This window comes from Litorimonas taeanensis, assembly GCF_003634015.1.
GTDB lineage: Bacteria > Pseudomonadota > Alphaproteobacteria > Caulobacterales > Maricaulaceae > Litorimonas > Litorimonas taeanensis.
The window spans coordinates 1,441,787-1,557,129 of the sequence record NZ_RBII01000001.1 but is presented as its reverse complement, the minus strand read 5'-3'; the positions used below and the strand labels follow the sequence as shown (position 1 = coordinate 1,557,129).

Here is a 115,343-nt window from a genome sequence, read left to right as displayed (position 1 = left end):
TGGCGCCGCTCGCATTGGAAAACGCCCCATTTGCTATATTGTAACTTTCCTCGCCGCTGGCATTGGAGGAATCGCCTGAGGCGATATTGCGACCTAAATCACCGCTGGCATCGGCTCCATTGCCTGTCGCAATATTGTTACTCATGGCGCCGCTCGCATTGGAAAACGCCCCATTTGCTATATTGTAACTTTCCTCGCCGCTAGCATTAGAGGCATCGCCTGAGGCGATATTACGGCCTAAATCACCGCTGGCATCGGCCCTAAGGCCTGTCGCAATATTTTGGCTCATGGCGCCACTCGCATTGGAAAACGATCCATTGGCTATATTGTTACTTTCCGCGCCGCTGGCATTGGCTCTATTGCCTGTCGCAATATTGATACTCATGGCGCCGCTGGCATCGGCCCTAAGGCCTGTCGCAATATTTTGGCTCATGGCGCCACTCGCATTAGAAAACGCCCCATTTGCTATATTATAGCTTTCCTCGCCGCTGGCATTGGACGCTTCGCCTAAGGCGATATTTCGACCTAAATCACCGCTGGCATTGGCTCCATTGCCTGTCGCAATATTGTTACTCATGGCGCCGCTTGCATTAGAAAATCGCCCATTCGCCATATTGCCGCTGTCGTCGCCGCTGGCATTGGACGCTAGCCCTATGGCGATATTCTCACTATCATCACCGCTGGCATTGGCCGCATCGCCTGAGGCGATATTGCGGCTTAAATCACCGCTGGCATTGGCTACATGGCCTGAGGCGATATTGCGACTCAAATCACCCCTGGCATCGCTACTATTGCCTGTCGCAAGGTTGATGCTTGTGGCGCCGCTCGCATTGGAAAATGACCCATTCGCCATATTGCCGCTATTGTCACCGCTCGCATCTGCAAATCGTCCTAAGGCAATATTCTCGCTCTCATTACCGCTAGCATCAGCGGCGACGCCCGTTGCGATATTGAAACCTACCGCGCCGCTCGCGTTACTCGACCACCCATTGGCCAAATTGGCGCTTTCATCACCGCTAGCGTCTGCGCCATCACCAATTGCTATGTTTCTTGAGATATCACCGTCGGCCCTAGATAAATAGCCGCTGGAGATATTTCGGCTGTTGTCACCTCTGGCTATAGAAAAATGGCCGCTGGCAACGTTGAAACTCATCTCGCCGGTTGCATCCGCATTCGCGCCTGTTGCGGTATTCCTGCTATTTGCGCCAAACGCCCCAGAGTGCGCGCCGATAGCCGTGTTGCGGCTATTGTCACCCTCAGTGCGCGCATCAGATCCTATGGCAGTATTTCTACCATTGTCGCCTGAGGCCTGAGCCCCCGCTCCGGTGGCAAGGTTGAAACTGAGATCGCCGGCAGCAACGGCATAAGTACCGTAGGCGGTATTGCTGCTATTATTGCCAGAGGCGATGGAATCTCTTCCTGCCGCGATATTAAAACTGTTGTCCCCAAAGGCCCGGGCACCTCGGCCGAAAGCACTGTTTACCGAACCCTCGCCTGATGCGTTGGAAAAGCTGCCCACTGCGGTATTGAAACTGTCATTGCCGCTGGCATTTGCGTTATCTCCTACGGCCGTATTGGCCCCGAAGGCCCCAGTTCCGGTCGCGTCAGCATTTGGCCCGCAGGCGAAATTTTCTACTCTGCCTGTAGCATCCGCGCCGCCGTCCGAGTCAAAGCCATCGGCAGCGCCTGGAAGAGTTCCTGTGTCCAGTATGCAGGAGTTATCCTGAGCAAGAGCCTGTCCTCCGTTAAAGGCCGTCGCGGCAAGGCTAAGCGTGAGCGCCAGCGCGCTAATGCTCAATAATGATGGTAATTTTGATGTGTGTCTTGCAGTGATCACAGCGCTCTCCCAGAATAATTAAAACGAGGGTGCATGAGCTGGCGCTGGCGACGGACAACCCCAAAAGGTTCCGCCGCCTGCGCCTCGCGCCCCATCTGTTCACGCAGCAAAGCTGTGTGGTCAGCAACGATTGAAGATCAATTGGAATCCAAGCAGAGCCGCTGCGTGACGCAGATCGGATACCTTGTCTCTATTTTGGGGGACCAGGGGCTTTATGAAAGCCTGCTGACATATTGCCCCTGTTTGAATTCCCTTTTTGATCTTCGAAAACGGGTTGCGCGAAATTTGGGGTGAAGTCCTGATGGAAATATGATGGAGGAAAGAAATATTGAATATTTTTTGCAACAGCTATAGAAAAATCTGTGGTTAAAAAGGAAGATTCTAATTGTCGATGACCGAAAGCGGTTTTTCATCAACGCTGTCCTTTGATCGCTTCAGCATTCAAAATTGCTGGGTTGAACCTGCGGCTCTGACGATTCGGAGCGGGGCAGGCGTTTCAACCACTGAACCCAAAGTCATGATTTTGTTGCAAGTGATGGCAGAGCGTCCCCATTCGACTTGGCATCGTGATGAACTTATTCGCCGAATTTGGCCAAATGCTGATGGCGGCGATGAGAGCCTGACGCGTTTAGTTTACTTACTTCGCAAAGCTTTTTCGAGCATCCATAATATCAAGAGCCTTATAAAAACAGTTCCTAAAATCGGTTATCGATTAGAGGCCGAAATTCAACGCGGTGATAGTCTAATCAGGGATGGGCAGCGTTTCTGGCCCACCGATCAACCGCCCCAATTGACAAGGCCTCTGATAAGCGGGTTAACAGAGGGGAGAACAGGGCCAGCGTCTGAGCCTGGCCGGGCTTCATTGCGCCGGTCACTCTACTCTGTGGCTGTTCTTCCCGTACAGGGGCAAAGCACAGACACAGAGCTCCTTAGAGATGGGATGACAAGAGGTCTTACGGCTCTGCTGTCTCGCTCTCATTGGTTACACGTTTCGCCGAGCAGTTCCGTATCCTTTGTAACGCGGAGCCAAGAAGACCCGACTGATATTGCGAATGCTTTGAAAGTTAAATACCTCGTTTCGGCATTTCTAACGACACATAATCGGCGCATACGTATAAATGTCGAGCTGATAGATGCTGTAAATGCGCGCCTTGAATGGACAGAAACTTTCGAAGCTGCGGTCGATCATTTTTATGATGTTGAAGGCGACATCGTGCAGAGCATCTCTACAGCTATTTCAACTAAAGTCCGATCTACAAACCTTCCGCCAAAGGAAAGCCTGAGACCTTTTGAAATCGAGACTTATGAGAGAGTGCAGCTCGCGAAAAACTTACGCGCCAATTACGGCCCGCAAACAGCGCAACAAATTAAACAACACCTTGAAGAGGCGTTGTTGATTGAGCCTGATAACCCCATTGTAAAAGCAGAGCTCGCCGTGCAATTGAGCCAAAATGTTGTGAGTAAATGGACAGAGGATGAGGCGGCAACAAAGAAACGTGCCAACCGCCTTATTGCCGAAGCGCTGTCGACGGCGCCCAATGACTCTGACGTTATCATTGCCATGGGGATTGTAAGTACGATGTTTCACAATCCTGACGCTGCGATTGCCTATCTTGAGAGAGCCGTGGACATTAATCCGAATGCTGCTCATGCGCGTGCAGTGTTGGGCTGGCAACGCTGTTTACGGCATGCAGATAGTGACGGAATAGCCTTGATAGAAAAGGCAGAAGCCCAAGCGCCCCATCACCCAAGGTTTGGATTATGGGCCACTTATCGCGGAACTGCACATTTATTTATGCTTGACTATAAAGCGGCCATTCCTGCCTGTCAGGATGCCATTATACGAACGCCAAATTACTATCAGCCTCATTTATCACTCGCTTGGGCTTATGTCGGGGCTGGTAAGATTGCGCTCGCGCAGACATGTGTTACGCGGGCAAAAAAATATGGCAGTGCGGATATCGCTACGGAATTTGTAAGTGAAATAAAAAAATGGTCTGAAAACTCACCCAATAAGCGCGAGTGCGGGATTGTGTTGGATCAGCTTGTGTCCCTGTAAAGACTAGTATTTTATCAAAGCCTCGACGCCCCATTTTACAGGTTCATTTACGCTGGCATTTGGGAAACCACCCAAGGCCGTGACGGCTGTAATATGTCGATTGTTGAAAATGTTTTTACCGAATAGGGCCAGTTCCCAATTGTCATTGCGGGCGGCGAGTGAGGCGCGAATATCAATCTCCTCCCAAGCTTCATTGCTAAAGGTTGGACTGTTTTGATTGGTTTCAAGGAAATGGACGCCGGATTGATGTTTTAGAGTTGCGCTCATACCCGCTTTCAAGTGGCCCATAGGTTTTTCATAACGGATATTGAAATATCCAGAAAAATTGGGCGAACGCGTTAAAGGATTACCCGCTGTATCTTCAGTCGTGATTGGTAAGGGGGCGCCGATCGGGAAGGGCCCAACAGATGACGAGACAGCAGAGATAAGACCATTTTTAATTTCTGTATCTAGCCAAGATATATTGGCTGAAAGCATGAGCCCTCGCATCAATTTAGCATGGGTTTCAAGTTCCAATCCGTGAATTTTCGCGGTGCCAATATTTTGAATATCGACTCCACCTGTGGGCACGGGCAGCCTGATTTGTAAGTTAGAATAATCATACGCAAAAGCCGACGCATTTAGGCGTAGCCTGTTCTCTGCAAATTCGGTTTTAAACCCTGCCTCATACGATTCTATATTTTCGGACTCAAAGGCCGAAGCTAAGCCAAAGGAATTAAATCCACCGCTTTTAAAGCCTTGGCTATAGCTGCTGTAAAAGAGCGTATTGGGATTAAGCTGAAAATCTAAGACTATTCGGGGCGAAAAATCACTAAAGCTTTCGTTATCTTGAAATTGCGGGGGATTACTAAAAATAGAACCGGCAGGAAGCGTTGCGCCGCCCATAAATGTTAGGGGGAGCGTGCCATCCGTTAGTGTGGAAATAATTAGATCATTAGTGAAATCTTTGTGTTCATAGCTATATCGCCCTCCCATTGTCAGAGAGAGACGGTCATCAAAGGCGTAGGTTGCATCTGCAAAGACAGCATAGGCGTCAGTATCTTGCTGACCGCTAAAGGCAGCGTCTGTGCCTAAACCGAATAAGCCTTGAAAGTTTTGAATGTCAAAATTTACGGCTGTGGTTTCATGTAAATAATATGCACCGATAGTCCATTTCAGCGGGGCGTCAAGATTTGAGGCTACTCTTATTTCTTGGGAAAATTGTTCCGATTTGATGTCGCCGCTATTTGTGAAAAGCTGTAATGCGGTGCTGTCTGAATCTTGTTTGCCGTTTAATGACCAATCCCGATAGCCAGAAATTGTGGTTATATTTAGCGCGCCCAAATCATAGCTTCCATTTACGGTCAGGCTATTCGTGGTCGAATGACTGTAATTATCATCATTGGTAGCAAATCGATTGGATTGCAAAATTTCATTAAGGTCAGAACGTTGGATAAAAGGCGACGCCGTCCCCGTTAATCCAACATCAGTGACGGCAATCAAGACTGGATTAGACTCTCGATTTTGATGTTCTGCAATTATATGCACTTGCAAATTATCTTGGGGCTCAAAGGATACTCGCCCGCGCGCTGTAAAACTTTGTGAGCCGCCGGGCGTTGTATCATCCACGGTGTTCGTGCCAAACCCCTCTCTATCGCTATAAGCTAAGGCGAGGCGGCCCGTGATGTGATCTGACAAGGCCCCCGTCATTGCGCCTTGGACGCTAAAGTCACCTAAGTCCGTCGCGCTTAGGCGAAGCGAGCCTTCATGTTGTATTTGGCTTTCTTTGGTGGTGATTAAAATCGCGCCGGCTGTACTGTTTCGGCCATATAAAGTACCTTGCGGTCCGCGCAGGACTTGTATCGATTCAATGTCCGCTAAGTCAGATGTGGAGACACTTAAGCGCGCCACATAAACGCCGTCAATATAAACCCCGACGGGTTCATCATTGTAAAAATTACCGCCGCCATTCGCGCCGCCTATACCGCGAATGCTCAGCGGTGCGGCGCCATAAGACACCGAGCGAGTGGCGTAGAAATTAGGAATACTCCCATTTAAATCTTCTAAGGTTTGAATTTCATTGTCGAGAATAAAATTGTCATCCAAGACCGTTAACGCAATTGGCACTGATTGTTGATTTTCGACGCGGCGTTGCGCCGTGGTAATAATTTCATCCAAACTATCCCCTGTCCGTAATTCCCCTGTCTGCGCATAGGCTAGCGTAGAGGCCATTGGGCACAGCGTTGAACAAAATATGGCTAAGTTTTTTATGCGATTCATTAAAGTGCCCCGTTTTAAGGAGAGTGTTGTTATTTTTTCGAAAACACCAGAATTAATTTTGATAATCCCGCCTATATTGAATCACTAAATAGTGAGATGGCGCCGAGGGCATGAGTACCTTATGCGATTGGGCGACTAATTTTAAAAACACCACTCAACCCTACCATTCCCGCCATAAATCCCCTATAAAACATCCTTTATCCCCGCCGATTCGTAGACTTCATGGCGGGTGAGGGAGATTTATGTCTGAACCTGCTGAAAATCTGGGTGGTAATGCCGAATATGGCGCTGATTCTATTAAGGTTCTCAAGGGCTTAGATGCCGTTCGCAAACGCCCCGGCATGTATATCGGGGACACGGATGATGGGTCTGGCCTGCATCACATGGTGTATGAGGTCGTTGATAACTCAATTGATGAGAGCCTTGCCGGCCATGCGGACCGCGTCGAAGTGATTTTGCACACAGACGGTTCTGTCTCGGTTCGCGATAATGGGCGCGGTATTCCTGTGGCCATTCACGAAGAAGAAGGCGTCTCTGCCGCCGAAGTTATCATGACCCAGCTTCATGCTGGCGGTAAATTTGACAGCAATTCCTATAAGGTTTCAGGCGGCCTTCACGGTGTGGGCGTCTCGGTAGTGAACGCGCTATCTGTCTCGCTCCAATTGACGATTTGGCGTGATGGTAAAGAGCATTTTATGGAGTTCACCCATGGCGAGGCGGTGGCCCCGCTGAAGGTCGTGGGGGATGCGCCTATTGATAAACGCCGCGATGGGACGGAAAAGGTTTTAACGGGGACGCGCGTGCGCTTCCTGCCCTCAGAAGAAACCTTCACCATGGTAGAGTTTGACCGCAATACGTTAGAGCGCCGTCTGCGTGAACTCGCTTTTTTGAATTCTGGCGTGATGATTATCCTTACGGATGAGCGCCCCGAAGACGATATCGTCACAGAGCTGTATTACGAAGGCGGTATTGAAGCCTTTGTGCGCCATTTGGATGCCAATAAACAAGGCCTGCTGGAGAAGCCTATTACGGTTATTCGCGAAAGCGATGACGGCATTACGGTTGAAGCCTCTATGTGGTGGAATGACGGCTATCATGAAAATGTGCGCTGTTTTACGAATAATATCCCGCAGCGCGATGGCGGTACGCATTTGGCGGGTTTCCGCGGCGCCTTGACCCGTACGATTAATAAATATGCGGCCAATTCTGGCTCGGCGAAAAAAGAAAAAGTGTCGATTTCGGGCGATGATGCGCGCGAAGGCCTGACCTGTGTTTTGTCTGTCAAAGTGCCTGATCCGAAATTCAGTTCGCAGACCAAAGATAAGCTTGTCTCTTCTGAGGTTCGCCCTGTTGTCGAGAGCGCCATGAATGAAGCGCTAGGGGAGTGGTTCGAAGAACACCCCAATGAAGCCAAGACGATTATTCAAAAAATTGCTGAAGCCGCTGCGGCGCGCGAAGCCGCCCGTAAGGCCCGTGATTTAACACGGCGCAAATCTGCGCTTGATATTGCGTCTCTGCCGGGCAAGCTCGCAGATTGCCAAGAACGCGATGCGTCCAAAGCTGAAATCTTCCTCGTGGAGGGGGATTCTGCGGGGGGATCAGCCAAACAGGCGCGAGACCGTCAAAACCAAGCTATCTTGCCGCTTAAGGGTAAGATTTTAAATGTCGAACGGGCCCGCTTTGACCGTATGCTCGGAAGCCAAGAAATTGGCACGATGATTACGGCGTTGGGTACAGGGATTGGCCGTGAAGATTTTGATATCGATAAAATTCGTTATCATAAAGTCGTCATCATGACCGATGCGGATGTCGATGGGGCCCATATTCGGACGCTCTTGCTGACATTCTTCTATCGCCAAATGCCAGAGCTGATTGAACGGGGTTATCTCTATATCGCGCAGCCACCGCTCTATAAGGTTGAGCGCGGGAAGAGCACGCAATATCTCAAAGACCAAGATGAATTAAATAATTATTTGATTGAGGCCGGTGCGCGGGATGCCACATTAACGCTTGATAGCGGCGAAGTCGTTTCTGGCGAAGATTTGAAACGTATCGCGCATCAAGCCTTGCAGTCTCAAAGCCTTTTAAATCGGATGAAACACCGTGCGCCGCATAGTGCGATTGCCCAGCTGGCTATCTCGGGGATTTTGGATGTAGAAGAGCACCCAGAATTATTAGAGCATGCCGCGAAGCGCCTCGATTTAACGGCGGATGAAGGCGAAGAAGGATGGGCAGGGCGTTATGATGATGATGGCGCGCTTGTGTTTGAACGCGATGTGCGCGGCGTCACAGACCGTATCACATTACGTCCGGGCTTCCGTGATAGCTCTGATGCGCGGCGCTTGCATAAAATGGCGCCAGACCTTGCCGAAACCTATTCAGGCATGGCGACCTTTAGGCGCGGCGAAGATGATCCGATCTATGTATCTGGGCCTGCGGGGCTCTTGGATGTTATTTTTGAAGGCGGCCGCAAGGGCTTTAAAATTCAGCGCTATAAGGGTCTTGGCGAGATGAACCCAGACCAGCTTTGGGAAACAACTTTGGACTCAAATGCGCGGTCACTTTTGCAGGTGAAAATTGAAGCTGCGGATGCGACGGATGATTTATTTACCAAGTTGATGGGCGATGTTGTCGAGCCTCGCCGTGACTTTATCATCGCAAATGCGCTCGACGCTGAGGTCGATAGTTAGCCAAGCGATAAATAATAAATAATACGTCCCAATATAAAAAGAGCGGCCTAGGCCGCTCTTTTGTGTTTTTGTTCGACATATATCGCCAAAGCTAAGAATTTAGTTGTAAACGCTTTCTTTGCCGAAATGCTTTGTCAGAAGATAATATACAACAGCGCGATATTTCGTGCGCTCTGTATAGCTTTCAAGGACGGTTGTTAATCCAAGGTCTAAATCAGCGCTATCAGCCAAGCCTAGCTTTTTCATTAAGAAGTTCTTTTTGACGGTTTCGACTTCGCTCTTATCAGACGCCGCAACAGTTGAAGAATCGCGATTATAGATTGATGGCCCACAGCCGATTGTGACTTTGCGAAGAAGATCCATATCAGGGGTAAGGCCCAATTTATCTTTCATTTGCTCAGCATATTTTTCGATTAGCTCATCACGTTTGCTCATAATAGTCTCCAATTTGAGGTGTCTTGTATTCAGTCCGTTATCTTTCCATTATTTTGCATGAACGAAGTCTGAATTGGGTGACGGCGACGCGTATTAAAGCGCGCCATACAGAGCGGCAGTCGGGCCTCCTGATATGGGGCCCTATCGATTGCCGCTTGTGGTTGTCGCCCGCATATTCGAATTGGTTGCTTCATCGCTTATTCTTTGAATTTCCTGACCAATCCAGCGCTCTATTTTTTTCTCAAGCATATCAAGCGGTACGCCGCCATCTTCTAGGACAGCATCGTGAAAACGTCGAATGTCAAAATCCTCGCCCAAACTCTCTTCGGATTTCTTGCGAAGCTCTAGGATTTTTAACTCGCCTATTTTATAGGCCAAAGCTTGACCCGGCCAAGAGATGTAACGGTCAACTTCGGTTTTGATATTATGAGCGGCTAGAGCGGAATTTTCGAGGAAACATGCTTCGGCTTTATCACGGCTCCACCCTTTCCAATGCATGCCTGTATCGACAACAAGGCGGCAGGCTCTCCACATTTCATAGGTAAGCTGTCCAAAGCGTTCATAAGGGGTTTCATAAATCCCCATCTCGCCTGCGAGCTTTTCTGAATAGAGGCCCCATCCTTCGCCAAAAGCATTGGGATAGAGAGACTGACGAAAAGGCGGAACATTTTCTAATTCTTGCGCAATTGCGATTTGCTGGTGATGGCCCGGAACACCTTCATGGGCTGTCAAAGCAGGGAGGTTATAGAGCGGGCGGGACTTAAGGTCGTAAGTATTGACGACATAATTACCGGCGCGTCCCTGTTCGGGATTACCGCCAAAATAACGGCCTGTCGTGTAATTTGCCGCAATCTCTTTCGGGACAGGAATGACGCCATAAGAAAGACGGGGCAGCGTTTTAAAATATTCTGGCATTTTGCCATCAATTTTCTTGGCCAAATAAGAAGCGGTCATGAGCAATTCACGCTCAGTTTTCGCGTAAAATTTGGGGTTAGTCCGTAGGTCTTGTACGAACTCTGCAAAGCTCCCTTTAAATCCTACCTCTTTGATAATGTCATCCATTTCAGCACGAATACGAGTGACTTCGCTGAGGCCAATTTCGTGGATCTCATCCGGGGTTAAATCGAGCGTGGTGAAATAGCGAACAAGCGCGCGATAATAGTTACGGCTTTCATCATTTACGCCAATGCCAGGAACTTTTCTGGCTTTTGGGATGTAATCTTTTTCTAAAAACCTTGCGAGGTCACGATAGGCCGGCAAGACGGCGCTGTTAATGGCCGCTTCGCCCAGAGCTTTTAATCGTTTTTTATCTGCGGCCGAAAAGTTCTCGGGCAAAGTCTTAAATGGGGCGTATAGGCTGTGCGTTTCGGCAGGCCCTTCAGAGAGGGTTTTAACAATGTCTAAAATGCCTGGCATGATTTCTGCGGCGGCCGTCATGCCTGTCTCTACGCCGCGTTCCATATTCGTCCGATGTTGCTCGAAATAACGGGGAAGCTGTGTCAATCGCGCAGCATAGGCTTCGTAATCTGCGACTTTGTTAAATCGAGTTTGGCGCGCAATATAGGCCATCTCATTGAAGAAACCACTATCATTCGTAAACGGAATGCGGGCTTCGTCAAAAGGGACAAGACGTTGCCGTTGACGCAGAACAAAACCCAGAAGGTCATAATTTAACCGCTCTTCCTCGGAAAAAGGACGTGCAGAGAGCAAAGCATGGCGAGATAGAAAATCTTCGGTTTTGGCGTTCTGGGCGTTACTCGCTTCTAAGCTGACATCAGGTAAAAGACGTAAAGCTTTCTTATCGCCTCTCTCGCCTGCGGCAATTGGATTAGACGCTAAATCTGCGTTTTGAAAATCCTCTATCAAAGATTCAAGACTGTCATCAATGACGCATTCTGATTGCCCATCCATGATAACGATGCGGCCATTGGTACAAAATCCCGGGGCGATAGTGAACACGCCTTGGTCGGCTTCTGTAACTTGCGCCAGTGCGGGCCCTGCCGTGCTGCCGATAAGGACGGCCATAAGCGCGGTCGTGGAGCGTAGATTTATTGATATATTTCTAGGAAGTCGGAAAATAAAATTCATAATGTTCATCCTAAATGCGATTGAGACTGCGGATAAGGAGTAATTAACGTATGGCATCCCTACGCCCTTATAAAAGAAATACAAGGGAAGCCTTTTCGCCTAGATTTACCAAATGACTTATGTAGCCGCCTTTTCCATGGCTTTTGCCAATGTCACATCTTTCTCTGTCACACCGCCGGCATCATGGGTGGTAAGGGTGACATCGACGCGGTTATAGACATTAAACCATTCGGGGTGATGATCCATTTTATCGGCGATAATGGCTATCTGTGTCATCCAGCCAAAGGCTTGAGCAAAATCATCAAATCGGAAAACTTTGGTGATGAAGTCGTCTCCGCCCGTCCATCCATCAAGGTCTTGGGCAACGTCTTTTGGGTTTAAGGTTTCCATAGTAATCTCATTTGTTAAGGTCATTTTCGCCAAATAGGCGGTCTTGGGGGTTTGTATCTTTATCAGATTCGGTTTGTTTTATTTTGTACCCTATCACATCCCACTATCACACCCTATGACTCGTGAATATGGGCGGGTAAAGGCCAACACAAGAATTACAGAATTTTGACGTGATTTATTCACAATCCCTCTTTAAGGGGGGCGCATGATGAAAAATGGTTTTATGACGGCTGTGCAAGAGTCCAAATTCACAATTTGGACAGCGAGAATACTATGCTTGCTCACAATGGGGCTGGTTGTTTGGAAATCATTAGCGCAAATCAACCTGCCCAATAGTTTTAATAATATGGATAAGGTTTTGCATTTCGGGGCATATTTTACCGTCTGCGGTTTGGCATTACTGGCCCGTTTTTCAAAACGTGCGCTTATCACGGTTTTTGCCGTAATATTAATGGGTGTCATTATTGAGTTTTTACAAGGCACTATGAATATAGGGCGCTCAATATCGTTTTGGGACGCGGTCGCGAATAGCGCTGGCGCCTTTTTGGCGTTTTCAATCTGGTTATTATTTCAAGCCCGCCCCGACAAGGCTTCGACTTCTGTCAGTGAAATATCGGCTTAGTTAACGCCCGTTGATCCAAATCCGCCTGCACCTCTGGCGGTATCATCTAAATCATCAACCTGTTCAAATTCAGGCTGCGTAATGGGGGCAATCACCATTTGGGCAATACGTTCTCCGCGCATAATGGTGAAGCTCTCTTGCCCATGATTAATGAGAAGAACTTTGACCTCCCCGCGATAATCAGCGTCGATTGTGCCGGGTGTGTTTAAACAGGTGAGGCCGTGTTTATAGGCCAAACCTGAGCGCGGCCGAATTTGCGCTTCATATCCCGCAGGAAGCGCCATGCAAAAACCTGTGGGAACAAGTGCGCGTTCCCCCGGGGCCAAACTCATCGGTGCCTCTGTAGGTAAGGCTGCACGTAAATCCGCACCCGCCGCAAGGGCTGTTTCATAGGCCGGTAATTGCAGACCTTCGAAATGTTCCAAGGTTTTAAATAAAACACGCACCATATCACATTGCTTTCAGAAACGGATTGACCAGACTTTCGCGAGGGTCATTCATGCCCTCTAAGCAGAGCATTATTCTGACTCGGGCGTCTCTTCTAGGGGGGCGGGCGTCTCTTCCGTGGATGAAACGGCCTCAGAAGAAACTGCCTCAGAAGAAACTACCTCTGAGGAAACCACTTCAGGCGATAGAGCGTCTTTATCACTGTTCGCTTTATCTGGGTTCTCTTTATCTGTGCCCTCTTTATCTGCGCTCTCTTTGGGCGTCACCTCTGTCGAATGGTCGTTATCTGGCTCAAGAGCGGGGTCATCTGTTGTAACCTCTGTCTTAACCTCTGCGTCAGTATCGCTGTCTTCTGATGTCTTTGTTTTTGGGTCTGTCTTATTTGTATCTTTTTGTTCGGTGTCTTCTTCTTTTTCTTTGGTAGATTTAGAGGCTTTGAGGGCGGTTTCTTTTTCTGCCAAGTCATGCTCTTTGGCATTAAATTCGGTCATACGCTTTGCCAAAAGCGCTTCTGTTTCTTCGCTAAGGCCGGGCCCTTTATAGCTGTGACGGAAAGCGCCGTCTTTGAAGAAGATAGACAGCAAATCAGAATCAGACGTTTCAAAGCTTTGCGATATAAAAAAGGGAATGCCCGACGCCAGAATTTTAAAATCAGCAGAGGTCGGTAAGACATCAAGTCTCTTACACATTATGGCCTGAATCTTAAGTCCATCAATTTCATAGAGCGTCTCTTCGTCTTCGGAGTAAACCGACGCCATAAATTCGGTGGCAGGGCGATAGCTCGCGACTTTGGCGCCGCCATTACCCTTTTCATCTTTGATAGTTTCAAGCAAAACGGCTTCGCAATTTGCAATATTATCTGCAAAAACCGGGGAGGAAAGCCAGAATGCAAGGGGCGCTACGGCTAGGGCGAGATGTCGTAAATTCATCTATGTGTCCTCTGTTACGCCTTAAAATAATCAGCGATGCTCTGTGCCAATTTATCGGCGGATTCTTGTTTTGTCAGGCGCGGCCATTCCGTTTCGCCAGTCTCCGTGACGATTATCATACGGTTATGATCGCCGCCCATCACATCACCTGATACATCATTTGCAACGATCCAGTCACATCCTTTACGCAGTCGTTTGGCTTTGGCGTGTTCAATGACGTCATTGGTTTCAGCCGCAAAGCCAATGATAAGCGTTGGGCGGTCAGAGGTTTTTTGACACAATGTTTTTAAAATATCTGGATTTTCTACGAGCTCTAACGGCGGAAGTCCGCCTTGCAATTTCGCTTTTTTGACTTTTTTATCAGCCCTCGCAGCGGGGCGCCAATCGGCCACAGCCGCGACGCTAATAAACACATCAGATGGCAAGGCGGCTTCTGTCGCTTGCAGCATTTCATCGGCTGTTTCGACATCAATTCGGGTCACGCCCAAAGGCGAGGGGAGGTTTACTGGGCCAGCCACCAAAGTCACATCGGCGCCTAATTCGGCCATAGACTTTGCAATGGCGAAACCTTGTTTGCCAGAAGAATGATTAGAGAGATAACGCACAGGGTCGAGGGGTTCGCGTGTGGGGCCTGCTGTCACCAAAACGCGCTTACCCGCCAGAGGCATATCAGGTTTTATACCGTCAATATGGGTGACGCCTTTCAGAGCTGTTTCAATGGCCTCTGCAATCATTTCCGGTTCGGCCATACGGCCATCACCAAATTCACCACAGGCCATAGCGCCGCTATCTGGCCCGACAAAAAGACAACCATCTTTTCTAAGGGTTTGGATATTGCGTTGTGTCGCGGGATGTTCCCACATCCGCACATTCATAGCGGGGGCGAATAAGACGCGCTTATCTGTCGCCAAGAGAGTTGTTGTGGCAAGATCGCTGGCCAAGCCTTGCGCCGCTTTGGCGAGCATATTCGCCGTCGCAGGGGCTACAACAACTAAATCTGCAGAACGGGACAATTCAATGTGACCCATTTCGGCTTCGTCGGTAAGGTCCCAAAGATCTGTATAAACTTTATCACCCGACAATCCCCCTGCAGAAAGGGGCGTCACAAATTCACGGCCCCCGCGGGTGAGGATAACGCGGCTTTGAATCCCCCGCTTGGCCAGAACCCGTATCAGGAAAAGAGATTTATAGGCCGCAATACCGCCGCCAATAATAAGGAGAACCCGTTTTGTCATAAGGGGGTTTTAGAGCCTTGGTCGGTAGAGGCAAAGCAATAATAGCGGTGTATCTGTTCTGAGCATCACAATGACTTGAGCGCGGTCGGATCTCACGGCGGCGCTGTGGGAAAGCCTTCATAGGTTTAAGGGCTTATTCTTGTGAGGGTTTTAACGACTTATTAGCCATGTTCCTTCATCTTTGAGAGACTTAAGGGAAAGACGATTGAGGGCTATGGGAATTTCACGACGTGAGTGGATGAAGGGATCCGCGGGCATAGCGGCAGCAGCCATGTTGCCTCTGGCGGGCTGTGTGGCCCCTATGGGAAGTAAAAGCTCTTACTTGACCCAAGTTCTGGCCCCTCAAAACAATAATACGGTCTTTCATTGGCTTGATGTTATTATGCAGCAAACCCGTGACCAACGTGTGGCGCCGCCGCGCGCGGCCTATAATTTTGCTATGCCTTTGGTCGCGGGCTTTTTAGCGGTGAACGGTCTGACCCGTGTCTATCAAGAACCCTATGGTATCGGTTATGGGCCATTGGGCGCAAATGCCGATGTCGCCTTTGCGGCGGCTTTTACAACGGCGGCATCAGAGGTTTTCCAAACGCCGTTTCTGTTTGAGCGTAAAGCCTTTTTTGACCGTTTCCCGGGCGGAGAGGCCAAGCAACGCGGGATAGAATGGGGCCGTAAGGTCGGGCTGCAAGTCGTGAAAATGCGAACCAATGATGGGTCCGAAGCCAGCGAAGTTGATTATTATCTTGGCCGTTATCACCAACGCAAAGACTCGCTCGCGTGGAAACCGACGGGGCCGTTTTATAGCGCTAAGCCCGGACCAGCTTTTGATACATTCGATAGAGCTCTCTACCCTGGACAAGGCCAGATTAAGCCGTGGACTATGATGACCAACTCACAGTTCCGCGCCTCTGATTTTTATCACCCTTCAAGCCCAGAATTTGCGCAAGAATATGACCTTCTGCGCCGCATAGGTGCAGGAAAGAGCCGTGAACGCACACGCGATGAAAGCGAAATTGCCATGTTTTGGGAAGATGGGCCGTGGGGCCTGACCCCGCCGGGGCATTTCCTGTACATTGCTGTGCAAGTTTTACAGCACATACCCATGAATCTGACGGATTTATCGCGGGCTTTTGCACTTTTGGGTATGACACAATGTGATGCGTCTATTTCGGCATGGGATAGCAAATATGCGCATGACATTATCCGCCCAGAAAGCGCTATTCGCGTGCGTGCGCCGCAATTTAACAATCCTGACCCCCGTGTCAGTGCCGATCCATCTTGGACGAGTTACATACCAACGCCGAACTTCCCATCCTATACGTCGGGACATTCGACCTTTGGCGCCGCAGGGGCAACAATGACGGCGTTGATCGCAGGAACCGATAATATCCCGTTGTCAGGTATTTCGCCCGACGAAGTTTTATGGCCGCAATTAAGGGGCGTAACGCGGCATTGGCGTACACTAACCCAAATAGCAGAAGAAAATGGCATGAGCCGTATTTATGGCGGCGTGCATTGGATGGCGGATCATGTCCAAGCCATGAAGGCAGGCAATGCGATTGCGCAACAGGCCTTTGCGACGCAATTTCCGAGGTGTTGTTAAGATGTCCCGTTTGCCTATGAAATATATTAGCATATCTGTCGCAATGCTCAGCCTGACGGCGTGTCAAAGCCCGCAAAACCCAACAGGATTTTTCCCTGAGACCCCATATGGGGCGGCATATGGGGCTTCGGGTTATTCAGCTGTGGGTTATCATACCTATAGCGGTCAGCCTTATGCGTCATATGGGGCGCAATATGGGGCGCAGCCTGGGCTTTATAGCGCGCAAGGGGGATATCCCGCCGGACAAGGATATTATCCTCAGGGGCAATATGCCTATGCTGCGAACGCGCCATATGGCGGCTCTCCTTATGCTTATGCACGCCCCCAAACCGTAAGGTCGCAGAGAGGCATTAATGTCAATTATGAGAGCTTAAATGCGCTTGAATCACCGCTCGCTTTTGAAGCGGGTGATGTCACCTTTGAGCTAAGAGGGCGTATAGATGCGCCGATTGCCTATAGCCTTGAAGACAAGGGAGATGCGCAATCTGGATTTGCAGGCAATTATCAAGTGAGCGCGCAAACACAATTGCCAAACCGTATTACCGTAGGGGCGGTGTATGGCGGTACTTATGAACGTGATTTTGGTTCTGATTGGGATTATGATGACAATGTCGCGGCTTATGCGGGCGGTTCATGGGGGACTGTATTTGGCGGGAATGTCTCTGAACTAGTTTTTGAAAATACACGCCGTCGACGCGGCGTAACTCCCGTTCGATTAGCAGGGGATGGCCCTTTAGGTGAAGTTGATGAGTGGAGCGGCGGCTATCAAGGTCGATATGGCCCCACACAAGTCAGCGCACTGGTCGATGGGAAATCAAATTACGATATCGGCCTCTCTTATCAGCGCCCGCTTGGTCATCGTGATTACCGCTTTACCGCGCGCCATAATAAAGGTGAATTTACCGCGGCTGATGGATTTACAAAATTAGAGACGCAGGGCGTCAACGCCGTGGGTGACTTGGTATATGGCAGTACGCGCTTTGACCTCGGCGTGGGCTATGAACGCATAGAAGATGCTGACCGTTGGTATACGTCTACAGGGATTTCAACAAAAAGCGGGCCGTGGAGTCTCTCTGCCGAAGGGCGTTATGGCCAGATTGAAGGGCAAGAGGAAATTGCGGCTGTGCTGGGTCTTCGTCGTGATATTGCCAGAGGCTTATCCTCTACGCTGGCCCTTGATTATCAGGATGCACAGGTGAATATTAATGGTGTGGATTATTTAAACACCAAAGATACGCGCGTCATTGCTGGACTAAGTTACGGGTTTTAGAAACCTTACAATTTAGACAGAAGAAGAAGGAAAACGGGATTCTCTGCGTTTGTTTATTTGAAAGCAACACAGGAGACACCCAAAATGTTTTACAAATCTTTATTCGTCATCGGCGCTGTACTCTTTGCCCCAATGTCAGCGCAGGCTTATAATGGCCCTACAAAAACTGTCATCACATCGACGGCTAATCAGCACGGTAGCTGGCAATTAAACCCCGCGGCTTGCCCTGACCTTGTCGAAGATAGGCGCGATGCTCGGGTTACAACGTCTCGTAGAGACGCCCGTGAAGACCGACGTGATAGCCGCACTGTGACTTGCCCGGCTTCGGCGTGGTCATTTGTTCTCAATCGCGGTGCTGTTCGCACACATTATACTCAGCCCTATACAGGGCCGCGCCAAGTCATCGTAAATGGTGTCGGGCAGTATAAAGTTAAACCGGTTGTCAAACGGGCGCCTGTAAAACAATCAAGCCCTATTACGCTCGTTATTCGCTAGTGAACGCCTAAGACTAATTGATGAATATGAGGTGGCTTAACCCGCCTCATATTTTTTTGTATTATTTTGCAGTGGCGAGGCGTTTAAAATGCCCCTGCCGCCCACGCACTACCGAGCGCAATAACAGCGCCTGCGCCGAGATAGGCGACAGGGCGGAGAATGCTTGATTTTGGTTTTTCGGGTTGTTGGACGCCGCTGAGGTCAATCTCTCCCTCAGCCCATGCCTTAGCAAGTTTGGCGATGTTATCCGTGGCATCGGGTAATGTTTGTAGGGTCTTACGGGTACGATCAAGGCCATCAAGGAAATCATTAATATAGCGTTCTGGGCCAAGCTCTCGGCGGACGGCTTTTTCGACAATTGGGCGCGAGGCTTCCCACATATCAAAACTTGGGTCGAGACGCCGCGCGACGCCTTCGGCTTGCATCATTGTCTTTTGTAAAAGAATTAATTGCGGCTGCATTTCCATATCAAAGAGTTCCGTAATTTCCAAAAGCTGCATAAGCACTTTGGCCATAGAAACATCTTCGGCTTTTTTGCCAAATATAGGTTCTCCGACAGCGCGAAGCGCGCTCGCGAAATCTTCTATTTTATGGTGAGGGGGGACATAACCAATGTCGAAATGCACCTTGGCGATTTTATAGTAATCGCGCTGTAAAAATCCGTAAAGCGTATCAATTTCAAAGCGGATTTCCGCATCGCCAAGACGACCTAAAATTCCGAAGTCAATCAAGACAAGTTTTCCGTCATTATCTACAATCAAATTGCCTTCATGCATGTCGGCGTGAAACACACCATATTCAAAGGTCGAGGCCAGAAAGCTCTGAATAACTTGCCGCGCGAGATTTTGTTTAATGGTTTCGGGTTGCGCCAGAATGTCTGGTGAGGAAAGGGCGATGCCGTCTATCCATTCGCTGACAAGAATATTCTTCCCAATTAAATCCCAATGAATTTTGGGGACACGAAACAAACCCGTTTCTTCGGCGATTTCGGCCAGTTCGGATTGTCCCGCCGCTTCGAGGCGTAGATCGAGTTCGAGCATAACTGCACGGCGCGCTTCTGCTACGAAGGCTTTGGGGCGTAGACGGCGGAGTTTCGGTATGGCGGTATGAGCAAGACTGGCGACGAGGGCGATGGCGTCCATGTCTTTGGTCATGCGCTGAACGATATTGGGACGAAGCACTTTGACGGCGACGATTTCGCCATTATGAAGTTCGCCCTTATGCACTTGTGCGACAGAGGCCGCCGCGACGGGTTGGCTCAAGGATTTAAGATGCTTGCTCCAAGGCGCGCCCCATTCTACGGCCAGCGTTTTTTCGGCTTTATCCATAGAGAAGGGCGGTACTTTATCCTTAAGGCGAGAGAGGCCTTCTGCAAATTCGGCGTCAAACATATCGCCGCGCGTTGAAAGGATCTGCCCAAATTTAATATAGGCCGGGCCAAGGTCTTCGAGCGCATTTGCAAAGCGTTCGCCCGCATTTCCTTTACGATTGCCGATAGAAAATATCCGCGAAATAAATCCAATTATGCGCAAGGGCAGGGGCACGAGCGGCGCATATTCAACAGGCACAAGCGAGTCATGGCGAATAAGCACCCAAGCTGTCCGTAAGAGGCGGAAAAATGTCGCAATCATTTTCAACATAAGGCGCTTATAGGTGAGTGTGTTTCCGAGGTATATCTTTTCTTCTGGTTTCAGACCGTTTTGGAGAAAACGCCGCATCATATTCGCCGCCCCCTATACATTGACCCTTTAGTCCCCGTATGGAGGCTTTGCGGCGGCAAGTTCTTGGGAGCGCATAGGGGGCGGCGCACCCGAATTGAGCAGATGAAAAAAATCTGTGCTTTAACAGGCGCTTATTCTGGCTTTACGTATAGAGCTGGGTTTTCGGATTGCTTCTCTTGTCTCTCAGACTAAGGTTTTACACTTATAATCTAGATATAGTGGTAGAGAATGTGCCGGGCACATGATATGGCTTTTATGGAAAGAGATTCGGGTTGCGGGCTTGATACTCCCACAAAATAGTCAGACGATTTAAGGGATAGAAGACATGGGTAAAGTTGATTTTTTAGCAGATTCAAAGTCTGGGCTTTTACTCCCGAGTCTAAGCTATAAACCGTTTCGTTACCCTTGGGCCTATGACTTTTGGCAGAAACAACAACAAGTTCATTGGATGCCCGAAGAAGTGCCGCTCGGCGAAGACTGTAAAGATTGGGCCACCAATATTACAGAGAATGAACGAAATCTGCTGACTCAAATTTTCCGTTTCTTCACCCAGTCCGATGTCGAGGTTGGGGCGAATTACATGGAAAATTACATGCCCTTGTTTAAGCCTGTTGAGGTGCGCATGATGCTCGCGTCTTTTTCTAATATGGAGACTATTCATATTGCGGCTTATGCGCTCTTGCTTGAAACAATTGGTATGCCCGATTCCGAATTTTCGGCCTTTATGGAATATGAGGAAATGTCTGCCAAACATGATTATCTTGGGCAGTTCGGCGTGGATTCAGAACGCGATATCCTGACCTCTATGGCTGTCTTTGGCGGCTTTACCGAAGGGCTGCAATTATTTGCGTCTTTCGCCATGTTGATGAACTTTCCTCGTATGAATAAAATGAAGGGGATGGGCCAGATTGTTACGTGGTCTATTCGGGATGAAAGCCTGCATTGCGAAGGCATGATTAAGCTCTTCCACACATTCGCCAGAGAGACGGGCGCGCTCACTCCAGCTGTGGCTGATGACATTATTGATTGCTGTAAAACAGTGGTGAAGCTTGAGGACAAATTCATTGAACTCGCCTTTGAGCTTGGCCCCGTTGAAGGCATGACGGCAGAAGATATTAAACAATATATTCGCTATATTGCGGATTGGCGTTTGGGCCAATTAGGACTGCCAAAAATTTATGGCATTAAAGAGCATCCACTGCCTTGGTTGACGGAAATTACCAATGGTGTTGAACATGCTAACTTCTTTGAAGCGCGCGCTACGGAATATTCCAAAGGTGCAACAGAAGGTATCTGGCATGGTGATGATGGTGTTTGGGATAAATTTGAAAAAATGAGAACCAAGAAGACGCTTGAAGATACCATCGGATAAGCGCCCATAAATACAAAAATTAACCGCATTTATAATCAGGCTCATTCTATGACTTTAGGGTGAGCCTTTTGTTTTGACAGACCGTTATGACATGATACTCCACCCCTATGTCATTATTGCCGCTTTCAGATCGTCTTAAGCCCTTCACGTCGATTTTAAACTTCAGAGATTTTGGAGGGTATAAGACAAATGACGGCGCCGAAGTCGCGACGGGTAAACTCTTCCGCTCCGCGCATTTGAACACTCTATCCGATGAAGAGCTGGCGGCCATTGCTGCGTTGAAAATTGGTTTAGTCGTCGATTTGCGTCATAAACCTGAACGCGAACGTCAACCGTCCCGCTATCCTGTCGAGGACGAAGCGCGGGTGCTGACTTATCCTGATCCCATCTCAGCCAAAGGCAAGCAGGTCGCTCCGCATGAAGCTTTTATGGAGACACGCCTTAATACGGCACAAGACGCGCATGATTATATGATGCGGTCTTATTCGGCTCGCGCCCAAGATGTGGGTTTCAAAACCATATTCAAAGAGACCCTCCTACATATGGCAGAAACAGGAGAACCCATATTGGTGCATTGCGCCGCTGGGAAAGACCGTACGGGAACACTTGTGTCATTAATCCAAGGCCTGCTGGGCGTAGGCGGGGCGGACATCGGAGACGATTATTTGCTGACCAATAAGGCCGTGGATATCGACTCGTTTTTAGAGCCTGCGGCAAAAATGTTTACAAAGCGATATGGCCGCGAAATTGATCCCGAAGCCTTGCGTCCCATGTTTGGTGTAAACACAGAATACCTAGAAGCCGGGACTACCGGCATGGGAGATTATACCACCTATGCGACTTCTGTTTTGGGGATTACGCCTGAGGATATAGACAAAATCCGAAAACATTACCGGACTTCATCCTAGAGGCAGACATGCCTTAATTGCATTTCGCCGTATTGCCAGACGAAGTGCAGCTATATGTTTTACCTTCTGAACTCCCAAAGGTGACTTTTGAGGAACGTCTGGGCTTTAACATGAAAGTCTCTTTCATATTAATATCATTCTCAAAGAACATCGCTTTAAAAGGCGCGTATTTATAACCAATTCGCGCCACAACAATGCCGCTATTCTCATTGAGCAAGCTTGAATCAACTTTTGCAATATTGAAACTAGGGAGCGAGGCCGCTCCAGGATTCATGGTGGCCGATCCCACTAATGTGTCATTGCCATCGGTATCGCGCGTCCAACTGTCAATTTGAATGGTAACTTTACTCGCCTCTGGAACGGCCATGACGCGTAATGTGGCCGTTAAAACATCCTCTAATTCAGCCGCATCAATATCTGTTGATTGTGTCGTTAAATCTCCGGCAATATTGGTCGCATGAGAGACAGCACGGTTGACCGCAACGGCGGTGGCCACTTCAGCAAGGCCAAAATACATTGTTATGAGAAGAGGGGCCAATAAGGCGAATTCAATTGCGGCTAATCCGTCTTCTGACTTTTTAAGGCCAATCGTTTTCGCTTTTAAGTGCGATTTTACACCGCTAAGTGCGCGAAGGGGAGGAGCAAGAGTTTTATCTTTCAGAAGCATTTCTGTAATCCTTTAAAAGCGAGGCTTTTGAATAAAACGCGGCTAAATGGGGCAATCGCCGGGGGTCGAAAAAGGTTCATTTCGGAAAGCTGTTGAGGAATATAGCATGCGAATGCCGCTGCCTTCCCGTGTTTCCAAGCGCGTTAATGCCGCTGGCATGGCCAATTTATAGTAGTAAGTGGCCCGCGCGACGACAGGGTTCCCGCCTAATGTATTGTCTACAGATCCATTTGGCGCATCTTCATCTGCATCAATATCCGGGGCTTCAGGCAATATAATACGCGCGAAATTAGACCCTGTTAAAACGTCCACTCGAACATTACCTTTGCAATTACCGAGGCTAGACATGTTCTCACAGACTAATTCTTTGAATTTTTCGGCAGAATTACCACCGCAAGCCTGAAAATTACCCACACGAATTTGCCGCCCAGCTTCACTTACAGCATAGCTCATTGATGAGTTGATAAAGAGAATAATGGCAAGTTCCACAATGCCAAAAATCAACATGAGGAAGGGGATAGCGAGAATAGCAAATTCAATGGCCGCAGATCCGTCATCGCTGGAGCGAATACGTCTGGCGCGTCGATAAAGTCTATTGAAAGTTGTTTTGGTTATAAAAGACATAACTGACCCCAACCTTTCTGCTTGCCTGAAATAATTATAGTGTGAAGCCTATCAGGAAATGATTAAGGACCGTAAAAAAAACGCGCCTAACAATATGTTAAGCGCGTAAAAAGAAACAGGATATGATGGCCTGTCCATAGGCGTTAAGCCCTTATTTTTATACGATATTAATTCGTGAATTGTCTTTGAGGACTAGAGGCGGAATTGGGTTGCGAGGATAGCCCGCCCGCAAAATTTTGTGAGCTTGTAGCGGCAAAAGCTTCAGATGATTGAATAGAAGGCGAATTGGCTACATTGCTATTGATAAAGGCCGGATCGTCGCCCAAAATCGGTGAAGGCTGGCATTGCGGCGAACAATTATAGGATTGCCGCGCGGAGCGATTGAAAACGTGAACTCCATTACCTGTATTATTTTGTGAAACCCGAATGTCGGCATTCATCATAGTCGAGCCGTCAGGTGCCAAGACTATCAGATTGGTTTCACCAAAGCCGCGGCCGACGACAAAAAGCGTGTCCGCAGCATGAACAGAAACATCCGCAATGGCAGGGTTGCCGATAACAACGGCGCTGGCCGCCATGGGTAAGCGAACAATCTGAGTTTTATTCAGTTCAATGGAATAATTTTGTCCTGTCATAGCAGGGCCGGCAAATGCCGCTGTAGCGGCTAGGCTAGACGCCGCAAAAGCAATCAAAAAAGAAGAAAATTTACGCATAAGGGTCTCCGACATCGGTTAGGCTTTAACGGAATGTGGTGAATGAAGCGTTTACAAATTAATTTTCCAGATATGTTCTCTTCGTTTTTTCATAAGTCCCGAAAAAATTCGTGGGTTTATTAAGAAAGATTCGTGGGTTTATTAAGACGGAAAATACGCAAAAAAACTCTGAACTATAATAACCTATATAATGACAACGCGAATTTTCGCGTGAAATAATCTGACAAAAAAGCAAATTAATCAAAACTTTACCACATCCCTAAACGCGGAGGTAAGACTGGCTCTGTATAGATAGCTTCATCAGGGATTACCCTGTTATTGGGATTTCCCTCTCTAATCTATAGCATACGTGGGAGTAAGTTATGCAAAATCTAGTTACTCGTTTTATTAATGACGAATCAGGTGCAACAGCTATTGAATATGGTTTGATTGCCGCTCTAATCTCAGTTGCCCTTATCGGCGGCGCGACAACTTTGGGTACAAACATTGCATCCAAATTCTCTACAGCCGCTTCAACAGTTGGCGCTGCTTCAGAAAACACAGGTAGCTAATCCTACCTTGGACAGGATAGGCATCATCCTAAATATTGGGATGGTGCCCCTTGTCAAAGCCACCCAGCAGGGTGGCTTTTTTTGTAAGACTATAAGATGATTTTAGGAGGAAGTATGAAGTATCACAATATTTTCTATCGTTTCCTCATTGATGAAACGGGCGCAACGGCAATTGAATACGCTGTTATAATAGCTCTGATTGCAGGGGGTATTATATCCGCGGCCGGGTCACTTGGGGTCGCCATTAGCGGAAAATTTGAAACAGCAGCCGAATCGACTGGCGAAGCCGCGGCTGATCCTTAGTGAGGCTCTAAGGCCTATCTTTAGTTTTTAAAGTCTGACCGGGAAGAGAAACCCGATATTAAGACTATTTTGTTAGGCTGTGACCAACGAAGTAATAATGCAGCATGATGAAGTAAGGCGTCCTTACCCGTATGCTGATAAACCGTGGGTTGCCAAAGTGATAATGCCTTTTGTAATTTTTTTCAGTTTTTCACTCTGCATGCTTTGGGCGGCCATTACGGATGCGTCCAATATGAAAATATCTAACCGTAACAGCCTAGCAGTTGTTGCGCTTTTTATTATCGCAATCCCATTTTCATGGACAGGCTTGCCCGATCTAGGGGAGCATTTACTCGTTGGATTAACTGTCTTTGCGGCAGGGTTTATTATGTTTGCACTGGGCTGGCTCGGCGGGGGCGATGCAAAGCTTTTGGCCGCAACATCGCTTTGGTGGACTTGGGCCGATGTCTTTACCTATATTCTATGGGTCGGCATAATTGGCGGTGTTTTGGCGGCTCTTTTACTCGTCGGCCGTAAATATGCGCCTGTTAGTATTGCAACCTCGTCTTGGGGGTATGGGCTTTTCAAAGAAGAAAAGCAGATGCCTTATGGATTGGCACTGGCGGCAGCGGCGCTTATTACCTTGCCGGATAGCGCCATATTTAAAGCTGTCGTCGGGCTTTAACCCCTTAAATCCTCTATAAGCCTTTGGGCAGCCTCTAAGCGGGACGAGCTTGTGTTGGTGTGGTTCCAAAGGCTTCATTTCTAAGGTCTGTTACTGCTAATTGTGATTTATTCACTGTTGAACCTCATGAAAACTTCGCAAATCCCAGTTTTGTTAACGAATTCTTTGCCGTAATTTCCTACGTCTTAACCATAATTTATGGAATCTCGACCTATAGATTCCATAGGTGACGACCGTTTTTGGTCTTGTGAGGTTTTATGGATAGCGGAAAAATCAAGAAACTCGCGCTTTTAGGCGGCCTGCTTGTCGTGACATTTGTGGGCTATAAGACGTTTTTGACGCCTGAACCTGTTGTGGCGACGTCTGTGGAACCCGTTGTTGAGCAAGTGGAATATGTAGAAGTCCTTATGGCAAGCGCCGATATACCAATGGGCGCCCAGTTGAATTCCGATCTTGTGTCTTGGGTGCCATGGCCAAAAGAAAGCCTCTTACCGACATTGATTACAAATGCCGAAGAGGACCGTCCTCAAGCTATGGAAGAGTTTGAAAATGCAAATGCACGGGCGCGTTATGCAATTTTCGAAGGTGAACCTATTATTGATGCAAAAGTGGTTCTGGCTGGTGATAAAGGTGTTTTGGCGTCGCTTATCAGCCCAGGCATGAGAGCTGTCACAACGCGCATTTCTGTTGAAACTGCGGCGGGTGGTTTTATTCAGCCCGGTGACCGTGTGGATGTAATTTTAACAGAACAATTTGATCTTCAGAGAAATACGCAATCCTCTAATCAATCTAGCGGCATCGTCCGAGACGAAGTGCATATCTCAAATATATTATTTGAGAATGTCCAAGTCCTCGCCATTGATCAAACCTATGCGACAGATCCAGAGGGAGAGCCATATGTCATTGGTTCCTCCGCAACTTTTGAACTTAGCCCGGCTGATACTGTTCTTTTACAAGAGGCTCAATCATCAGGAGAGCTTAGCCTGACCCTAAGAGGAATTAATAGTTCACGCTCTATCGTGGCAAGTAAGGCAAAGAAATCTGTTTACAAACAAGAAGTTACGCCGCCAGACTTGGTTGTTTACCGTTCCGGTCAGCCTCAGCGTGTTGCGATAAGAGGTCAATAAATGACGTATCTTCCGAACAAATTCATAAAGCCCGCCCGAAAGGGCGCTCTTTTGGCAGGATCATCATTCTGTCTTTTATCAATGGCGGTCTTTAGTGCAGAAGCGGGTACGCGGTCTTATGCTGATATGAATAAGGTGACGGCCTCTTCGATTAACATTCAAGGCCCAAACCAAAGCGCCAATGAACGGTCAATAGTTTTACCTTATGGTAAGTCTTCAGTCGTCGAACTCCCCCAAGGGATTCAACAGGTTATTGTTTCAAACCCTGATGTCGTAGAAGCTGTGGCTCATACAACCCAAAGAACCGTGTTGATTGGCAAACAGGCCGGTCAGACAAATGTGTATTTCTATGGCCAAAATGACCAGCAGCTCTTGAACTTAAATATTCGTGTTGAACGCGATATTTCAGAGCTGGCAAGTTTGATTGCAAAACATGCTGGCGATGCTGATGTAGAAGTACAGGCGGTTCACAATAATATTTTGCTGACAGGGTCTGTGCAAAATGCAGCGAGCGCCGATAAAGTTGAAAAACTTGCGAAGTTATGGCTGAACGAGGTTGCGGCAGGCACTTATGCTCCGGGCGAAATTGTCAACCTTATGTCCATTCAAGGCCGCGATCAGGTCATGTTGAAAGTCCGCATTGTAGAAATGCAGCGCTCTGTCACAAAACAGCTTGGCTTTAACCTAGGCGCCGTGGCGCAATTAGGCGAATCAACAGTCTCACTTGTCAGCAATAACGCCATTGAGTCGGCGACTGGGTTAACCGCAAATGGTACATTTGTACCTGCGGGCGGGGATATTCAGAATATCACAGGCGCTATGCAAGCCTTAGAGCGTGTCGGTCTTATTCGCACGCTCGCAGAGCCCAGCTTGACGGCTATTTCGGGCGAGACGGCCAATACGCTTATCGGGGGTGAATTCCCACTCCTTACAAATGTCTTTATTGATGAATTTGGCCAAACCCAACGCGAGTTTGAGTTTAAGCCTTATGGTGTTTCACTCGGCTTTACGCCTGTTGTGCTGAGCGAAGGGCTGATTTCACTTAATATTTCCACAGAAGTTTCAGAGCCGACGACCGAAGGGTCATTTGAAACGGGCGGGTTGTCTTCGGATATTTTAGGTTTGCGAGTACGCCGGGCCAATACCGTTGTTGAAATGCCAGCAGGGGGGAGCCTCGTGATTGCGGGTCTTATCCGCGAAGAAAGCCGCAGCGCTAGTGATGGCACGCCGGGCGTGAAAGACATCCCTGGATTGGGCGCTTTGTTCCGCAATAGTGATACAACCAACACACAAACAGAATTAGTTGTGATGGTCACGCCATATTTGGTGGATGCTACTCACCCTGACAAATTACAGACGCCGCTCGACGGGTTTAAAGCTACAAATGATACGAACTCATTTTTGATGGGCCGTTTAAACGAAGTCTATGCCGCAAATGGTAAGCCACCGCTGAAAGAGCCAACCTTGGGCGGCCCCTTTGGTCATGTGGTGGATTAGGAGAAATCAATGAAACATGCTCATAAATTACTCCTGAATTTGGTTCTGGCGGCAACGGGTACGGCCGTTTTATCGGCCTGTGCGTCGCCATCTTCTAACCTGCCGCAAACTGTTATGCGCAGCCCGATAAAAGTGGCTGAAAGCGTTGAGCGTCTTGAGCTTTATACACGCTCGACGGGTTTGGAGCTATCGGCGCGAGATAGCTATGCCGTGGCTCAGTTTTTACAGGCTTATGGACAAAGCGGCGATGGCCCCCTTTATATGAATATGCCTTCTGCCTCTAAATCCACTATGGGGGCCCAGCAAACAGATACATTGCTGCGCACGATGATGGCGCAATCTGGGATTAATCCTGCGGCTCTACAGGTCGGGGAATACCAATCTACACCGAATGCCCCAGCGCCTGTTGTTGTGTCATATCGGACATTGAAAGCTATCCCAGCCGATTGTCGGTTTATGGATGATCTGAGCTTTACGCATAATAATGAGCCTTATGCCTCATTTGGATGTTCACAATCGGCCAATCTTGCGGCGATGATTTCTGATCCGCGGCAATTGCTAGAACCTTATGCGACGACCTCTCCAAATTCACAGCGCCGGACTGTTGTCTATGACAAATATATCCAAGGTGAATCAACGGCTTCTGAACGGCCGCCTTTGCAAGTCACGACATTTGAGAGTGAATAGAGTGAACTTTTTTCCAAGACATATGAACGTCAGCCAGTCTGCGCAAACACGTCTTGGCCTTAAGACGGAAATGACCGGATAACGCCCATGACACAAAGTCCAATACCTACGCCACAACCTACGCAAACGGCTTCTCCATTGCCCGTCCCGTCTCCGCGTCCGATGACGCCGCCGCAAATCATGCCGCAAGCCGTACCAAGTTTTCCGCCTCAGGCCCCGCAACAAGCTGCGCCGCAGGCTATGCCGCCTGCTTATCCGCAACAAGGTGGACAACCTGCAGGCTATCCGGCTCCGCAGCCACAACCGCAACATATGGCGCCGCGTCCCCCTATGCCCGGCCAAAACCCGCATATGCCTCAGGCTCCGCAGCCAGGATTTATGCCCCAAGGCCAAATGCAGCCCGCATCACAAGGTATGCCGCCTCAAGGTATGCCGCCTCAAGGTATGCCGCCTCAAGGTATGCCGCCTCAAGGTATGCCGCCTCAAGGTATGCCTCCGATGGGCATGCCGCAAATGGGCATGCCGCCGATGATGGGCGACGAAGAAGAATCAGCCCGTGAAGGCGGTGAAAAAGCTTTGCCGCAAATTTCTATTCAGGCTTTTTGTGATCGCCAAGAAACAGCGTCCGTTATCAATGACATGACCCGTGATTGGCGTATGAAACGGGTCAATACAAAGATTTACATGGGCGGATTACCGGCCGCGACTGAGTTTTATCACAAAGAAAACACACCAAACCTCATTTTGGTTGAGACGGGTATGCGCGGCGCGGAATTGTTTGCGCAGCTCGAATCTTTGGCGTCAGTTTGTGATGAAGGCACCAAAGTTATTATCATTGGCGCCGCCAATGACATTCGGCTGTATCGCCAATTAATTGATAAAGGTGTTTCCGATTATATCGTACCGCCGCTTTTGCCTCTTACGCTCATTCGTTCAATTGGTGATTTATACTCTGATCCAGAGGCGCCATTTGTGGGACGTGTGGCGGCATTCTTTGGTGCGAAAGGCGGCGTGGGTTCGTCTACTCTGGCTCATAATATTGCATGGTGCTTGTCTGAACATATGAAACAAGAAACGGCCTTGGTCGATTTGGATAGCTCTTTTGGCACAACGGGTCTCGATTTCGCATATGATAATGCACAAGGGTTAGAAGAAGCCCTTTCAGAACCAGACCGCCTTGACGAAACTTTGCTCGATCGCATCATGATCCGTCATACAGAAAAGCTCTCAATTCTTCCCGCAGCAAGCTCTTTAAATTCAAAACCTATTTTGGACGAAGTGGCTTACGAAGCTGTTGTGAATGGTGTGCGCTCTATCAGTCCTGTTACAATTTTGGATATGCCGCATTTCTGGTCAGATTGGACAACGAATATTCTGACAGGTGTTGATGATGTCGTCATCACAGCGACGCCTGACCTTGCGAATTTACGCAATACGAAGAACCTCGTAGATTTTTTACGGGCAGAGCGTCCCAATGACCCTGATCCAATTCTAATTTTAAATAAAACGGGCATGTCAAAAAATGCAGAAATTCCCATGCGGGAATTTGCGTCTGCAGTTGGCTTAGAACCTAACCTTGTCATTAGCTTTGACCCAGACAGCTTTTTTGAAGCGGCCAATGAAGGCAAAATGCTTGACCAAGTGAAGTCTGCTGAAGGCACTGTCAAAGGGCTACAATATTTGGGTGAGCGCCTCAGAACAGGCCGCTTCGCCTCAGAGATGGACCTACAAAAAGGACGGAAAGGCCGCTCTAAGAAAGCTAAAAAAGAGGGCGCTGTTGACGCTGGTGCTGGCGGCGCGAAATCCTCTCTCTTTTCATTTTTGAAAAAAGGAAAGTAATCGTCCATGTTCGGTAAACGCTCAGAATCTGCGGCTTTAGCCAAACCCGCGACCGAAAAGAAGGTTGTGACGCCAGCGCCTTCTGCTGCGCCGTCACCGGCTAAGGAAAACCAAGCGGCTCGCGCAGAGCCTTCAAGCGAATATTACGACACAAAAGCGACGATCTTTAATGCGCTTTTTGAAACGATTGACGTCTCGGCCTTGGCTGGGATGCAATCAGATAAAGCGCGCGAAGAAATTCGGACGATTGTTGATGAAATTATTGCCATTCGGAATGTCCGTCTGTCAGTGGCTGAACAAAACCAACTCATCACTGAGATTTGTGATGATATTCTGGGTTATGGCCCGCTGGAACCGCTCTTAATGCGGGATGACATCGCCGATATCATGGTGAATGGCGCGAAGCACGTCTTCATCGAAACCAATGGTAAAATGATTAAAACGAATATTCGTTTCCGCGATAATACGCAGCTTATGAATATCTGTCAGCGTATCGTGTCTCAAGTGGGCCGGCGCGTTGATGAAGCCTCGCCAATTTGTGATGCGCGTTTGCTGGACGGTTCACGGGTTAACGTGATTGCGCCGCCGCTTTCAATTGATGGGCCGGCGCTCACTATTCGGAAATTTAAGAAAGATAAATTACGTCTGGCCGACTTGGTTGGATTTAAATCTATTTCTCCAGCCGGCGCGCGGGTTTTGGAAATTATTGGGGCCTGTCAGTGTAATATTGTTATTTCTGGCGGTACGGGCTCTGGTAAGACAACTTTGTTGAACTGTTTAACTGGATTTATCCATCCTGATGAGCGGATTATTACTTGTGAAGATGCGGCGGAATTACAGCTTCAACAGCCTCATGTTGTGCGCCTTGAAACACGTCCTCCGAACCTTGAAGGCAAGGGTAAAATCACCATGTCAGATTTGGTGAAAAACTGTCTGCGTATGCGTCCAGAACGTATTATCGTGGGTGAGGTGCGTGGCCCCGAAGCTTTTGACCTCTTACAGGCGATGAACACAGGCCATGATGGTTCAATGGGAACGCTCCATGCTAACTCCCCACGTGAAGCCCTTTCGCGTTTGGAATCTATGATTACAATGGGCGGTTTCTCACTGCCTGCGAAAACTATTCGCGAAATGATTGTGGGCTCCGTGGATATTATTGTTCAGGCGACACGTCTTCGCGATGGTTCTCGTCGTATTACAAAAATCACCGAAGTCATCGGTATGGAAGGCGACGTTATCGTTACCCAAGATCTTATCGTTTATGAAATGGACGGTGAAGATGCGAATGGCAAAATTATTGGTGAGCATAAATCTACAGGTATTGCTCGGCCCGCATTCTGGGATCGCGCGCGTTACTTTAACCTTGAAAAAGAACTGGCGCAGGCCTTGGACGAGGCGGGTAGCTAACCCATGGATCAAACAACCCTTATAGCGGTTCTGGGCGGCGTGTTTATTTTAGTCGCTGCCTATATCCTTATGGATGGAGGCGGTAAGCGCGATGAACGCGTATCGGCTCTGAGTGGCAAAAAAGACACCAAAAATGGGCTGTTAAGCCGCCTTAAGGTTGAGGATTCAGGCTCACGTCGGAAACAAATCGAAGAGTCTCTGTCTAAGATTGAAGAACGTCAAAAACGTAAAAAGAAAAAAGCCAAGTCATTGGAAATGCGTTTGGTTCAAGCCGATTGGAAAATGAAGAAAGAAAACTTCATGATAATGTCAGCTATTCTCGCCGTTATTGCGGGGGGGCCGGCTTTTGTATTAGGGGCTAAACCTCTTGTTTGTGCGGGCTTGGCATTTGTCGTTGGATTTGGTCTGCCGCGCTTTATTTTAAATGCAGCTATCAATAAACGTCAGAAGAAATTCACGGCGCATTTTGCTGATGCGATGGATATTATTGTGCGCGGCGTACGGACAGGTTTGCCTTTGGGTGATTGTTTGAAAATCATTGCCCATGAAAGTCCAGACCCCTTAGGCGCTGAATTTCGCCGCGTTGTGGAAGGCGAAAGCCTCGGTATTCCAATCGAGGTCTGCCTAGAACAAATGTATGAACGCATGCCTATCTCAGAAGTGAACTTCTTTGCCACAGTATTGAATATTCAAAAAACGACAGGTGGTAATTTGGGGGAAAGTCTCTCGAATTTGTCTACTGTTTTACGGGGGCGTAAAATTCTACGGGAAAAAATTAAAGCCTTATCTTCTGAAGCCAAAGCTTCTGCGATGATTATCGCGGCGCTTCCGATTGTGGTTATGGTCTTGGTGACGATTATGTCGCCAGATTATATGAAAGAGCTCTATTTCACGCCAACTGGCCAACGTAATTTAATGATTGGCGCCGTCATGATGTTCATGGGAACATATATGATGCGCAAAATGATTAACTTTAAGTTCTAAGGAAGGGCTCGCTATGACAGCTGAATCAATGACCCTTTTCCAGAACGCGGCGTTTCTGTTGATTTCCGTGCTGACGGTGGCCACTCTCTATATGATTGTTTCGCCGCTCCTCGAAGGGGATAAGCTTAAAAAACGGATGAATTCCGTGGCGAACGCGCGTGAAAGCCTAAAGCAATCACGGAAAGAAGAGCTGAATAAAAATACTGGCTTACGCAGTAATCAAAAAGGATTTTCAAAGAATTTCGTTGATCGGTTCTCTTTGGAAAAACTATTAGAGGCTTCTGACATTAAGGATAAGCTGGCCCAAGCGGGTATGCGTGGCCAACAGCCTATTTATACATTCTATTTGTTCCGCCTGATTATGCCAATTGTCCTGACTGTCTTGGGTATTGTTTTCTTTGTCGTGCTAAATGTGCGCGAATGGTCACTGGCGCAGAATATCTTTGTAACGCTTTGTTTGACCCTGACTGGTCTGTATTTGCCCGGGATTTATGTAAAGAATGTTGCGGGTAAACGCTTGGCGGCGATTACCCCTGTTTTCCCCGATGCTCTTGATTTGCTCTTAATCTGTGTGGAATCGGGTATGTCTGTTGAATTAGCCTTTGGCCGCGTTGCAGAAGAAATGGCCGAAAGTTCTGTTGAATTGGCTGAGGAATTCTCTCTGACAACAGCGGAATTATCATATTTATCAAGCCGCCGTGTGGCCTATGAAAACTTTGCAAGACGTAATGATCACCCGGGTATCAAGGCCGTATCGACCGCCCTTATTCAGGCCGAGCGTTACGGTACGCCCTTGGGCGATACACTTCGCACAATGGCCAATGAGAACCGCCAAATGCGGGTGATGCAAGCTGAAAAGAAAGCCGCCTCTCTGCCGGCGAAGCTGACTGTGCCAATGATTTTATTCTTCTTGCCAGTTCTCTTTATCGTTATCTTGACGCCAGCCGCCATGCGCCTTGGAAGTGCGCTAGGTTAAAAAGAATGCCTCATAGCTGAGGCTTCAAGATCAAAACAACCAAACACGCATAATTGACCTTAGGCTATGCGTGTCAGCCTATTGAAGCTAGAGCGATAAAAGCTCAAGCCATGCGAAAGCCACAGCCATAAGTCATGGATTATTTTAGTCTGCGATAAGCCGCATAATTAACGGCGTGTGCGCGCCGCGCCGCGGCTCTCTGTATATGTTGTAGAGGGCGTGTATGTTGTAGAGGGTGCTGGCTGATAATTTTCCGTATTCGCATAGGGCTGCGGCGGATAAGCCTGCCCATCTTGTGTCTGCGTATAAGGATTATAGCCATTTTGTATTTGTTGCTGACGCCCTGGGTAATAAGGGGTTTGCGTTGAGCCTTGTTGCACTTGCCCCATAACACCTTGCTGTTGAACGGCCTGTTGGCGAAGTGCAGGGTTAGCAGGCCGCGCGCCGACATTACCCGCTAGTTTAGCAAGAATATCATCTTGTTGCTGACGCTGATTGGGGCTTATGGCGGCGGCAGAGGAACGCTGAGAGGATTGCCGAGCGGCTTGGCGGGCAGCGTCGCTCGCTGACATAGCATTGGGATAGGTGGTTGCGCTGGCCTTATAATCAGGCTGTGGCGGAATGGATTGTCCACCTGATATTGGCGCATATTGCCCTTGAGTGGCCTTCGTAATAGAGGGCGAATTTGTTGTCGTCACATTGGGCGGCGGCGTGTTAAATGTACTGGGTCTTGATAGGGCCGTATGAGGTGCGTTGCCCAAGGGTACAGATCCGCGTAACTGATGTGCTGGCTGGCTGTTAAATTTTGGCATCTGGCCCGAGCTTTGCTGAGCGGCCAAGCGCGCCATTTTCTCGGCTTCTTCGGTTTTACCTTGTATTTGCAATACGAGGGCTAGATTTTGATGAACGCTTTTGGAAGCGCCGGGAATAGAGGCCGCACGGCGTAGCCACATTTCTGCGTTTTGAGGATCGCCCGATAGAGCATAAGACAGCCCTAAATTGGCCATGACGCTGGGGTCATTTGGCGTAATCTTTAACGCTTGGCCATAGTGTTTTCTAGCCAGAGCATATTGCTCTTGTTGGTCAAGCGCGGCGCCTTTTAATGACCAAAGCCGCCCATATGCCGGGGCGTAAGTCAGGGCTTGGTCTAGAGGTTCGATAGCATCCCCCGCCCGTTGCGAGGCAATAAGAGCCGCGGCATATTCTGCCGTTAAATACGGGTCTCTGGGATAAAGCGCGCGCGTCGTTTGTGTGATTTCCACAGCGCGCTGCGGATTGCCGACTTTGCGAACAGCTGCAGACAGCTTTATCGCCGCTTCGAGGTCGGCGGGGTTGAGTTCATATTCACGCATCCAAAAAGCCGCTTGCGCTAAAAGCTCTTGCGTCTCGATACTATCTCGAAGTGAACGAGGGGCGGGTTGAAAGCTCTCTTTGCCCATCGTCTCTGACATTTCTTGTTCTGCGGGTGAATATTGCGGCGCGGCAGCGCAGGCCGTTAAGAATAGGGCCAAAGCGCTTGTGGCTAAGATGGCGCGTAATTGTGTTCGAGGCATGTTGGCTCTTTCACCTGCGGTAAAACGTATTGTCTGTCAGACCACGCTTGCACCTATTTATGATTCCGTTAACAAACGTAAACAGAGACAGTTAATGCTTCGTTAGTATCTGCTGAGTTTGCAGATTTGTAATCAGACGGAGATCTCACGAGAAAGACACGAGAAACACTATGTCAGATGCCCTACAATCGAATGGAACACAGGATGATGCCGTGTTGGTCCTAAAGACTGAACTTAGCGATATAGAAATCGCCTCTATCACGCCGATATATGCTGTCCGTCCAAAGGACTGGGAGATTTTGAAATCACAATTTGATGAAGTGGCCTTAAACTTTGCCAAGGCTCGGAACTTTACGGGGGAGGCAGGTCAAAGAGTGCGTCTGCCCAATGCACAAGGTCAAATCGCGGCAGTGCTCTATGGAGCCGGCCCACAAGAGGACGATGCAATGGGCCCGATACGTATGGGCGGATTGTCATCGGTACTTCCGCAAGGGTTTTATCAACTGGCTTATATTCCCAAAGATTGGACGATGAATCTTGCGCTGACAGCTTGGGGGCTCGGTGCCTATCGATTTGAAACATATTTAAAGGAAACCACACAATTTCCGACTTTGGTGGTCGAAGATGGGACAAAGCTTAAAGAGGTGTTGTCGCTCGCTGGCGCAACGGCCCTGTGTCGCGATTTAATCAATACGCCTGCCGGGGATATGGGGCCAGTGGCTTTGCAACAATCGGCAATGGATCTGGCCGCGGAATTTGGCGCAGAATTAACAACAACCATTGGTGATGAATTATTAGAGAAAAACTACCCGATGATACATGCGGTTGGCCGCGCCGCACATGAAGCCCCGCGATTGGTAGAGTTTGAATGGGGGGACCCGTCTCACCCAAGACTGGCCGTCGTGGGTAAGGGGATTACATTTGATACGGGTGGTCTGAATATCAAAGGTGCATCTGGAGCGCGGTTGATGAAAAAAGATATGGGCGGGGCAGCCCATGCGCTGGCTTTGGCAAAATTGGTCATGGAAAATGATCTGCCAATCCGCTTGCATTGTTTAATTGCCGTTGCGGAAAATGCGATTTCGGCGGGGGCGTACCGTCCGGGTGATATCTTATCTTCACGTGCCGGGTTGACGATTGAAATTGATAATACGGATGCCGAAGGACGATTGGTTCTAGGTGATGCCTTATGTAAGGCGACGGAATCAGACCCTGCATTAATAATCGACTTTGCGACTCTAACAGGGGCGGCCCGTGTTGCCCTTGGTCCACAAGTGCCGCCGTTCTTCTGTAACCGAGAAAAGCCTGTAGCGGATATTTTGGCGCAGGGTGAAAAACAAATCGACCCACTTTGGCGTATGCCGCTTTGGGCGCCATATTATTCAATGTTAAGCTCTCCAATCGCTGATATGAAGAACTCTGGGGGGAGCTTTGCTGGGTGTGTGACGGCGGCTTTATTCTTGCAAAGATTTGTCAAAAACACCCCTTGGATGCATCTTGATACCTATGGTTGGAACCCATCTTCGCGTCCGGCTCACCCCAAGGGTGGGGACATGTATGGGGTGCGCGCGCTCTATTTTTGGTTGAAAGCGGGCGGCCTGAACGGTGATTTGTCAAAATAGGTTAATTTTTTCTTAAGAAAAAATAGAGTCGTTTTAAGGCCTTAGACTCATTTGCCTTTTCTTCGATTGATTGCGCCTTGACCGAAGAATCCCGTCTGTGCGATTCATTGATTCGTAACAGGGATTAGGGGTCAGTAAATGGAAAATGCCACGGATAATACGGTCGTTTTTTTAACGCCAGTACAGAATAATTCGCGGCCTCGTCCCCATACTGCACCCAAGCCTATTCGGCGCGCAAAAGTCAATTTGTCAGAAGGTTTAGATATTTGGCACCGGGTGACGATGCAGTCTGTTCAGGGGGACTCACCGGATTTGACGTCTCGTCAAATGGCCGTCTTAATGACGGTTTATCTTTCAGAGGGGCCGCACACTGTACGGTCATTGGCAAAGCATTTAAACGTCACAAAAGCTGTTATTTCCCGTGCCATAGACCGTCTGAGCCAATATGGTTATGTAGAGCGCGCGCCTGATATTCGGGATAAGCGCTCGGTGATTATGCGCCGCACGTCTGGGGGTATTAATTACCTACGGGATTTTGCGCGTCTTATTCAAACTGAATTTGCTTAGTTTCTTATCTGTTTGAGTTCTTCTTCAGGACTGATATTCAGGGTTTATGTCTGACCCGCGCATAACGCTTCCTACGCCCCATCCTAAAACTATGTTTCAAGGGCAAATTATAAGGCCCTCAACAACACTCTATGACAATAAATCTTTGCGATCAGGGCAGCAAACTGAACTCCTTTTTGGTCAACGTTTTTCCGTTCATGCGCAAAGTCGTCTATGGGTTTGGGGGCAAGCTTATCCTTTGGTGAAAAACAGCCAGAGAGCAGGTTATGTGGGCTATGTATCGCGAAAGGCGATTTCTCAGGCACTCACCTCTGCGACGCATACAGTGATAGCCTTGCGGGCCCCTGTTTTTTCTGCGGCAAATATAAAATCCCGCATTCGTATGGCTTTGCCCATGAATTCGCTTGTTCATGCGATAGAAGAAACAGATGATTTTATAAAACTATCGACAGAGCACTTCATACATAAGAAACATGTTCGCTCTCAGGCGGCGGCCATAGGAGAGGACTTTGTATCTGTAGCTCTGAAGTTTATTGGAGCGCCCTATGTTTGGGGCGGCACAGGCATGATGGGCGTCGATTGTTCGGGATTGGTGCAAATGGCATTCTGCGCCGCGGGAAAAGACGCTCCGCGAGATGCGGATATGCAAGAGGCTGCCTTGGGTGAAACGGTGGCGGGGGCCCTAAAGCGCGGGGATCTAATTTTTTGGCCAGGGCATGTCGGAATCATGACAGATAGCGAAACTTTATTGCACGCCAATGCTTTTCACATGGCGACAGCACAAGAACCGTATGCTGATGCCGTGGCCCGTATTGGGACCCCGCGTTCAATAAAGCGGCTGTAAATACCCCATAAAAAAAGGGCCTCAAATTGAGACCCTTTATAAGACTAAAAATATAAGCTTAGTGACCTTCTGGTGCCGGTGTGACGTCTTCTATCACGTCTTCCATTGTTTCGGCAGGGGCTTCCACAACGGGTTCAGCTGTTTCCATAACCACAGCGACAGGGCGCGCTTCTGGCGTACTATCATTAATGCGGAGATATTCGATAACGGCCGCGCGGTCTTCTGCTTTCTTTAAGCCGATAAAGGCCATTTTTGTCCCTTTAAGGTGTGCTGCAGGTTTTTTGAGGAAAGCGTCTAGTTCTTCGAAAGTCCAGTTATAGCCTGTAGAGGTCATAGCTGTTGAATAAGAGAAACCAGGATGTGTGCCCGTCGGATTTCCGACAACGCCCCATAGAGCTGGGCCTGTACCATTTGTGGCACCTTCTTCGACCTTGTGACAAGATTGGCATTTTTTAAAGACTTTAGCGCCTTGTTCTGCATCCATTGCCGCAACCCATTCTGGTTGAGGGAAGGGCAGATCAACCACGTCTTCGCTTGATGCCACTTCAATTGGGCCAACGGAATAGACAGGCACTTCAGGTGCATTGCTGTGCATCAGTTGATGCGGTAATTCTCTTAAAAACATGACGCCAAGCGCAGTGGCTAGTACAGCGGCGGCAATTTTATTAAAACCAAGTTCATCCATTGGACGATTTCCTTCTGGGGTCTGATTTTAGGCCTTCGAGTGGAAGACCGAATTTATTTTGTCGTCTTAATATAAACATATATCACGAAAGCAAATGGAAAACCTCTTGCGGCACACCGTCGCAAAGGGTTTAGGCCTATTTTTTAGCATTTTTTGCAGGGGCAAGCCGTGAACAGCAAAACTTGTGGTTCATTAATGAGAATCAGTCTCGGTTTTGCTCATTATTAGCGAAGCACATTTTTGATGACGTCTTGTTACTTCACGCCATTTGGCAGGAATGTGATTTGGTGGTGAATAGCTTTCAGGGTAAATAGGAAACATGAAATTATATGTCCTTATTACGGCTCTCTTGGGTCTTACACTTTTCACGCCAAGCTATGCGGCGGCGGATGAAAAACCGATTTATACGTCATGGCGCAATAATATCGCTGTGGGCGGCTATGACACGGTGAGTTTCTTTGTCGGTACGCCCCAGCTCGGCAAGTCTGAGTTTTCAGCCCAATATAAAGGGGCCACATGGCATTTTCAAACCGAAGCAAACCGGGATTTATTCCTTGCCAATCCTACGGCCTTTGCGCCGCAATATGGCGGATATTGTGCTTGGGCCATAGCGCGCGGAAAGCTGGCAAAAGGGAGTCCAAAACATTGGTATGTTGAAAATGGCCGCCTGTATTTGAACTTTAATGATCGTATTCGTGACAGATGGCTGGCCGATAAAGAGAGCTTTATTGAGATGGCGGATGAGCGCTGGCCTGATATTCTTGAATAATCTAACGGGGTTTTAAAACACGTTTTGTTGAGGCTGGGTGCCGCTCAAGCGATTTTCCCGTTCGAGTGGGGCGGAACTGTAAATCTCCGCCGCAATTTGGGCAATTATCTGAGACGCAGCTCTGACAAAATGTGCATTCGAAAGAGCAAATCTTTGCAATTGGGCTCGTGGCTGGCAAGTCACAGTCGCAAATTTCACAATTTGGCCGCATCTCTAGCATGATGTCTATTTTTTGACATTCACGGCGCAGTTATCGATGAGGCGTACCCCATCACAATGTGCAGCAATCAAAAGTCTTGCAGGTTTATTCAAAACTCCGCCTTCAAGTACTGTAAGAGAGTTTTTACTGCGAACCTGAACATAATCCACGCCGCTAAACCCGGCGTCTAGTAAGGCCTGAGCTGCGTCTTCTGCCGCGCGGTCTACATTGGCTCCGCGTTCCATACTCTCGGCGCAGTCAAACATAATGGTATTGAGTTGCCTTGCTTTTGCGAGGCTTTGCGCATTGAAATATTGATTTCGGGAGGACAAGGCCAAGCCATATTCATCACGGGCAATTGGGGCCCCTATAATGTGAATGGGCATGTCTAAATCTTCGACCAAACGGCGAATAGTGGCCAATTGCTGATAATCTTTTTCGCCGAAAATGGCCACATCAGGTTGAACGCGGTTAAAGAGTTTAGTCACAACCAAGGCTACGCCATCAAAAAATGTTGGTCTGTGATCGGTTTCAAGCCCTGTGGCGACGCCGCCCACTTTAATGGCTGTAGCATGGTGCGCATTATACATTGAGTTAGGCAAGGGAATGTAGATGAGGTCGACCCCTTCGGCGGCCAATTTTTCAGAATCAGCGGCCTCGGTACGGGGATAGGCTTCCAAATCTTCACCTGGGGCAAATTGTGTGGGATTGACAAAAATTGAGACAATAACTCGTTCGGCTTTTTTGCGGGCCAGACGTACTAATGATAAATGCCCTTCATGCAGAGCGCCCATTGTGGGGACAAAAGCTATACGGTCTCCTGAGCCACGCCATTCAGCAAGTTGCCCGCGTAATTCACGTTGTGTGCGGCTGATAATCGGCGTGGTTGTCATTAAGAATCCCGCATTAAAGACAGAAAGCTACTCCAAGCACTCAAATGCGATTTTATCAAGATAATTACGCTATAATGGAATAAAATACGTTAAGGGCGTGTTGGCGTATTGGCTGGAATCGAACGTAATTGCGCCCGTATATCAGGGACAGGTTCATGCACAATGCGGGTGTTTGTGGGTTGCCTTGTAACGGTGACAAAGGCTGGACTGTTCTCCATCACCTCAAAGCCGCGCTCGATCAAATCTTCCATATGGGAATTACGCGAGGCCCCGCTTGCGCCGCCCAAGACGACAGCAATAAGGCGTCGACCATCTCTCCGTGCAGAAACAATTAAGTTATATCCGCTTGCTCGTGTGTAACCTGTTTTGAAACCGTCAACATCATCACGTTCACGCAATAATTTATTCGTGTTCTTATAGGTGCGACCGCCATAATCGAAAGTCAGCAAACCAAAGTAATGATAATAGCGCTTATGATGCGTTAAAACGGCATTCGCCAATTTAGCCATGTCGCGCGCCGTTGTGACTTGTTCAGGATGCGGCAAGCCATTGGCTGTTTTAAAAGTCGTTTTCTGCATCCCTAAACTACGGGCTTTAGCGGTCATATGGACAGCAAATTGTTCTTCACTGCCGGCTAGGCGCTCGGCTAAGACAACAGCGGCATCATTTGCGCTACGGACAGCAATAGCACGAAGTAATGTGTCGACACTGACGGTTTGTCCACTGCGAAGCCCCAATTTGGTCGGGGGCGTACGGGCCGCAAGGGCAGAGACTTTGACTTTCTCATTAAGATGTAACTCTCCGGCTGCGAGGGCATCAAAGGCAAGATAAAGCGTCATCACTTTGGTCAGCGAAGCTGGGTATCGCAAGGCATCGATTTGGCGGGCGTGTACGACATCCAAATTGTCAGCATCGACGATGATAGAGGCATAACGCCCCGTAGGCGATGAAGCAGTATTTTGCGCATGCCCAAGGGGCGCGCTTAGAATTAAGACGAATGAAATTAAGACTGAAAAAATCAGAGGGCGCATAATAGCGGGATAGGCACCAAGCCTTACAACAGGGTTAACGCAAGGTTACTTTTTCGCCTTGACCTGTATTTAGATGCAGGCATAACTTTAAGATGTTGAGGCCAAGGGGGAGTTAAGAATGATGCATAAAAAAATGGCGATTTTCGCGATTTCTATGACGGCTTTATTGAGCGCTGCCTGCCAAGTCCAAAATGAAATCGAATTGAATGAAGACACGGTTAAAACACTGTCAGTAACGGGCGTTGGCGAAGTCGAAGTCATGCCTGACACATTTATTCTTTCTGGCGCCATCATTCAAAAAGATGATGATGCACAAATTGCGATGAATGCCCTCGCAGATATTGTCAATGCAATGCAAGAGGGTGTGAAAAACATCGAGGCGCTGTCGACGTCAGAGTTTAATTTTGCTTCGGTCAACACAATTGGGGTGAAAGACCCAGAATGTCTATTGTTTAACCAAGAGGCTGACCGCACAAATTCTACGCTTCGCCAAGGGGAAGCCCGTGTGAAAAAGCGTGTTTGCGAGGATATTGCACAGCAGGCTTCGCTCTCTTTCACTTTCACAGGTGGCCCGCCCGATGCCGCGGGGATTGCCTTGGCGCGTTTTTCCGAAGCTGGTGCTATTCGGTTGAAACTCGAAGGATATCGAATCAAGAATATCGATGAGATTGAATTACAGGCTGGTGAGTTAGCCGTTAAAAATGCTCGGCAGAAGGCCGACCGTCTTGCGGCGGCAGCAGGGGCTAATATTACCGGTGTGCTTGATTTGAACAATTACCGCGCGACCTATGACCAACGCAGTGTTGCGCCGCCTGTTATTAGTACGTCAGGGGCGGGGGAAAGCTCTCAACTGGTTGAAGGCGGAGACCCCGTCGCTGTTACTGATATCAACCTCAAAGCGGGTATGCAGGTTGTGTCTGCGGCCATTGCTCTGGACTTTACCTATGAGTAGCGGGCGCGTGAATAAGGGCCATATCTTTGGCGCTTTCATTGGCACTATCATTGGCTTGGGACTATTGGCGGCGTGTCAGCCTGTCCAAGATAAACGTATATTCATCGACCTTGGTGATGCGGAAGATTACGCGGATTGGCTAGAATATGAGCATGGCGATGAACAACCCAAGCCTTTTAAGGCAGACCCGCTTGTCGTCACTGGCCAAGGCAAAGTAAAGGCGATACCCGATATAGCGGTGATTACGGCGCGCATATCGTCAAAAAATAAAAATGAGTCAGTGGCTTTTGGCGCAGTGTCTGAAGTCGTCAATGCCGTTCAAAACACGCTGGATGGACGATCTGCGGAAACGGGTTTTACGGCGCTTTCTTCTTCCCCAGAATATGACGAAACTTGCCGAAATGAAAATCAAATAGCTTGGCAGCGACATAGAGAAATTGTGAATGACTTTTATTTCAACAAGCGGCTTGATGATAGGGGCGATACAAAAACGAAACGCCGTGCGCCCAAACCCCGTATAAAGCAGGCCGTTTGCGCGACTCAGACGATAGAGGTGAGTACAGATATGGTTATCCGCCTCAGTCCGCCAGATGATACAGGTGCGGTATTACAGGCTTTGTCACAAGCGGGTGTAGAGACGGCCACGCTCTATGGATATGATTTTTCTAATTATGACGCCCTTTACCAAGAAGCGGCAAGCCAAGCGGCGGCGCAGGCGCGTAAAAAAGCCGAGATGATCGCGCGGATTACTAAGGCAGAGCTGGGCGAAATTGTCGGGTTTAATATTGGCCGTCCCGCACGCACAGGCCGTTTCGGCCCTCAGCCTGCGATTGTGAATAGGGCGGGGCGCAATACAGGGGCTGAACCCTATGTCATGGATAGAGACGCGGCTGTCATGGCACCTGCAATTTCGCCCGTTCCAATGGCCGCTAAAAGGGTTCAAGACTATTCCGGCGGAGGCGCCTATGGCGGGCCAGAGGACGAAATTATTGTCACAGCAACAAGAATACCCGTTAAGCTAGACGCCTATCAAAGTCAGGTAGATGCGGTGTCTGTGGAAAATTTTAACCCAGTTTCGTCGAATAACGCGCTCAACCTCTCGCTCCTGTCAGGTCCGCAAACCATTACTGTCTCCGCCGTGCTTCAATATGATTATAAGACTGTCATAGACGGAACCGTGGTCGTTGAGGAGGATTAAGAGCGTTATCATCCCCAATTGTACGATTTATGCCTCTTTTAAATCTTGGCTCAGCCCTTACATTGACCCCAATGAAAACGCTGATTCCATATAATATTGACCTTTCTCCGCGCCTTGCAGGCGATAATGAGGAAGGAGACACAGGCGACGACACGCCTGAACGCGGTGTTGCCACCAAAGCGCGGCCCAAGACGAAAAAACCGTCTATGTATCGTGTTCTTTTGATGAATGACGATTACACACCAATGGAATTTGTTATCTCTATTCTGATGGGAATTTTTAAAAAGTCCTCAGAAGAGGCCACTCAAATCATGCTTAATGTCCATCAGACAGGTATCGGTACCTGCGGTGTGTACACATATGAAATTGCAGAGACAAAAGTCACACAGGTCATGGATGCTGCTAAGCGTAATCAACATCCGTTACAGTGTACTTTGGAAAAAGAGTAATTGTCGAAAGATTAATCACCTGCCTATATTTTGCAGTACCGACATATATACGCCTTGATTTTGGGCAATTCCTTCCCAAATCTGGTAGTCAGAAAGAAGGATAATTAAATGGCTTCATTTTCCCCTGTATTAGAGGACACCATCCACCGTGCTCTGACGTTGGCAACTGATCGTAAACACGAGCTGGCCACATTAGAGCATTTATTACTCGCTTTATTGGATGATAAAGACGCAGCTGCCGTCGTTACGGCGTGCGATGTCGATATTGATTCCCTTCGGGCCGATGTAACCCGTTATTTAGACGAAGATTTATCAACTTTGACGGTTGAGGATTTCGAAGAAGCGCGTCCGACCGCTGGTTTTCACCGCGTCATTCAGCGCGCCGTTATTCATGTACAATCATCTGGCCGCGAAGAGGTCACCGGCGCGAATGCGCTCGTCGCTTTATTCGCTGAGCGCGAGTCACATGCCGTGTACTTCCTGCAAGAGCGGGACATGACGCGCTATGACGCCGTAAACTATATTAGTCATGGTATTTCAAAGAACGGCGAAGCGAATGTCACCAAGCCAATATTAGGCACGGGCCAAGAGCTTGATGGCGATGAGGCTAAGCAAAAAGATCCATTGCAAGAATATACCGTCAACCTGAATCAAAAAGCCAAAGAGGGTGATATTGACCCGCTTATTGGCCGAGACGAAGAAGTCGAGCGTTGTATTATGGTGCTCTCGCGTCGTCGCAAAAATAACCCGCTTCTTGTGGGGGATCCAGGCGTCGGTAAAACGGCAATTGCCGAAGGTATTGCTCGGCGTATCGTAAACGAGAAAGTGCCTGACGTCCTTTTGGATGCAACGATCTATTCATTGGATATGGGCGCTTTATTGGCAGGTACGCGATATCGCGGTGATTTCGAGGAACGGTTAAAAGCTGTTGTCACGAAATTACAAGACACGCCTGGCGCGGTTCTATTTATCGATGAAATTCATACGATAATTGGTGCAGGTGCCACATCTGGCGGTGCTATGGATGCCTCTAATCTATTAAAGCCAGCCCTTCAGAGTGGGAAGCTGCGCTGTATGGGGTCGACTACCTATAAGGAATATCGCCAGCATTTTGAAAAGGATCGCGCGCTTTCAAGACGCTTCTTGAAAATTGATGTCAGCGAACCCACAGCCGAAGATGCGGTGAAAATCCTGCAAGGGTTAAAGACCTATTTTGAAGAGTTTCATGGCGTGAAATATACGGCAGCGGCTATACAAGGCGCGGTTGACCTCTCTGTGCGTCATATCACGGATCGAAAGCTTCCTGATAAAGCGATTGATATAATCGATGAAGCCGGCGCGCGTACAAAGCTGGTTGAAGAGAAAAAACGCCGTAAGAAAATCGATATCAAAGAGATTGAGGCCGTCATAGCAAAGATTGCCCGCATCCCACCGAAATCCATTTCACGGGATGATGAGAAAGCGCTTAAATCTCTGCCTATGGATTTAAAGCGCATGGTCTTTGGCCAAGACAAAGCCATTGAGCAAGTCGCCTCTGCGGTCAAACTTGCCCGTGCAGGACTTCGTGAACCCAATAAGCCAATTGGCTCATACCTTTTCGCGGGGCCTACTGGTGTGGGTAAAACTGAAGTCGCCAAGCAGCTGGCTATGACACAAGGTTTGGAATTACTCCGCTTTGATATGTCTGAATATATGGAGCGCCATACCGTGTCGCGCCTAATCGGCGCGCCTCCTGGCTATGTCGGGTATGATCAAGGCGGATTGCTGACAGATGCTGTGAATCAAAATCCGCATTCAGTCTTATTATTGGACGAAATTGAGAAAGCGCATCCCGATATTTACAACATTTTGCTGCAAGTCATGGATAATGGTTTCCTCACCGACGCGAATGGCCGCAAAGTCGATTTCCGCAATGTCATCATCATTATGACAACGAATGCGGGCGCGGCTGATGCAGCGAAAGCTGAGATCGGTTTTGGACGTGGAACAAAAAGTGACGAGCAAGACGCAGCTATTAAACGTCGTTTCACACCAGAGTTCCGAAACCGTTTAGATGCTGTCGTCTCATTTGCACCGCTCTCGCCAGAAGATATTGGCAAGGTTGTAGACAAATTCGTTATTCAGCTTGAAGCACAACTGGCGGATCGGAAGATCGAATTTGAACTGACAAAAGGCGCTAACCTATGGCTTGCGACAAAAGGCTATGACAAGCGTTATGGCGCGCGTCCTTTGGGCCGAACGATCCAAGAATATATCAAAAAGCCGCTCGCGGATGAGATTTTATTTGGCAAGCTAAAAACAGGCGGCCTCGTCAAAGTCGGTGTGGACAGAAAGAAAGAAAATCTTACTTTCAAAATTGTTCCACCTGCCAAGCAAAATATCGAGGGGCCGGGAAAGTCAAAGGGGTTGCCGTCCCCTGAGGGTAACCCAAAAGAAGACGCTTAGACTGATAAGGTTTAGCGCCGATATATACCTAAAGAATGACCCGGGGCGGAGACGCCTCGGGTCATTTTAATTAAAGGGGCAATATATTTAAAAACCAATAGCCGTATGACAGCGTAGCTTACTGCATTCTGTAATTAAAGCGCACTTAATCCGCGCACTTAATCAGGGACGGCTAGAATGATTTCGTCAGCCCCATGGCGAAAACATTCACACTGACTTTGGATGTACCCAAAACGCGGTCATTCGTAGGGCCAAGCTTGTCAAAGGCCGTGTCTTTGAAATTAAAGTGATTATATCCCACTGAAAGTTCAGCAAAATCCCACCCGGAATAGCTCGCGCCAACCGCAAAAATGTTTCGATCACTATCTGGAATGCGGGCCGTGGGGGCATCAATCTGGGACGGACTTTCATCAAAGGCATAACCCGCGCGGAGAGTCCAATTGTTGCTGACGGCGTAATCAACTCCTACTGCGTAACGATTGGAATTATCATAAAATAATTCTTCACCTGTCGGGGGCTGGGCGGGATTATCAAAATCAACATCTAGTGATTGGAGATCTGACCACTCAGTACGGTTGAAATTCGCCGAGAGCATAAGAGCCTCTGTTGCCTTCCATTGAAGGCCAAATTCTAAGACGCCGGGCAAAGGGAGACCCGCGCCCCATTGCGTGTCTATAAAAGCACCTGTGGCGGTTAAAGGCTGAGCCTGTGCAGGCACAGTAATTTCTGCGTCCCCTTCTAAACGGTGCTCTATGCCAGAGCGGTAATGCGCGCCGAGTGTTAAGTTGTCCGTTGGTGTGAAAGCGAGCCCAATATTATATCCAAAGCTAATATCGTCTCCGATTATCTCTAATTCTCCATCCGCTGATTGCGGCGTAAGGCCCAAGGCGCCGCAGCTGGTTGGGTTAAGCTGTGCAAAGCAGACAGCGCCGAAATCAATAGCGCTGGATAAATCTGCATGGGCATATTGTAGGCTGATGCCGCCGCCAATAGAGAGCGTATCGCTTAGGGCATAACCAAAAGAAGGGTTCACATTGATGGTTGTGAGAGCCGAGCCTAGGGCTTGGTAACGCTGAATATCACCCGCCTCATAGGTTGACGAAAGGCCATAAGGCGCGTTGACTGACAATCCAAAAGCGAGCTTTTCATTATAGGGATAAACAAGGGCAAAGGCAGGGACAGGGGCATTGTCGAAAAAATCACCGGGTTCATTGCCCAATGGCTGCCCTAACACATCCGTAGAGCCCAGGTCGACAAACTCACCTTTCCCATCAATATAGCTCAGCGTACTCGTAATTGTCAGGCGTTTAAATTGCGTCATGAGCGCAGGGTTTCCATAGGCGATAGAGGCGTCCTGCGTTTGTGTGACGCGGCCAGAATTCGCTCGCCCTAGGTCAATGGCGGAGTTCTCATTAATTTGAAAACTACCGGCATGCGCTGTTGTGGGCATGGTCATAGTCGCCATAAAGGCGGCCACAGTAAATCCACTGATATATTGGCAACGCATCATTATTTTTGGTTTGTTGAACATTGTGCCCAAAATCCTCGTTTCAATTTGGTTTTGTGTTTTTGAAGTTTTTAAGTGTGAGCGCGTCAAGATTAGCAAGCACCTCTAAGGCATGATCCTTACCCGCTTGGAAGGCCTCATCATACTTACTCCAATCTAATAGAGTAATACCGCTGGTCGGGGGTTGAAATAAGATATCAACATGTTCGCGTAATTCTTTTTGTCGAGCAATGGATGTCACAACTGTCGCTGCGAGCAAGGTGGCAGGCAATGGCGGCAAACGATAACGCCGTTTCTTTTTCGGTCGGAAACGGTCTCGAAGCGCGGCTAACGAACTCGGCGCTTGCTCCATTTCATGTTTGAAAATTTTATCGGATAAAAGGTCGACGCCAATAATATAGCGTGCCCCCAATTGGCGCATATGGTCGATAGGGAAGTTATTAAAACTGCCGCCATCATAAATTAATTCGCCGTCAATCAGGGTCGGCGGCATGACGCCGGGGATTGAGGCACTGGCAACAACATTGGTCGACATTTTTCCGCGCGTCAGAACCTGTTCTTTATGCGTTGTGAAATTGGAAGCGATAACAAAGAATGTTTTCCAGCTATCTTCCATATCCATATTTTCATAGCCGTTATCTTTGATATTTTGTTCCATAGCGGCATGGGCGCGTTGGCCTTTAATCAAGGAAAGATAGGGGATTTTATTATAGTCAGAAGTGATATCGCCAAAAGGAGAGTTTAAGAAAATGTCGCGTGTGCGCTCTTCAATTTTTGCGCCGTGAACATCCATTGCGGCGAAGGACCCCATAATAGCGCCAGCACTTGTGCCGCCGACAAAATCAAACACTAACCCGGCTTCATCAAGAGCGGCCAGCGTGCCTAAATGTGTCAAACCTCTGGCACCGCCGCCAGCTAATACGAGGCCAATCGCGCGGCCTGAGAGAATGCGGCTAAGGCGTTCATAATCTGGGCGATGATTGCGGCGAATATGAATGTGACGCGAAACACTTCGGTCATCAAGCCATTTGGCCGTGTCTTTGGGGGATTTCGTGCCTTCGGGGTGTATTAAGACCAAGGTGGTTTGGACGCGGAGGTTTTTATGGGCTGCTAGAAGCTCTTTCTCAAGTTCTGTGATGTTCGGATTGGCTGTCGCGTCTGCTATTAATACAACTTCATCGGAATGGTGAATGGCCGTTTGTGGCCAAGCGCTGTCATTCGAATCCGCTATCATATAAAGACTATCAAATTTCAGCTCTAAATCACTAATGCCCAGCGAGACTGTACCGCGCGGGAAGGCGATATCTGGCTTATCTAATGGCCCGAAGGTTTCAGTGATAAAGCCATTATCAATCAGGCAAACATCATCACCTTTTTGTCCACGTATTTCCGCGAGTAATTCTGTTAGACTATCTACATCCACGCCGTCCGTAATGGGTAAAAAAGTGATGTTAACGGGAATGGTTGGGGGGTTCTGAAGGTTATTAGTTTCTTCGAAGCGCTCAATAATCTGGCGTGTAACCTTTATGGCCACATGTGGTTTTTTCTTAATGGCTTTTTCTAAAACTTCGCGAGTGATTTTGACCGCTACGCTATCACGAATGGCAATCACATCAGCGCTACGAGGTTTTCCAGTGAAGAGGGCTAATTCGCCAATTGTTTCGCCCCGCCCAATTTCTCCCAATATCACTGTGCCTGTCGGCGTGTTTTTTAAAGCGCGTAAATGACCCGTCAGAAGGAAGTAAACCTCGCTTGTTTGATCGCCTTCTTTCACGAGGTATTCCCCCGTGCTGAGTTCGGTATATTCTGCGTTTTTTTCTATGAAGCTGTGAAATTCAGGATCATCTACGCCAAAATGCCGAGAAAGACACGCATCAAGCAACGCACGCAAAGAGGCTGTTGCTTTAATTTCAATCGACATAAACTTACCCCAACCGATTTAGGTCTTGCACTAAACCTAAGAAATATAGGGGTCAGTGTATAGGGTTGAAATTGAAATGGCTTTATACCGCTTTGAATTCCGTCTGGTCGTCAGTTTGATTTTTTAAGCCCAAATCTCTGAATGAGGCGATGCTAAGGCCGCCCCATTTGGAATATCAGACAAGCGCATCGTTTAAGAGGTCGGCTAAGGTTCTTACATCCGTGTCTGGGGTATAACCATGAACTGAGAACCGGAAACCGTCCTGTCTTTCATCATAGCGTATAGCGTTTAATTCTAGCGCTTTGCGAAGGGGGGGGCGGTCTTGCGGGTTAATAACTAAGGTGGCCCCGCGTTTTTCCGGGTCTGTTGGAGAAATCATTACCGCATTTGGTAAAGAGCGCGTGAGATGATTTAGGTGGTTTTGTATAGTCTCATATACAGTTTTTTGCCCAATTTCCTGCCAGAGTGTCAGCGCTGCATTCGCCGCGACTATGGGTAATGGGGAGGGCGTACCGCCGAAAAATCGCATTGCGTCATTGGCATAACGGAAGCTCTCTATATTCATTTCGAACGGATTTTCATGAGAAAACCAACCCACATCAATTGGTTCGCACTGCGTTATCATCGTCTCTGATGCATAGAGGAAGCAGGCGCCAGGCCCTGCACAAAGGAATTTCACGCCAGACCCCATAGCGAAATCACAATTCCATTCTGCAAGGGGAGTGGCCACTGCGCCAATGGATTGCGCAATGTCGACAATGGAAATGGCATTCACTTTTTTGGCCAAGGTACAAATGGATTTGACAGGCAGAAGGTGAGAAGTGTTCGATAGGGCATGAGTAATGTGAACAATTGACGTGTCGCTGTCTATTGCATCAGCCCACCCAGAGATATCAGTGGGGTCTCCTTCAACGAATTTCAGCGTAAACCCGCTCCGCTCCGCCTGTTTTAAAACAAAACCAATTGTTGGGAAATCCTGCTTTGAGAGGACGATTGTACCCTTTTTATAAGCAGACGGTAAGCTGTATAGGATTTTCGTTAAAGCGCTGGATATATTTGTTTGAGGGCAAATATTCGCCGCTTTTGTGCCGAGTAGATAACCAAGCTTGTTTCGGAAGTTTTCCAATAAAGGCATCCATTCTGTCCAGCTTTCCCCGCTTTGCCAAGGAGAGAAAAAAGCGTCAGTCACTCGGCTTTGTGTTGTCTTTGGCAAGCAGCCAACGCTGTGAGATAGAAAGTAATTATTCGGTACGTGGAAATAGGATTGAATATCCATAGTCTTAAGGCTTTGCTTTGGGGTCGAGCTTTGTGCGTACCTTGCCATAGGTTCCGCCCCAACGGTCTGTCATATCAGCGCGTACTTGCCATAGTTCAGGGAAGAATTTTTGGCGTAATCCCGTGTTGAGAATTTCAACGGGACGCCCCTTAAGGGAGTTTGCGGCAACCCCTATCGAACGATAAATCAATTGCATATGAGAATGTCGGAACTTTTGAAATTGTTCGTCAAATTCAGCCAAGGCTTCGGCAATCATATAGGCATCATCATGGCTGTATTCGCTATCATATATTTGCTCTAACGTCCGCTGTCCGCCCTCTAAATAAATGGCTTTGAATGTCTGCCAAAGATCCGTTGGCATATCGAGTAAGACACGAAACCCTGGGCTTTCTTGGCCGCTCCCATTACCTAGTAAAAGTCGAATCTCTTGATAGTCTTTAGGCGACATTGTTTCGAGTAAGACTAATTGTTGCGTCATCATTTCTTGGCAGAGCTGCACCCGACGAAACAAGGTTAGTGCTTTGAAACTATTACGTGCCTGCATTTCATCATCAATATCAAGCAGGGTTGTTGCCATGAGCTTCATCCAAAGCTCTTCGACTTGATGAACAATCATGAATTGGAGCTCATCTGGATTACAGAGCTCTTCAGGTTCTTTCTGACAAGAGAGTAAGCTCTCTGTATTCAGATAAATTTCATAATCTAGCTGGCCTGCGCCGCGCATCATTTTTTGGTATTTTTGTCTATCCATTGTCTAACGTCCTTGTCTTAGTCACTTTATTTGGGATTAATTAAGGTGAAGACGCGCGTTAGTTATGGCCAGTGAGCCAATCTCGCAGAACATGTTCTGCTAATGCTATGGAATGAGCTGTCATGGTGAGTCGATATCCTTTTTTACAGGCCTTGTAAATCATGTGCTTTTTTAGAGGTTCTCACCACACAGCCACAGGGCAAGACTTGACATAAAGCCTATCTGGGCTATGCCGCGCGGACATTAACCAGACGCTGTAGACCGTTTATCTGCTTCGCGTCCTAAGGGCCTAGATAACAGGCTAAGGAGTATAAAATGCACGCTTATCGTAGCCACACATGCGGCGAACTTCGCGGAAGCCATGTCGGCGAAACCGTAAAACTCTCAGGCTGGGTTCACCGCAAACGTGAACATGCCAATGCGCTATTCATCGACCTTCGTGATCATTATGGTATCACCCAAGTCGTGGTTTATCCTATCGCCGAATTTTACGAAGCGGCTAAACGCTGCCCATCTGAATCTGTCATCACGATTACAGGCGAAGTTTTGGCGCGCGACAGCGAAGCGGTAAACAAAGAAATTCCAACTGGCGAAGTCGAAATTCGCGTTGATACGTTCAATATAGAAAGCCAAGCTGATAGCTTGCCTTTGCCTGTTTTCGGTGAGCAAGATTATCCTGAGGATATTCGTCTCAAGCACCGTTATTTAGACCTTCGCCGCGAGACTCTGCATAAAAATATCATCATGCGTGGACAGGTGATTAATTCGCTACGTCGCCGTATGATTGAGCAAGGTTTCACAGAGTTTCAAACGCCAATTTTGACGGCGTCTTCACCAGAGGGCGCGCGTGACTTCCTTGTTCCATCTCGTCTGAATCCGGGTAAGTTTTACGCGCTTCCACAAGCCCCGCAGCAGTTTAAGCAGCTTATCATGGTGGCGGGCTTTGACCGTTATTTCCAAATCGCGCCTTGTTTCCGCGACGAGGATGCACGCGCAGACCGTTCACCGGGTGAGTTTTATCAGCTTGATGTTGAAATGAGTTTTGTCACTCAAGAGGACGTTTTCCAAGCTATCGAGCCTGTTATGGCTGGCGTGTTCGAAGAATTTGCCGATGGCCGCAAAGTACAAACACCATTCCCACGTATTCCTTATAAGGAATCAATGGAAAAATATGGTTCTGACAAACCAGATCTTCGTATTCCTTTTGAACTGACGGATGTTTCAGAATTCTTTACTGACGAGTCCAAGACGGGCTTTGGCATTTTTGCGAAAATCACTAAGGGCGGCGGGAAAGTTATCGCGATCCCTGCGCCGCAGGCCGCTGCGAACCAGTCGCGTAAATTCTTTGATAATATGGATAAATGGGCGAAGAAAGAAATGCAGATGCCAGGTCTCGGCTATGCTCGATTAAAAGAAGCAGAGGGCGGGGGTGTTGATTCTCAAGACCCCGTCTTGAAGAATTTCGAACCTGCACATCTTTCTGCCTTGCTAGAAAAAATGGGACTTGGTGCTGGCGACGGTATTTTCTTCTCTGCGGGTAAAAAAGACGCGGCCTATAAATTGGCTGGCGCGGCCCGTAACAAAGTTGCTGCTGACCTCGACCTGATTGATGAATCTGAAGGCTTTAAATTTTGCTGGATTGTCGACTTCCCAATGTATGAATGGGACGAAGATAATAAGAAGGTCGATTTCTCGCATAATCCATTCTCTATGCCGCAAGGCGGGATGGAAGTGCTTGAAGCTGCGGATACGGTCGAAAAACAGCTCGATATTCTGGCCTATCAATATGATATCGTCTGTAACGGCGTAGAGCTCTCATCCGGGGCTATTCGTAACCATAAACCTGATATCATGTATAAAGCCTTTGAGATGGCAGGCTATGGTCCAGAAGTGGTCGAGGACAAATTCGCCGGCATGATTAACGCGTTTAAATATGGCGCGCCGCCTCATGGTGGTATCGCGCCCGGTGTCGACCGCATTGTAATGTTGCTTGCTGGCGTAAACACTATTCGCGACGTCATCTTGTTCCCCATGAACGGTCAAGCTCAGGACCTAATGATGAACGCCCCAGGTGAAGCCGATAACGCGCAGCTGAAGGAATTAAACTTGAAGCTTGTTCCTGTTGTTGATCAAAAATAGAGCGACCCGTCACTCGATAATAAAAAAGCCGCTAAAGAGCGGCTTTTTTTATATATGATTTTCGGTTTATTTTTCTAATGCATCCTTGGACTGCACCAAATCAGAGTGAATGCTTTGGAGTTTACGCTTCATAGGTCGATTGTTTGGCGGCGTTGCATCAAGGAGAAGTTCTACATCCCGAATGGCGCGATCAAGTCTACGCGCAATATGCGCCATTTTTGGTGTCATATCATCGTGATTATGATCGATTTGGCTATGTGCCGCCGTCACGCAATAAGGGATAGATAGGCCATCGGGTAATTCTGTCATCGCATTACCGCAGGCTAGGTCAAGTTGCGATTGTTTCAAGCCTTGAACATTTGACATTTTTGCATCGGAAAAATCTGTGCCTTTCAAGCTCGCATCCGTAAGCGTGGCAAAACCAAAGCTAACATCTTTGAATGAGGCCTCATCAAGAACAGCTTCGCGAAGGTTCACATGATAGAGCTGCGCGTCGCTGAAATTTGATCCTGTAAAATTGACAGACGGGGCTTTTACTGACGTCAAATTAGAGGCCGTGAAATCATTCCCCTCGAAATGGGCGCGAGAAAGGTCTGCGCGGAGTAAATTTGCTGAACGCAGAATAGAATTTGTGACCTTTGCTTCGGTCATGGTCGCATCTTCTAGGACTGCAGACTCCATCATCACCTTGTCGCCATGAACTCGGTAAAGCAGCGCTTTTCGAAAGTGAGCGCCAGTTAAGTTTGAACCATCAATTTGTCCGCCGGACAGGTTAGAATTATTAAACAAAGCCCCTGCAAAATTTGAATCTTTCAGTTTTACACCGTTCATACGCTTATTGGACAGGTCACATTGTGCGCATTCTCCAGATGAAGCGTGGATTCGGGATTCAACCCGAATTTGAGCCTGTGATGTTGGCGCAAAGAGCGCAAAGGCGGCAAAAGCCGCCAAAGATGTCATCGGAATATGTTTCATGTCTCTGTTATAGGCTTGGTCATGGGCAAGGTAGAGTAAAAATTTTGTAAGGTTCTGTAGAATCATTCATTTTGTGGTATAGAAAGCACAATTTTGACCCGAAGAATATCTAGAACATATTTCGGTCACATCTCGGCTTTACCTCTGGCCGTGTCAGGGGCATAAGCCTTTAAAATGTTCGGGTCATTTGTGACCTCGACACAACAATATATGGGCGGTTTATGTCTTTTATTAAGCGCATTTTTACATGGTGGAACGGCTCCACATTCGGCACGAATCTAGAAATCGGTCGCCGAGGCACAAAAATTGCTGAAGATGCTTATGGCAATACCTATTATGAAGAGAAAAAAGCAACCTATGAAGGGCGTAAGCGCCGCTGGGTGACTTATGACGGTTATGCTGATGCTTCTCGCATTCCTCCAGGGTGGCAGGGTTGGCTTAATCACACGAGTGAATTACCTCCGACAGAAGACGGTTATGTTCCCCATGCTTGGGAAAAGGACCATGTGCCTAATCTAACGGGTACGGTTCATGCCTATAAACCCAAGGGTAGCTTAGATCGTGGCGGCGTTCGCGATAAAGTGGCAGCCGATTACGAAGCGTGGACACCTGATGCTTAAAGCGTTTTCGCTTTCACTCTTAGCTTTCACATTTTCTGTGCCCGTCTCGGCACAGATTGGGGATAGCCAATCCACTCAAACCCGCCGTAATCTCGTCGGGACCTCTGTCGTTTTGCGGACTTTGGATAAGGTGACGGCTACCACTCAGGATTATACTGTGAAAATAGGAGAAACTCTTACCTACGGTAGTCTGACGATTACAGCGCAGCATTGCGAAAAGAAACCACCAGAAGAAATTCCTGAAACCTATGCCTTTTTGCAAATTAAAGATGCGCGCCTTAATGGTAAGGGCGAGACGGCCGATATAGATCAAACCGTTTTTTCAGGTTGGATGTTCGCGTCAAAACCCGCTATAAGCGCTCTCGACCATCGTGTTTATGATGTCTGGGTTATTGATTGCAGAGTGCCCAAAGCCAGAACGGAAACATCAGAGTTACGTCGATAATCTCTATTCGTCAGTTATCTCAAACACATGTAATAATGTGCGTTGCCGGCCAGAAAAATTATCATCGGAAATAATATATATAAGACGTTGCCCCTCTGGGGTTGTTACTTCCGTAATGCCTTCAAAATTATCCACGGCCAGTGGGGGTTGTAACGTAAATTCCGTTTGACCTTTGTCGACTTGGATAATGTTTCGATTGCCCGTTTTAGGGTCATATGTCCGAAGAAGAGCCGCTGATTTAGACAAGCCAACCAGAGAGTAGGGTTCGTCGACGGGTTTGAAGCTAATCGAATTTTTTGGGAGTTTGTCCGTATTCGCCAAGGCTGACAAAGCTATTGTCACAATGGGCGCTTTGCCCTCTAATTCAAATTCGAAACCAGAAATCAAATGGCCATCCGTACTTATATCCAATGCTTCTGCGCCGCTATTATTTGGTATTTTTTTGCCAGAAATCTTGCGGGGAAAGTCTAGGATTTTAATACCCCGCGCGGCAGATTTACAGCCAAAAAAGTCATAGGCTAGGACGCGGTGGTCGCGTTCGAAACTAATAAAAACAAGTCCGTCATGATAGACAAGGCCTTCAGAATCCGAATCCATCTTTCGCCCAACTTGCTGACCGCGATGATCTAAGAGAGGCGTCATAGCCCCGCGGCCATTTGGGGCGTTATCTGTTAGCCCAATAACAAAAATCGTTCCTTGGTCAGAAACAGCCATTAAGTCTCCATTGGGGAGACGATCTATGCCAGACAGCCCGCCAAAACGAGAGTCTGGCGCCGTTAAATGCCATCCATTAAGAAATTTCACATTATGCGGTAATGTAGCTTTTATCTCGGCTTCATCGCCCAAGGCTACAGGTGTTGCCGTTATGTCTAGGGATGCGAACGGAAAAGAGTCTGACTTTTTAGCGCAAGATTTTTGCTTTATTTGGTCAAGGTATTCAGCCGTGTCATCTGCGACCACGGGGTGCGTGCTGATTATGAGCGCCGTCATAGATATTGAAAGCATTTTCAAAATGCGGAGTGGCATATTGTCCTCTAGGCAGAAAATTATGTGTTGTGACTGGCAATGACTTGGTTGAATTCATGCATTAATTCAGCCTTGCGTTCAGCTGTTAAATAAGCGCCGTCAAATCCATTTTTTACGAGCGTTACTATATCGTCTTTTGTTAAGTGTAGTGCCTCTGCTGTTCGCAAGTAATTATCATTTAAATACCCTCCAAAATAGGATGGGTCGTCTGAATTCACAGTTGCTTTTAGTCCTTTATTGAGCATGGTTTTCAAGGGATGATTTTTAAGGTCATCAACCACACATAGTTTTAGATTAGAAAGCGGACAGACAGTTAAATATTTATTTTCAGCCACAAGGCGTTCAACTAAGGCATCGTCCTCTAGGGCGCGGTTCCCATGGTCAATGCGGTCAACCTTCAAAAGGTCAAGGGCTTCATAGACATATTCTGGCGGGCCTTCTTCTCCTGCGTGAGCAAAACTCTTAAGGCCTTTTTCGCGGGCCTTAGCGTAGACACGTTCAAACTTTGAGGGTGGGTGGCCGAGTTCAGATGAGTCCAGTCCCACAGCTAAAATTCTATCAATATAAGGCTCTGCCTGCTCCAGAGTTTCAAAAGCCTCTTCTTCTGAAAGATGACGAAGGAATGAAAGAATGAGGTGAGAAGAAATGCCAAAGTCTTTCTTGCCTTGTTCGAGCCCATCAAAAATACCTTCAATGGCATCTGAAAATGCAACGCCGCGTTCTGTATGACCTTGCGGATCGAAAAAAATCTCAACATGGCGGCAATTATCTGCATGAACTCGTTTTAGGTAGGCATAAGTCAAATCATGAAAGTCTTGCTTCGTCAGCAAAACAGACATGCCTTGATAATAAATATCTAAAAATTCTTGCAGATTATTAAAACGATAGGCGGCCCGAATATCTTCAACGCTGTCATAAGGCAGGGCTACATTGTTTCTTGCCGCCAATTCAAACATCTGTTCGGGTTCAAGACTACCCTCAATGTGTAAATGAAGCTCGGCTTTAGGTAAGGCGCGAATGAGGGAGGGGAGGTCTGTCATAGGCTCGAACTATCGTATTTAAGCCCAAAAACCAAGAGAGGACTGACAAACGCATCAGCTCGTTTTAATTCACGCTAGATGATGTCAGGGCCGGTGAAACGCTTTCAGGTACATTGGATGGCAGCGGCATAAAGTCTCGGCCCAGAACCCGTGTTTCAAGTAAGCCGCGCTTTTCTAAGTATGGCACGAGTTGGTCGAGATAATCTGTTTGAATGAACTGAGAACCCGCCCGAATTGCATCGTCAAAGCCCATTATGTTGTCATATGGGCCCATCACATTTGAAAAAAGCCGTACGCCTTGACGGCGGATGACAGCCGCCGCTTTGGGAGAAAAAGATAAGCGTCGCAGACCCATAATATTGATAGGGTGATGTTGGGTCCATTCTACAGTCCTTTGCTCTGACAGGTAATGCGGACGAAAAGCGAAATTTTTACTCAGTGATTTGAGCATATCGAAATGCTGACGACGAGAGAATATGGTTACAAGCGGCGCATCGTCTTGCATAAATCCTTCGGAAATAAGGATATCCTCTAATATAGCCGCAGAGTTTTTAGGGCCGCCCTTAAAATCTATATCGACAGCAAAGCGACCTTTGACATTTCTGAGGGCCTCGCGAAGGGTCGGAATGGTCTCACCTTCAAATTGTGAGCCCTTTATTGAGGTAATTTTCAGGGCTTTAATCTCTGCAAGGGTAAGATCTTTGACTCGGCCGGTACCATTAGTGGTGCGTTCGACCTTTTTGTCATGAATGATAATGAAATGACCGTCCTTTGTGCAGCGGACATCAAATTCAATCGCCCGCGCGCCCATATGATAGGCGGTTTCATGCGCTGAAATCGTATTTTCAGGTGCGAAATGTTTTGCTCCGCGATGACCGACAGCCACTATTTTTTGAGGGTGAAACACTTGCCATGCACCCTTTGGCCCCAGACGTTTAGAGGCGTCTTGCCAGTCTTCCTCGGAAAATCTGTGAAGATTGGGGGCGGCATTTATATTCCACCCTGCGGCTTCCATTAACATTATAAACGATGTCGTGCTGCGGGATAAACTCATCGTTTAGATCCTTTCAAAATGTCACCAGATGAAAATAGCTGTATGGTGATTTCAGTGCCGGTTTCAGGAACCGTGAAAGCACTTTCGGAGTAATCCGGTGCTTTAAGGCCGAAGGGTGGATTATTTGACATGCCAAAGCGTTCTTTGGGAATTTTCAAAAGCCCTTTATCGAATTTATGATTGTCGTTTTCATCATGGTATATACCTACGGCATATTCGCCGGGCGATGGTAAGGGGAGGCAGAAATATGTACGACCTGCTTGGGCTGTGGCGCGTATTCTGAGGACAACCTTGTCTGAATTCAAAAAATTCTCTTCATTGTCATCGTGAAGGTCGGCCACAATAAACCCTTTTGAATTTTCAACATTTTCTATGGTAATTGCAAGGTCAGGTTTGCTCGGCTCGCAGGGTTGCGGGTCGATTATAATGGGAACCCCTTTTTCTATCATTGTGTATCGCGGGCTAAGATCACGCGGGTAAATTGGAGGAGGTGGTGGCTGAATATTAAGGACGCTTGGTGCTGTAACGGAAGGCGCAACTGGGGAAGGCGTAATTGGGAGCGGCGGCGTTTTTGGTTTATTTATGCGTTCAATTGTTTCTGCGTCATACAAAATGACTTCGAGTTCTGAGTAAGCTTTCCCGTTAAATTGAGCAAATGCCGTCCTCGATCCAGTCGCAATTGCTAAGCAGACAATAATGGCGGTAAGAATCCGTTTCATAAGGCCGACCCCAGAGGTTGAAGGCGTTTTCTTTGAAAGTGTTTTTGGTAGAATTCTAACAGGATTGGTAAAACAAACCCTGTAGTAATCAAGCAGGCAAGGAAGCCGATAATAGCCAATAAGGCGAGGGAACGCAGTCCCGCCATTGACGCGGTAATCATACCCCCAAACCCGATAAGGGTGGTTAGCGTCGTTAAGACTGAGGCTCTTCCCGTAGTCGACATAATGCCTAAAATATCTGCGTCAGGGCCTTCACTCTCAAAGCGGTGGAAAATGTGAATACCGTTATCAACGGATATACCGATGAGCGATGGTAAAATTACCATATTCATAATGGACAAAGCGGGGCCGAATGCCCCCATTATCGCCACAGTTGCAGCAAGGCCAATCAAGGTTGGGGCCAAGACGATAAGAGTCGCCCAAAAATTTCTTAGAAAGATAAAAACCACAAAACTCGTTGTTACACTCACGAGTAAAATAGCTTTTATGGCATCGGCTTTCATGAGGCCAAGCATTTCCACTAAAATGAAACTCTCGGAAGCGGCATAATGATTTTGACCATCTATCGTGAATTGCGCGACATCATCCGAGAAAGCTTTGGCATTTCGCGCGTCGTCAAGATTTACGGCATTATCAACATAAACAAGATAGTCTGTATCTCTATCTTCAAAATCATTTTGTTGAGATCCCGTAGACTGCCCTAAATAGGTACGTCGTAGCCCCGGCGGTAAGTCAGCAATGTTTAAGGCTTCTATTGTTAAAAATTTCAAACTAGATTCATATGTTTCCGGATCGAAAACGCGTAAATTATAGGCGCTTTTGGCAAGACGTTTAATTATCGCAAGCCGTTCTAATTGGCTGGCTTTGTTAGGGATGAAATCAATTAAGCTAGAAACAGATTTTATCGTCGGGCTTGCGTCATCTTCTTTTATCTTATGTTTGAAATATTCATCAATTTTTACGAGGTCGTCGTAGTTTTCTGCCACTATAATGGCCCGTGAATTGCCTGTTCTTATCACTTTTTGTATTTGTTCGGTAGCGGTGACATGTCGTGCTGGCATTTGTGCTTCGAGCTTTTTTGTATCTGTTTCAAACTTGATTTTGGGGGCGAAATAGGCCGCTGAAACAGCCGTGATTATGACAGCGGTTAAAATTGGCAGGCGGTAACGTAATGGATTAAAGCCCCATCGATACCGAAATAACTTTTGTTTTTTTGATCTAGGATTAATTGTCCAACCTATCCTATCCGCGAGAACAATAAGGGCAGGTTGAAGCGTGTACATGGATAGGCAGATTATAAGTATGCCTATGCCGGCAATAATTCCAAATTCTGAAAAGGCTCTAAACTCTGTGAAGATTAGGGCAAAAAATGCGAGCGCTGTGGTCGTAGCCGCAAGCAATGACGCCGCACCTGTATCATGAATAATGATTTGGACCGCTCTCTCTTGGGAGTGACCTTTACGTCGTTCTTCTTGGTACCGGCTGAAGTTGTGTATGGCAAAATCAATGCCTAAACCAAAAAGGATAAGCGTAAGAAAAACCGTAATAAGGTTTAAATTTCCAATAATGATGGCCGTTAATCCCAAAGTGATAATGATTCCGCAGCCAAGCGGTATCAATATAATGGGAATGGCCATGAAGCTTCGATAGGCAAATAAGAGCATCAAAATGATGAGGCCAATAGCGCTTATAAGTCCGTATTTTAAATCACGGGTGATCGATTCAAATTGAGCGACTTGGCTTGCAATACGTCCGCCAACCCCTAGCGCAACTTTATCCTCTGGGGTTGTATTAAGCCTGTCAATTAAACGGTAGCTATCATCGACCATACGCTTTGCATCCAATAGCGAATCTTGCCCTGCTTTGGGCCAAACGATAAGGACGCCCGTTAACCCATCGTCAGACGTAAAATATCGTTTGCTATTAGATTTAGATGTATCTGTTATGCTCTTAAAGGCCTCTAGCATGTCAGGGTCTATCTGAGATGTAGACTCTCCCGTTAGGCCGGCTCCGCGTTCTGTGTAACGGACTGAGGCTCCGAAAAAAGCACCAATGTTTTTCGCAATAAGTGTGGGGTAGGCCTGATTGATTTCGGCCTCTAACTCTAGCAATTCTTCAAGGCTGAGATAGAGTAATTTATGATTTTCAAGGACCTCAATGTCCTCATAATATTGACTGGAGCCGACCCAATCATAGGTATCGATTTGCTTTTTAATGGCACCTAATTGCGCCAAAACTGCGTCAGGGCTGTTTGCATTGGCGACAATTTGAATGGCAGCAAAGCTCCCAGTTTTTTCAAGCGCCTTATTCAAGGTCCGAACGCTCCTTGCACCTTCAGGCATGAGGGCGTTGATTTGGGTGGAAACATTGAGGGTTTTCATATGCTGAAAAGCCAGCATTGTTATTATTAGGCTCGCCATACAAATAAGACCTGCACGGCGAGAAATACAGCCAGCCCAACGGGTGGCGGCCTTATTTAGTACCGTCCATTTCATTCGGCTGCAGCGTGCTCTGCCAATGGATAGTGCGGCCGAGATTCACGCGATTTAGATTTAACATCAGAGGTTAAAAGAAAAGCCGCAAATTGAACTATCTGATTCATGGCTGCCGCGGCAACTAACATAGCCGTTACAGTGTTGCCATCACCATTCAAAAACCCTGAAAGGAGCAAGGCGACGCTGAGGAACATAAGGTCACCATTTATAGGGACGCGTTTAACCAAGGTTTGAACGGCTAAAAACATAACCCAAAATGATATCTCTTCAGATGGCAAAGCACTCTTCCATTGCGCAATCTGCAGAGCGGCTAATATAATGATGCGCACGCCATGTATGGCCGCAACGCGCCAGATTTCGCGAAATGCCCGTTTCATAAATTTTCTGAAAAAGACGATAGATACTAAATAGAGCAAGCAGCAAAAAGCACCAAAAACACCATTGAGTATTGGCGAGAGATTCCAAATTTCATTCAGGATATCGCTTCTTCCGACCCACCACACACAAAGAATAAGAACAAGAGTCCATGTGTTAGAAACTAAGGCCGAGATAAGCGTGTTATCTTTTATGGCAATTAGGGCCTTACGCGTATCATGGCCAGGTAGGGCCGCCAATTTAGGGCATAGATAGGTTTCGCCCGCATAGCTCACAATGGCTTCATTAAAAACTTGCTTGCGGGAAAAAACCTTTATCCCTTCGGGGATATTGTGGCCAGTCATGATGAAATAATTAATTTTATCTACGATTGGCATGACCATGAACATCAGAACCGATATCAAGTAAAATAAAACCGATGTGGGGCGCGATTCATATAGGCTGTTCCAACCAATTTTACTCAGCCTATAGATTAGAAATGTCAAAATGGCGGCGAGTGCAAGCCAGCGTATTATTGATAAGGCTTGTTTAAGGCGCTTATCGCCCATCTTTTGCTTATCAATAAGGCGCGTAAAAAAAGCTCTGAAACCCTGTAGAGGGGTGTTCACAGAATTAGGAAGCATGGGCCGAAAGTGTACGGTTATTGAGGGGCGTGTTTTCTTCAAACTGATAGGCACGAGACTGAGAAATAACCTGCCTATAATCATCTAATAGGCCTTGCATGATAGTGTTCCAGTCATAATCCGCACTTTTCAAACGGCCCATACGGCCCATCTGAATGCGGGCGTCTTTATCCTTCACAAGTCCTATTGTTTTTTCGATCCAAGCCGGCTCTTTATCTGAATTAGCAAGCCAACCTGTTATGCCGTGATCTACTAGATCTACACTGCCCGTTGCGTTCAAACATATTGTGGGAACGCCTGAAGCCATCGCTTCTAATGTTACATTGCCAAAAGTTTCTGTCAGGCTTGGATTAATGAAAATGTCAGAGCTTGCATAAGCACGAGAAAGGTCTTCACCCGAAACGTGACCAGTCATTACAGCGTGAGGTAAACGGGTTTTCATTTTTTCAAATTCAGGGCCGTCGCCAACAATCAAAGGTTTGACAGGCAGGCCACGGGCGGTGAGGGAGTCAATTAAATCGGCATAGACGTCCAATCCCTTTTCACGCACGAGCCGTCCGACAAAGCTTAGAACCACATCGCTATCTTCAATCCCATTTTTGCGTCGCCAGTCCATGTCACGAAATTTTGGGCTGAATTTATGACGTTCAATCCCGCGACTCCAAATTCGCATATTAGAGCCTAATATACCGTCATCCTGTAATACCCGCCCGATTGAATGACTTGGGACATAAACTTGGGCGCATCGTTCATAAAATTGCGCCATTTTTTTGCGGCAATATGGCTCCACCCAGCCTAATTTATAATATTTAAAATAAGTATCAAAACGAGTGTGAAATGAGGCAATGGCGGGAATACCTAAGGCTTTGGAAAAGTTGAGAGCAGAATGCCCTAAAATATCGGGGGCTGAAAGGTGAAACAGTTGAGGGTTAAAGGATTTAATCTGCTGACGTAGGTTTTTGTTTAGTGAAAAACCAACGCGATATTCGCCGCGTCCTGGTAAAGGAATAGAGGGCACGGACGTAATCTGACCAGCTGCCTCAAAGGCTGCATGCGGTGAGGTAGGAGAAAAGACCCGGACTTCAACGGCTCGGCTTTCAAGAAAGGCCACTAATTTATTTAGTGCTTTATTGGCGCCATCAGCTTGATAATTATAATTACCTGAGAAAAGGGCTATCCTTAGATTTGATGACATCTCTTAATATTCCCTAATCCGTGACGCATGCAACACTACTGCATATCGGCGTCTCTCTGGCGGGATTCGGTGTCATATTTTTTGATAAAATATGACATTTGCATTTTTATTTGACGACATTTTTTTGATGTAACGGACATAAAAGCATCAAGAAACTCACTTAGTTCTGCTGCGTATGGAGAGGCTCTATAGCAAAATTCGCGCGCAAAAAAATGTCATGACCTTTTGTGATTTAACGCAGTCTTACTCTGAAATGGGCGGCGGCGTGCGTACCTATTTAACAGAAAAACGCAAATATATTGAGGCTAATAGTCATCATAAACATGTTCTCATTATTCCTGGCCCTATTGATCGCGTTACAAGGCAGGGGCGACATGTTACAATTGAGATTGCATCGCCGCGAGTGCCGGGAAGCCCGAATTACAGACTCTTGATACGGTCAAAATCAGTCATACGCGCCTTAAGGTCACAATGCCCTGATGTAATAGAATGTCATGATGCTTATAACTTACCGTGGGCAGCAATCGCCTATCGCCGCGACCATCCGCAGACACTTCTCGTCGCGGCCTATCATACAGATTTTCCAACTGTCTATGTTGAAACTCTGAGCCGTAAATTTATTGGCGCTAAACAAGCGAGCCATTTAAAAGCGAAGGCCTATAATTATGCGTCAAAATTATATGGTCAGTTCGACAGAGTTTTTGCGTTAAACGACGATATGGCCGAACGGCTGTCAGGTTTAGGTGTAGGCTATGTTCATAGGCTATCCTTGGGGACGGATACGCAGGTCTTTTCACCTGATAAGGCAGATGAGGCTTGGCGCCGTGAATTAAAAGGGTCTCCCATTCTGGTCTATGCGGGCCGATTAGATAAGGAAAAGCAAGCCAATGTCGTGCTAGAAGCATTTATGTCGCTTCCATGCACGATGAATGCACACCTTGTTATGATTGGAGACGGTAATTTAAAAGAGGCCCTTATGAAGCGGTCTCAAGGTAAGTCCGTGACCTTCACAGGCTTTGTGCGAGAGCGGGAAACACTCGCTAAACTTCTGGCGTCTAGTGATATTTATGTTTCCGCTATGGCGCATGAAACCTTTGGGATTTCAATTATAGAGGCGCAAGCCTCTGGATTGCCTGTCATAGGTGTTAAGGCAGGGGCTATGATTGAGCGCGTTCCGAGTACCCTTGGTCATTTAGGGCCTGTAGGGGACGCAAAAGCCATGGCCTTGGCCATTGAAAGACTTTGGCGTTCTGAACAAATCAGTGACATCGGAAAGAATGCCCGAGAACATGTTTTGAAAAACTACAGTTGGAATCGAACCTTTCTATCTCTCTTTGAAAAAGTCTATACGGATGAAAGGCTTGAACTTTCCGCCTGAGATAGGCTCGTAGGTTTTATCTTATCGCCTAATTATGAGCCAAAACAATTTAAATCGTATAGTTATGTAAGGGGTTGCAAAGACCCAACGGTTCTATACAGACATGCCCTTCTTTGCTGGTCAGTCACTGCGAATTGAAGGTTCATGACGAAATTTAGCTCTTTGAAAACCCCTTTCTTTCTTTCTTTTGCTTTTTTGATGTCGGCATCACAGGCCGCTATTGCTCAAGCCATATCAGATGAAGTCATTGTCACTGCGACCAAAATTGCAAAGAATACTCAAGATTTAGGGATGAGTGTCTCTGTGATTGATGGGGATACATTATCGCAATTTGACAGCGCGGAGGAGCTCACACAGCGCGTTTCTGGCCTTCAGGCGGCGGTCGCGAATGGTAATCAAATTGCCTTTCAAATTCGCGGTATTGGCGCGGTAGATCACCAAGCGCTGACACCTACAGCCGCTGCAGTATATGTGGATGGTGTGTATCAAGCGACCAATGTTCAAACGGGGCCGCTCTTATTTGATGTGGAGCAAGCCGAAGTATTAAAAGGCCCACAAGGGGCCTTATATGGTCGAAATGCTTCTAGTGGTGCTATAAACTTTAATTCGGTTTTGCCCGGTGATGTGAAAACAGGATATGTCGCTGGTGAGTATGGGAATTTTGACCGCTTTAACCTAAATGCGGCGGCGACTTTGCCAGTTAGCGATGTTTTTTCATTACGCCTATCTGGTCGGTATCTCAATCAAGGCCCTGTTCTTGAAAATGTTGCTACGAATGATGCGATTGAGGCCCCAAAACAAGGCGGAGGGGAACGTGATGAATTTGGTCTTAGAGCCATAGCTTGGCTAAAGGCTTCCCCTGCAACTGATGTTCTGATGAATATTCATTACGCAGAAGATAACGGTATTAATCAAGCCCCCTTAAATGACAGCCGTAATGTAGAGGCGCATCAAATTTCTATTGGCCCTGATGGGATTCAGGATACTGACAATGAATTTTTTGGGGCCTCTGTAAATGTCACGCATGCGTTTGACAATTTGACGGTGGTCTCATTGACGGCTTTCGAAAGCTATAACCAGCAATATGGTTTTGACTTTGACGGAACACCCGCCCCGTTTGACGTAACCTCATTAAATGCGAACTTGGCTTACGACAGGAATTTTGAACAAGTCAGTCAAGAGCTAAGGCTCAGTTATGTATCTGATAAACTGGAATTGATGGCTGGTGCTTATTTAGAGGCGGAAGAGTTTGACCAAGACTATCTTATATGGTGCGGTGACTTAAACCCTGAAACATTATTGGGAACCTGTCGTTATGTTGGCGCTCCGGGTCGCGTAGGGCCGAACCCTGCTTCGGACGGGACAGCGACAACATTGCTCTCAACAATAGAGCAATCCCGCAAAACAGCCGCTTTGTTTACTTATAATACGGTCGAAATATTACCGAAACTTGATGTCGTTTTGGGCGCGCGATTAACGCATGAAGTGATAGAAGGTAGTGGGGAAGGCCGTCATTATTTCGATGATGGTATTACGGCCCTGAATAATCAAAATGGTCTGGGTCTGGCTATTGGTCAAAATGAAATTTCGGACACACGCCTCTCAGGGAATATTGGTCTGAATTATTCCGTCTCAGATGAAACTTTGCTTTATGCCTCTTATTCCAATGGCTTTAAGAGCGGTGGCTTTAATGGTGAAGTTATCAATAATGCAACGCACTTCACAGATGAGGGCCTCTTTGGAGCGGAGACTGTTAATGCGTTTGAAACTGGCGTTAAATTTGCGGGCTCAGAAATCGCTTTCAATATGGCCGCTTTTTATCAACTTTATGATAATCCACAGGCCCGAATTTTCGTCCCATTCACGACGCAAAATGGTGGCTCTTTTACATCAAACTCCCTGTCCAACTTAGATGAAGCGACATCATATGGCGTTGAAGCTGATGTAAGCTGGACCCCTGTGAAAGGTCTCGATTTATTTGCGGGTGTGACGCTATTGGACACGGAAATCAACCAAGTTGAAAATCCAGCCGTACCGCAAAATGCAGATACATTTGATGGAAATCCTTTACCCTTTTCATCCGATGTTTCGGCGGTTTTATCTGCGCGATATGAGTGGGCCATAAATGATGCTCTACGTGCCTCTGTTCAAGGTAACGGAAAATATCAAAGCCGTTTTTATTTGGATGCAGAGGGCCGTGATGATCGTCGTCAACCAGCTTATGAAATTGTGGATGGCTCTGCCTATTTACATTTCAATAATGGCGTGGATTTAGGGGTTTGGGGTCGAAACCTTACAAATTCAGACTATGCAGTCTCGGGCTTTGGCTTCATTGGATATAATACCTTCCGAGGCGCGCCGAGAAGCTATGGCGTGGCCGTGAAGTACAGCTATTAGTAAAGGCCCATTTGGGGCGCCGCTATAGGTTAATAGGGTGAGTGTAAGCAGATAAACACGCTTACGCGCAATTACAGCTCAAATTATTGGCCCCTAAACATCGACCTCTTCAATAAACTGCGCATGATCCTGAATATACTGGAATCGTAAGTCTGCACGTTTACCCATTAAAGTCTCTACGAGAGATTCTGTGGTGGGAAGGGTACTCGGGTCGATTGTGATACGGGCTAATGTACGCGTTGCAGGATCCATTGTTGTTGACTTTAGCTGGTTCGGGTTCATTTCACCAAGGCCCTTAAATCGCCCTATATCAACTTTCGTTTTTCCTTTGAAAGTCGTCTTCATCAGCTCTTCACGGTCGGCATCATCAATGGCGTAAACGGTTACGCCGCCTGCGCTCATTTTATAAAGTGGCGGCATGGCCATAAACAGACGCCCTTCTTCGATTAATCCCGGTGTATAGCGATAGAAGAATGTAATGAGCAGTGCTGCGATATGCGCGCCGTCGACATCGGCGTCAGTCATGATGACAACGCGTTCATAGCGCAGGTCATCTGTGTCAAATTTCTTGCCAAGTCCTACGCCAAGCGCGACGCAAAGGTCATTAATTTCAGCATTGCGCTGAATTTTATCCATAGTCGCAGATTCAACATTGAGGATTTTACCTTTGAGCGGCAAGATGGCTTGGGTCTTACGATTGCGCGCCTGTTTGGCGGAACCACCAGCAGAGTCGCCCTCAACGATAAAGATTTCTGTGTCGTCAGCACCTTTATTCGAACAATCTGCAAGCTTGCCGGGAAGGCGTAATTTCTTTGTTGCAGATTTGCGTTTCACGTCTCGCGCTTTGCGGCGTTTTACGCGCTCATCAGCACGTTCAATGGCCCATTCAATAAGGGCGTTAGCGTCTTTCGGGGAACTTGCCAGCCAATGGTCAAACGGGTCTCGTACGGCGTTCTCGACTAATTTAGTGGCTTCAGAACTAGAAAGTCTATCCTTAGTTTGCCCCACAAAATCTGGATCGGAAATAAAGACAGAGACAAGCGCGCCCGCGCCGAACATCACATCGTCAGGCTGCACGTGTGAAAACTTTTTTCCCATGCCCGCAATGTCGGCATAAGCCCGCAGGCCTTTGGTAATCGCGGCCCGCAGCCCAGCTACATGGGTTCCGCCTTCAGGGGTAGGAACGGTATTACAATATGAGCGGACAAAGCTATCGGCTTCTCCAAAGCCTTCTGGGCTCCATGTGACAGCCCATTCTACTCGGCCATGGCCGTCTTGTTTTTTAGATCGCCCAGCGAAAAGCTCTGATGTGATGGTAACTTTTTTACCAAGGGTCTCCTGAAGAAAGTCAGCTAAGCCTCCAGGAAAATGAAAGACAGCTTCAGCCTCAATTTCATCTGTTTGTTTGACTAATTCTGGCGCGCATTTCCAACGTATTTCTACGCCGGGCTCAAGATAGGCCTTTGCGCGTGCCATACGAAAAAGTCGTGCCGCTCGAAAACGGGCTTTTTTACCGAAGATTTCTGGGTCAGGATGAAAGCGGACTTTTGTGCCGCGGCGGTTATTGACTGAGCCGACTTTCTTCAATTTTCCTTGCGGTTTACCTTGAGAGAATTCCATCCGATAAAGCGTTTTATTCCGCGCAACCTCAACTTCGAGAACGTCAGACAAGGCGTTGACAACAGACACGCCCACCCCATGCAGACCACCCGAGGTTTCATAAGCTTTTGAGCTGAATTTCCCGCCTGAATGTAGCTCTGTCATAATGACTTCTAGAGCTGATTTCTCAGGATATTTTGGGTGAGGGTCAATGGGAATACCGCGGCCATTATCAGAAATTGAAAGGAAGCCCTCAGCGTCTAATTCTACTTCGATGCGAGTGGCATGGCCTGCAACAGCTTCGTCCATCGAGTTATCAATGACTTCGGCGAAAAGATGGTGCAAAGCGCGATCATCCGTACCACCAATATACATACCAGGACGTAGACGAACAGGCTCTAGCCCTTCAAGGACCTGAATGTCTTTTGCGGAATAGGCATTGCTGGCCGCTTCGCCTTTGCCGTCAAAAAGAGAGTCATCAGTCATAAAAATCAATCAGAACTAGGTGTGAATCACGCGAATAGAAGTCAGTTCAATATGGAGTCTTTCACGGGCGTGGCAAGACCATTATCAGAGATATGTCTGTATGACCGAGACCAAGAGAAAAAATTTTAGCGCTATGCCCATTTAACTGGGAGTGATGTGTCATCACTAGGCATGTCAATCTTTCCAAATAACTCAGTTGTATGACGAACGACACAGGCGGCATGTTTTTTACTACGCTTTATATATTCCCGAAGCGATACGGATTGCCCATTTTCGTTGAATACACCCGCATTGTAACGCGGCGGCATGGCGGAGAAGGGGTTGAGTTTTAACCCTAAAAGTCTCTCCCAGATTTGCTGATATTGCCAGAAATAAATTGCCGCTTCTAGATCGTCTGCAACGGAAAGACCAAGAACGCGCCGGCACGCTTGAATATATTGCGCCTGCATCAAGCCTCCTATGCGTAATTTTGCATTTGAATGGCCGTGCGGCGTGTCCATTATTCGCTGGTCTTCTACGCGGGCCCACATGACTTTTGCATCTTGTAGAAACTGCTCTTTATCTCGGGTTTTATTTAAAACCTCGTCGCAATATGCTTCTATGTCTTGGCCAAGATTTATATCTCCAGCGACAGAGCGGGCATGGGCCAGGGCGATATGTTCCCAGCTATGGGCCCGGTTTTCGTGGTGATTTTTAAAGCTTGAAAATTTTACGGCAGGGGGGCCGCTTCGCCCTGAAGGTCGTAAGCGCATGTCCAACTCATAGGCGATGCCCTCTTTAAGCGGCGTGGTTAGCGTGGTTTTTAGTCGGCGTACAATTTGAGCTGAGAGCTCACTATCCACGCTATCTGCAAAGATAAAGACTAGGTCTAAGTCTGATTTAGGGGCCATGGTTTGCGTCCCCATTTTCCCTAAACCCAAAACACTAAGAGTTGGGACTTCGACGTCTAATTCTTCACATACAATTTGCAGAGCCGTTTCTAAGGTGATTTCTGCGAGCTGCGTGAGTTTTTCTTGTAGCGGTCCCAAAGGCAGCGTTTTTTCCATGAACCGGTGATAGTAAAGAAATAAATGCTCATTCACGAACCGCCGTAATCGATCCAATCGCATACCGTAATCTGTATCCGCCAATATTGCCGTAGGGTCAGGTGTATCTTCTTCTTGAGGGATTAAGAAAATATCGATGATATGTGGGGATTGCTCTAGCAACGCTGTCATATGCGGAGAGTGTAGAAGAGGCGTGATGAGCGTATCAAGCAAGTCTTCATGTCGGTTTAACAGATCGAGATATTGCGCGGAGCGTGAGATTGATTTTAAAAACCTGTCGATATTTTCTAAAGCGGTTTCTGTTTCGGCAACACTATTCAAAACCCTTTTCAACAGACGGTGACCAAGGGCTTGATATTGAACGAGTTGAGATTTTGGCAAGCCGTGATCACTAAACCCATTCAACCAAGATCGCACAATATCTTGGCCTGTCACCGATAATGCATCCGGTATGGGATTAGGAGCGTTATAAGCTTCTGTTTCAGCTTGTTCAGCTGAGGCGGAGGCATCACTCTCAAAGAGCATTTTAAAGCGCGCATTGACGAATTGACGTATAACGCAAATATCCCATTTCAGTTCGTCCCAATCTTTATAATTGGAGAGAGCTAAGACGGCCCGTTTATCTATTTCATTATGAGGAACTTCGTGGGTTTGTTCATTGCGTAACATTTGAACGGCATTTTCTATGCGTCTCAGCGATTGATAAGCCGTGCAAAGTTGATGGGCTTCATCGGCCTCAATGTGGCCTAGCTCAGCCAAAGTCGACAAAGCCGAAAGTGTATGAGTAAGGCGTAAGTCAGATTGCTTTCCTCCCCAAACAAGTTGCTGAGCATTGGCGATAAATTCAATTTCTCGAATACCGCCAGCGCCAAGCTTTAAGTTAAACCCTTCTGGGTTTTCTGTGATCGGTTTGGTTTGGCGCCGTTCATAGGACAGGCCTGGATGTTCATTATTTATCCGCGATTTCAGGCTCGCCAAATCATCGAGGGCGCGAAAATCAAGGTTTTGCGGCCAAATGAAAGGGGTAAGTGTTTGTAGGAATTCACTACCAATGTCTTTGTCACCCGCAACAATACGCGCTTTCATCAAAGCTAAACGATGCCAAGGCAAGGCGCGGAAGAAATAAAATTTCTCGGCTTTGGCTGTTGAGAGTGCGAGACCTGTGCCTGAACTTTCTGGTCGCAGCCTCCAATCGACACGCCAAATTTGTTTGGGCGAATTACGTGGTGAAAGAATTTGCGTCATCTCTTTCAGGCATTGATTGATAATATAGGCTTGGCCTTTATTGGCCGAGACGGGAAGAATATCAGCGTCATAAAAGGCGACTAAATCAATATCGGAAGAAAAGTTTAAGTCTTCGCCGCCAAGTTTGCCTAGGCCTAAGATAAAGAGGCCCTTAGGGGTATCGGCTTTGATTGAAAAACGTTTGCAAATGGCGGCCCAAGATATTCTGAGCGCGGCCTCTATAGTCGCATCTGCAAAATGGGATTGGGCTCTACCTAGAGATTCAAAATCTGATTGAGCAGATAGACTTTCTTGGGTCCAAGAGAGAACAAATTCATTTTTTATGGCATGAAGGTCTTCAGCCGATTGAGCCGTGTGAGCCTCAAATATTAAAGAAGATAAGCTTTTTAGACTGCCGCTAAAATTTTCACACAGCCCCGATAAATATGGGCTGTGCTGAATTCGAGCATCTGTCAGAATGGACGTAATCGAACTTTAGAATAAGAGGCGTATTACAACGCGGCCTGTATGGCGAATAAAGCCATCACGGATTTCACTGTCGACATCAAAGCCGATAGAAGAATATGCCGATCCCGCCGCAACCGTAAAGCCGAGCAATATGCCGCTGCTTGGGAAAGCGAAGGAATCAATCGTCGCCCGTTGTCCTGAGAGACCTGCAAAACCAAATTCTGTTTGGGTCGGGTCATCTAGGAAAGAATGACGATAGCCGACGCGCATAGAGGGTCTAATCCATGTGCGTTTACCTTGGAATTTCGCGCCAAAGTTTAACATGGCAGAGGCCGAGGCCCGCTCTGAGCTACGGCTGCTCACATCTAGGGCAATACCTTCATCGCCCGTTTCTGTGTAGCTTCCTTGGTTCAAGCGCAGATAATCCAAGGATACGGCAGGGCGGACCCAAAATTTGTCACTCAGTTCGACTTCATATCCTGTACGGGCTGAAGCATTAATATGTGTGCCTGAATAATCAGCAGATGCACGACCTAAGAAGTCGTCAATGCGTACGCGGCGTTCTTGTTCAAAGCTGTTGTACCCCCCGCCAACATAAAATTCACTGCCTAAGACACCGCCGCCAAATGTGTTCATCAAGCCCGCATAGAGCCCGCCTTGGAGAGTCACAACATCAAGGGGTTCATCTTGGCCGACAACATCTTCGATTTCGGTTGACGCAAAGCCAACATTCACACCGACAGCATGGAAGGGGCCCCAAGCCACATCAAGACCGCCTGACATACCGAAACCTGCGCCGCGATATTGCTCTGATAATCCCGCAAGGTCTCTATCAGCAAAATAAGCAAATTCTTGTATCCAAGCACCACCAGGTTTATCCGGTGAGCGTCGAGCCGCGTCTAAATGGTTGCCAACAGCGCCTGTCGCGCCATCAACATTGGCTACCACAAATTCACGAGCCGCCGCTGCAAATTCAGGCATAAGCTGGTTGAAAGCGTCATTAAAGTCTTCTTGATTCGTAATGTTAGAGACTGCCGCGCCAAGTGCGCTATTGGCGACAAAAGCGCCAATGGCAGGCTCTAAGGCCCCTGATTGTGCTGTATCCAAGCCTAGTTGTTCTGCATTTCGTAGGTCGACTGTGACGACCAAGGCTTCTTGGCCGCCAATCAAGGCTTCTTCATAATTAAAATTATAGAGGAAGGGCAGGGCCGCCGAGCCGTCTGTTGCGTTAAGTAGCTCTAATGTTGACGCCGCGAGATCCAAAGTATTCGCGCTCGCCAAAGTAAAGGATACGCCGTTAGGGTCTGATACAATGGAAGAGAAGCGCGGAGAGATAATAGCACCGTCTTCAAATGCGACGGTTCCTGATGCCTGTAAGGTAGTGACATTATTATTTTGCCCATCAATTGTGGGAAGGAATGTCGAGGTACCATCGAAACTGGCATCTGCGAGCGCAACAGGTTCTGTTCCTGACAGAGCGAGGCTACTGCCCTCTGAAACTTGAATCGTTAAATTGTCGGTATTCGTAATCTCACCAGTATAAGTCGACTCGCCAGAGAGAAGTAATTGATCTTGTCCTGTGCCAAAATCAATGTCACCCACGATAGAACCTGCAGAGGCTATTATTACATCATCGCCTGTTCCCAAGCGAATGTCGCCAATCGTAATGGGGTCTGATGGGATAATTGAGTCCGTTGTGTCTTCGTCTTCACGGCGTTGTTGCGTATAAGTAAAGCCGCTTGTATTTTCAGAGGCATCAATAGCCACTAATGTGAAAATCGTTTCTTCTACTCCAAGAGCATCAGAGTTGCGTCCCGTACTGAGGATAGCGCCTTCATTCGTTACACTATTTAACGAGCCAGAAGAATCTCGGATGGCATAGGCTTCACCGTTACGGCCAATGATAAGCGCGCTAATTGTACCGCTATTATAAAGTGAGCCCGTTGTTGCGTTGGCACTAATATCAATCGCCGTCGCTGCAATGGCGACAGAATCTAGCGGATTATCAGAATCGGCGTAAACTTCGTCAATAGCTTCTGAAGCTTGTACAGAGATGACGCCTTGGTTGTTAATGGCATCTACGATCGCGCCATTCCCTAAGACAATCGCGCGTGCGAAACCAGTGCCGGGCGTGATGCCTTCGATGACTCGTGTGCCGGGCCCTCTGAAGGCAGATACAGAAATTGTTCCTGTGTTGAGGATCCCGCCTTCTATAGTCGCATCTGATACAGATAGAATTGTTGCGTCAAAATCGTCGAATACGCCTTGGGAATTGATGAACCCTTCATTTACGAAACCGTATAAGAGGTTTTCATCATAATCATCATCATCGACATCTGTAATCTGACTGACACGTCCAATAGCGATGGGTGTGCCTTCGCCGTCGATTAAAATCGCAGGGGCGCTACCAATTTGAGTAATGCTTGATTGATTGGTGGTTGAGAAAACGCCTGTGCCAACACCATCATCATCAAGAATTTCTGACTGTAAAACTTGGAAATGAAGACCTTCTGAGACATTGCCACGTATGGCAATGGCCGATTCTGACTGCATTAGGTCTTCAGCTACTAGATCTTCTCGCCCAGTATTGTCGCCGCCTAAGCCTATGCGTTGGTCAAATCTGAAGCCGTTAGAGCGTACAGTACCTGCATTGGCAAATCCGCCCTGAATGTCTCCAGTGATATTATAGCCGTAAGAGTTTTCGCCCAATGTTGCGACAGACCCTGTGTTTACCACATCGCCAGTAACATTACCTGCAATATTCACACTTGCGCCATTCGCCCCTAAGAGCGAAATTGTACCCGCATTGCTGAAATCACCTGTCAGGTCCCCAGCAAAATTAACGCCGTAGCTTTCATTGCCTTCAACTCTGACAGAGGAACCCGCAGCCAAAGTCACGTCCCCTTCAAATGGCGCTGCAGCACCAGAGATAAGAATCCCTGTGCGGCCTGATCCTATCGCACGAGGCCCGTCCAAAATACCATCATCATCTTCGTCGGTAATGGTGTAGTCTTCATCAACAGCAATGCTGCCGCTATTGGTAAAACCGCGATCAGCGCCACCTTCTAGGGACACGGCTGTTGCGCCATCAACGTCAGAAATGCTGATTGTGCCGCTATTCGTAAGCGTGTTGTTTGAGTTTACGGTGACGGCAGGGCCTGTGTTGTCCGTTAGGATAACCGAGCCTGTCGAGCTGATTGTAACATCATCCCCTTCTGTTGCCGTGTCGACTGGAGCTGTGCGATCATCTTCAATTGTGACTTGTGCAAACGCTAATGAACTCCACCCCAAAACCAAAGCGGCAGATCCCGCCGTCCCGAGTAAACGGGTTAAAGTTTTGATGGATAAACGGGCCGGATTATGATGCGGCGCCTGATTATTTGTCGGCATAGGTAAAATCCCATTGAGCGGCTTTATCGAAAATATCGCAAAGCAGTCTATATATTAGTGACTGTCCTAACGGTTCTGACGGGCTTCGCCAATGAAAGATTGGTTACAATTACAGCCAAATTGCGCGTTTTCCTCTTATTTGCGAAGCGAATTGCCAAATCGATTAAATCGTGGCAATCGGCGGGCCATGAATAATGTCCCAAAAAACCATGACGGCCAGACAAAGCCTTCAAAAAAGCCTAAAGAAGCCCCGATGACCGACAGAAAGTCTGTCTGGGTAAAGTTTGGAGTCATCCTGCCTATAATTGTTGTGATTTTCGACCAAATTACAAAGATTGCCTCGATTAAGTTTTTTAAAGCGCCGCTCAATATTTGCGAGATTAACCCTCGCCCGGGCCTGACTTATGATTTTAGTCCAATCGTAGACTTAACCTTGATTTGTAATCAGGGCATTAGCTGGGGACTATTACAAGGCGATTCGCCGCTTAAACGCTGGCTCTTAACGCTCTTTGCGGTCGTTATGAGTGTCGCTTTATTTTGGATTTTAGGTCAGACGAAAGACAGGCTTTCACGTTGGGCTTTTGGCTTGGTCATTGGCGGCGCCGTCGGCAATGCGATTGATCGCTTCTTATTTGGAGCCGTCACTGATTTTATTGATTTCAGCGATATTGGCTTCAACTATGTGTTCAATATTGCAGATAGTGCGATTACAGTTGGGGTCATTGGGCTCTTTATCGGAGCCTTTTTAACGCGCGATGTCGATAAATTGGCCAAATAACCTGCGAAAAACTGATAAATAAAATATTGGTCACTTGGCCCGCTGATTATAAGGCGCTATGGCTCGCAAAAGATTAAATGGCGTTATGCCTTAAATTATGATGAAGGACGGACAGAATGCGCCGGATTATCGCTCCTATTTTTCTTCTGACCTCGGCTTCGGCTCTTTTGGTCGGCTGTAGCTCAACTTCGAAAGCATTGGGCTTGACGAAAGAAGCGCCTAATGAGTTTAACATTCTGACAAAGGCGCCTTTGGTTGTCCCGCCAGAATATAATCTGCGTCCACCGCGTATTGGTGAAAGCTCTTCTGAAAATAACTACTCTCAGCAAGCAGCTCGCGAAGCTTTGATTGGTGATATTGACGACACAGAGCCTACACGGGGCGAGGTTGTATTAATGACCAAGGCAGGCGTTGGCCGCGCTAATCCAGAAATTCGTCTTGAAATTGACGGCCAAAATTCTGTTGAAAGAAAAACACAAAGCCTCACTAACCGCATTCTGTTTTGGAATAATGGACAATTGGTTGATGAAAACGGCGTTATCGTTCCGCTTGACCCAGAGGACGAAGCGCAGCGTTTAAAGTCAATTGAAGCGGCAACAGGCGGCGGTGAAGTGACAATTACGAAACGTCCAGGTGGCCCGAAATTGCCAGGGCTGTAACGTCCACAGTAAATGCTGATACCTAATATGGCCTAGTGACCTTCCAGTCGCTAGGCTTTTTTAATGAACGCTACGCCCATAACGATTCGTCGTCTGCCAAATGAAACGGTCAACCGTATCGCTGCGGGGGAAGTCATTGAACGCCCCTCTAGCGTTATCAAAGAGTTGGTTGAAAATGCCATTGATGCAGGGGCTTCCCAAGTTGACATCCGTTATGAAGATGGCGGACGAACCCTTATTTCTATCACCGATGACGGACGGGGCATGAGCGCCGAAGAGTTACCCATTGCGGTTGAGCGCCATGCGACGTCAAAACTTGCGCCAAACGCGAGTGGGGAGTGGGACCTTCTCAATATTTCAACGATGGGGTTTCGAGGCGAGGCCTTGCCATCAATTGGATCCGTATCGAGGCTGTCTCTCCTTAGCCAAACAATGGGTGCAGATAGCGCGTGGGAATTACGCGTAGAAGGCGGTGCGCTGACGCCGCCCAGACCTGCTGCACGGTTTGGCCTTCATGGAACGCGAGTCGAAGTTCGTGATTTATTCTATGCAACACCGGCGCGGCTAAAGTTTTTGAAATCGGAACGCAGTGAAGCTCTGGCTATTTCTGATACGGTCAAACGTCTCGCCATGGCAAATCCGGCTGTAGGTATGACGCTCGGTAGTCCTGCGCGAGTGTCGCTGAAGCTAGCGAAACAAAGTGACGATGATGCGGGGCGTCTCGCGAGGCTCGCAGGGATATTGGGGCAAGATTTCAGCGCCAATGCGGTGGGTATTGACCAAATTCGTGAGGATATAGCCTTAACTGGGTTTGCAGGACTTCCGACCTATTCGCGGGGAAATTCACAGCATCAATACCTGTTTGTTAATGGGCGCCCTGTTCGGGATAAGCTCCTCCATGGTGCGGTACGCGGAGCTTATCAAGACTATTTGGCGCGCGATCGGCACGCCGTCGTCGCGCTTTATGTCGATTTGCCGCAAGACCATGTTGATGTGAACGTCCACCCCGCGAAATCCGAAGTAAGGTTCCGGAATCCAGGATTAGTGCGCGGGCTTATCGTTAGTGCGCTGCGCCACGCATTATCAGAAGCTGGGCACCGCGCCAGTACAACGGTGAGTGATTATGCATTAGGGCGTATTCAGACAAGCCAGTCACCTATGCCCTTACAGGGGAATTATAGTCCTAACCGAGGGGGGTATGCACCGCATTACCAAGCACCTTATAGTAATGACCCGGCGATGCAGCCTTTGGTCGATGGGTTTTCGGCTAAAGTAGAAGAAGGCATTGAGCGCTTTGATGGGGCGTCGGCCTATACCCCGCAGGGTTTTCCAACCGCGCAAGGGCAAGCCGAGGATTTAACCGCGAAACCGCTCGGGGCCGCGCGGGCGCAGCTACATGAAACCTATGTTGTGGCGCAAACGACGGACGGTATCGTCATCGTCGATCAGCACGCCGCCCATGAAAGGCTGGTTTATGAGCGGATGAAAACCGCCATGGCCGATAAAGGTGTCGAGCGACAAGCGCTCTTAATCCCTGATATTGTTGATTTGGGCGAAACAGATGCTGCGCGTATTTTAGAACGCGTCGATGAGCTTGCTGAGATGGGATTAATCATCGAAGCTTTTGGCGCAGGAGCCGTTGCTGTCCGCGAAACACCAGCGCTTCTCGGCGAAATGGATGTGCAAGGCCTGCTTCGCGATCTTGCCGATGACATTTCCGAATATGACGAGGCGCTCAGTCTTAAGGAAAAATTTGAACATGTGTGCGGCACCATGGCTTGCCACGGTTCAATACGGGCAGGGCGCAGATTGAATGGCCAAGAAATGAATACGCTTTTAAGGCAGATGGAAGCCACCCCGCATTCAGGGCAGTGCAACCATGGCCGCCCGACCTATGTGGAGTTAAAACTCGCAGATATTGAACGATTATTTGGACGGCGGTGATTAATTGTATTCTATCTAAGCCGTTTTGGAGAAATAAACTTCAGGCAAGAAATTTGCCTCAGCTGTTATGTTAACATCTTCAGGAACTTCACTTTGTAATGTGAGTAAAAGTGTATTTGTCCAGTGTTCGATTAACTCGATTGTGCGTTCGGGTTTTCGTAGAACTCGTAAATTCAGATGCAAAAGACCTATTTGATTGTCACCATTGACTTGGCAGGCAGTTAACGGAATCGCATAACATTTAACACCCGTTGTGTTGGGGACTGTTTCGATAAAAGCGTCGTTCACTTTTGATAACAGATTATCAATGAATGGTGCCATGTTGGGTGAATGGATTAGAGAAATATGGGGCATGTAAATCCTCTCGTTGAAGGTACTTAATAGTGGTTATTTAGTGCTTTAGAAAAGCCCTACGATTTCACCCTCAAAAACAGCACCCGTGCTGCGCCCCATGTTTTATCCGCCAAGATTTCAAACCCTCTTGGGTCAATTTCGGCGTCTTTGCTTTCTTCTAATATAATCACGCCGTTTTCAGCCAAGAGGCCTTGCTCTTTTAGGCGTGATAATACGGGCTTCCACAGGCCTTTATTATAGGGTGGATCCATAAATATATGCGAAAAGGGGCCGCGAAGATTACCAGGGGCAATTTTGAGTTTTGTCGCGTCATGGCGGTGTAGACGCGTACAGCCAAACAGACCCATTTTATCGATATTATCCCGAATAGCGCCGCGCGCCTTTGGTTCAGTTTCAACGAAAAGGCAGAATTCAGCGCCTCTAGATATAGCCTCGAGTCCGAGCGCGCCTGAGCCTGCAAAAATATCGGCGACGATGGCGCCGTCAAGGTCAGGTGCCCATTCAGCGTGGGTGAGGATGTTAAAGATGGATTCGCGGGTTTGGTCGCTTGTGGGGCGAGTATTTCGCCCGTCAGGGGTAATGATGTTTCGCCCCCGTAATGAACCCGTGACAATTCTCACTTATTTCTTCCCTTTTCCGTGGCCCCTTGGCGCAAATTTTCCAGAAGTTTTGCCGCCAGGTTTGCCATAGGCTTTCCCCATTACTTTTTTCGGAGGGCGTGCCGTTTTCGATTTTGGTTTTTCTGTCGTCTTTTTAGCAAATTTTCCACGTCCTTTTGGGGCGTTTGCGCCTTTGGTTTCGGCGGGTTTGTCTTGGAACCGTTTGGCGCTAGCAAAGCTGCCGCGTTTTGGTTTTCTTGTGACGGTTTTTTCTTCGGGAATGTCGATTAAATGCCCGATTTGGTCACGAAGCACGCGCGTCTTAATTTCTTCGCAAGCCCCCTTACCGAGGTCGCCGAGCATATAAGGTCCATAAGAGACGCGGATAAGACGGTTTACTTGAAGTTTAAGGGTTTCAAGCGCGCGGCGAATTTCGCGGTTTTTCCCATCATGGAGAGTCACGTTAATCCATGCATTATCCCCTTGCTGGCGGTCAAGTGTAGCAATAATTTCGCCTGTTGGGATGCCGTCTATAACAACCCCTTTTCGCAGCGTATCAAGCTGTTCTTGGGTTACTTTACCATAGGCGCGCGCGCGATAACGTCTTGACCAGCCCGTGCTAGGGAGTTCTAGCGCTCGAGCAAGCTCGCCATCATTCGTTAAAAGAATGAGGCCTTCTGAGGTAAGGTCGAGCCGCCCTACGGAAATCACACGCGGCATATTTGTAGGCAGGGCCTCAAACATGGTGCGTCGGCCTTGTTCGTCTTTGTGTGACGTAACGAGGCCGTCGGGTTTGTGGTATCGCCACATGCGCGGAATGTCTTTTTCCGCAATCGGTTCATCATTGACCAGAATTTTTTCTTTGCCCGTGACCTTGAATGCAGGAGAGGTGAGGGTTTTACCATTTACCTTTACGCGGCCTTCTTCGATCATACGCTCTACATCACGGCGAGACCCAACGCCGACGCGGGCGAGATATTTAGCAATGCGGTCGCCGGGGGCATCGCTTAGGCTTGCTTTTTTCTGGGATTTGGATGTCCCTTTTTTCGGCGTTATCTGTTTCTGCATATCGGGCATGACTTGACCGTTCGGGTTTTCGCGTCTCAAAGAGCGCTATGAATGATGAAGACTATATGCGCCTAGCTTTGATGGAAGCGCAAGCGGCGTCTCTACGGGGCGAAGTGCCTGTTGGGGCCGTTTTGGTCAACCCCGAGACTGATGAAATCATTGCGAAAACGGGAAATGCTCCAATCGGCATTTGCGATCCGACAGCACATGCCGAAATTCTGGCGCTACGTGATGGTGCTTATAAAACAGAAAATTATCGCCTGACGGGATTTGATTTATATGTAACGCTTGAGCCATGTGTCATGTGCGCGGGAGCCATTGCCAATGCCCGCATTCGCCGCGTTATTTACGGTGCTTCTGACCCAAAAGGCGGCGCGGTCCACAGCGGCGTGCGTTTTTTTGAACAGCCGAGCTGTCATCACCGTCCAGAGGTGACAGAGGGTGTTTTGGCCGATGAGGCATCTGCTTTACTTAAGTCATTTTTCAAAGCTCGCCGTCGCAAGGCAAAGCGTAAAGGTCAAATTTAATGCGTCCTAATTTCCGAGTAACGACGACAGAGGCCTTACTTACAGAAGATAAGACCGTGTCTAAATCAAAGGCAAAATGGCCTTATGTTTTTGCTGCGCTCGGCGCGATGCTTTATTCTATGAAAGCGGTATTCGTGAAAATGGCGTATCTGCCAGGGGGCGGAATATCAGCAAATGATCTGGAAGCCATCACGTTAATGGCTTTGCGCATGGGATTTGCCTTGCCAGTTTATGTGGCTGTTTTGGTAATAAGTTTACGGCGTTCTGATAAACGGCTTCCTTTAAAATATATCATGCAAGCCGGTGCGATGGGGGTCATGGGCTATCACCTTTGTACTTATATTGATTTTGAGGGCTTAAAGCTTATTACGGCGCAATTAGAACGATTATTGCTTTTCACCTACCCCGTTTTTGTGGTGATATTTGGAGCCATATTTTTCGGCACTAAGATTACGCGATTGGGCGTTCTCGCAATTGTTTTGGCTTATTCAGGTCTTGGCATTGTCTTTATAGGCGGAGATATTGCGGTCGGCGTCAATGTCCCATTGGGAAGTGCTTTAATTATTGGAGCGGCGATTATATTCGCATTGTTCCAATTGGGAGCCATGCGTTTGATTGGCCGCTTGGGCTCGCAGGTATTTACCTGTATGGCGATGATATCCGCGGCAACGACTATTGTACTGCATTTTATTGTTCAGAGCGTCTCGCAAGGCGGCATTGGGCAAGCGCTGGATCTGCCGCCGCGAATTTATTTAATTGCTGGGATGATTGCCTTTTTCTCAACTGTTCTGCCAAGTTTTTTAACCAATATATCAATTGGTAAGATCGGGGCGCAATCGGTTGCTGTCATGGCCATGCTTGGGCCAATCGCGACAATCGTCGCGGCCGTCATTATATTAGGTGAGCCATTTTCCTTATGGGACGGCGTAGGGACATTCGTGACACTATGTGGCATCGGTTTTTATATGTGGCAGAATGCTAGAAAGCCTCAGATGGTGTCCCCTGTAAAGCCTAATTCAGACAAAGCCTAATATTGATAAACCTCTGAAAAAATAGATAAACCCTATGGCTGTTACCAGATAGCGGCTGGCCTTTCGAAAGCCGATATCTGAAAACCGTTTGAGAAAACGCGTGCCGATAAATGTCCCAGCCATAATGGCGGGAATGGCCGCGGCCAGTACCCACAGAGGGGGAAGCCCTGACAAATTGTTTGATAACAATAAGGGGATCCCGAAAAAGAGAATTTTCACCAAATGTGAAACGAACATAGTGAGCGCTTTGGTTGCGACAATCTCATGGCGGGTCAATGTTGTTTTCACATAAAAGAAATCAAGAGAAGGGCCGGCAACGCCCGCTGTTAAATTAAGTCCCATAACCATCGCGCCGCAAAGCGCGGCATGGGCTGGTTTTTGTGCATCACCCTGTAACCAACCCTTTGGCAGCCATAGCAAGAGAGGCAATAAACCAAGCGCCAAAAAGAGTTGCCCTTTATTTAAGGTGATAGAGGCTAGCGCCATAAGGCCTATAGCGGGTATAGCCCCTAGTGTTTGCCAGCCTAATATATCCCATCTCACGCCATTTCTAAGTAGATAGGAGCGATAGCCATTACTCACACTTTGTACGGCGCCATGTACGACCATCGCTTCGGACACGCCTAGAAAGCTGGCGATGACACCCATGAAAATGAGTCCACCTGCCATACCAAACAGACCAGAAATCCCGGCAGTTAAGAATGCGGAAAGGATAATAATTAAGGCAATTTTCACCATAGAATGACTTTCATTTGTTTGAAGGGACTATCTTGTGAAATTTCCTTGTCAATCGGCTTCCGTGCGAGTTCGCTTTAAGGTTTTGTTAAATCGCACAACCTTACGGTATTTGAAAATTCAACTATATAAAAATTGTGCTAGGTGACAAATGAAACTCTTTAAGCGAGAAAAAAGCCTGTCTGATGACCCTCAGACTGATGAAGTCGTCAAACAATATTCGGGGAAAGAAAAACCCCAAGGCCCTGTTTCGAAAGGCGATGTAGAACTTGCTCAAGACACATTAAGTGACCTTTCGGGCCAATTCAAAACGGGGGCAGAAGCGCAGCTTGTTGCCGTGAAACGCATGAATACGTTGAGCAAAACTCTGGCTAAGTTAGAAACGCACCTTCGTCATTTTGATAAACTTGAATCAGATAATCATCATCTAGCCAAGGAAGTTGAGACCCTTGAGCAGAAAATAAAACAAAGTGATTTATTGTCCGAAGACCAAGACAAAATATTGGCAGAGTTTCGTCGTCAAAGAGATGAGTTCAGAAATCAGCTTGAGATAGCAAAAGATTCACTCGCGCAATCTGAGGACAAGCACACAGCGGCGCGCGACCTCACACTGAGACAAAAACGAGAAATCGATACGCTATCAACACAATTATTACAACTAGAAGAGAGCGTTGAAACTTTAGAGCTTTCCAAAACCAATTTGTCAGATGATTTAACGACAACGTCTTCAAGTTTAACGGAAGAACGTAATAAGAATTACGAGATGCAAAAAGCAATGGAGGAGTTATCGTCTCGTTTGTTGGAAAAAGCGCGTTTAGGAGATCAGGCCGCGATTGAGCTCAAATCCCTTTTGGGTAGATACCAAGATCAGAAAGAAAAGATTTTTACATTGAAAGGTGAGGTGCAATCTCAGGCTTATACATTGGAATCTCAGAAAAATGGCTATGAGAATACAATTAAACGCCGTGATGAAGAACTTATTACCCTTAAGAATCAAACTGAGCAATTAACGGGTGAGTTACGAATTAAAGAGCAACTGATTGCTCAGATTGAAGAAGAAAAAGACTCTATGCGTTCAGCGCTTAATATTGAGCGAAGCCGAACATCTCGTGAGGCAGAAGGATTGAGTGATTTTTCAGAGGCCTTACAGCAAGAAAAGGCAAAAAATGAGGCGTTGCAATTGCAATTTAACGCCGCTGTCGAAGATATAGAAATGCTCCGTAAGATATGTGCGGGCCAAAAACTGAAACTTGAAAAATTTGCGGCCATATCAGGGGGGGCAACGGGTCAAATGTTCGTCCATCAACAAAGTACGCCGGTTGAGCGCGATTTTACGCCGCATTTGCAAGCTATTTAAGGTATAGAACGCCGCAAAATAGTCCTAATTAAGCCTGATTATAGGGGGCATGTTTGTCTCCTATAGGTTAAGGCAATCTTTTTGAGGCACGCTCGAAATACATCTTTTAGTTTTAAATCGTTAGAAACTGTTTCTAATTGATAATTTGTAGTTGTTTTTTAGCTGATATTGGGGCTTGAAACTTAGACTTTGATAACTATTTCACCCTAGAACGCGGCCCGTGGGACTGCGACAAGAAATTAAACGCTATATATGGATATTATTGGAATGATATCTGCATGTAGTAGGTCGAAGTGATAGTTTTGCAACAGTTCCGACTTTAATGCCGTAAAAGCATGGGTGTCTGAAAAGGATTGTTGTGTCGACTCGCTGAGGCCTATATGGAGCGCGACAATGAGAAAACGCAGATACATATTTGCTGGGTGGGGCATTGGCCTTACAGCAGTATGCGCAGCGAGTGTAGCTTTCCCTGCTATTGCGGAGAAAGCGGCTGATCAACGCGAAGCAATGCAGTGGAGCAATCTGGCTGCTGATTACCTTGAATCTGATATCACCTTAACTCAGAACTCAGTATTAAAGTCACATATCTTAGAAGACGTAGAACTTGTGCAGCCTTTATTAACGGTCAGGTCAGACCTCTCCGATCTTGCCAAACGTGATATGGCAGAGCATCGCTGCCTTTCTGAAGCTGTGTATTTTGAGGCTCGCTCTGAGACTCGTTCAGGACAATTAGGCGTAGCGGAAGTAATTAAGAACCGCGTTAAGTCAAAACATTACCCAAATTCGATTTGCGAAGTGGTATATCAAGGCTCAGAACGCCGTACAGGCTGCCAATTTAGTTTTACCTGTGATGGCTCAATGGATGTTTTGCCTAAAGGGCCTGCGTGGGAACGTTCAAAAGAGATTGCGACACTCAGCCTAACGGGCTTTGCACCGAAACTTACAGACAATGCAACGCATTACCATACAACGAATATTAATCCTGTTTGGGCGCCATCACTACGTTATGACGGACAAATTGGATCGCATAAGTTCTATCGATTTAAGTGGAAAGAACGTCCTGTTAAACCCAGCGTAACAATGAATGTTGCGCCGCCAACATAGACGCCATTAATTATTTTAATATCAGCGGTTTCAGAGCCGCTTTTTTTATGCCTTTTACGCTTTTAAGATGGCGCTATTTATCATCCATACCAATATCAAAATTTGGAGAAGAATGAGTAAGAGCGCCTATGGAGATGACGTTCACGCCAGTTTTGGCAAGACCCTCAACCGTTGAGAGGTTAACCCCGCCTGAGGCTTCAAGAACAGGGCGTCGATATTTTGATGAATTCACGATTGATACGGCTTCTTTTAGCGTTTGAGCCTTCATATTATCGAGCAAAATAACGTCGGGCTCATATGTCAAGACGACTTTCAATTGTTCAAGTGTGTCAACTTCAACGCTCACTTTAGCCATGTGATCAGCTTCAGACTTGATAGCCGAAAGGGCTGCGTCAACGCCGCCAGCAAGGGCAATATGATTATCTTTAATCATAATAGCGGCGGCAAGACTTTCGCGATGAGTGTAGCCGCCCCCAGCAAGAACGGCTTGTTTTTCTAGTGCGCGCAGGCCCGGTGTTGTTTTACGAGTAGCGGCGATACGGGCATCCGTGTCATTTACAGCATCGACATATTGGCGGGTAAGCGTAGCGACCCCTGAAAGTCGCCCTAGGAAATTCAGCGCAACCCGTTCTGCCGATAAAAGGCTTCGCGTGGGGCCATTAATTTCAGCAATGATTGTGCCCGCTGAAACACGGTCGCCATCATTTAAAAGAGGTTTAAACTCGACACGTGAATCCACTAGTTGATAGGTTAAGCTAGCCGCTTGAAGACCTGCTATTACGCCCGTTTCTCTGGCCCGCATTACCAATGACCCAATGGCCGATTTTGGTACTAATAGGCTAGCCGTCAAATCACCTGATTCTCCGAAATCTTCGGACAAGGCCATTCTGACAATAGGTTCGATAACGATTTGAGGTAGGTCAGGTAAAGTTCTCATGGCAACTGCATAAACATCCTTGTTTTATATGTCTTGTAGAATTTGATTGTGAAGGTGGGTTTAAGCAAAATTTGATATTTTAAAAAGGTAAGGGCGGAACTGGTCAAGACCACGATCTTGATAGTCAACATTGTCTTAAGCGTTTACTTTTTCTTCGACTTAACCCAAACTTCAATCAGAATACGCAAAGCGTGAAATGGGGTATTTATGTCGTCTACGTCGATCGTCTTAGTCACTCTCATCGCCTATAAGGTTTTATTGTTGGGGATTGGGTTTTGGGCTTCACGCCGCGTGGCCTCAGCCGATGATTTTTTCTTAGCAGGAAAAGCTAGAGGGCAGGGTCTTGGGCCTTGGGTGGCAGGGTTGTCCTATGCGGCCTCCACATCATCGGCTTGGGTTTTATTAGGGTTCACAGGCGCCGTTTATAGTCAAGGCGTCGTGGCGCTTTGGCTCATCCCAGGAATTTTTGGCGGTTATTTGATGTCATGGTTGGTTATGGGGCCAAGGCTTAATGCCGAAACTGCGGCTCGTGGGCATTTAACGATAATTGATTTCATAACGGCTGATATAGGGGCGAAATGGAAACGTATAATCGGGCCGATTTGTGCGTTTATGGTTCTATTTTGTTTTGTGTTTTATATATCTTCTCAATTTCAAGCGGCTGGTAATGCTCTGACTGAGGTTTTCGGGATGAGCTCTGTTGAGGCTATAATAATCGGTGCGTTGGTTATTGTGGTTTATTGCTTGTTTGGTGGTTTTCTTGCGGCGAGTGTGACGGATGCGTTGCAAGCCCTAGTTATGATGGCGGCTTGTGTGCTTGTTCCTATCGCGGCGGTTCAAGCCTCTGGGGGGCTAGGGGCTGTCGTGGAAACCCTTCACCAGAATGAACCCAAAGCATATTTTAGCTTTGCTGGCGGAGCGGCCGGCATGGCTGGTCTTGGTTTGGTAATGGGATTATTTGGCACAGGCTTAGGTGCATTAGGGCAGCCACAATTATTAAACCGTATTATGTCTGTTCGATCACAAGCCGAACGCCGCCAAGGGGCCGCGATTACGATCCTTTGGGGTGTTGTCATTTACTCCGGCCTTATATGTTTAGCGTTCGCTGGCCGTGCTAGTGGGATTGAAACAGGGACAGAAGGACTATTCTTTGCGGCAGCGAAAGCATTTCTTCCTGCAGTCTTAGCCGGCATCGTAACTGCGGCGGTTCTCTCGGCTGTTATGTCTACAGTAGACAGTCTTCTGCTTGCGGCGGCTTCGGCAGTTTCGCACGACATGGGGGCTACATATCGTGAGCCTAAAGGGGCATTGTTCTTTGGGCGTCTCGCAATGGTCGGGATTGCTGTGTTGGCTGTGCTTATGACGCTTTACCTGCCCAAGGATATCTTTAGCCGGGTCTTATTTAGCTGGGTCGCTTTGGGCGCCGCATTTGGGCCGGTTGTTTTGACGAAATGTTTGGGGTTACGCAGTGGCGGTGCGGCCATGTGCGCCGCAATCTTGGTCGGTTTTTTTACGGCTGTTATTTCTGCCAATGTTCAAGGCCCTGTAGCCGAAATTATAGAAAAATGGGGCTCATGGGGATTAGGCTTAATTATCCTTTACATAGGTCACGCTAGGACCAAGAGAGCCGAGATTTAGGTTTCTTTATCAAACGAAGGCAGTAGACACTGCTATATTTCAAAGCGTTATGCTTAGATAAATTAGAAATAAAAAATGCCCCATTGTTTTCACAATGAGGCATTTATATTTTTTATTTGCGCCTTGCTTATGCGGCTTTACGTCCAGCCTGTGCTTCGATGATCTTAGCGATTGTATCGGCTTTTAAATCATCAACACTTGCGCTGATGCCCATAGCATTGGCGATTTTAACGACGTCAGCCTCAAGCATACGATTAAGGGCCGACTTTGTATAAGTTTTGACTTGGGCTTTGCCGCCGTAAATCAACTCACCAGCTGCAGCTTTATCGCGGAACATCTGAGGGACGTTGAAACGTGGCCCGTGACGCTGTGCTAGCATGTCAGCCGTAGCCACAAAAGCGTCGAGGCCAATTGTGTCGATATATGAAAGTGGACCGCCTGTCCAAGGAGGGAAACCCCATCCGAATATAGCGCCTAGATCAGCACTTTGCGGGTCAGGCACAACACCTTCGGCATAACACTGTGCCGTAGGAATTAATTGCGCATACATGAGGCGCTCTTTTACTTCTGCGGCAGATGGTTGTTCTTCAGCAAGAGGATAATGGTCTGTCATACCTTTCCAGAGGCCAAGGCGTTTACCGCTCTCGTCATAGTCATAGAACCCTGCACCGAAACGACGGCCTGCACGGTCCCATTTATTGACCATGTTATCCATGAACTCTTCGGTTCCTGTCGGGACATATTTGTCGCCCATTTCTTCTTTGGTCGACGTCATGATGTCAAAGCCAAGCTTTTGCGTGGTATCATCAGTGACGGCAAGGGGGCCAATAGGAAGACCAAGTAACGCGGCGCAGTTTTCAATTAGTGACATTGAAATGCCCTCCGTGACCATCAAACTGGCTTCGTTCGCATAAGGCGGGAAGACCCGGTTCGTAAAGAACCCGCGCACATCTTTGACAACGATAGGCGTTTTCTTGATTTTACGGTTGTAATCAAATGCCACGGCCAGAGCTTTATCGCCTGTACCTTCGTGTGGAATGATTTCCAAAAGTGGCATTCTTTCAACAGGTGAGAAGAAATGCATGCCGATGAATTGCTCTGGGCGTGAAGAGTTTTCTGCCAAACCACCAATGGGCAATGTAGAGGTGTTTGAAGCAAAAATAACGTCTTTGCCAATGACAGCTTCAGTTTTCTTAATGACATCAGCTTTAACATCTGGACGCTCAAACACAGCTTCGATGATAAGATCAACGTCCTTCAAATCGTCGTAATTATCAGTTGGTGTAATGCGTGCCAAAAACTCTTCGGCTTTTTCTTTGGTCATACGTCCACGAGAAACGTTTTTGTCCAAGATTTTTTTTGTATAAGCGACAGATTTCTGTGCTTCTTCCATAGAGCGATCCAAAGAGACAACCTGCATACCGGCTTTGGCTGTGACATGTGCAATACCTGAGCCCATTAAACCTGCCCCTAAGACACCAACTTTTTTGATGTTTGTTTTCTCAACATTTTCAGGGCGAGCGGCGCCTTTTTCAGCGGCTTGCTTGTTTACAAACAATGTGCGGATCATGTTTTTCGCAACAGGGTCAGCAAGCAATGTGCAGAAGTATTTTACCTCTATAGCTAGTGCCGTATCCATTGGAACATTTGTGCCTTCATATAGGCAGGACATGATGGCCTTGATTGCAGGATAATTATTCTTGCTTTCCTTAACGGCCATAGCATTTGCCGCCATAAAGAATTGAGCCGCCTTAGGGTTCATTGCGCCAGCGCCGCCAGGTACTTTGAAGCCCTTTACATCCCAAGGTGCTAAGACACCCTTTTCAGAATTAGATTTGACCCAAGCTTTCGCGGCGTCAATTGTTGTCCCAGCTTCAACAACTTCGTGGATAAGGCCTTGTGCAAGTGCCTTTTTAGGGTCGAGGGTTTTGCCTTGGGTACACATCATAGCGGCGTTTTGGAGGCCAACTAGGCGTGGTACGCGCTGCGTTCCGCCTGCACCCGGTAGGAGGCCAACAAGAACTTCTGGCAAACCTAGTTTGATTTTTGGGTTGTCTGCAACAACGCGGTGATGACAGGCAAGGGCCACTTCGAGACCGCCGCCGAGCGCAAGGCCTTCGATAGCACAGGCAACGGGCTTGGCTTTTTTACCTTCACGTTGCATTTGACGAACAGTATGGCCGCCTGTTTCCATACGGCGGAACATGCGGGTTAAAACCATGCCTTGTTCAAAAGCTTCTTTATCCAGATCACCGCTACGACCTTCAAGCATACGTAGGTCTGCGCCTGCTAAAAACGCATTGTCCCGCGCTGAGGCGATGACAGCACCTTTGACAGCCTCATCATTAATGAGGCGATCCACAAAATGCGGAAACTCAGAGATGAGAGTTTCATCCCAGACATTCATGCCTTGGTTAGGCACGTCGATTTTCATCAACAATATGCCATCCGCATCGAGGTCTAGGGTAAATGATTTATAGTCACTCATAATATTATCCTTCTCAAGTTCGCGATTAAACGCGCTCAATGATTGTGGCTGTACCCATGCCGCCGCCAATACAAAGCGTAACGAGGGATGTTTCTTTATTTGACCGCTCTAGTTCGTCGACCATAGTGCCGAGAATCATTGCGCCTGTGGCTCCTAGAGGGTGACCCATCGCAATAGCGCCGCCATTTACGTTGATGTCACCATGGTCGATATTAAGCGCTTGCATGAAGCGTAGAACAACGGCGGCAAAGGCTTCGTTCAACTCGTAAATATCAATGTCTGACACTTCCATACCTGCACGCTTTAGGGCTTTCTTGGCGGCAAATTCTGGACCAGTGAGCATGATTGTTGGCTCTGAACCGATAGACGCCATAGACTTAATGCGTGCGCGAGGCTTAAGGCCAAGGCGTTCGCCAACTTCTTTGTTACCAATCAACAGACCAGCGGCTCCGTCCACAATACCAGAAGAGTTACCCGCATGATGAACGTGGTTGATGCCTTCTAATGTTGGGTATTTTTGGAGCGCGACACCGTTAAAGCCAAAGTTCTCGCCCATCATTTTAAAGGACGGGTTCAAAGCGCCAAGACTTTGCATATTGGTTTCAGGGCGAATAGTTTCGTCGTGGTCTAGAACTGTAACGCCCATAACGTCTTTGACGCCAATGATTGATTTCTTGAAACGGCCTTCATCCCAAGATTTTTTAGCGCGCTTGTGGCTTTCAACCGCATAAGCATCCACATCATCACGTGAGAAACCATATTTGGTTGCGATAAGGTCCGCTGAAACGCCTTGCGGAACAAAATAGTTATGAAAAGCAGAGGCTGGGTCTGTTGGCCATGCACCGCCATCTGATCCCATTGGAACGCGGGACATGCTTTCAACGCCGCCGCCAATGGCAAGGTCACATTCACCTGACATGACTTTCGCCGCTGCGATATTAGAGGCCTCGAGGCCCGAGGCGCAAAATCTGTTAACTTGGATGCCGCCAGTCGTTTGGGCGTAACCAGCATTCATTACGGCGGTACGTGTTACCACTGCGCCTTGTTCGCCCACAGGGGAGACACAACCAAAGGCAACATCTTCGATTTCAGCGCTGTCTATGTTATTTCTGTCGCGGAGCGCTTCTAGAACCTGTACGCTTAGATTAAGCGGTGTGATTTCATGCAAGCTACCGTCTGATTTGCCTTTGCCGCGCGGGGTCCGAACGGCATCATAAATATAAGCCTCAGTCATTGGGGGTACCTTTCGCTATTCATTCTTGTTTGAATTTGCGTCCTTAGACCTTATTTTTGTTTGGAAATAAAGGGGCCAACCCTGTTTTTTACACCTTCACAAATGCTTGCGCCCTCTTCATTTTTGGGTGCATCGACATATGCTATAGGGGTCGTATAAGGTTTTTAGTGGGTGTAACTAATATGTACCCCGTTGAAACACGATAAATATAAGAATGATTGGAAAGAATATGCGCGAAGCTGTCATTATCTCTACTGCCCGAACACCTATTGGACGCGCCTATCGCGGCGCCTTTAATGACACACCATCGCCCACATTGGCGGGGCATTGTATAGATCACGCTGTTTCTCGTGCAGGAATCGACGGTGCAGAAATTGATGATGTGATTATGGGCTGCGCCATTCAACAAGGGGTTCAGGTTACGATTGGCCGTAATGCGGTGTTGGCGTCAAACCTCCCCGTTAGCGTTCCTGCTATGAGTCTTGATCGTCAATGTTCATCTGGCATGATGGCGATCGGTGTGGCGGCAAAGCAAATCATCGCAGATAATCAAACCATCACGCTTGGCGGCGGCGTGGAAAGCATTTCCATGGTTCAAACTCCTGAAATGCGCGTTGCACCCGACATGAACGTTATTAAAAAACACCCAAATGCTTATATCCAAATGATTGATACGGCTGAAATCGTCGCAGAGCGTTACGGTATCAGCCGCGATGATATGGACGAATATGCACTTTTATCACAGCAGCGTACACATGCCGCGCAGGAGGCTGGAGCGTTTAACGACGAAATCGTGCCGCTTACGTCTACGATGAAAGTCATGAACAAAGAAACCAAAGAGATTTCTGAGCATGAAGTGACATTGGAAAAAGATGAAGGCAACCGTCCTTCTACGACCCTTGAAGGCTTGCAAGGTCTAAAGCCTGTGCGCGGTCCTGGTAAAGTTATCACGGCTGGTAATGCGTCACAACTATCTGATGGCGCTTCTGTTTCTATCCTTATGGAAGCGAAAGAAGCAGAAAAGCGGGGCCTGCAGCCTCTTGGTGCTTATCGTGGGATGGCCGTGGCAGGGCTTGAGCCTGACGAAATGGGTATTGGCCCCATTTACGCTGTTCCTAAATTATTAAAACAAACAGGTCTGAAGATGGAAGACATTGACTTGTGGGAACTGAACGAAGCGTTTGCTGTTCAGGTTCTTTATTGTCAGCGCGAGCTCGGTATTCCGATGGAAAAAATGAACGTGAATGGCGGCGCAATTTCCGTTGGACATCCTTATGGTATGTCAGGTGCTCGTATGGTCGCGCACTCCTTGATCGAAGGTAAGCGCCGCGGTGCGAAATATGTTGTCAGCACAATGTGTATTGGCGGCGGCATGGGTGCGGCTGGTCTTTTCGAAGTCCTTTAGTCAGCGAAATTTAGTTTAGGAAAATTAAAATGAGTACAGTTGAATTTAAAGATCGCGTCGCCATTGTAACCGGCGCAGGCGGTGGTTTGGGCCGAAGTCATGCTTTAGCACTGGCCGCACGCGGCGTAAAAGTTGTCGTGAATGACCTTGGTGGTTCGGTTGATGGTTCAGGCAGTTCAGCCACAGCCGCACAAAAAGTCGTTGATGAAATTAAAGCCGCAGGCGGCGAAGCTATCGCCAATGGTGCGAATGTCACGAAAGAGGACGAGGTGGCTGAAATGGTTCAGCAAGCGCTCGATGCCTATGGCAAGATTGACATCCTTGTAAATAACGCTGGTATCCTTCGCGACAAATCATTTGCTAAAATGACAATGGATGATTTCCGTCTTGTGCTTGACGTACACATTATGGGGTCAGCCATATGTACTAAAGCAGTTTGGCAACATATGCGCGATAATGGTTATGGCCGTATCGCGATGACGAGTTCATCTTCTGGTATGTACGGAAATTTCGGCCAAGCTAATTATGGTGCGGCGAAAGCAGGGCTTTCAGGCTTTATGCGTACACTTTGTCTTGAAGGTGCGAAATACAATATTCGCGTGAATGCGCTTGCACCAGTTGCGGCGACGCGGATGACAGAAAACCTTATGCCGCCCGAAGTGTTAGCGATGCTAGATGTTGAAAGCGTCAGCCAAGGTCTTGTTTATCTTTGCTGTGATGATGCACCAAACCGTACCATTTTGGTGGCTGGTGCTGGCGGATATGCTGTAACGAAAGTATTTGAAACAGACGGTATGAACTTTGCGCCAGGTGAACAAACAGCTGAAAATATTGCAGCTAATTGGGACGCCATTGCCGCTGAAGATAATATGCTTGAAATGACACAAGGCGGACAACAGGGTGAGAAGCTGTTGAAGCGGGCTGTTGCATTAAAAGGCTAATCACAATTAATTCACTAAAATAAAAACCTAAAAGGGGAAAACTATGACATCTATTTCACTCGACGCGGCCAAAGACATGATAGGCAAGGAATCGGGCGTTTCTGAATGGATCACGGTTGAACAAGACCGAATTAATCAGTTCGCTGACGTGACCGAGGACCATCAGTTTATTCATATCAATCCTGATATGGCTAAAATGACTCCATTTGGTGGTACGATTGCGCATGGTTTTCTCACGCTTTCTTTGCTCGCCAAAATGGGTGAAGAGGCTTCTATTGTGCTTGATGGCGTTAAAATGGGCGTGAATTATGGCTTTGATAAAGTACGTTTTTTAGCGCCAGTCCCTACAGGTTCAAAGGTACGGGGCCGTTTTGTTGTCGCAGCTGTTGAAGAAAAACGTCCGGGTCAAATTCTAATAACCTATGATGTTACTGTCGAAATTGATGGCGAAGAAAAACCGGCTCTCATTGCCAAATGGATGGGTATGCAATTTACAGGATAAGTCATCCTCAAGATTAATGTGAAAAGGCGGTTCTTTTGAGCCGCCTTTTTCTTTGAGTGAATGTTTGAAAGGCGAACTAAACCTTTAACGCCTCTAACCCCGCTCTCATTTCAGTTGATATCGGCACGGGGCGCCGAGTGTTTCTATCGACATAAACATGCGTGAACTGGCCTTGGGCAGCGCTTGTTTTGTCTTCGTTTTTGAATAACCCAATTTCGTAAATCACGCTGGAATTTCCAAGATGTACAACGCGAAGGCCGGCATGAATGATGTCCGGAAACCCTGTCGGTGCAAAGTAATCACAATTTGTGCGTACAACTAAACCAATGGTTACGCTTGTCTCAATATCCAGCAGCTTATTTTGAATTAAATATTCATTCACTACCGTATCAAAGAAAAAATAATACACCGAGTTGTTAACGTGGCCATAGACATCATTGTCATTCCACCGCGTTGGAATTTTTAAATAATGCGGATAGGATTCGCGGTAGTTAGGGGTTGGGCGGCTCACAAAATGCTCTCATAAATTTTAACGGTGGCATCATAGGTCATTTCGCGCGGATTATTTTGTAAAACACGATCCTTTGCCATGGCGTCTTTTGCCATCATGGGTATTGCGTCGGCAGGTATATTCACATCGCTCAAAGTAAGCGGGACTGCTGTTTCATGTTTAATTCGGATCATATCGTCGATGAGGGCAGAACTGCTATCGCCAAGACCCAAGCTTTGCGCGATTTCGCCATACCATTTGTCGGCTTTTGGCTGATTATATTTTAGAACTTCGGTCAGAACGAGCGCATTGGACAATCCGTGCGGGACGTGAAAAAATCCACCTAGAGGATAGGCTAGGGCATGAACTGCGCCTACTGGAGCATTTGAAAAGGCTTGCCCCGCCAACATCGCACCGATGAGCATAGTTTCGCGGCAATCTAAATTCTCAGGCTCGTTACAGCTTTGAACAATAGCGTTTCGCAGTTTACTTAGAGCCGTCAAGGCAAGGGCGTCTGATATTGGGTTCTTTTGTTTTATAGATGTATAGGCTTCGATAGCGTGAACCATCGCATCTATACCTGTTGCCGCGGTAATTGATTTTGGTAAGCCTACGGTGAGCGCGCTGTCTAGCAGAACGCGATCTGCATAAAGTGCATCTGCCACCACGCCGCTTTTTTCCGTTTCACCTGTCGTAATGATGGCCACATTGGTGACTTCAGATCCAGTGCCTGCTGTTGTCGGAATGAGGAGGAGCGGGAGGCTTTTGCCAATGGCCATACCTACGCCGTAAATTTTATGAATAGGCTGCGGATTTGCAACGAGGTAAGCAATGACTTTGGCCGTGTCCATCGGACTTCCACCGCCAAACCCAATGATAAGGTCGGCTTGAAAATCGGTGACGGCTTCAATGCCTTTTAGAACAATAGATTCCGGTGGGTCGGCAACCACATCGTCAAAGACCATAACCTGATAACCCGCATCCCTTAAAGAGGCTAAGCCCGGCTCCATTAGTCCAAGAGATACAATGCCTTTATCTGTTATGACTGCAATGCGTTTGTTGGGGCATAATCCATCAACATAAAAATCAAGCTTAGCGGCTCCCCCATTTTCTATGCGAATATCAGAGACCGTTTGGAAGGAATGCGCTTTCATAAGGGTATTATGCCAAGCCTATCGATGCTTGTCATGTGGTTTGCACGAATTCCTGTTCACGTAGGCACTACAAAAATGAATGTGCATTTTTAAGGCCCAATTATTTTGGCCATATAATGTTGATTGTTTTTCCGCCAATAGGTGACAGATAACCTCAGAGTTGATAGCGATAAATTCGTAAGAGTTACACAAATAGTAACGGGGAAGCCAAGATGAATGAAAGCGCCAAAACCTATTCCGTACCGTCCGAATTTTTAGAGGCCTCTAATATTCGTGCAGAGCAATATGCGTCAATGTACGCCGCGTCTCTTGCGGATCCAGAAGCCTTTTGGGGAGAGATGGGCTGTCGATTGGATTGGATAACGCCTTATACAAAAGTCAAAAATGTTTCGTGGGATAAAAACGATCTGTCTGTGAAGTGGTATGAAGACGGTGTTTTGAATGTTTCCGTAAATTGTATTGATAGGCATCTTGATGCGCGCGGCGATAAAACGGCTATTATTTGGGAGGGTGATGAGCCGTCTGACAGTCATAGCTATAGCTACCGCGAACTTCATCGTGAAGTCTGTCGCTTTGCAAATGTATTGAAAGCTATAGGCGTAAAAAAGGGCGATCGAGTCACACTGTACATGCCTATGATTGCAGAGGCCGCTTTCGCTATGCTTGCTTGTGCGCGTATCGGTGCAGTCCATAGTATTGTCTTTGGCGGTTTCTCGCCCGAAGCGTTGGCAGGGCGCATAGTAGATTGCGATAGCACAGTCGTTATCACTGCTGATGAAGGTTTGCGCGGGGCAAAAACAATCCCATTAAAGGCCAATTGCGATGCGGCTTGTGATATCGCGGCTAATGCAGGAAAACCTGTCGCCAAAGTACTCTGTATTAAGCGTACAGGCGGAGACGTAGCTTGGGATACAGGCCGTGATGTTTGGTATCATGAAGCCGTAACGTCAGTTTCGGATGATTGTCCGGCTGAACCCATGAACGCTGAAGACCCTCTCTTTATTCTCTACACGAGCGGCTCTACTGGGAAGCCTAAAGGCGTATTACATACCACAGGTGGGTATCTCGTCTGGGCGTCTATGACCCATGAATACGTCTTCGATCTGAAAGAAGAGGATGTTTATTGGTGTTCGGCTGATGTTGGCTGGGTAACAGGACATACATATATTGTTTATGGCCCGCTGGCGAATGGCGCCACGACCGTGATGTTTGAAGGCATACCTACTTATCCTGATGCTTCGCGCTTTTGGCGGGTATGCGATAAACACAAGGTGTCATTATTCTATACGGCGCCAACGGCCATACGCGCCCTCATGCGCGAAGGAGACGGCCCTGTAAATGCAACGGATAGGTCGACTTTACGTGTTCTCGGTACAGTCGGCGAACCCATTAATCCCGAAGCGTGGGAGTGGTATTTCAATGTTGTAGGCGGGGGACGTTGTCCGATAGTCGACACATGGTGGCAAACTGAAACAGGCGGCGCAATGATAGTTCCACTTCCAGGGACGACACCCATGAAGCCAGGTTCAGCTACTTTACCCTTCTTTGGCGTTGAGCCCGCTTTGGTTGATGCTGAGGGAAATGAGCTCTCTGGTGCCACAGAGGGTAATCTTATTATAAAGCAAAGCTGGCCGGGACAAATGCGAACCGTCTATGGCGATCATAAGCGATTTGCGGATACATATTTCTCTGCCTATCCGGGATATTACTTTACTGGAGATGGGTGCCGCAGAGATGAAGATGGTTTTTATTGGATTACGGGGCGCGTAGACGATGTGATAAATGTCTCCGGTCACCGCATGGGAACGGCAGAGGTCGAAAGCGCTTTGGGGTCACATGCTGCTGTTGCGGAGTCAGCAGTCGTTGGTTTTCCGCATGATATTAAAGGGCAGGGTATTTACGCTTATGTTACATGCGTCGCCGGGCTTGAGCCTGATGAAGCCCTACGAAAGACTCTCATTCAGCATGTGCGTAAAGAGATTGGGCCGATAGCGACGCCAGACAATATTCAATTTGCCTCAGGACTACCCAAGACACGTTCCGGTAAAATTATGCGACGCATTCTAAGGAAAATCGCCGAAAATAACTTTGACAATCTTGGCGATACATCAACGCTTGCTGATCCGACTGTAGTTGGCGATTTAATTGAGAACCGCCTAAACCGATAAGCTGTGCTCGGGCTCAAACCGAGTTAAATCGCTTATCAAGTCGTCCGCCAAGGATAAGACTATGTTTGGGTCTGTGCCGCGCTGCATTTCAAGTTTCAAAACTGTGATGCAGGATTGAAACCTTAAAGCTAATCTGTCGGTATCTGCCGATTGTGGGATTTCTTGTTGCGCCTTAGCAAGCTCAAAAGCGCGTGTGAATTCGGCCCTCATTTCATCCATATAGCGTCTGGCATCTTGCGCTATATTGGTTTCTTGTTCAGTGGCCCCCATTAATGTCTTTGTAAGCATACAAGAAAAGCAGGGGGCATCATCTTTTGATGGCTTTCCAATAGCCCTTAAATAGTCAGAGAGCCAAAGAATTGGCGAGGTTGATTGCGACAGGCCTGAAGTAAAACCTTGCCTACCCATGATAAAATAGAGCTCTAAGGCCGAACGGTAGAGCTGTTCTTTGTTTGTAAAGGCAGCGTAAATACTACCAGGCTTCATGTTTAATGCGGATTCTAGGTCTTTCAGAGACGTTGCATGATAACCTTTCAGCCAGAAAACGCGCATGGCTGCCTCAAGGGCGGTATTACGGTCATAGGGCCGAGCATAAGTTTTAGCGCGCTTTGTCATATGTTATGAATAAGGACAGATTTATTGTCTGTCACCCATGATAACGGGGTGCATTATCACATTTGAGTGAACGCTCAAATTTGCTGTTGAGTGTTTACTCAAGCCTACCTACCTAAAGCGCATCCGAGAACGGACAGAGTTTAACAAATAGGAGAAATCCATGACTGATTTCACAATACATACAGAAGAGACCGCACCAGAGGAAAGCCAAGAGATTTTGGCTGGGGCGCAAAAACAAATGGGCCGTATTCCTGGGCTTTATGCCGTCATGGCAGAGGCACCAGGTTTATTGAAATCTTATAAATATTTAGGTGATCAATTTGGTCAATCTAGCTTTGATAAAGATGAGCTGACAGTAATTTGGCAAACCATCAATGTAGAACATGAATGTCATTATTGCGTGCCTGCCCATACAGCGATTGCGAAAAGCATGAAGGTCGACGACGCGATTACAGAGGCGCTCCGCAATGAAACACCGCTTCCAAATGACCGTTTAGAAGCCCTTCGTACATTTACATTACAAGTCGTTCGGGGTCGCGGGAATGTCGATGATGCCGCTGTTCAGTCATTTTTAGAGGCTGGATTTACAAAGCGTCAAATTTTAGAAGTTGTTCTGGGCGCCGCACAGAAAGTCATTTCAAACTACACCAACCATTTAGCTGAAACACCTTTGGATGAAGCTTTCTCCCCATTCAAATGGGAACGGTCTGCTTAATGACTTAATCAGCTCCGGAGCATTAATTGTTCCGGAGCTCGCAATTTGGAGGAAATTAATTTCAGGGTTGTTATTCACGCCTTTTCTTATATCCAAAAGACTGGATATGAAATGCAATCATAGGGCGGAATATCGCATGATATGTAAACGATTTACGTGTTTTCTCATTTCAATTTTTGGCATTTTATTTCTGCCATTTCAGGCTCAGGCCGAAGTCACTTTGACTTTTTATAGCCATAACTTTGGTTCAAATTATCCGCATGCTTTTGTGGAAATTAAAGGGAACTTAGAGACAGGTGAAGTTATAGAAGAAGATTTGGGCTTTACACCGGCGTTTGTCGGCCCGAATGTTTTATTGGGTTCTGTAAAAGGTATTATTAAGGGCGTGACAAAAGGGTATAAAGAAAACTCTGACCCACATTTCGCAATTGTCGTAAGCGACGAAACATATCATGAAATTAAAAGCTTTACCGAAGATTGGCTAACATCTCGGAAAAAGAGCTATAATTTAAATAAAAGAAATTGCGTGCACTATATCGGTGCGATGCTGAACCTCGTCGATATTAAGACCAATACAGAGTCACGTTATTTCAAGAAGCCAAAGAGTTTTTTGAAAGAAACCTTATCGTTAAACCCCAAGCTTTTACCAGCAGCCCCTTCAGTGAACGCGGTAATGGATAAGGGGAGCGTCACACAAGAGCCTATATCAATAGCGGATTAAAACTCTCCTCACCTCACTTCGGAACGTAACCGAGTCTGTCCCGTTAAGTTTCTGTATTCAGAAATTCAAAAGGACATTTCATGATAGACCGAAGCGAGATTTTTAACCCTGTGGAGATGGGAGAGGTGACTCTTTCAAATCGCATATTAATGGCGCCGCTTACACGCAATCGATCGCACTCTGACGGCACCCCCAAGCAGTTAGCAAGAACCTATTACCATCAGCGGTCTTCGGCTGGTTTGATTTTCACTGAAGCTACTCAAATATCCGCAATGGCCAAAGGTTATCTAGATACCCCAGGGATTTACACTGAAAAACACATTGAAGAATGGAGAGGCATAACCGACGCAGTGCATTCTGGCGGGGGCTTGATTTTCTGTCAGCTCTGGCATGTTGGGCGTATTAGTCACTCATCATTATTGCCAGATGGTCGAGCACCCTTAGCGCCTAGCGCCATTCAGGCTGATACGAAAACCTTTACGGCTAATGGTTTCGAAGAATGTTCCAAGCCCATTGCTATGACTAAGGAAGACATAAATCAAACTTTGCGCGATTATAAAATAGCCGCTGAATGTGCAAGGAAAGCGGGCTTTGATGGGGTGGAGATACATAGTGCAAATGGATATTTGCTCGATCAATTTCTTCAAGATGGTACGAATAATCGTGATGATGAATATGGTGGGTCTATTGAAAACCGACTGCGTCTTTTAAATGAGGTCATTGATGTCGTGTCGAGTGTTTGGCCAAAGACACGAATAGGTGTTCGGCTTTCTCCATTGGGCCAAGCAGGTGATATAAGCGATAGCCATGCTGAGGCGACCTTTGCGGCGGCTTATAAGGCAATCTCAGAAGCACATTTAGCATATATGCATGTCGTTGAGCAATTTGGTGGTGACGATCAGTCAGGCGAAAGAGCGCTTATTAAACGCCTGCGTAAACATTTCACTGGATTTTATATTGCCAATGGCGGTTATGATAAAGACAGCGCATGCAAGGTAATTGAGAGCGGACATGCGGACGCCGTTACATTTGGTCGTCTGTTTATATCTAATCCAGATTTGCCAGAACGCTTCCGTCTCAACGCTAAGCTTAACACGCCAAATGAAAAGACATTCTATGGCGGGGGCGTCGAAGGCTACACAGATTATCCATTCCTAAATAAAGAAAGAGAGGCTGCTTAATGCGTAGTTTTGTTACCATAAATCCCGTCACTGAAACGCCTCTTAATCGATATGAGCTTTTGAACGATTTTCAGCTCTCTGAAAGTATTGAAAACTGTCACAAGGCGCAGTGTGATTGGAAGCTTAAACCCCTCGAAGAGCGGGCAAAAATTATCAATAATATTGGTGAAACCCTTTTGAAAGAAAAGGCGAATCTGTCTCGCCTCATGACTGAGGAAATGGGTAAGCTCCTATCGCAAAGTGAAGAAGAAATTGAACTTTGTGCCGCTATTTGTACTTGGACGGCCGAGAATGGCCCGAATATTTTGGCTGATGAGGCGCGTGATATTGACGACGAAAAACGGGGTATAATCACATACTCACCTGTCGGTGTTATATACGGGATTCAGCCTTGGAATTACCCAAGTTACCAAGTTGTACGCTACTCTATCTCTAACCTTATGGCGGGAAATGGTGTCCTTCTTAAACATGCCCAAAATGTGACGGGTACGGGAAAGTTATTAGAAGATATTTACGAGCAAGCGGGACTTCCAAAAGGCCTGTTTAAGGCGCTAATTATTTCTCATGAACAATCTGACACAGTCATCACGAATGACCGTGTGCGGGGTGTTACGTTAACAGGCAGTTCTGCTGCGGGACGTCAGATTGCCCAGAAATCTGCCGCTGTTTTGAAAAAGACAGTTTTAGAGCTGGGGTCTAATGATGCCTTTATTGTATTGGATGACGCCGATATCGAACAAGCTGTCGAAATCTGTGTGGCAGGTCGGATTTATAATAATGGAGAAACTTGCATTGCCGCTAAGCGCTTCATTATTGTGGAGTCTGTATATGAGGCCTTTAAGGACGCCTATGTCAAAGCCATGTCGAATTTATCGATGGGCGACCCCATGAAGGATAATGTTGATTTGGGACCAATGGCCCGAAAAGACCTTAGAGACGATTTGCATAAGCAAGTCGAAAATAGCGTAAAGGCCGGAGCGATCTTGTTATGCGGTGGCGAGGTTCCGGATCGGAAAGGATATTTTTACCCAGCGACGGTTCTTGAAAATGTTTTACCGGGACAGCCTGCCTATGAAGACGAATTATTTGGCCCAGTAGCGTCACTAATTAAAGCAGACAACGCAAAGGATGCTCTTCGTATTGCTAATAATAGCCGTTTTGGTTTGGGTGGTGGTATCATCACGCAGGATGAGGCCGCGGCGATTGAGCTCGCTAAGAATTATTTTGATACAGGCATGGTCTTCATCAATACGTTTGGTTTAGCCGTTCCAAACATGCCATTTGGCGGCGTGAAAAACTCTGGCTATGGCAATGAACACGGCGGATTTGGTATGAAAGAGTTTGTCAATGCCAAGTCACTAATCCTCTCTAAATAGAGCGATATAACTTTAATCGTATACTTGATAAGGTCAGCCATGAGGCTGGCCTTTTTATTATTTTGGATGCGTTAATCCGAAAAATTGACAATTTATTCTACTTTTCAACGTCTTAGAGGAATTATTAAAACTATTTCATTATTTTAATAAGAATGAGTTGCAATATTAATACGAGGCTTTTATGAGTGCGACTTATTCGCAAGTGGAGTCGTCGTGTCTATTCAATCTCATATAATCAAACTTCTGGTCACAGTCAGTGTGTCAGGCTTATTAGCCGCAAATGCAGCGGCACAATCTGTCCCAGAAGAGGGCAGTAAAAAAGAAATCATGGATGAAATAGTCGTCACGGCGACAGGTTTTGAGCAAAATTTAAGTCAGGCGCCTGCAAGCATAACGCTTATCCCCCGCGCTGAACTTGAATTACAGCGTGTCAACAGTTTGGCCGAAGCGCTTTCTTCGGTTCCTGGCATTGATATCGGAAATGGAGTTGGCAAAACAGGCGGCGTAAATATTTCAATTCGCGGTATGCCTAGTGATTACTCATTGGTTCTGGTCGATGGCCGCCGCCAAAATGCAGCAGGGAACGTCACGCCGAATGGTTTTGGTGAAACGTCATCGAGTTTCATTCCGCCCGTTTCAGCCATAGAGCGTATCGAAGTCGTGCGCGGTCCGATGTCGACACTTTACGGGTCTGATGCAATTGGCGGCGTTATTAATATCATTACGCGGACGAGCACGGACCGGCTTCGCGCGGATGTAGGATTGGATACAACAATTCAAGGTGATGATGATTTTGGAAATAGTTATAATGGCACGCTATATTTAGACGGGCTGATTGCTGGCGATGTGCTAAGTTTTGCGGCGCGCGGACGCTATTATCACCGAGAAGCCTCTGATTTATCCTACACTGATGTTAATGGTGACCCAATTGAGGTTTCTAAACGTGGTCCCAGCCCCGTTAAGGCTGATATGTATTCAATTGGAGGCCGCGTAAACTATACCCCAAATGACGATCACAAAGTTTGGGTTGATGTCGACTTAGCGCGGCAGACTTATGACAACACAGAGGGTCAGCTTGGTACTCTTGGTGTGCGCGGCTATGCAGAAGAGCTAAAATTTAATCGCGACCAAGTGGTTGTTGCGCATACGTCACACATATTTGGTGGTATATTGGATTCTGACATCACATTGAATTCAACAGAAACGCTTGGCCGCGTTTTGCCTGACGACGTTGCTGGAACCGATCGTCTTCAAGGTGATCCAAGGCAATTAGAAGCGACCAATACGATATTTAATTCACGCTACTTCAAAGAACTTGGAGATCATACTTTCACTGTCGGGGGGCAGTTTTGGCACGCTGAAATGAAAGATGGCGTCGCGGCAGATCCGTTTGAGCATGATCAGTGGGCCGTATTTGCGGAAGACCAGTGGCAATTTGCTGAAAATTTCTCAGCCACAGGGGGTGTGCGTTACGATAATCATAGCGAGTTCGGAGATCACATTAGCCCACGTGCGTATTTAGTGTGGAATGCCACGGATGCCTTGACCTTAAAAGGCGGGGTGAGCAAAGGGTTTAAAACACCACGCCTTGAGCAGATTGCGGATGGAATTGTTGGATTTCGCGGGCAGGGTACAATACCTTTCCTTGGCACACCAACACTTCAACCTGAAACCAGTACAACCTACGAGGCAGGGGCTTATATAAGGGGTGACCATGGATTACAGGCCAACGTCACAGTGTTCCACAATCAGTTTAACGATAAAATAGCGACAGGGCCGACTTTCGCCAATTGTGCCTTTGGTTTGACGCAAGCTGAGTATGATGCCCTGACACCAAGTGACAGCTGTTTAGATTATGGCTATTGGCCAAACGCAGGAAGCTATTCGCAAGACATCAATGTTGACGAGGCTGAAACGCAAGGCGTTGAAGCGTCGATACGTCGTGACATCTCAGACGCCGTCGGAATTTCTGCAAATTATACCTATACTGAGAGTGAGCAAAAGAGCGGACCGAATGTCGGCGAACCCTTAGTCAATACGCCCGCACATCAATTTAATGCCCGTCTCACTTGGGCGGTTACAGATCGCCTTAATACTTGGCTACGGGGTGAATATAGCTCGTCACGTTATCGTGGATTGGGCGATGAGCAAACGCAGCTTGGGGATTATAAAAGCTATACTCTTTTTGATCTTGGTGGCGCTTATGAGGTGTCAGAGAGTATTACGTTAAGTGCTACGATATATAATCTTTTGAACGATGATTTTGTTCGCTATGTTCCGTATTTATCTGATGGTGACACAGCCTATGCAAATGAATATGCCATCAACCAAGAGCCTCGCAGACTATGGATGTCTGTGAATGCTAGATTTTAATCTCTGCAGGCGGGTTAAAGGTTCGGGATTAAATATAGATAGATTGGGGCGACATGCCATTTCGTAAGGTAATCTTTTGGGCGCATTTAGTTGCTGGTGTGGGCGCTGGGGTTTTTATCCTGCTGATGTCAGTGACGGGTGTATTACTTACTTATGAGAAAAACCTCGTAAATTTACTTCGAAATTCGGCAGAGGTGAGTTCTGCCGAAGGGGCAGGGCCACTGCCTATTGATCGATTGGCAGATATAGCCAGAGAGAAGGGCAGGGGCGGCGCTTCGCTCTCTTTGTCGAAAGAGAAGGGTAAACCCGTATTGGTCCAACAAAGGGGGCAGGAGCCACTCTTGCTCGACCCATATAGCGGAGAACTATTGGTCGACCCTAGTCATAAACTTGATGCGTTCTTTCATAGTGTTACACAACTTCATCGCTGGCTGGCGATGGAAGGAGAGAGCCGTAAAACAGGCCGCGCTATCACGGGCGCCTCTAACCTTATCTTTCTATTTATAGTCATCAGCGGACTGTATCTATGGCTTCCGAAAATTTGGCGATGGTCGTTTGTTAAATTAAATCTGTTCTTCCGCCGAAAGCTACCGAATTCTAAAGCCCGTGATTATAACTGGCACCACGTTTTCGGTATTTGGGCGCTTGTACCGCTCTTTTTTATTGTCATTTCAGGCGTTGTTATTTCTTATTCTTGGGCTGGAAATTTGGCCTATACATTGGTCGGTGAAGACGCCCCACAAAGACGCGGTCCGCCGCGGGCTGCGGCTCCTGAAAATAAGAACGCTCCTAATGATAAGCCTGTAATACTTACATCCACCTTACAGGATGCATATGATGTCATTACGGCTGAATCTGACGGGAAGTGGACATCCGCACGTGTCTCTATCCCCAAAAAAGCAGATGCGCCAATTGCGAGTATTACCTTAAATTATGGCAAAGGTGTTGTGGCAGATTACCGAGATACATATAGCTATGACCTCGTCGCTTCGGAGATCACTAAGGTTGCGTCTTCTAAAGAGGCGAGCCGTGGCCGGAAGCTAAGGACATGGTTGCGCTTTATTCATACGGGCGAACAATACGGATTTATTGGCCAGACGATTGCTGGACTTTCTACGCTAGCGGCCTGTTTTCTAGTATATACAGGATTAGCGTTGAGTTTTCGGCGCTTAATTATTCCTATATTCCGTAGAAGACGCCGTAAAGTTTAATGGGATTAAAACTGCCGCCGGGCCGCCGTTATGATGGCTGCAAAGAGCAGCACAGAGCATATGACAAATATTCGCAGCAGCCGAATAGATCTATTACGGGCGAGATTGGCCATTTACTGGTCACTCCATTGTGTTTGGTAGAGATCAAACCGTCTATCGCGCAGATTACGCACTGTGCCTTTGGCGCGGGCCCAAGATAGATCCGTTAAATCGAGATCAGCAATGGCGACTGTTTCAACATTCTCTGAACATTCAGCCGCTATCCCGTCGCGTGCAAAAGGAAAGTCACAAGGGGTAAGGATACAACTCTCTGCGTAATTTACATCCATGTTTTCAACCCCAGGAAGATTGCCCACATTGCCGGACATGACGACATAACATTGGTTTTCGATGGCCCTTGCTTGGCTACAATAACGCACGCGTAAGTAACCTTGACGATTATCCGTACAGAAAGGCACAAATAAAATCTTGGCCCCTTCATCGGCCATCCGCCGTGCTAGTTCTGGAAACTCGCTGTCATAACAAATCAAGATGCCAATCGGCCCACAATCAGTGTCAATTGTGCTGACCTCATCACCACCTTTAATGTTCCAATAATGACGTTCATTTGGCGTTGGGTGAATTTTTTCTTGTGCGTGTACAGAACCATCGCGCAGGAATACATAAGCAATGTTTTGTATGTCACCGTCATCGGCGCGGGTTGGATGAGAACCACCAATTATATTAATGTTATAGCTTACGGCGAGTTTGCGCATGGCCTCGATGAATACAGGGGTGTATTCGGTGAGCTTTTCAATCGCTTCAGAAGGGGCGAGGCGGCGATCAGCCAGGGCCAAAAGGGGCAAGGTAAATAATTCAGGAAAGACAGCGAAGTCTGACTTATAGGCCGAAACACTATCAATGAAATATTCGACGCTACTCATAAAGTCGTCAAAACTCGTCACTTTTCGCATTTGTAATTGTACCGTTGCTACACGGATGACATCTTTTTGGGCCGCTTCGGAATGAACGCTATTGCGGCTCTCAACAGCATAAGCATTGTGCCAAATCATATGCGCAGCGTGACCACCAGAGTCTTTGTCACTGGGAAGATATTTTTCCAAGACGCCAAGAACTTCGAACCCTTGGCGGAATTGAAAGTTTACGACGGGGTCTATAACTTTCTTTTCTTTCACGGCTTGTAAATATTTTAGGGGATCAGGATAGGCTTTCCGCCGTTTTTTCCACCCAGGCATACGTCCGCCAAAAACAATACCTTTTAGTTCTAGGTTTTCTGCCAATGCCTTTCGTGCATCATATAAGCGTTCACCAATGCGTAAACGCCGACGTTGAGGGTCTACACAGACCTCCATTCCATAAAGCCAATCGCCATTGGGGTTGTGTGAAGATCCATATCCTCCCCCGGTAATTCCAGCCCAATTATGAGGAGACAGCACGAGGGATTCATTTAAAATTATGCTGGCTGCATAACCCACTATTTCGCCTTCATACTCAACAATAAATTGCCCTTCGGGAAAGTTTGAAATCTGACCCTTTAAGGTACTCACCGCATAGGTAGACATGTTGGGATAGGCACGATCCACTAACGCTGCGATTCCCGCTACGTCTTGGATAAGGGCCGTGCGTATTGTGAGTTGCGCGCCCGCACGAGTTTTAGCCATATAATTTGTTTTTAGGGTGCAACCGTCCATAGGGCACGGTTAAGCGCAGAGCCTTTACTCTGACTTTGAAATTTTATTATCGATTTAATTGACAGCCTAAGCGCCAATTCAATTACGTTTTAGCGATAAGCCTAATCGTCATAATAAGCGCGTTTATGACTTTCGCGCTTTTGACGACCTTTAGGTTTTTTGCCCTTAGGCGCTTCGTAAAGCGAAAGATCATAATCTGGGTCAAACGGATTATAACCATCTGAATACCCATCAGATTGGAGCATTTGTTTTGCTTTTTGGTGACGTTTAGACATAGGAGCCTCCATACAACGTCGCGAGCCTTACGGCCCTATAAGGGTCAATAGTTACTCTCGACCCAAGGCGTAGTTTAGTATTTTATATGCTAGCTTGGAAGCCAAAAAATCGGGTCCATGAAAGTTCTCAATCGGTGCGAGTTCATTAATGTCTGCGCCGACAATTGTCCCAATCTCACTGGCCGCTTTGATAATTGACATTGCATCTTCCCAGAACAAACCGCCCGGCTCAGGTGTACCCGTTGACGGCATAAGTGAGCTATCAAACCCATCTAAATCAAAGGTCAAATATATCGGCCGTCCTTTAAATGGGGCCACGATGTCTCCCACATTCCATGTTGCGCGATCCTTACCCCAATAAATAGAAATGCGATGCTTGTTGGCTTCGTAAAAAGGAATTTCCTCTTTGGAGATATTGCGAATGCCGCAAGACACGATTGGAACCGTTGGATGATCAAGTACGCGGCGTATAGCGGCAGCATGCGAGTAATGCTCTCCCTCATAGCCATCGCGTAAATCTGCATGTGCATCAAAATGCAAAATAATGAGATCATCAAATTGTTTCAAGAATGGCCGAATAGCACCGGGTGTAATGGAGTGCTCTCCGCCAAAAACCATTGGGAATTTCCCGTCTTTTAAGACGGTAGTCGTCATGGCTTCGAGTGTTTTCAGCGCTGTTTCAATGTCGCTTGTGTCAATGACTGGTTCCTGCGCCGTAACGAGGCCATAACGTTCTATAGGTTCACACCAAAGATCCTCGTCAAACAACTCGACTTCATGACTGGCAGCAATCATGGCGCTCGGGCCATTTTCTGTTCCGCCGCCATATGACACCGAAGCTTCCAAACCAAACGGTATGATAACCGCGCCGGCTTCTTCATAAGTCACGACATGCTCCCCCTCAAGCGAGAGGAAGCCGTCTTTGGCTTTTAAAAGCGGGAAGGGGGCTTTCTTAGCCGGTGTGATATTTTGAAGTTTTGTCACGGTTTTCATCAGGTCATTCATTTTGCAAAGAGTTTAGCGAATTCACGGCGAGGGCGATTTTTCCAGTCACACGAATGATAAGCATCTGAGGCCAATAATGGGATAACAGATCCCGCCTCGGCAAAGACCATTTGCTCAAGAGTCGTTTGAACTTTACCCCAGCTTGCCGCCTCTTTCAAAGTAGAGCTTGAGCAAGCGCCATCACGCACGTCAGCTACAGTAATTTGTACCGCGTATTTATGCATTTCAGCTTCGACACCAAGTATCTCTGCGCAAACAACTGTGTCTTGAACAAAGTTCTTTGGGACGCCGCCACCAACCATCAAAAGGCCTGTAGAACCTGCCTTGATTTTAATGTCGGTGAGTTCACGGAAATCAGCCACGCTATCAATAGACAAATAATTGCCAGGGTTTTCGACTTGGTGTTTCACAAGGCCAAAACCGGCGGAACAATCAGAGAAAGCTGGCACAAAAATCGGCACGTTATAGTCATAGCAGGTCTCAATTAGACTCCCTTTTTTGACCGCGTTGGTCTTGAGCCATTTTCCCATTTCCCAGATGAATTCACGTGAAGAATAGGGGCGGCGCTCAAGGCTATCTGTGATGTCTTTGATGACATGATCACAGGCCTGTAGCTCTTCTTCGTCAATATAGGTGTCATAGATACGGTCGATATAAAGCTCGCGAAGCTCATTATCATCGACTTGGCTATCTGCTTGATAATGTTTGTAACCAAGGGCTTCAAAGAAATCCATATCGACAATAGACGCACCCGTTGAAACAATCGCGTCAACCATGCCGTATTTCACAAGGTCGCGGTAAACATGCATACAACCACCAGCCGATGTTGAACCTGCTAGTGTCAAGATAACTGAGCAATCAGGGTCGTTTACAGCTTGCTTAAAGATATCTGTAGCGCGGCCGAGGTCGCGAGCGGTAAACGACATTTTACCCATAGCTTCGATAATAGGGCGGGCGTCTATTTTAGTAATGTCAAAATGCTCAACAACATTTGAGAGCAATTCTGCTTTTGTATTTTTAGTCATGATAAATAATCCAAGGTTTTTTTGCGCAATCTATTGAGCGCGATTAATCTTCTAAAATGGCGACAGTGTGATGGCTGTAAAAACCATTAAATTGTGTCGCGAGGGTTTGGCCGTAAGCGCCTAAATTCTGTATCTCAATCCAGTCACCCTCGCAGGTATCAGCGGGCAAATGAAATGGGCCGTTCATAGTGTCTGCACTGTCGCAAGTTGGACCAAAGAAGCGAAAGCCTATTGTGTTGGCGCAGGGCGCCGGCGGCCGAGAGCGATGCAAACGTACCGGAAATTTCCAAGAAAATTGCCCAGCATCGAAAAGCGAGCCATATGTGCCGTCATTAAGGTAAAGGTCATTATCTTTCCGAAGTTCCACGCGCACGAGAGTGGCACCGCCTTCAGCGCATAGTGCGCGCCCAGGTTCGCCAAAAAGCTCAAGTTCTGCAAAACCATTGGCTGCCACACTTGCCGAAATCGCTCCAAAATATTCAGCCATTGGAGCAATTGGCATGTCAGGATAAGAGACAGGAAAGCCTCCGCCCACATCAATGGAATCAATTTTCACACCTGCTGCGTCAATGACTGTACGGGCATATGTTAATGCTGAATTGTAATTCTCGATGTTTAGGCATTGAGACCCGACATGAAAGCATAGTCCAAGTTTTTGGACATCAGGCCGCGCAGATTTTAAGAGGGCTACAGCCTCGTCAAAACCCGCTCCAAACTTACCGCCAAGTGGCATCACTGCGCCGAGTTGCTTGCTCACTTTTGGCAAAGCGAGCCGTAGATGAAGGTGCAAGTCTTGCGCTTGATTGGTGCAATCCAGAATCTTTTGTAATTCGTCTTCATGGTCAAAAGACATATTCCGCACACCATTGGTATAGGCATGAGCAATGGTGCGGCGTGATTTAACCGGATGCATTAGATAGAGTTCTGCGCGCGGCAAAAGGCCTCGGACCAAATCAATCTCACGCATAGAGGCGACATCATATCGCGAGACTCCTTCATTCCAGAGGATTTGAAGCAAAGACGGGTGTGGGTTTGACTTCACCGCATAGAGAACATGTCCAGGGAACTCGCTGACAAATAGCCGCGCTGCGGCCTCTATCTTGCGTGGGTAGAGTGCATAGATCTGATCATCACCATTATAAGCGGCAATGGCATCAGCTGAAGTTTTGTAGGTCGGTAGACCATAGGGTTGCAAGGCAATAGGTTGCTGTGTGTGTACAGCAGAAGTTGAAACAATCATGGAACGATTTCCGAAGAGGAGCGAATAAAACGCTTAAATTCGAGGAAATTAGGTCGCCATCAATAGTGAGCGGCCTAGCTGCAGTGTTTCAGGCGGGACTTATTTAAGCCCGCTTCGCACTACTAGGTTCCGCGATTGCGGCCTGATAATCTTGATGTTTAGACGATAGGAAAGTATCTCCCAGCTGCGCTTGCAGTGAGATGAGGGTACGCTTGCGGTTGTGATGTAAGGCGTGTGCCATACCACGAACTCTCAATTCCAAATCGTTAGAGTGAAACGCCACTCCAAAAGTTAAAACCAAGACGCTACCGGCGGCTATTAGATGGAGCATGAGGCCCATCACGGCTGACAGATTTCCCATTCAACGCCAGAAATGGCTGATTGTTAAGGGCTCGCTGTAGCTCGCTTTTTCGTCAAATCGCGATTTATTCTAAGATTTAAAATTTGGCAAGCGGTTTTTTACAATAGAATTTCTGGCGAGTAATTGTGTTGAACCGCTCCTAATTTGTCCCTGTTATTCCTGACATTAAAGTGTCCCGCGCACCGTAAACGCTTTGTGACGGTGTATAATATTTCGAGATCAACGGGGCGTATTGGAGTGGGAAGCCTTGATGCCTCTGACGCTGTGATTCCGTTGCTAAAATTACTAGGCAATTAAAATTTCTTAGTTTATGCCTTTCTTATGAAGGCGTCTCCTCACCCCCGACAAGCTGAGCGTTTAGCTGCTTTGCATAGCTATAATATCCTCGACACACCTCGTGAGGCTGATTTTGATGATATCGTGGCTTTGGCTGCAAAAATATGTGGGACCCCTATATCTGTTGTGAATCTTATCGATGCGGAACGGCAATGGTTTAAGGCCGAAGTTGGTTTGGGTACGCGCGAAACCCCGCTTGATACCTCTATTTGCTCGCACATCATATTAGAGCAAGATTTTACAATCATTGAAGATACACATAATGACCCGCGTACTTCGGATAATGAATTATGCACACCAGCAGATGGTTTGCGTTTTTACGCGGGCGCGCTCATAAAAGCAGAAAATGGACT

97 protein-coding genes (2 of these 97 running past the window's edge) are annotated in these 115,343 nt (G+C 47.3%); 50 read left to right on the top strand and 47 right to left on the bottom strand.

The annotated features are described in order from the left end of the window. Positions 1-1,837: the 5' portion of a beta strand repeat-containing protein gene (locus DES40_RS07095; RefSeq protein WP_121100001.1), read on the bottom strand. The gene continues 1,721 nt to the left of window position 1, outside the view; 1,837 of the gene's 3,558 nt are visible here — the first part of the coding sequence; it begins with the start codon at positions 1,835-1,837; the stop codon falls past the left edge of the window. 391 nt (positions 1,838-2,228) lie between these two features. Here DES40_RS07095 and DES40_RS07085 point away from each other — a divergent pair, with 391 nt between their 5' ends. After that, positions 2,229-3,896 (top strand): winged helix-turn-helix domain-containing protein, encoded by a 1,668-nt coding sequence (locus DES40_RS07085; protein ID WP_121099997.1) that lies wholly within the window; start codon positions 2,229-2,231, stop codon positions 3,894-3,896. A 3-nt stretch (positions 3,897-3,899) separates the two neighbouring features. Here the strand turns inward: DES40_RS07085 and DES40_RS07080 are convergent, their stop codons facing one another. After that, on the bottom strand, positions 3,900-6,155 hold the full coding sequence (locus DES40_RS07080; protein WP_121099995.1) for a TonB-dependent receptor: 2,256 nt from the start codon (positions 6,153-6,155) through the stop codon (positions 3,900-3,902). 242 nt (positions 6,156-6,397) lie between these two features. On the opposite strand from DES40_RS07080, the gene gyrB reads away from it, so the two are divergent. Then, the gene (gyrB, locus tag DES40_RS07075) at positions 6,398-8,845 is read left to right on the top strand and encodes a DNA topoisomerase (ATP-hydrolyzing) subunit B (RefSeq protein ID WP_121099993.1); all 2,448 of its coding nucleotides are present in this window, start codon (positions 6,398-6,400) and stop codon (positions 8,843-8,845) included. Positions 8,846-8,944: 99 nt separating this feature from the next. Here the strand turns inward: gyrB and DES40_RS07070 are convergent, their stop codons facing one another. From DES40_RS07070 to DES40_RS07060, 3 genes are all read right to left on the bottom strand, one after another. Continuing rightward, positions 8,945-9,280, bottom strand: a complete 336-nt coding sequence (locus tag DES40_RS07070; RefSeq protein ID WP_121099991.1) for a DUF2853 family protein — start codon at positions 9,278-9,280, stop codon at positions 8,945-8,947. A gap of 141 nt (positions 9,281-9,421) precedes the next feature. Beyond that, positions 9,422-11,368, bottom strand: a complete 1,947-nt coding sequence (locus tag DES40_RS07065) for a DUF885 domain-containing protein (RefSeq protein ID WP_233345485.1) — start codon at positions 11,366-11,368, stop codon at positions 9,422-9,424. Between the two features lie 117 nt (positions 11,369-11,485). Then, entirely contained in the window at positions 11,486-11,782 is a 297-nt protein-coding gene (locus DES40_RS07060; protein ID WP_233345483.1) for a 4a-hydroxytetrahydrobiopterin dehydratase, read from the bottom strand. A gap of 181 nt (positions 11,783-11,963) precedes the next feature. On the opposite strand from DES40_RS07060, the gene DES40_RS07055 reads away from it, so the two are divergent. After that, positions 11,964-12,380 (top strand): VanZ family protein, encoded by a 417-nt coding sequence (locus DES40_RS07055; protein WP_121099987.1) that lies wholly within the window; start codon positions 11,964-11,966, stop codon positions 12,378-12,380. On the opposite strand, the gene dut is transcribed toward DES40_RS07055, so the two are convergent. From dut to coaBC, 3 genes are all read right to left on the bottom strand, one after another. Continuing rightward, a complete protein-coding gene (gene dut / locus DES40_RS07050; RefSeq protein WP_121099985.1) occupies positions 12,377-12,829 on the bottom strand; it encodes a dUTP diphosphatase in 453 nt (150 codons plus the stop codon). The two genes, DES40_RS07055 and dut, sit on opposite strands and share 4 nt — an antisense overlap. A 69-nt stretch (positions 12,830-12,898) precedes the next feature. Beyond that, a complete protein-coding gene (locus DES40_RS07045; protein WP_121099983.1) occupies positions 12,899-13,756 on the bottom strand; it encodes a hypothetical protein in 858 nt (285 codons plus the stop codon). A 14-nt stretch (positions 13,757-13,770) separates the two neighbouring features. Next, a complete protein-coding gene (gene coaBC / locus DES40_RS07040) occupies positions 13,771-14,991 on the bottom strand; it encodes a bifunctional phosphopantothenoylcysteine decarboxylase/phosphopantothenate--cysteine ligase CoaBC (RefSeq protein WP_121099981.1) in 1,221 nt (406 codons plus the stop codon). A gap of 214 nt (positions 14,992-15,205) precedes the next feature. Between coaBC and DES40_RS07035 the strand changes: the two genes are divergently transcribed. The 3 genes from DES40_RS07035 to DES40_RS07025 all read left to right on the top strand — a co-directional run bounded on the left by DES40_RS07035 (position 15,206) and on the right by DES40_RS07025 (position 18,356). Further along, positions 15,206-16,591, top strand: coding sequence for a vanadium-dependent haloperoxidase (locus tag DES40_RS07035; protein ID WP_121099979.1), 1,386 nt, complete (start codon positions 15,206-15,208; stop codon positions 16,589-16,591). A 16-nt stretch (positions 16,592-16,607) separates the two neighbouring features. Continuing rightward, complete coding sequence (locus DES40_RS07030) at positions 16,608-17,861, top strand: hypothetical protein (RefSeq protein ID WP_147405870.1); 1,254 nt, start codon at positions 16,608-16,610, stop codon at positions 17,859-17,861. Between the two features lie 84 nt (positions 17,862-17,945). Next, complete coding sequence (locus DES40_RS07025; protein WP_121099975.1) at positions 17,946-18,356, top strand: hypothetical protein; 411 nt, start codon at positions 17,946-17,948, stop codon at positions 18,354-18,356. An 83-nt stretch (positions 18,357-18,439) separates the two neighbouring features. Here the strand turns inward: DES40_RS07025 and DES40_RS07020 are convergent, their stop codons facing one another. After that, positions 18,440-20,077 carry an ABC1 kinase family protein gene (locus DES40_RS07020; protein WP_233345481.1) on the bottom strand — a complete coding sequence of 546 codons (1,638 nt, stop codon included), beginning with the start codon at positions 20,075-20,077 and terminating at the stop codon, positions 18,440-18,442. Positions 20,078-20,402: 325 nt separating this feature from the next. Between DES40_RS07020 and DES40_RS07015 the strand changes: the two genes are divergently transcribed. Together DES40_RS07015 and DES40_RS07010 are read left to right on the top strand one after the other, a co-directional pair. Continuing rightward, positions 20,403-21,449, top strand: coding sequence for a ribonucleotide-diphosphate reductase subunit beta (locus DES40_RS07015; RefSeq protein ID WP_121099973.1), 1,047 nt, complete (start codon positions 20,403-20,405; stop codon positions 21,447-21,449). A 107-nt stretch (positions 21,450-21,556) separates the two neighbouring features. Further along, entirely contained in the window at positions 21,557-22,357 is an 801-nt protein-coding gene (locus DES40_RS07010) for a tyrosine-protein phosphatase (RefSeq protein WP_121099971.1), read from the top strand. 13 nt (positions 22,358-22,370) lie between these two features. Here the strand turns inward: DES40_RS07010 and DES40_RS07005 are convergent, their stop codons facing one another. The 3 genes from DES40_RS07005 to DES40_RS06995 all read right to left on the bottom strand — a co-directional run bounded on the left by DES40_RS07005 (position 22,371) and on the right by DES40_RS06995 (position 24,361). Continuing rightward, positions 22,371-23,024 (bottom strand): TadE/TadG family type IV pilus assembly protein, encoded by a 654-nt coding sequence (locus DES40_RS07005; RefSeq protein WP_121099969.1) that lies wholly within the window; start codon positions 23,022-23,024, stop codon positions 22,371-22,373. A gap of 42 nt (positions 23,025-23,066) precedes the next feature. Then, entirely contained in the window at positions 23,067-23,648 is a 582-nt protein-coding gene (locus tag DES40_RS07000; RefSeq protein WP_121099967.1) for a TadE/TadG family type IV pilus assembly protein, read from the bottom strand. 167 nt (positions 23,649-23,815) lie between these two features. Further along, positions 23,816-24,361, bottom strand: a complete 546-nt coding sequence (locus tag DES40_RS06995) for a pilus assembly protein N-terminal domain-containing protein (protein WP_170144914.1) — start codon at positions 24,359-24,361, stop codon at positions 23,816-23,818. Between the two features lie 362 nt (positions 24,362-24,723). Between DES40_RS06995 and DES40_RS06990 the strand changes: the two genes are divergently transcribed. The 10 genes from DES40_RS06990 (at position 24,724) to DES40_RS06945 (ending at position 34,396) form a co-directional block, all read left to right on the top strand. After that, complete coding sequence (locus DES40_RS06990; RefSeq protein ID WP_121099964.1) at positions 24,724-24,912, top strand: Flp family type IVb pilin; 189 nt, start codon at positions 24,724-24,726, stop codon at positions 24,910-24,912. Between the two features lie 114 nt (positions 24,913-25,026). Further along, entirely contained in the window at positions 25,027-25,215 is a 189-nt protein-coding gene (locus tag DES40_RS06985) for a Flp family type IVb pilin (RefSeq protein WP_121100508.1), read from the top strand. Positions 25,216-25,294: 79 nt separating this feature from the next. Next, positions 25,295-25,879: an A24 family peptidase gene (locus tag DES40_RS06980; RefSeq protein ID WP_147405869.1), complete on the top strand. Its 585-nt coding sequence runs from the start codon at positions 25,295-25,297 to the stop codon at positions 25,877-25,879. Positions 25,880-26,136: 257 nt separating this feature from the next. Next, positions 26,137-27,006 carry a Flp pilus assembly protein CpaB gene (cpaB, locus tag DES40_RS06975; protein WP_121099960.1) on the top strand — a complete coding sequence of 290 codons (870 nt, stop codon included), beginning with the start codon at positions 26,137-26,139 and terminating at the stop codon, positions 27,004-27,006. Continuing rightward, positions 27,007-28,503, top strand: a complete 1,497-nt coding sequence (locus DES40_RS06970) for a type II and III secretion system protein family protein (RefSeq protein ID WP_121099958.1) — start codon at positions 27,007-27,009, stop codon at positions 28,501-28,503. A gap of 9 nt (positions 28,504-28,512) precedes the next feature. Then, positions 28,513-29,190: a CpaD family pilus assembly protein gene (locus DES40_RS06965; RefSeq protein ID WP_121099956.1), complete on the top strand. Its 678-nt coding sequence runs from the start codon at positions 28,513-28,515 to the stop codon at positions 29,188-29,190. An 87-nt stretch (positions 29,191-29,277) separates the two neighbouring features. Next, positions 29,278-31,029, top strand: a complete 1,752-nt coding sequence (locus DES40_RS13470) for an AAA family ATPase (RefSeq protein WP_147405868.1) — start codon at positions 29,278-29,280, stop codon at positions 31,027-31,029. 6 nt (positions 31,030-31,035) lie between these two features. Continuing rightward, positions 31,036-32,436, top strand: a complete 1,401-nt coding sequence (locus DES40_RS06955) for a CpaF family protein (RefSeq protein WP_121099952.1) — start codon at positions 31,036-31,038, stop codon at positions 32,434-32,436. A gap of 3 nt (positions 32,437-32,439) precedes the next feature. After that, complete coding sequence (locus DES40_RS06950; protein WP_121099950.1) at positions 32,440-33,420, top strand: type II secretion system F family protein; 981 nt, start codon at positions 32,440-32,442, stop codon at positions 33,418-33,420. A gap of 13 nt (positions 33,421-33,433) precedes the next feature. Then, the gene (locus DES40_RS06945; protein ID WP_121099948.1) at positions 33,434-34,396 is read left to right on the top strand and encodes a type II secretion system F family protein; all 963 of its coding nucleotides are present in this window, start codon (positions 33,434-33,436) and stop codon (positions 34,394-34,396) included. 167 nt (positions 34,397-34,563) lie between these two features. Here the strand turns inward: DES40_RS06945 and DES40_RS06940 are convergent, their stop codons facing one another. Continuing rightward, positions 34,564-35,949, bottom strand: a complete 1,386-nt coding sequence (locus tag DES40_RS06940) for a tetratricopeptide repeat protein (RefSeq protein ID WP_121099946.1) — start codon at positions 35,947-35,949, stop codon at positions 34,564-34,566. Between the two features lie 170 nt (positions 35,950-36,119). Between DES40_RS06940 and DES40_RS06935 the strand changes: the two genes are divergently transcribed. The 3 genes from DES40_RS06935 to DES40_RS06925 all read left to right on the top strand — a co-directional run bounded on the left by DES40_RS06935 (position 36,120) and on the right by DES40_RS06925 (position 38,982). After that, the gene (locus tag DES40_RS06935) at positions 36,120-37,571 is read left to right on the top strand and encodes a leucyl aminopeptidase family protein (protein ID WP_121099944.1); all 1,452 of its coding nucleotides are present in this window, start codon (positions 36,120-36,122) and stop codon (positions 37,569-37,571) included. A 138-nt stretch (positions 37,572-37,709) separates the two neighbouring features. Further along, positions 37,710-38,138, top strand: a complete 429-nt coding sequence (locus tag DES40_RS06930) for a MarR family winged helix-turn-helix transcriptional regulator (protein ID WP_121099942.1) — start codon at positions 37,710-37,712, stop codon at positions 38,136-38,138. A gap of 46 nt (positions 38,139-38,184) precedes the next feature. Continuing rightward, positions 38,185-38,982, top strand: coding sequence for a C40 family peptidase (locus DES40_RS06925; RefSeq protein WP_121099940.1), 798 nt, complete (start codon positions 38,185-38,187; stop codon positions 38,980-38,982). Positions 38,983-39,040: 58 nt separating this feature from the next. On the opposite strand, the gene DES40_RS06920 is transcribed toward DES40_RS06925, so the two are convergent. Next, the gene (locus DES40_RS06920) at positions 39,041-39,667 is read right to left on the bottom strand and encodes a c-type cytochrome (protein WP_121099938.1); all 627 of its coding nucleotides are present in this window, start codon (positions 39,665-39,667) and stop codon (positions 39,041-39,043) included. A 319-nt stretch (positions 39,668-39,986) separates the two neighbouring features. Between DES40_RS06920 and DES40_RS06915 the strand changes: the two genes are divergently transcribed. Next, entirely contained in the window at positions 39,987-40,436 is a 450-nt protein-coding gene (locus tag DES40_RS06915) for a YHS domain-containing (seleno)protein (protein ID WP_121099936.1), read from the top strand. A gap of 1 nt (position 40,437) precedes the next feature. Here DES40_RS06915 and DES40_RS13495 read toward each other — a convergent pair whose 3' ends face one another. From DES40_RS13495 to DES40_RS06900, 3 genes are all read right to left on the bottom strand, one after another. Next, a complete protein-coding gene (locus DES40_RS13495; protein WP_121099934.1) occupies positions 40,438-40,656 on the bottom strand; it encodes a DUF1272 domain-containing protein in 219 nt (72 codons plus the stop codon). A gap of 5 nt (positions 40,657-40,661) precedes the next feature. After that, positions 40,662-41,528 carry a pantoate--beta-alanine ligase gene (gene panC, locus DES40_RS06905; protein WP_121099932.1) on the bottom strand — a complete coding sequence of 289 codons (867 nt, stop codon included), beginning with the start codon at positions 41,526-41,528 and terminating at the stop codon, positions 40,662-40,664. Between the two features lie 89 nt (positions 41,529-41,617). Then, positions 41,618-42,559, bottom strand: coding sequence for a D-alanyl-D-alanine carboxypeptidase family protein (locus DES40_RS06900; RefSeq protein WP_121099930.1), 942 nt, complete (start codon positions 42,557-42,559; stop codon positions 41,618-41,620). A 118-nt stretch (positions 42,560-42,677) separates the two neighbouring features. Between DES40_RS06900 and DES40_RS06895 the strand changes: the two genes are divergently transcribed. The 4 genes from DES40_RS06895 (at position 42,678) to clpA (ending at position 47,603) form a co-directional block, all read left to right on the top strand. Beyond that, a complete protein-coding gene (locus DES40_RS06895; RefSeq protein ID WP_121099928.1) occupies positions 42,678-43,511 on the top strand; it encodes an SIMPL domain-containing protein in 834 nt (277 codons plus the stop codon). Then, a complete protein-coding gene (locus DES40_RS06890; RefSeq protein ID WP_170144912.1) occupies positions 43,504-44,709 on the top strand; it encodes an SIMPL domain-containing protein in 1,206 nt (401 codons plus the stop codon). The genes DES40_RS06895 and DES40_RS06890 overlap by 8 nt, the downstream gene beginning before the upstream one ends. A 71-nt stretch (positions 44,710-44,780) precedes the next feature. Next, positions 44,781-45,158, top strand: coding sequence for an ATP-dependent Clp protease adapter ClpS (clpS, locus tag DES40_RS06885; RefSeq protein WP_121100506.1), 378 nt, complete (start codon positions 44,781-44,783; stop codon positions 45,156-45,158). Between the two features lie 108 nt (positions 45,159-45,266). Next, positions 45,267-47,603, top strand: coding sequence for an ATP-dependent Clp protease ATP-binding subunit ClpA (clpA, locus tag DES40_RS06880; protein ID WP_121099924.1), 2,337 nt, complete (start codon positions 45,267-45,269; stop codon positions 47,601-47,603). 172 nt (positions 47,604-47,775) lie between these two features. Here clpA and DES40_RS06875 read toward each other — a convergent pair whose 3' ends face one another. The 4 genes from DES40_RS06875 to DES40_RS06860 all read right to left on the bottom strand — a co-directional run bounded on the left by DES40_RS06875 (position 47,776) and on the right by DES40_RS06860 (position 53,058). Continuing rightward, positions 47,776-49,134, bottom strand: coding sequence for an OmpP1/FadL family transporter (locus DES40_RS06875; RefSeq protein ID WP_121099922.1), 1,359 nt, complete (start codon positions 49,132-49,134; stop codon positions 47,776-47,778). A gap of 19 nt (positions 49,135-49,153) precedes the next feature. Then, a complete protein-coding gene (locus tag DES40_RS06870) occupies positions 49,154-51,031 on the bottom strand; it encodes a patatin-like phospholipase family protein (RefSeq protein WP_121099920.1) in 1,878 nt (625 codons plus the stop codon). Between the two features lie 175 nt (positions 51,032-51,206). Beyond that, positions 51,207-52,355, bottom strand: coding sequence for an aminotransferase class V-fold PLP-dependent enzyme (locus DES40_RS06865; protein WP_121099918.1), 1,149 nt, complete (start codon positions 52,353-52,355; stop codon positions 51,207-51,209). After that, a complete protein-coding gene (locus DES40_RS06860) occupies positions 52,312-53,058 on the bottom strand; it encodes a tryptophan 2,3-dioxygenase family protein (RefSeq protein WP_121099916.1) in 747 nt (248 codons plus the stop codon). The genes DES40_RS06865 and DES40_RS06860 overlap by 44 nt, the downstream gene beginning before the upstream one ends. Positions 53,059-53,373: 315 nt before the next feature. Between DES40_RS06860 and aspS the strand changes: the two genes are divergently transcribed. After that, positions 53,374-55,197: an aspartate--tRNA ligase gene (gene aspS, locus DES40_RS06855; protein ID WP_121099914.1), complete on the top strand. Its 1,824-nt coding sequence runs from the start codon at positions 53,374-53,376 to the stop codon at positions 55,195-55,197. Positions 55,198-55,263: 66 nt separating this feature from the next. On the opposite strand, the gene DES40_RS06850 is transcribed toward aspS, so the two are convergent. Next, entirely contained in the window at positions 55,264-56,172 is a 909-nt protein-coding gene (locus tag DES40_RS06850; RefSeq protein ID WP_170144911.1) for a pentapeptide repeat-containing protein, read from the bottom strand. A 221-nt stretch (positions 56,173-56,393) separates the two neighbouring features. Here DES40_RS06850 and DES40_RS06845 point away from each other — a divergent pair, with 221 nt between their 5' ends. Together DES40_RS06845 and DES40_RS06840 are read left to right on the top strand one after the other, a co-directional pair. Continuing rightward, the gene (locus tag DES40_RS06845; RefSeq protein ID WP_121099909.1) at positions 56,394-56,792 is read left to right on the top strand and encodes an NADH:ubiquinone oxidoreductase subunit NDUFA12; all 399 of its coding nucleotides are present in this window, start codon (positions 56,394-56,396) and stop codon (positions 56,790-56,792) included. Then, the gene (locus DES40_RS06840; protein WP_121099907.1) at positions 56,785-57,237 is read left to right on the top strand and encodes a DUF2155 domain-containing protein; all 453 of its coding nucleotides are present in this window, start codon (positions 56,785-56,787) and stop codon (positions 57,235-57,237) included. Before DES40_RS06845 ends, DES40_RS06840 begins: the two co-directional genes overlap by 8 nt. 3 nt (positions 57,238-57,240) lie before the next feature. On the opposite strand, the gene DES40_RS06835 is transcribed toward DES40_RS06840, so the two are convergent. The 7 genes from DES40_RS06835 to DES40_RS06805 all read right to left on the bottom strand — a co-directional run bounded on the left by DES40_RS06835 (position 57,241) and on the right by DES40_RS06805 (position 65,764). Beyond that, complete coding sequence (locus DES40_RS06835) at positions 57,241-58,263, bottom strand: esterase-like activity of phytase family protein (protein ID WP_121099905.1); 1,023 nt, start codon at positions 58,261-58,263, stop codon at positions 57,241-57,243. A gap of 20 nt (positions 58,264-58,283) precedes the next feature. Then, a complete protein-coding gene (locus tag DES40_RS06830; RefSeq protein ID WP_121099903.1) occupies positions 58,284-59,303 on the bottom strand; it encodes an adenosine deaminase in 1,020 nt (339 codons plus the stop codon). A 64-nt stretch (positions 59,304-59,367) separates the two neighbouring features. Beyond that, on the bottom strand, positions 59,368-60,357 hold the full coding sequence (locus DES40_RS06825) for a glycerophosphodiester phosphodiesterase (RefSeq protein WP_121099901.1): 990 nt from the start codon (positions 60,355-60,357) through the stop codon (positions 59,368-59,370). After that, positions 60,354-61,076, bottom strand: coding sequence for a DUF2141 domain-containing protein (locus tag DES40_RS06820; protein ID WP_121099899.1), 723 nt, complete (start codon positions 61,074-61,076; stop codon positions 60,354-60,356). The genes DES40_RS06825 and DES40_RS06820 overlap by 4 nt, the downstream gene beginning before the upstream one ends. Continuing rightward, positions 61,073-63,571 carry an efflux RND transporter permease subunit gene (locus DES40_RS06815; RefSeq protein WP_121099897.1) on the bottom strand — a complete coding sequence of 833 codons (2,499 nt, stop codon included), beginning with the start codon at positions 63,569-63,571 and terminating at the stop codon, positions 61,073-61,075. The genes DES40_RS06820 and DES40_RS06815 overlap by 4 nt, the downstream gene beginning before the upstream one ends. After that, positions 63,568-64,494, bottom strand: coding sequence for a hypothetical protein (locus DES40_RS06810; RefSeq protein WP_233345479.1), 927 nt, complete (start codon positions 64,492-64,494; stop codon positions 63,568-63,570). The genes DES40_RS06815 and DES40_RS06810 overlap by 4 nt, the downstream gene beginning before the upstream one ends. A gap of 64 nt (positions 64,495-64,558) precedes the next feature. Beyond that, positions 64,559-65,764: a glycosyltransferase family 4 protein gene (locus DES40_RS06805; protein WP_121099893.1), complete on the bottom strand. Its 1,206-nt coding sequence runs from the start codon at positions 65,762-65,764 to the stop codon at positions 64,559-64,561. Positions 65,765-65,981: 217 nt separating this feature from the next. Here DES40_RS06805 and DES40_RS06800 point away from each other — a divergent pair, with 217 nt between their 5' ends. Next, positions 65,982-67,142, top strand: coding sequence for a glycosyltransferase (locus DES40_RS06800; RefSeq protein WP_170144910.1), 1,161 nt, complete (start codon positions 65,982-65,984; stop codon positions 67,140-67,142). A 144-nt stretch (positions 67,143-67,286) separates the two neighbouring features. Next, positions 67,287-69,539 carry a TonB-dependent receptor gene (locus tag DES40_RS06795; RefSeq protein WP_121099889.1) on the top strand — a complete coding sequence of 751 codons (2,253 nt, stop codon included), beginning with the start codon at positions 67,287-67,289 and terminating at the stop codon, positions 69,537-69,539. A 93-nt stretch (positions 69,540-69,632) separates the two neighbouring features. Here the strand turns inward: DES40_RS06795 and parE are convergent, their stop codons facing one another. The 3 genes from parE to DES40_RS06780 form a co-directional block, all read right to left on the bottom strand. Continuing rightward, entirely contained in the window at positions 69,633-71,624 is a 1,992-nt protein-coding gene (gene parE, locus DES40_RS06790; RefSeq protein WP_121099887.1) for a DNA topoisomerase IV subunit B, read from the bottom strand. A gap of 131 nt (positions 71,625-71,755) precedes the next feature. Further along, entirely contained in the window at positions 71,756-74,239 is a 2,484-nt protein-coding gene (locus tag DES40_RS06785; protein WP_233345515.1) for a [protein-PII] uridylyltransferase family protein, read from the bottom strand. Between the two features lie 150 nt (positions 74,240-74,389). Beyond that, a complete protein-coding gene (locus DES40_RS06780; protein ID WP_121099884.1) occupies positions 74,390-77,752 on the bottom strand; it encodes an autotransporter family protein in 3,363 nt (1,120 codons plus the stop codon). Positions 77,753-77,843: 91 nt separating this feature from the next. Between DES40_RS06780 and lspA the strand changes: the two genes are divergently transcribed. The 3 genes from lspA (at position 77,844) to mutL (ending at position 81,133) form a co-directional block, all read left to right on the top strand. Continuing rightward, a complete protein-coding gene (gene lspA / locus DES40_RS06775) occupies positions 77,844-78,530 on the top strand; it encodes a signal peptidase II (protein ID WP_121099882.1) in 687 nt (228 codons plus the stop codon). Between the two features lie 116 nt (positions 78,531-78,646). Beyond that, a complete protein-coding gene (locus tag DES40_RS06770; protein ID WP_121099880.1) occupies positions 78,647-79,189 on the top strand; it encodes a DUF3035 domain-containing protein in 543 nt (180 codons plus the stop codon). 78 nt (positions 79,190-79,267) lie between these two features. Then, positions 79,268-81,133, top strand: coding sequence for a DNA mismatch repair endonuclease MutL (gene mutL / locus DES40_RS06765; protein WP_121100504.1), 1,866 nt, complete (start codon positions 79,268-79,270; stop codon positions 81,131-81,133). A gap of 15 nt (positions 81,134-81,148) precedes the next feature. On the opposite strand, the gene DES40_RS06760 is transcribed toward mutL, so the two are convergent. The 3 genes from DES40_RS06760 to DES40_RS06750 are packed head-to-tail and all read right to left on the bottom strand — an operon-like array spanning position 81,149 to position 83,163. Continuing rightward, on the bottom strand, positions 81,149-81,487 hold the full coding sequence (locus DES40_RS06760; protein ID WP_121099878.1) for a hypothetical protein: 339 nt from the start codon (positions 81,485-81,487) through the stop codon (positions 81,149-81,151). Positions 81,488-81,543: 56 nt separating this feature from the next. Further along, positions 81,544-82,107, bottom strand: coding sequence for a 16S rRNA (guanine(966)-N(2))-methyltransferase RsmD (gene rsmD / locus DES40_RS06755; RefSeq protein WP_121099875.1), 564 nt, complete (start codon positions 82,105-82,107; stop codon positions 81,544-81,546). Further along, positions 82,108-83,163, bottom strand: coding sequence for a pseudouridine synthase (locus tag DES40_RS06750; protein WP_233345475.1), 1,056 nt, complete (start codon positions 83,161-83,163; stop codon positions 82,108-82,110). Between the two features lie 38 nt (positions 83,164-83,201). Between DES40_RS06750 and tadA the strand changes: the two genes are divergently transcribed. Then, a complete protein-coding gene (gene tadA, locus DES40_RS06745) occupies positions 83,202-83,681 on the top strand; it encodes a tRNA adenosine(34) deaminase TadA (RefSeq protein WP_121099873.1) in 480 nt (159 codons plus the stop codon). Next, a complete protein-coding gene (locus tag DES40_RS06740) occupies positions 83,681-84,712 on the top strand; it encodes a DMT family transporter (protein WP_121099871.1) in 1,032 nt (343 codons plus the stop codon). Before tadA ends, DES40_RS06740 begins: the two co-directional genes overlap by 1 nt. On the opposite strand, the gene DES40_RS06735 is transcribed toward DES40_RS06740, so the two are convergent. Continuing rightward, positions 84,698-85,450, bottom strand: a complete 753-nt coding sequence (locus DES40_RS06735; protein WP_121099869.1) for a TSUP family transporter — start codon at positions 85,448-85,450, stop codon at positions 84,698-84,700. The two genes, DES40_RS06740 and DES40_RS06735, sit on opposite strands and share 15 nt — an antisense overlap. A gap of 148 nt (positions 85,451-85,598) precedes the next feature. Here DES40_RS06735 and DES40_RS06730 point away from each other — a divergent pair, with 148 nt between their 5' ends. Together DES40_RS06730 and DES40_RS06725 are read left to right on the top strand one after the other, a co-directional pair. Next, positions 85,599-86,804, top strand: coding sequence for a coiled-coil domain-containing protein (locus tag DES40_RS06730; RefSeq protein ID WP_121099867.1), 1,206 nt, complete (start codon positions 85,599-85,601; stop codon positions 86,802-86,804). A gap of 393 nt (positions 86,805-87,197) precedes the next feature. After that, positions 87,198-87,908 (top strand): cell wall hydrolase, encoded by a 711-nt coding sequence (locus tag DES40_RS06725; RefSeq protein ID WP_121099865.1) that lies wholly within the window; start codon positions 87,198-87,200, stop codon positions 87,906-87,908. A 73-nt stretch (positions 87,909-87,981) separates the two neighbouring features. Here the strand turns inward: DES40_RS06725 and nadC are convergent, their stop codons facing one another. After that, positions 87,982-88,845, bottom strand: coding sequence for a carboxylating nicotinate-nucleotide diphosphorylase (gene nadC, locus DES40_RS06720; RefSeq protein WP_121099863.1), 864 nt, complete (start codon positions 88,843-88,845; stop codon positions 87,982-87,984). 207 nt (positions 88,846-89,052) lie between these two features. Here nadC and DES40_RS06715 point away from each other — a divergent pair, with 207 nt between their 5' ends. After that, the gene (locus DES40_RS06715; RefSeq protein WP_121099861.1) at positions 89,053-90,483 is read left to right on the top strand and encodes a sodium/proline symporter; all 1,431 of its coding nucleotides are present in this window, start codon (positions 89,053-89,055) and stop codon (positions 90,481-90,483) included. Positions 90,484-90,610: 127 nt separating this feature from the next. Here the strand turns inward: DES40_RS06715 and DES40_RS06710 are convergent, their stop codons facing one another. Together DES40_RS06710 and DES40_RS06705 are read right to left on the bottom strand one after the other, a co-directional pair. Next, complete coding sequence (locus DES40_RS06710; protein ID WP_121100500.1) at positions 90,611-92,971, bottom strand: 3-hydroxyacyl-CoA dehydrogenase NAD-binding domain-containing protein; 2,361 nt, start codon at positions 92,969-92,971, stop codon at positions 90,611-90,613. Positions 92,972-92,996: 25 nt separating this feature from the next. Further along, on the bottom strand, positions 92,997-94,205 hold the full coding sequence (locus DES40_RS06705) for an acetyl-CoA C-acetyltransferase (protein ID WP_121099859.1): 1,209 nt from the start codon (positions 94,203-94,205) through the stop codon (positions 92,997-92,999). 229 nt (positions 94,206-94,434) lie between these two features. Here DES40_RS06705 and DES40_RS06700 point away from each other — a divergent pair, with 229 nt between their 5' ends. From DES40_RS06700 to DES40_RS06690, 3 genes are read left to right on the top strand one after another with little or no spacing between them, the layout of a single operon-like run. After that, on the top strand, positions 94,435-95,610 hold the full coding sequence (locus DES40_RS06700) for an acetyl-CoA C-acyltransferase (RefSeq protein ID WP_121099857.1): 1,176 nt from the start codon (positions 94,435-94,437) through the stop codon (positions 95,608-95,610). A 29-nt stretch (positions 95,611-95,639) separates the two neighbouring features. After that, on the top strand, positions 95,640-96,551 hold the full coding sequence (locus DES40_RS06695; RefSeq protein ID WP_121099855.1) for an SDR family NAD(P)-dependent oxidoreductase: 912 nt from the start codon (positions 95,640-95,642) through the stop codon (positions 96,549-96,551). Between the two features lie 43 nt (positions 96,552-96,594). After that, complete coding sequence (locus DES40_RS06690) at positions 96,595-97,053, top strand: MaoC family dehydratase (RefSeq protein WP_121099853.1); 459 nt, start codon at positions 96,595-96,597, stop codon at positions 97,051-97,053. 76 nt (positions 97,054-97,129) lie between these two features. Here DES40_RS06690 and DES40_RS06685 read toward each other — a convergent pair whose 3' ends face one another. Together DES40_RS06685 and DES40_RS06680 are read right to left on the bottom strand one after the other, a co-directional pair. Then, complete coding sequence (locus DES40_RS06685) at positions 97,130-97,564, bottom strand: acyl-CoA thioesterase (RefSeq protein ID WP_121099851.1); 435 nt, start codon at positions 97,562-97,564, stop codon at positions 97,130-97,132. Continuing rightward, entirely contained in the window at positions 97,561-98,697 is a 1,137-nt protein-coding gene (locus DES40_RS06680) for an iron-containing alcohol dehydrogenase (RefSeq protein ID WP_121099849.1), read from the bottom strand. Before DES40_RS06680 ends, DES40_RS06685 begins: the two co-directional genes overlap by 4 nt. Positions 98,698-98,909: 212 nt before the next feature. Here DES40_RS06680 and acs point away from each other — a divergent pair, with 212 nt between their 5' ends. Further along, positions 98,910-100,865, top strand: coding sequence for an acetate--CoA ligase (gene acs / locus DES40_RS06675; protein WP_121099847.1), 1,956 nt, complete (start codon positions 98,910-98,912; stop codon positions 100,863-100,865). On the opposite strand, the gene DES40_RS06670 is transcribed toward acs, so the two are convergent. After that, positions 100,854-101,480 carry a TetR/AcrR family transcriptional regulator gene (locus tag DES40_RS06670; protein ID WP_121099845.1) on the bottom strand — a complete coding sequence of 209 codons (627 nt, stop codon included), beginning with the start codon at positions 101,478-101,480 and terminating at the stop codon, positions 100,854-100,856. The genes acs and DES40_RS06670 overlap by 12 nt on opposite strands. Before the next feature lie 160 nt (positions 101,481-101,640). Here DES40_RS06670 and DES40_RS06665 point away from each other — a divergent pair, with 160 nt between their 5' ends. The 6 genes from DES40_RS06665 to DES40_RS06640 all read left to right on the top strand — a co-directional run bounded on the left by DES40_RS06665 (position 101,641) and on the right by DES40_RS06640 (position 109,057). Further along, positions 101,641-102,195 (top strand): carboxymuconolactone decarboxylase family protein, encoded by a 555-nt coding sequence (locus DES40_RS06665; RefSeq protein WP_121099843.1) that lies wholly within the window; start codon positions 101,641-101,643, stop codon positions 102,193-102,195. A 136-nt stretch (positions 102,196-102,331) separates the two neighbouring features. Beyond that, positions 102,332-102,916, top strand: a complete 585-nt coding sequence (locus DES40_RS06660; RefSeq protein ID WP_121099841.1) for a hypothetical protein — start codon at positions 102,332-102,334, stop codon at positions 102,914-102,916. An 80-nt stretch (positions 102,917-102,996) separates the two neighbouring features. Next, the gene (locus tag DES40_RS06655; protein WP_121099839.1) at positions 102,997-104,097 is read left to right on the top strand and encodes an alkene reductase; all 1,101 of its coding nucleotides are present in this window, start codon (positions 102,997-102,999) and stop codon (positions 104,095-104,097) included. Further along, on the top strand, positions 104,097-105,473 hold the full coding sequence (locus DES40_RS06650; protein WP_121099837.1) for an NAD-dependent succinate-semialdehyde dehydrogenase: 1,377 nt from the start codon (positions 104,097-104,099) through the stop codon (positions 105,471-105,473). The genes DES40_RS06655 and DES40_RS06650 overlap by 1 nt, the downstream gene beginning before the upstream one ends. A 213-nt stretch (positions 105,474-105,686) precedes the next feature. After that, entirely contained in the window at positions 105,687-107,846 is a 2,160-nt protein-coding gene (locus DES40_RS06645; RefSeq protein ID WP_233345473.1) for a TonB-dependent receptor domain-containing protein, read from the top strand. A 53-nt stretch (positions 107,847-107,899) separates the two neighbouring features. Continuing rightward, complete coding sequence (locus DES40_RS06640; RefSeq protein ID WP_121099833.1) at positions 107,900-109,057, top strand: PepSY-associated TM helix domain-containing protein; 1,158 nt, start codon at positions 107,900-107,902, stop codon at positions 109,055-109,057. A 113-nt stretch (positions 109,058-109,170) separates the two neighbouring features. Here DES40_RS06640 and DES40_RS06635 read toward each other — a convergent pair whose 3' ends face one another. The 5 genes from DES40_RS06635 to DES40_RS06615 all read right to left on the bottom strand — a co-directional run bounded on the left by DES40_RS06635 (position 109,171) and on the right by DES40_RS06615 (position 114,293). Continuing rightward, entirely contained in the window at positions 109,171-110,718 is a 1,548-nt protein-coding gene (locus DES40_RS06635; RefSeq protein ID WP_121100497.1) for a bifunctional GNAT family N-acetyltransferase/carbon-nitrogen hydrolase family protein, read from the bottom strand. A 131-nt stretch (positions 110,719-110,849) separates the two neighbouring features. Then, positions 110,850-111,023 (bottom strand): hypothetical protein, encoded by a 174-nt coding sequence (locus DES40_RS13185; RefSeq protein ID WP_170144909.1) that lies wholly within the window; start codon positions 111,021-111,023, stop codon positions 110,850-110,852. Positions 111,024-111,074: 51 nt separating this feature from the next. Next, a complete protein-coding gene (speB, locus tag DES40_RS06625) occupies positions 111,075-112,016 on the bottom strand; it encodes an agmatinase (RefSeq protein WP_121099829.1) in 942 nt (313 codons plus the stop codon). Between the two features lie 8 nt (positions 112,017-112,024). Next, positions 112,025-113,053 (bottom strand): 1,9-bis(guanidino)-5-aza-nonane synthase, encoded by a 1,029-nt coding sequence (locus tag DES40_RS06620; protein WP_121099827.1) that lies wholly within the window; start codon positions 113,051-113,053, stop codon positions 112,025-112,027. A gap of 43 nt (positions 113,054-113,096) precedes the next feature. Then, positions 113,097-114,293 carry a type III PLP-dependent enzyme gene (locus DES40_RS06615; protein ID WP_121099825.1) on the bottom strand — a complete coding sequence of 399 codons (1,197 nt, stop codon included), beginning with the start codon at positions 114,291-114,293 and terminating at the stop codon, positions 113,097-113,099. A gap of 682 nt (positions 114,294-114,975) precedes the next feature. On the opposite strand from DES40_RS06615, the gene DES40_RS06605 reads away from it, so the two are divergent. Continuing rightward, positions 114,976-115,343, top strand: the start of a protein-coding gene (locus DES40_RS06605; RefSeq protein ID WP_121099821.1) for a histidine kinase dimerization/phosphoacceptor domain -containing protein. 721 nt of this gene lie beyond the right edge of the window; the window shows 368 of its 1,089 coding nt (coding positions 1-368); it begins with the start codon at positions 114,976-114,978; its stop codon lies beyond the right edge, outside the window.

Coding starts and splice junctions, on each gene's coding strand:
- DES40_RS06990 (WP_121099964.1), top strand. CDS start 24,724: ATGCAAAATCTAGTTACTCGTTTTATTAATGACGAATCAGGTGCAACA.
- DES40_RS06820 (WP_121099899.1), bottom strand. CDS start 61,076: ATGAAACGGATTCTTACCGCCATTATTGTCTGCTTAGCAATTGCGACT.
- DES40_RS06900 (WP_121099930.1), bottom strand. CDS start 42,559: ATGCGCCCTCTGATTTTTTCAGTCTTAATTTCATTCGTCTTAATTCTA.
- clpS (WP_121100506.1), top strand. CDS start 44,781: ATGAAAACGCTGATTCCATATAATATTGACCTTTCTCCGCGCCTTGCA.
- DES40_RS07025 (WP_121099975.1), top strand. CDS start 17,946: ATGTTTTACAAATCTTTATTCGTCATCGGCGCTGTACTCTTTGCCCCA.
- DES40_RS07060 (WP_233345483.1), bottom strand. CDS start 11,782: ATGACCTTAACAAATGAGATTACTATGGAAACCTTAAACCCAAAAGAC.
- aspS (WP_121099914.1), top strand. CDS start 53,374: ATGCACGCTTATCGTAGCCACACATGCGGCGAACTTCGCGGAAGCCAT.
- DES40_RS06735 (WP_121099869.1), bottom strand. CDS start 85,450: ATGGTGAAAATTGCCTTAATTATTATCCTTTCCGCATTCTTAACTGCC.
- DES40_RS06695 (WP_121099855.1), top strand. CDS start 95,640: ATGAGTACAGTTGAATTTAAAGATCGCGTCGCCATTGTAACCGGCGCA.
- DES40_RS13185 (WP_170144909.1), bottom strand. CDS start 111,023: ATGTCTAAACGTCACCAAAAAGCAAAACAAATGCTCCAATCTGATGGG.
- DES40_RS06915 (WP_121099936.1), top strand. CDS start 39,987: ATGAAATTATATGTCCTTATTACGGCTCTCTTGGGTCTTACACTTTTC.
- DES40_RS06665 (WP_121099843.1), top strand. CDS start 101,641: ATGACTGATTTCACAATACATACAGAAGAGACCGCACCAGAGGAAAGC.
- cpaB (WP_121099960.1), top strand. CDS start 26,137: ATGGATAGCGGAAAAATCAAGAAACTCGCGCTTTTAGGCGGCCTGCTT.
- DES40_RS06930 (WP_121099942.1), top strand. CDS start 37,710: ATGGAAAATGCCACGGATAATACGGTCGTTTTTTTAACGCCAGTACAG.
- DES40_RS06920 (WP_121099938.1), bottom strand. CDS start 39,667: ATGGATGAACTTGGTTTTAATAAAATTGCCGCCGCTGTACTAGCCACT.
- DES40_RS06965 (WP_121099956.1), top strand. CDS start 28,513: ATGAAACATGCTCATAAATTACTCCTGAATTTGGTTCTGGCGGCAACG.
- DES40_RS06935 (WP_121099944.1), top strand. CDS start 36,120: ATGTCAGATGCCCTACAATCGAATGGAACACAGGATGATGCCGTGTTG.
- nadC (WP_121099863.1), bottom strand. CDS start 88,845: ATGAGAACTTTACCTGACCTACCTCAAATCGTTATCGAACCTATTGTC.
- DES40_RS06620 (WP_121099827.1), bottom strand. CDS start 113,053: ATGACTAAAAATACAAAAGCAGAATTGCTCTCAAATGTTGTTGAGCAT.
- DES40_RS06710 (WP_121100500.1), bottom strand. CDS start 92,971: ATGAGTGACTATAAATCATTTACCCTAGACCTCGATGCGGATGGCATA.
- DES40_RS06850 (WP_170144911.1), bottom strand. CDS start 56,172: ATGAAACATATTCCGATGACATCTTTGGCGGCTTTTGCCGCCTTTGCG.
- speB (WP_121099829.1), bottom strand. CDS start 112,016: ATGAAAACCGTGACAAAACTTCAAAATATCACACCGGCTAAGAAAGCC.
- DES40_RS06890 (WP_170144912.1), top strand. CDS start 43,504: ATGAGTAGCGGGCGCGTGAATAAGGGCCATATCTTTGGCGCTTTCATT.
- DES40_RS07055 (WP_121099987.1), top strand. CDS start 11,964: ATGATGAAAAATGGTTTTATGACGGCTGTGCAAGAGTCCAAATTCACA.
- DES40_RS06800 (WP_170144910.1), top strand. CDS start 65,982: ATGACCTTTTGTGATTTAACGCAGTCTTACTCTGAAATGGGCGGCGGC.
- DES40_RS07045 (WP_121099983.1), bottom strand. CDS start 13,756: ATGAATTTACGACATCTCGCCCTAGCCGTAGCGCCCCTTGCATTCTGG.
- DES40_RS06995 (WP_170144914.1), bottom strand. CDS start 24,361: ATGCGTAAATTTTCTTCTTTTTTGATTGCTTTTGCGGCGTCTAGCCTA.
- parE (WP_121099887.1), bottom strand. CDS start 71,624: ATGACTGATGACTCTCTTTTTGACGGCAAAGGCGAAGCGGCCAGCAAT.
- DES40_RS06660 (WP_121099841.1), top strand. CDS start 102,332: ATGATATGTAAACGATTTACGTGTTTTCTCATTTCAATTTTTGGCATT.
- DES40_RS06895 (WP_121099928.1), top strand. CDS start 42,678: ATGATGCATAAAAAAATGGCGATTTTCGCGATTTCTATGACGGCTTTA.
- DES40_RS07070 (WP_121099991.1), bottom strand. CDS start 9,280: ATGAGCAAACGTGATGAGCTAATCGAAAAATATGCTGAGCAAATGAAA.
- DES40_RS07000 (WP_121099967.1), bottom strand. CDS start 23,648: ATGTCTTTTATAACCAAAACAACTTTCAATAGACTTTATCGACGCGCC.
- DES40_RS07080 (WP_121099995.1), bottom strand. CDS start 6,155: ATGAATCGCATAAAAAACTTAGCCATATTTTGTTCAACGCTGTGCCCA.
- DES40_RS07020 (WP_233345481.1), bottom strand. CDS start 20,077: ATGATGCGGCGTTTTCTCCAAAACGGTCTGAAACCAGAAGAAAAGATA.
- DES40_RS06670 (WP_121099845.1), bottom strand. CDS start 101,480: ATGACAAAGCGCGCTAAAACTTATGCTCGGCCCTATGACCGTAATACC.
- DES40_RS06925 (WP_121099940.1), top strand. CDS start 38,185: ATGTCTGACCCGCGCATAACGCTTCCTACGCCCCATCCTAAAACTATG.
- DES40_RS07005 (WP_121099969.1), bottom strand. CDS start 23,024: ATGCTTCTGAAAGATAAAACTCTTGCTCCTCCCCTTCGCGCACTTAGC.
- DES40_RS07030 (WP_147405870.1), top strand. CDS start 16,608: ATGAAATATATTAGCATATCTGTCGCAATGCTCAGCCTGACGGCGTGT.
- clpA (WP_121099924.1), top strand. CDS start 45,267: ATGGCTTCATTTTCCCCTGTATTAGAGGACACCATCCACCGTGCTCTG.
- DES40_RS06815 (WP_121099897.1), bottom strand. CDS start 63,571: ATGAAATGGACGGTACTAAATAAGGCCGCCACCCGTTGGGCTGGCTGT.
- DES40_RS06875 (WP_121099922.1), bottom strand. CDS start 49,134: ATGTTCAACAAACCAAAAATAATGATGCGTTGCCAATATATCAGTGGA.
- DES40_RS07015 (WP_121099973.1), top strand. CDS start 20,403: ATGGGTAAAGTTGATTTTTTAGCAGATTCAAAGTCTGGGCTTTTACTC.
- DES40_RS06945 (WP_121099948.1), top strand. CDS start 33,434: ATGACAGCTGAATCAATGACCCTTTTCCAGAACGCGGCGTTTCTGTTG.
- DES40_RS06860 (WP_121099916.1), bottom strand. CDS start 53,058: ATGGATAGACAAAAATACCAAAAAATGATGCGCGGCGCAGGCCAGCTA.
- DES40_RS06725 (WP_121099865.1), top strand. CDS start 87,198: ATGAGAAAACGCAGATACATATTTGCTGGGTGGGGCATTGGCCTTACA.
- lspA (WP_121099882.1), top strand. CDS start 77,844: ATGAAAGATTGGTTACAATTACAGCCAAATTGCGCGTTTTCCTCTTAT.
- DES40_RS06740 (WP_121099871.1), top strand. CDS start 83,681: ATGCGTCCTAATTTCCGAGTAACGACGACAGAGGCCTTACTTACAGAA.
- DES40_RS06615 (WP_121099825.1), bottom strand. CDS start 114,293: ATGATTGTTTCAACTTCTGCTGTACACACACAGCAACCTATTGCCTTG.
- panC (WP_121099932.1), bottom strand. CDS start 41,528: ATGACAACCACGCCGATTATCAGCCGCACACAACGTGAATTACGCGGG.
- DES40_RS06950 (WP_121099950.1), top strand. CDS start 32,440: ATGGATCAAACAACCCTTATAGCGGTTCTGGGCGGCGTGTTTATTTTA.
- DES40_RS06795 (WP_121099889.1), top strand. CDS start 67,287: ATGACGAAATTTAGCTCTTTGAAAACCCCTTTCTTTCTTTCTTTTGCT.
- DES40_RS06955 (WP_121099952.1), top strand. CDS start 31,036: ATGTTCGGTAAACGCTCAGAATCTGCGGCTTTAGCCAAACCCGCGACC.
- DES40_RS07065 (WP_233345485.1), bottom strand. CDS start 11,368: ATGAATTTTATTTTCCGACTTCCTAGAAATATATCAATAAATCTACGC.
- DES40_RS06780 (WP_121099884.1), bottom strand. CDS start 77,752: ATGCCGACAAATAATCAGGCGCCGCATCATAATCCGGCCCGTTTATCC.
- DES40_RS06680 (WP_121099849.1), bottom strand. CDS start 98,697: ATGAAAGCGCATTCCTTCCAAACGGTCTCTGATATTCGCATAGAAAAT.
- DES40_RS13495 (WP_121099934.1), bottom strand. CDS start 40,656: ATGCTAGAGATGCGGCCAAATTGTGAAATTTGCGACTGTGACTTGCCA.
- DES40_RS06835 (WP_121099905.1), bottom strand. CDS start 58,263: ATGCCACTCCGCATTTTGAAAATGCTTTCAATATCTATGACGGCGCTC.
- DES40_RS06940 (WP_121099946.1), bottom strand. CDS start 35,949: ATGCCTCGAACACAATTACGCGCCATCTTAGCCACAAGCGCTTTGGCC.
- DES40_RS06825 (WP_121099901.1), bottom strand. CDS start 60,357: ATGAGTTTATCCCGCAGCACGACATCGTTTATAATGTTAATGGAAGCC.
- DES40_RS06840 (WP_121099907.1), top strand. CDS start 56,785: ATGCTTAAAGCGTTTTCGCTTTCACTCTTAGCTTTCACATTTTCTGTG.
- DES40_RS06770 (WP_121099880.1), top strand. CDS start 78,647: ATGCGCCGGATTATCGCTCCTATTTTTCTTCTGACCTCGGCTTCGGCT.
- tadA (WP_121099873.1), top strand. CDS start 83,202: ATGAATGATGAAGACTATATGCGCCTAGCTTTGATGGAAGCGCAAGCG.
- DES40_RS06985 (WP_121100508.1), top strand. CDS start 25,027: ATGAAGTATCACAATATTTTCTATCGTTTCCTCATTGATGAAACGGGC.
- DES40_RS07085 (WP_121099997.1), top strand. CDS start 2,229: ATGACCGAAAGCGGTTTTTCATCAACGCTGTCCTTTGATCGCTTCAGC.
- DES40_RS06640 (WP_121099833.1), top strand. CDS start 107,900: ATGCCATTTCGTAAGGTAATCTTTTGGGCGCATTTAGTTGCTGGTGTG.
- DES40_RS06705 (WP_121099859.1), bottom strand. CDS start 94,205: ATGACTGAGGCTTATATTTATGATGCCGTTCGGACCCCGCGCGGCAAA.
- coaBC (WP_121099981.1), bottom strand. CDS start 14,991: ATGACAAAACGGGTTCTCCTTATTATTGGCGGCGGTATTGCGGCCTAT.
- DES40_RS06830 (WP_121099903.1), bottom strand. CDS start 59,303: ATGACAGACCTCCCCTCCCTCATTCGCGCCTTACCTAAAGCCGAGCTT.
- dut (WP_121099985.1), bottom strand. CDS start 12,829: ATGGTGCGTGTTTTATTTAAAACCTTGGAACATTTCGAAGGTCTGCAA.
- DES40_RS06700 (WP_121099857.1), top strand. CDS start 94,435: ATGCGCGAAGCTGTCATTATCTCTACTGCCCGAACACCTATTGGACGC.
- DES40_RS06970 (WP_121099958.1), top strand. CDS start 27,007: ATGACGTATCTTCCGAACAAATTCATAAAGCCCGCCCGAAAGGGCGCT.
- DES40_RS06690 (WP_121099853.1), top strand. CDS start 96,595: ATGACATCTATTTCACTCGACGCGGCCAAAGACATGATAGGCAAGGAA.
- acs (WP_121099847.1), top strand. CDS start 98,910: ATGAATGAAAGCGCCAAAACCTATTCCGTACCGTCCGAATTTTTAGAG.
- DES40_RS06845 (WP_121099909.1), top strand. CDS start 56,394: ATGTCTTTTATTAAGCGCATTTTTACATGGTGGAACGGCTCCACATTC.
- DES40_RS06805 (WP_121099893.1), bottom strand. CDS start 65,764: ATGTCATCAAATCTAAGGATAGCCCTTTTCTCAGGTAATTATAATTAT.
- DES40_RS06760 (WP_121099878.1), bottom strand. CDS start 81,487: ATGCCCCATATTTCTCTAATCCATTCACCCAACATGGCACCATTCATT.
- DES40_RS06865 (WP_121099918.1), bottom strand. CDS start 52,355: ATGGCAAGGTACGCACAAAGCTCGACCCCAAAGCAAAGCCTTAAGACT.
- gyrB (WP_121099993.1), top strand. CDS start 6,398: ATGTCTGAACCTGCTGAAAATCTGGGTGGTAATGCCGAATATGGCGCT.
- DES40_RS07010 (WP_121099971.1), top strand. CDS start 21,557: ATGTCATTATTGCCGCTTTCAGATCGTCTTAAGCCCTTCACGTCGATT.
- DES40_RS06870 (WP_121099920.1), bottom strand. CDS start 51,031: ATGTCGATTGAAATTAAAGCAACAGCCTCTTTGCGTGCGTTGCTTGAT.
- DES40_RS06715 (WP_121099861.1), top strand. CDS start 89,053: ATGTCGTCTACGTCGATCGTCTTAGTCACTCTCATCGCCTATAAGGTT.
- DES40_RS06650 (WP_121099837.1), top strand. CDS start 104,097: ATGCGTAGTTTTGTTACCATAAATCCCGTCACTGAAACGCCTCTTAAT.
- DES40_RS06750 (WP_233345475.1), bottom strand. CDS start 83,163: ATGCCCGATATGCAGAAACAGATAACGCCGAAAAAAGGGACATCCAAA.
- DES40_RS06635 (WP_121100497.1), bottom strand. CDS start 110,718: ATGGCTAAAACTCGTGCGGGCGCGCAACTCACAATACGCACGGCCCTT.
- DES40_RS13470 (WP_147405868.1), top strand. CDS start 29,278: ATGACACAAAGTCCAATACCTACGCCACAACCTACGCAAACGGCTTCT.
- DES40_RS06810 (WP_233345479.1), bottom strand. CDS start 64,494: ATGGGCGATAAGCGCCTTAAACAAGCCTTATCAATAATACGCTGGCTT.
- DES40_RS06655 (WP_121099839.1), top strand. CDS start 102,997: ATGATAGACCGAAGCGAGATTTTTAACCCTGTGGAGATGGGAGAGGTG.
- DES40_RS07035 (WP_121099979.1), top strand. CDS start 15,206: ATGGGAATTTCACGACGTGAGTGGATGAAGGGATCCGCGGGCATAGCG.
- DES40_RS06730 (WP_121099867.1), top strand. CDS start 85,599: ATGAAACTCTTTAAGCGAGAAAAAAGCCTGTCTGATGACCCTCAGACT.